General features: G+C 39.0%; 99 protein-coding genes, 4 tRNA genes, 1 rRNA gene and 1 pseudogene. 36 read left to right on the top strand and 69 right to left on the bottom strand.

Annotated elements, in window-relative coordinates:
- Positions 1–167: 167 nt before the first annotated feature.
- Together L655_RS1000000126750 and L655_RS0116180 are read right to left on the bottom strand one after the other, a co-directional pair.
- Positions 168–326: a YqaE/Pmp3 family membrane protein gene (locus L655_RS1000000126750; protein WP_002957822.1), complete on the bottom strand. Its 159-nt coding sequence runs from the start codon at positions 324–326 to the stop codon at positions 168–170.
- A 72-nt stretch (positions 327–398) separates the two neighbouring features.
- Complete coding sequence (locus tag L655_RS0116180) at positions 399–965, bottom strand: BON domain-containing protein (protein ID WP_024600181.1); 567 nt, start codon at positions 963–965, stop codon at positions 399–401.
- 328 nt (positions 966–1293) lie between these two features.
- On the opposite strand from L655_RS0116180, the gene L655_RS0116185 reads away from it, so the two are divergent.
- Entirely contained in the window at positions 1294–1956 is a 663-nt protein-coding gene (locus tag L655_RS0116185; RefSeq protein WP_024600182.1) for a LiaF domain-containing protein, read from the top strand.
- 38 nt (positions 1957–1994) lie between these two features.
- Here the strand turns inward: L655_RS0116185 and L655_RS0116190 are convergent, their stop codons facing one another.
- Entirely contained in the window at positions 1995–2411 is a 417-nt protein-coding gene (locus L655_RS0116190) for a VOC family protein (RefSeq protein ID WP_024605590.1), read from the bottom strand.
- A gap of 243 nt (positions 2412–2654) precedes the next feature.
- On the opposite strand from L655_RS0116190, the gene suhB reads away from it, so the two are divergent.
- The gene (gene suhB, locus L655_RS0116195) at positions 2655–3458 is read left to right on the top strand and encodes an inositol-1-monophosphatase (protein ID WP_002957826.1); all 804 of its coding nucleotides are present in this window, start codon (positions 2655–2657) and stop codon (positions 3456–3458) included.
- Positions 3459–3511: 53 nt separating this feature from the next.
- Here suhB and L655_RS0116200 read toward each other — a convergent pair whose 3' ends face one another.
- The 6 genes from L655_RS0116200 to queA form a co-directional block, all read right to left on the bottom strand.
- Positions 3512–4321 carry a transporter substrate-binding domain-containing protein gene (locus L655_RS0116200; RefSeq protein ID WP_024605591.1) on the bottom strand — a complete coding sequence of 270 codons (810 nt, stop codon included), beginning with the start codon at positions 4319–4321 and terminating at the stop codon, positions 3512–3514.
- Between the two features lie 313 nt (positions 4322–4634).
- Positions 4635–5582 (bottom strand): protein translocase subunit SecF, encoded by a 948-nt coding sequence (gene secF / locus L655_RS0116205; protein ID WP_002957828.1) that lies wholly within the window; start codon positions 5580–5582, stop codon positions 4635–4637.
- Between the two features lie 9 nt (positions 5583–5591).
- A complete protein-coding gene (gene secD / locus L655_RS0116210; RefSeq protein ID WP_024605592.1) occupies positions 5592–7451 on the bottom strand; it encodes a protein translocase subunit SecD in 1860 nt (619 codons plus the stop codon).
- A gap of 19 nt (positions 7452–7470) precedes the next feature.
- On the bottom strand, positions 7471–7806 hold the full coding sequence (yajC, locus tag L655_RS0116215; protein ID WP_002957830.1) for a preprotein translocase subunit YajC: 336 nt from the start codon (positions 7804–7806) through the stop codon (positions 7471–7473).
- 25 nt (positions 7807–7831) lie between these two features.
- Positions 7832–8959, bottom strand: coding sequence for a tRNA guanosine(34) transglycosylase Tgt (gene tgt, locus L655_RS0116220; RefSeq protein ID WP_002957831.1), 1128 nt, complete (start codon positions 8957–8959; stop codon positions 7832–7834).
- Positions 8960–9142: 183 nt separating this feature from the next.
- Entirely contained in the window at positions 9143–10174 is a 1032-nt protein-coding gene (gene queA, locus L655_RS0116225; RefSeq protein WP_024605593.1) for a tRNA preQ1(34) S-adenosylmethionine ribosyltransferase-isomerase QueA, read from the bottom strand.
- A gap of 186 nt (positions 10175–10360) precedes the next feature.
- On the opposite strand from queA, the gene L655_RS0116230 reads away from it, so the two are divergent.
- Both L655_RS0116230 and L655_RS0116235 read left to right on the top strand, forming a co-directional pair.
- Positions 10361–12892 (top strand): GGDEF domain-containing protein, encoded by a 2532-nt coding sequence (locus tag L655_RS0116230; protein WP_024605594.1) that lies wholly within the window; start codon positions 10361–10363, stop codon positions 12890–12892.
- Positions 12893–13083: 191 nt separating this feature from the next.
- Complete coding sequence (locus tag L655_RS0116235) at positions 13084–13296, top strand: hypothetical protein (RefSeq protein WP_002957835.1); 213 nt, start codon at positions 13084–13086, stop codon at positions 13294–13296.
- A gap of 18 nt (positions 13297–13314) precedes the next feature.
- Here the strand turns inward: L655_RS0116235 and L655_RS0116240 are convergent, their stop codons facing one another.
- The 7 genes from L655_RS0116240 to L655_RS0116270 form a co-directional block, all read right to left on the bottom strand.
- Entirely contained in the window at positions 13315–14241 is a 927-nt protein-coding gene (locus L655_RS0116240; RefSeq protein ID WP_002957836.1) for a hydrogen peroxide-inducible genes activator, read from the bottom strand.
- Between the two features lie 82 nt (positions 14242–14323).
- Entirely contained in the window at positions 14324–15592 is a 1269-nt protein-coding gene (locus L655_RS0116245; protein ID WP_024605595.1) for an inorganic phosphate transporter, read from the bottom strand.
- A 39-nt stretch (positions 15593–15631) separates the two neighbouring features.
- Positions 15632–16309, bottom strand: a complete 678-nt coding sequence (locus tag L655_RS0116250; RefSeq protein ID WP_002957838.1) for a TIGR00153 family protein — start codon at positions 16307–16309, stop codon at positions 15632–15634.
- Between the two features lie 150 nt (positions 16310–16459).
- Positions 16460–17161: a phosphate signaling complex protein PhoU gene (gene phoU / locus L655_RS0116255; RefSeq protein WP_007586465.1), complete on the bottom strand. Its 702-nt coding sequence runs from the start codon at positions 17159–17161 to the stop codon at positions 16460–16462.
- 46 nt (positions 17162–17207) lie between these two features.
- Positions 17208–18035, bottom strand: coding sequence for a phosphate ABC transporter ATP-binding protein PstB (pstB, locus tag L655_RS0116260; RefSeq protein ID WP_002957840.1), 828 nt, complete (start codon positions 18033–18035; stop codon positions 17208–17210).
- 27 nt (positions 18036–18062) lie between these two features.
- Entirely contained in the window at positions 18063–19712 is a 1650-nt protein-coding gene (pstA, locus tag L655_RS0116265; RefSeq protein WP_002957841.1) for a phosphate ABC transporter permease PstA, read from the bottom strand.
- A 15-nt stretch (positions 19713–19727) separates the two neighbouring features.
- A complete protein-coding gene (locus tag L655_RS0116270) occupies positions 19728–21962 on the bottom strand; it encodes an ABC transporter permease subunit (RefSeq protein WP_024605596.1) in 2235 nt (744 codons plus the stop codon).
- A 379-nt stretch (positions 21963–22341) separates the two neighbouring features.
- Here L655_RS0116270 and L655_RS0116275 point away from each other — a divergent pair, with 379 nt between their 5' ends.
- Complete coding sequence (locus L655_RS0116275) at positions 22342–22848, top strand: ACT domain-containing protein (protein WP_002957843.1); 507 nt, start codon at positions 22342–22344, stop codon at positions 22846–22848.
- Positions 22849–22984: 136 nt separating this feature from the next.
- On the opposite strand, the gene L655_RS0116280 is transcribed toward L655_RS0116275, so the two are convergent.
- From L655_RS0116280 to L655_RS0116310, 7 genes are all read right to left on the bottom strand, one after another.
- Positions 22985–23440 (bottom strand): hypothetical protein, encoded by a 456-nt coding sequence (locus L655_RS0116280; protein ID WP_002957844.1) that lies wholly within the window; start codon positions 23438–23440, stop codon positions 22985–22987.
- A 200-nt stretch (positions 23441–23640) separates the two neighbouring features.
- Positions 23641–26760 (bottom strand): efflux RND transporter permease subunit, encoded by a 3120-nt coding sequence (locus L655_RS0116285; RefSeq protein WP_024605597.1) that lies wholly within the window; start codon positions 26758–26760, stop codon positions 23641–23643.
- A gap of 8 nt (positions 26761–26768) precedes the next feature.
- Positions 26769–28349, bottom strand: a complete 1581-nt coding sequence (locus L655_RS0116290; RefSeq protein ID WP_024605598.1) for an efflux RND transporter periplasmic adaptor subunit — start codon at positions 28347–28349, stop codon at positions 26769–26771.
- Positions 28339–29715 (bottom strand): TolC family protein, encoded by a 1377-nt coding sequence (locus L655_RS0116295; RefSeq protein ID WP_024605599.1) that lies wholly within the window; start codon positions 29713–29715, stop codon positions 28339–28341. The genes L655_RS0116290 and L655_RS0116295 overlap by 11 nt, the downstream gene beginning before the upstream one ends.
- A 112-nt stretch (positions 29716–29827) precedes the next feature.
- Positions 29828–30190: a hypothetical protein gene (locus L655_RS0116300; protein ID WP_225913250.1), complete on the bottom strand. Its 363-nt coding sequence runs from the start codon at positions 30188–30190 to the stop codon at positions 29828–29830.
- Between the two features lie 94 nt (positions 30191–30284).
- On the bottom strand, positions 30285–30899 hold the full coding sequence (locus L655_RS0116305) for a paraquat-inducible protein A (protein WP_024605600.1): 615 nt from the start codon (positions 30897–30899) through the stop codon (positions 30285–30287).
- A 2-nt stretch (positions 30900–30901) separates the two neighbouring features.
- On the bottom strand, positions 30902–32167 hold the full coding sequence (locus L655_RS0116310) for an EAL domain-containing protein (protein ID WP_024605601.1): 1266 nt from the start codon (positions 32165–32167) through the stop codon (positions 30902–30904).
- Positions 32168–32317: 150 nt separating this feature from the next.
- On the opposite strand from L655_RS0116310, the gene L655_RS01000000125765 reads away from it, so the two are divergent.
- The 3 genes from L655_RS01000000125765 to L655_RS0116320 all read left to right on the top strand — a co-directional run bounded on the left by L655_RS01000000125765 (position 32318) and on the right by L655_RS0116320 (position 34142).
- Positions 32318–32557 carry a hypothetical protein gene (locus L655_RS01000000125765; protein ID WP_033012094.1) on the top strand — a complete coding sequence of 80 codons (240 nt, stop codon included), beginning with the start codon at positions 32318–32320 and terminating at the stop codon, positions 32555–32557.
- Positions 32558–32635: 78 nt separating this feature from the next.
- Positions 32636–33202 carry an alkylphosphonate utilization protein gene (locus L655_RS0116315; protein WP_024605602.1) on the top strand — a complete coding sequence of 189 codons (567 nt, stop codon included), beginning with the start codon at positions 32636–32638 and terminating at the stop codon, positions 33200–33202.
- Between the two features lie 121 nt (positions 33203–33323).
- Complete coding sequence (locus L655_RS0116320; protein ID WP_024605603.1) at positions 33324–34142, top strand: META domain-containing protein; 819 nt, start codon at positions 33324–33326, stop codon at positions 34140–34142.
- Between the two features lie 105 nt (positions 34143–34247).
- Here L655_RS0116320 and rlmJ read toward each other — a convergent pair whose 3' ends face one another.
- Positions 34248–35087, bottom strand: coding sequence for a 23S rRNA (adenine(2030)-N(6))-methyltransferase RlmJ (gene rlmJ, locus L655_RS0116325; RefSeq protein ID WP_024605604.1), 840 nt, complete (start codon positions 35085–35087; stop codon positions 34248–34250).
- 238 nt (positions 35088–35325) lie between these two features.
- On the opposite strand from rlmJ, the gene zapB reads away from it, so the two are divergent.
- From zapB to L655_RS0116365, 8 genes are all read left to right on the top strand, one after another.
- Positions 35326–35556 carry a cell division protein ZapB gene (gene zapB / locus L655_RS0116330; protein WP_002957855.1) on the top strand — a complete coding sequence of 77 codons (231 nt, stop codon included), beginning with the start codon at positions 35326–35328 and terminating at the stop codon, positions 35554–35556.
- Positions 35556–35861 carry a cell division protein ZapA gene (locus tag L655_RS0116335; protein ID WP_024605605.1) on the top strand — a complete coding sequence of 102 codons (306 nt, stop codon included), beginning with the start codon at positions 35556–35558 and terminating at the stop codon, positions 35859–35861. The genes zapB and L655_RS0116335 overlap by 1 nt, the downstream gene beginning before the upstream one ends.
- A 63-nt stretch (positions 35862–35924) precedes the next feature.
- A complete protein-coding gene (locus L655_RS0116340) occupies positions 35925–36947 on the top strand; it encodes an MBL fold metallo-hydrolase (RefSeq protein WP_024605606.1) in 1023 nt (340 codons plus the stop codon).
- Between the two features lie 55 nt (positions 36948–37002).
- On the top strand, positions 37003–38472 hold the full coding sequence (locus L655_RS0116345) for a LysM peptidoglycan-binding domain-containing protein (protein WP_024605607.1): 1470 nt from the start codon (positions 37003–37005) through the stop codon (positions 38470–38472).
- Between the two features lie 66 nt (positions 38473–38538).
- On the top strand, positions 38539–39027 hold the full coding sequence (locus L655_RS0116350) for a peptidylprolyl isomerase (RefSeq protein WP_007586440.1): 489 nt from the start codon (positions 38539–38541) through the stop codon (positions 39025–39027).
- A gap of 21 nt (positions 39028–39048) precedes the next feature.
- Positions 39049–39804: an SDR family oxidoreductase gene (locus L655_RS0116355; protein ID WP_024605608.1), complete on the top strand. Its 756-nt coding sequence runs from the start codon at positions 39049–39051 to the stop codon at positions 39802–39804.
- On the top strand, positions 39801–40640 hold the full coding sequence (locus tag L655_RS0116360) for an amidohydrolase family protein (RefSeq protein WP_024605609.1): 840 nt from the start codon (positions 39801–39803) through the stop codon (positions 40638–40640). Before L655_RS0116355 ends, L655_RS0116360 begins: the two co-directional genes overlap by 4 nt.
- Positions 40641–40689: 49 nt before the next feature.
- Positions 40690–41061 (top strand): hypothetical protein, encoded by a 372-nt coding sequence (locus L655_RS0116365; protein WP_024595815.1) that lies wholly within the window; start codon positions 40690–40692, stop codon positions 41059–41061.
- Between the two features lie 93 nt (positions 41062–41154).
- Here the strand turns inward: L655_RS0116365 and L655_RS0116370 are convergent, their stop codons facing one another.
- From L655_RS0116370 to L655_RS0116385, 4 genes are all read right to left on the bottom strand, one after another.
- The gene (locus L655_RS0116370; protein ID WP_024605610.1) at positions 41155–42330 is read right to left on the bottom strand and encodes a mandelate racemase/muconate lactonizing enzyme family protein; all 1176 of its coding nucleotides are present in this window, start codon (positions 42328–42330) and stop codon (positions 41155–41157) included.
- A 26-nt stretch (positions 42331–42356) separates the two neighbouring features.
- Positions 42357–43124: a class II aldolase/adducin family protein gene (locus L655_RS0116375; RefSeq protein ID WP_024605611.1), complete on the bottom strand. Its 768-nt coding sequence runs from the start codon at positions 43122–43124 to the stop codon at positions 42357–42359.
- A 165-nt stretch (positions 43125–43289) separates the two neighbouring features.
- On the bottom strand, positions 43290–43613 hold the full coding sequence (locus L655_RS0116380) for a c-type cytochrome (protein ID WP_024605612.1): 324 nt from the start codon (positions 43611–43613) through the stop codon (positions 43290–43292).
- A gap of 183 nt (positions 43614–43796) precedes the next feature.
- A complete protein-coding gene (locus L655_RS0116385; protein ID WP_002957867.1) occupies positions 43797–44336 on the bottom strand; it encodes a DUF2058 domain-containing protein in 540 nt (179 codons plus the stop codon).
- Positions 44337–44534: 198 nt separating this feature from the next.
- Between L655_RS0116385 and L655_RS0116390 the strand changes: the two genes are divergently transcribed.
- Positions 44535–45683: an MFS transporter gene (locus L655_RS0116390; RefSeq protein ID WP_024605613.1), complete on the top strand. Its 1149-nt coding sequence runs from the start codon at positions 44535–44537 to the stop codon at positions 45681–45683.
- Here the strand turns inward: L655_RS0116390 and L655_RS0116395 are convergent.
- Positions 45650–46150: a prolyl-tRNA synthetase associated domain-containing protein gene (locus L655_RS0116395; protein ID WP_024605614.1), complete on the bottom strand. Its 501-nt coding sequence runs from the start codon at positions 46148–46150 to the stop codon at positions 45650–45652. The two genes, L655_RS0116390 and L655_RS0116395, sit on opposite strands and share 34 nt — an antisense overlap.
- A 1-nt stretch (position 46151) precedes the next feature.
- Positions 46152–46547 (bottom strand): hypothetical protein, encoded by a 396-nt coding sequence (locus L655_RS0116400; RefSeq protein WP_024600215.1) that lies wholly within the window; start codon positions 46545–46547, stop codon positions 46152–46154.
- Between the two features lie 166 nt (positions 46548–46713).
- On the opposite strand from L655_RS0116400, the gene L655_RS0116405 reads away from it, so the two are divergent.
- The 5 genes from L655_RS0116405 (at position 46714) to L655_RS0116420 (ending at position 53721) form a co-directional block, all read left to right on the top strand.
- Positions 46714–46789 (top strand) — tRNA-Ala (locus L655_RS0116405).
- A gap of 179 nt (positions 46790–46968) precedes the next feature.
- Positions 46969–48231: an extracellular solute-binding protein gene (locus L655_RS0116410; protein WP_024605615.1), complete on the top strand. Its 1263-nt coding sequence runs from the start codon at positions 46969–46971 to the stop codon at positions 48229–48231.
- The gene (locus L655_RS01000000125770; RefSeq protein WP_241764503.1) at positions 48231–50822 is read left to right on the top strand and encodes an ATP-binding protein; all 2592 of its coding nucleotides are present in this window, start codon (positions 48231–48233) and stop codon (positions 50820–50822) included. Before L655_RS0116410 ends, L655_RS01000000125770 begins: the two co-directional genes overlap by 1 nt.
- Entirely contained in the window at positions 50807–51454 is a 648-nt protein-coding gene (locus tag L655_RS1000000128080) for an Hpt domain-containing protein (protein WP_241764504.1), read from the top strand. The genes L655_RS01000000125770 and L655_RS1000000128080 overlap by 16 nt, the downstream gene beginning before the upstream one ends.
- A 59-nt stretch (positions 51455–51513) precedes the next feature.
- A complete protein-coding gene (locus L655_RS0116420; protein ID WP_024605616.1) occupies positions 51514–53721 on the top strand; it encodes an EAL domain-containing protein in 2208 nt (735 codons plus the stop codon).
- A gap of 71 nt (positions 53722–53792) precedes the next feature.
- Here the strand turns inward: L655_RS0116420 and L655_RS0116425 are convergent, their stop codons facing one another.
- Both L655_RS0116425 and proB read right to left on the bottom strand, forming a co-directional pair.
- Positions 53793–55040: a glutamate-5-semialdehyde dehydrogenase gene (locus tag L655_RS0116425; protein WP_024600219.1), complete on the bottom strand. Its 1248-nt coding sequence runs from the start codon at positions 55038–55040 to the stop codon at positions 53793–53795.
- Complete coding sequence (gene proB, locus L655_RS0116430) at positions 55037–56143, bottom strand: glutamate 5-kinase (RefSeq protein ID WP_010554355.1); 1107 nt, start codon at positions 56141–56143, stop codon at positions 55037–55039. Before proB ends, L655_RS0116425 begins: the two co-directional genes overlap by 4 nt.
- 869 nt (positions 56144–57012) lie before the next feature.
- Here proB and L655_RS0116435 point away from each other — a divergent pair.
- From L655_RS0116435 to L655_RS0116445, 3 genes are all read left to right on the top strand, one after another.
- Entirely contained in the window at positions 57013–58860 is a 1848-nt protein-coding gene (locus L655_RS0116435) for a sodium:proton antiporter (protein ID WP_007586413.1), read from the top strand.
- 246 nt (positions 58861–59106) lie between these two features.
- The gene (locus L655_RS1000000126305) at positions 59107–61437 is read left to right on the top strand and encodes an exonuclease domain-containing protein (RefSeq protein WP_024605617.1); all 2331 of its coding nucleotides are present in this window, start codon (positions 59107–59109) and stop codon (positions 61435–61437) included.
- Positions 61438–61709: 272 nt separating this feature from the next.
- Positions 61710–62630 (top strand): Abi family protein, encoded by a 921-nt coding sequence (locus L655_RS0116445; RefSeq protein WP_024605618.1) that lies wholly within the window; start codon positions 61710–61712, stop codon positions 62628–62630.
- Between the two features lie 291 nt (positions 62631–62921).
- Here L655_RS0116445 and L655_RS0116450 read toward each other — a convergent pair whose 3' ends face one another.
- From L655_RS0116450 to rpsJ, 21 genes are all read right to left on the bottom strand, one after another.
- Complete coding sequence (locus L655_RS0116450) at positions 62922–63560, bottom strand: SEL1-like repeat protein (RefSeq protein WP_007586412.1); 639 nt, start codon at positions 63558–63560, stop codon at positions 62922–62924.
- A 111-nt stretch (positions 63561–63671) separates the two neighbouring features.
- Positions 63672–64985 carry an adenylosuccinate synthase gene (locus tag L655_RS0116455; RefSeq protein WP_007586409.1) on the bottom strand — a complete coding sequence of 438 codons (1314 nt, stop codon included), beginning with the start codon at positions 64983–64985 and terminating at the stop codon, positions 63672–63674.
- 214 nt (positions 64986–65199) lie between these two features.
- Entirely contained in the window at positions 65200–66078 is an 879-nt protein-coding gene (gene hflC / locus L655_RS0116460; RefSeq protein WP_002957880.1) for a protease modulator HflC, read from the bottom strand.
- A 5-nt stretch (positions 66079–66083) separates the two neighbouring features.
- Positions 66084–67253, bottom strand: a complete 1170-nt coding sequence (gene hflK, locus L655_RS0116465) for an FtsH protease activity modulator HflK (protein WP_002957881.1) — start codon at positions 67251–67253, stop codon at positions 66084–66086.
- Between the two features lie 100 nt (positions 67254–67353).
- Positions 67354–68643 (bottom strand): ribosome rescue GTPase HflX, encoded by a 1290-nt coding sequence (gene hflX / locus L655_RS0116470; RefSeq protein WP_024597267.1) that lies wholly within the window; start codon positions 68641–68643, stop codon positions 67354–67356.
- Between the two features lie 15 nt (positions 68644–68658).
- Complete coding sequence (hfq, locus tag L655_RS0116475; RefSeq protein ID WP_024597268.1) at positions 68659–68922, bottom strand: RNA chaperone Hfq; 264 nt, start codon at positions 68920–68922, stop codon at positions 68659–68661.
- A 78-nt stretch (positions 68923–69000) separates the two neighbouring features.
- A complete protein-coding gene (miaA, locus tag L655_RS0116480; RefSeq protein ID WP_024605619.1) occupies positions 69001–69918 on the bottom strand; it encodes a tRNA (adenosine(37)-N6)-dimethylallyltransferase MiaA in 918 nt (305 codons plus the stop codon).
- A 10-nt stretch (positions 69919–69928) separates the two neighbouring features.
- Positions 69929–71776 (bottom strand): DNA mismatch repair endonuclease MutL, encoded by a 1848-nt coding sequence (gene mutL, locus L655_RS0116485; RefSeq protein ID WP_024605620.1) that lies wholly within the window; start codon positions 71774–71776, stop codon positions 69929–69931.
- Positions 71777–71812: 36 nt separating this feature from the next.
- Entirely contained in the window at positions 71813–73156 is a 1344-nt protein-coding gene (locus L655_RS0116490) for an N-acetylmuramoyl-L-alanine amidase (protein WP_024605621.1), read from the bottom strand.
- Between the two features lie 27 nt (positions 73157–73183).
- Positions 73184–73651 carry a tRNA (adenosine(37)-N6)-threonylcarbamoyltransferase complex ATPase subunit type 1 TsaE gene (tsaE, locus tag L655_RS0116495; RefSeq protein WP_002957887.1) on the bottom strand — a complete coding sequence of 156 codons (468 nt, stop codon included), beginning with the start codon at positions 73649–73651 and terminating at the stop codon, positions 73184–73186.
- Between the two features lie 622 nt (positions 73652–74273).
- A complete protein-coding gene (rpsQ, locus tag L655_RS0116500; protein ID WP_002957888.1) occupies positions 74274–74531 on the bottom strand; it encodes a 30S ribosomal protein S17 in 258 nt (85 codons plus the stop codon).
- On the bottom strand, positions 74531–74722 hold the full coding sequence (gene rpmC / locus L655_RS0116505; protein ID WP_002957889.1) for a 50S ribosomal protein L29: 192 nt from the start codon (positions 74720–74722) through the stop codon (positions 74531–74533). Before rpmC ends, rpsQ begins: the two co-directional genes overlap by 1 nt.
- Positions 74722–75135 (bottom strand): 50S ribosomal protein L16, encoded by a 414-nt coding sequence (gene rplP / locus L655_RS0116510; protein ID WP_002957890.1) that lies wholly within the window; start codon positions 75133–75135, stop codon positions 74722–74724. Before rplP ends, rpmC begins: the two co-directional genes overlap by 1 nt.
- A gap of 12 nt (positions 75136–75147) precedes the next feature.
- Positions 75148–75849 (bottom strand): 30S ribosomal protein S3, encoded by a 702-nt coding sequence (gene rpsC / locus L655_RS0116515; protein WP_002957891.1) that lies wholly within the window; start codon positions 75847–75849, stop codon positions 75148–75150.
- Between the two features lie 11 nt (positions 75850–75860).
- The gene (gene rplV / locus L655_RS0116520; protein WP_002957892.1) at positions 75861–76193 is read right to left on the bottom strand and encodes a 50S ribosomal protein L22; all 333 of its coding nucleotides are present in this window, start codon (positions 76191–76193) and stop codon (positions 75861–75863) included.
- Between the two features lie 13 nt (positions 76194–76206).
- Complete coding sequence (gene rpsS, locus L655_RS0116525) at positions 76207–76485, bottom strand: 30S ribosomal protein S19 (protein WP_004588689.1); 279 nt, start codon at positions 76483–76485, stop codon at positions 76207–76209.
- A gap of 15 nt (positions 76486–76500) precedes the next feature.
- The gene (gene rplB / locus L655_RS0116530) at positions 76501–77325 is read right to left on the bottom strand and encodes a 50S ribosomal protein L2 (protein WP_002957895.1); all 825 of its coding nucleotides are present in this window, start codon (positions 77323–77325) and stop codon (positions 76501–76503) included.
- Between the two features lie 15 nt (positions 77326–77340).
- Positions 77341–77643 (bottom strand): 50S ribosomal protein L23, encoded by a 303-nt coding sequence (gene rplW, locus L655_RS0116535; protein WP_002957896.1) that lies wholly within the window; start codon positions 77641–77643, stop codon positions 77341–77343.
- Positions 77640–78245, bottom strand: coding sequence for a 50S ribosomal protein L4 (rplD, locus tag L655_RS0116540; protein WP_002957897.1), 606 nt, complete (start codon positions 78243–78245; stop codon positions 77640–77642). Before rplD ends, rplW begins: the two co-directional genes overlap by 4 nt.
- A 17-nt stretch (positions 78246–78262) precedes the next feature.
- Positions 78263–78898 carry a 50S ribosomal protein L3 gene (rplC, locus tag L655_RS0116545; protein ID WP_002957898.1) on the bottom strand — a complete coding sequence of 212 codons (636 nt, stop codon included), beginning with the start codon at positions 78896–78898 and terminating at the stop codon, positions 78263–78265.
- Positions 78899–78925: 27 nt separating this feature from the next.
- A complete protein-coding gene (gene rpsJ / locus L655_RS0116550; RefSeq protein WP_002957900.1) occupies positions 78926–79237 on the bottom strand; it encodes a 30S ribosomal protein S10 in 312 nt (103 codons plus the stop codon).
- 417 nt (positions 79238–79654) lie between these two features.
- Between rpsJ and plsB the strand changes: the two genes are divergently transcribed.
- On the top strand, positions 79655–82093 hold the full coding sequence (plsB, locus tag L655_RS0116555) for a glycerol-3-phosphate 1-O-acyltransferase PlsB (RefSeq protein ID WP_024605622.1): 2439 nt from the start codon (positions 79655–79657) through the stop codon (positions 82091–82093).
- A gap of 21 nt (positions 82094–82114) precedes the next feature.
- Here plsB and tesB read toward each other — a convergent pair whose 3' ends face one another.
- The gene (tesB, locus tag L655_RS0116560) at positions 82115–82972 is read right to left on the bottom strand and encodes an acyl-CoA thioesterase II (RefSeq protein WP_024597275.1); all 858 of its coding nucleotides are present in this window, start codon (positions 82970–82972) and stop codon (positions 82115–82117) included.
- A gap of 77 nt (positions 82973–83049) precedes the next feature.
- Here tesB and L655_RS0116565 point away from each other — a divergent pair, with 77 nt between their 5' ends.
- Together L655_RS0116565 and L655_RS0116570 are read left to right on the top strand one after the other, a co-directional pair.
- Entirely contained in the window at positions 83050–83508 is a 459-nt protein-coding gene (locus L655_RS0116565) for an EVE domain-containing protein (protein ID WP_024605623.1), read from the top strand.
- A 69-nt stretch (positions 83509–83577) separates the two neighbouring features.
- Positions 83578–84612, top strand: a complete 1035-nt coding sequence (locus L655_RS0116570) for a hypothetical protein (protein ID WP_024605624.1) — start codon at positions 83578–83580, stop codon at positions 84610–84612.
- Between the two features lie 36 nt (positions 84613–84648).
- Here the strand turns inward: L655_RS0116570 and L655_RS0116575 are convergent, their stop codons facing one another.
- Together L655_RS0116575 and L655_RS0116580 are read right to left on the bottom strand one after the other, a co-directional pair.
- The gene (locus L655_RS0116575; RefSeq protein ID WP_002957905.1) at positions 84649–84846 is read right to left on the bottom strand and encodes a PLDc N-terminal domain-containing protein; all 198 of its coding nucleotides are present in this window, start codon (positions 84844–84846) and stop codon (positions 84649–84651) included.
- Positions 84846–85913 carry a potassium channel family protein gene (locus L655_RS0116580; protein WP_024605625.1) on the bottom strand — a complete coding sequence of 356 codons (1068 nt, stop codon included), beginning with the start codon at positions 85911–85913 and terminating at the stop codon, positions 84846–84848. The genes L655_RS0116575 and L655_RS0116580 overlap by 1 nt, the downstream gene beginning before the upstream one ends.
- A 169-nt stretch (positions 85914–86082) precedes the next feature.
- On the opposite strand from L655_RS0116580, the gene L655_RS0116585 reads away from it, so the two are divergent.
- Positions 86083–87393, top strand: a complete 1311-nt coding sequence (locus L655_RS0116585) for a TIGR00366 family protein (RefSeq protein ID WP_024605626.1) — start codon at positions 86083–86085, stop codon at positions 87391–87393.
- An 84-nt stretch (positions 87394–87477) separates the two neighbouring features.
- Here the strand turns inward: L655_RS0116585 and L655_RS0116590 are convergent.
- Positions 87478–88416: pseudogene (locus L655_RS0116590) on the bottom strand (site-2 protease family protein); the annotation flags it as partial.
- Positions 88417–88582: 166 nt separating this feature from the next.
- On the opposite strand from L655_RS0116590, the gene L655_RS0116595 reads away from it, so the two are divergent.
- The gene (locus L655_RS0116595; RefSeq protein WP_024605627.1) at positions 88583–89794 is read left to right on the top strand and encodes an EAL domain-containing protein; all 1212 of its coding nucleotides are present in this window, start codon (positions 88583–88585) and stop codon (positions 89792–89794) included.
- A gap of 32 nt (positions 89795–89826) precedes the next feature.
- Here L655_RS0116595 and L655_RS0116600 read toward each other — a convergent pair whose 3' ends face one another.
- Positions 89827–90903 (bottom strand): hemolysin family protein, encoded by a 1077-nt coding sequence (locus tag L655_RS0116600; protein ID WP_007587021.1) that lies wholly within the window; start codon positions 90901–90903, stop codon positions 89827–89829.
- An 84-nt stretch (positions 90904–90987) separates the two neighbouring features.
- Between L655_RS0116600 and L655_RS0116605 the strand changes: the two genes are divergently transcribed.
- The gene (locus tag L655_RS0116605) at positions 90988–93483 is read left to right on the top strand and encodes a prolyl oligopeptidase family serine peptidase (RefSeq protein WP_024605628.1); all 2496 of its coding nucleotides are present in this window, start codon (positions 90988–90990) and stop codon (positions 93481–93483) included.
- A 216-nt stretch (positions 93484–93699) separates the two neighbouring features.
- Positions 93700–94404: a response regulator transcription factor gene (locus L655_RS0116610; protein ID WP_024605629.1), complete on the top strand. Its 705-nt coding sequence runs from the start codon at positions 93700–93702 to the stop codon at positions 94402–94404.
- Here the strand turns inward: L655_RS0116610 and L655_RS0116615 are convergent.
- From L655_RS0116615 to nudE, 7 genes are all read right to left on the bottom strand, one after another.
- Positions 94401–95912 carry a YifB family Mg chelatase-like AAA ATPase gene (locus L655_RS0116615; protein ID WP_002957914.1) on the bottom strand — a complete coding sequence of 504 codons (1512 nt, stop codon included), beginning with the start codon at positions 95910–95912 and terminating at the stop codon, positions 94401–94403. The genes L655_RS0116610 and L655_RS0116615 overlap by 4 nt on opposite strands.
- Positions 95913–95946: 34 nt before the next feature.
- A complete protein-coding gene (locus L655_RS0116620; protein WP_002957915.1) occupies positions 95947–96561 on the bottom strand; it encodes a trimeric intracellular cation channel family protein in 615 nt (204 codons plus the stop codon).
- Positions 96562–96944: 383 nt separating this feature from the next.
- A tRNA-Met gene (locus L655_RS0116625) sits at positions 96945–97021 on the bottom strand.
- A 143-nt stretch (positions 97022–97164) separates the two neighbouring features.
- Positions 97165–97241: transfer RNA gene (locus tag L655_RS0116630), tRNA-Met, on the bottom strand.
- 80 nt (positions 97242–97321) lie between these two features.
- Positions 97322–97398 (bottom strand) — tRNA-Met (locus L655_RS0116635).
- Between the two features lie 136 nt (positions 97399–97534).
- The gene (gene cysQ / locus L655_RS0116640; RefSeq protein ID WP_024605630.1) at positions 97535–98338 is read right to left on the bottom strand and encodes a 3'(2'),5'-bisphosphate nucleotidase CysQ; all 804 of its coding nucleotides are present in this window, start codon (positions 98336–98338) and stop codon (positions 97535–97537) included.
- Complete coding sequence (nudE, locus tag L655_RS0116645) at positions 98331–98903, bottom strand: ADP compounds hydrolase NudE (protein ID WP_007586548.1); 573 nt, start codon at positions 98901–98903, stop codon at positions 98331–98333. Before nudE ends, cysQ begins: the two co-directional genes overlap by 8 nt.
- A 61-nt stretch (positions 98904–98964) precedes the next feature.
- Between nudE and yrfG the strand changes: the two genes are divergently transcribed.
- Positions 98965–99612: a GMP/IMP nucleotidase gene (yrfG, locus tag L655_RS0116650; RefSeq protein WP_024605631.1), complete on the top strand. Its 648-nt coding sequence runs from the start codon at positions 98965–98967 to the stop codon at positions 99610–99612.
- Between the two features lie 15 nt (positions 99613–99627).
- On the opposite strand, the gene L655_RS0116655 is transcribed toward yrfG, so the two are convergent.
- The 3 genes from L655_RS0116655 to L655_RS0116665 form a co-directional block, all read right to left on the bottom strand.
- The gene (locus tag L655_RS0116655) at positions 99628–100251 is read right to left on the bottom strand and encodes a dUTP diphosphatase (RefSeq protein WP_024605632.1); all 624 of its coding nucleotides are present in this window, start codon (positions 100249–100251) and stop codon (positions 99628–99630) included.
- Between the two features lie 105 nt (positions 100252–100356).
- Positions 100357–100725 (bottom strand): YacL family protein, encoded by a 369-nt coding sequence (locus L655_RS0116660; RefSeq protein WP_024592461.1) that lies wholly within the window; start codon positions 100723–100725, stop codon positions 100357–100359.
- A gap of 116 nt (positions 100726–100841) precedes the next feature.
- On the bottom strand, positions 100842–101066 hold the full coding sequence (locus L655_RS0116665) for a hypothetical protein (RefSeq protein ID WP_002963009.1): 225 nt from the start codon (positions 101064–101066) through the stop codon (positions 100842–100844).
- 303 nt (positions 101067–101369) lie between these two features.
- Between L655_RS0116665 and uvrD the strand changes: the two genes are divergently transcribed.
- From uvrD to L655_RS0116680, 3 genes are all read left to right on the top strand, one after another.
- Positions 101370–103535 (top strand): DNA helicase II, encoded by a 2166-nt coding sequence (gene uvrD, locus L655_RS0116670; protein ID WP_024605633.1) that lies wholly within the window; start codon positions 101370–101372, stop codon positions 103533–103535.
- On the top strand, positions 103513–105582 hold the full coding sequence (locus L655_RS0116675) for a GNAT family N-acetyltransferase (RefSeq protein WP_024605634.1): 2070 nt from the start codon (positions 103513–103515) through the stop codon (positions 105580–105582). Before uvrD ends, L655_RS0116675 begins: the two co-directional genes overlap by 23 nt.
- Positions 105583–105684: 102 nt before the next feature.
- Positions 105685–106533, top strand: a complete 849-nt coding sequence (locus tag L655_RS0116680) for a hypothetical protein (RefSeq protein ID WP_024605635.1) — start codon at positions 105685–105687, stop codon at positions 106531–106533.
- A 177-nt stretch (positions 106534–106710) separates the two neighbouring features.
- Here the strand turns inward: L655_RS0116680 and rrf are convergent.
- Positions 106711–106825: ribosomal RNA gene (gene rrf / locus L655_RS0116685) — 5S ribosomal RNA — on the bottom strand.
- Positions 106826–106904: the final 79 nt, after the last annotated feature.

A 106904-nucleotide genomic window follows, 5' to 3' on the forward strand; every position in this document is an offset into this window, starting at 1 on the left:
TAGGTTCGGTGTAAAGTTTTCTGGCGAATTCAATTATACCTTATCTTCATGCTGTTTGTTTTTCATACCACAAAGATCAACACGCCCTAATATTGTGACCCGAACAGTACTGTGGCAATTGTATCATTAGGCCTCAATAGTCGGCTTACACAATATATAATCTGTCATTATTTTTTCGCAATAATGTAGATTGCATGTATTAACCCTGGGAAGTAACCTAACAGTGTTAATAAAATATTTAGCCAAAAATGCATACCTAAGCCAACTTGCAAAAATACACCTAATGGCGGCAATAAAACTGAAAGTATTATACGAATAATATCCATGATTAAACTCCATTTAAATTAAGCATTAGAAAGGCGTAAAGCCCAGTGTTAGTGGGCCTTAACTATACTGTGTTATTCAGCAGTAATAGATAGTTTATCAACTACGTCACGAACATCTTCAGCATTTTTAGCAATTTTAACTGCTAGTTGTTTTTCAGCTTCAGACTCTACTGAGCCATTCAGAGTTACTATACCGTTGTCGGTATCAACATCGATGTCTGTACCACCAACTTCTGAATCAAACAGGAAGCGAGTTGTGATTACAGTGGTGATTTTAGCGTCCGTTAGGTCGTTATCATCATCGTCCATCATGTCTTTGTTTCTATCTTTTGTGTCCATGCTTTTAACAACGGTAAGGCTGTTTTCAACATCAGATACGCCATCTAGGCTAAGTACAAGTTCTTCTGCTAGCTCTTTATCAAGCTCGCTATTAACTTTACCTGTAAGTACTACCTTGCCATTTTTTACATCAGTGTTAATGTCAAAGTTGTTTAGATTAGTGTTCATAAGTAGAACTGTTTCTGCCTTACCATCAATCCAAGCATCTTTACTTTCGTTTTCCCAGCTGTTTGCTTGGGCACCCATAGCCGTAGTACCAAGAACTAGAGCTGCGATAATAGATTTGTTAAATGTTTTCATAATCTTTCTCCTTTTGATTAAAGACACTTTAACTAATGCGAGCTTTAGGCCAACTTTATTTCTATATATATTTCAACAACTTGATATAATTTAGGGATAAGGCACTATCTATAGCTGTGTAACTATTTACAGGCTACTCGGTAAAACTTTCTCAAATAGTGAAAATAACTAGATAATTGCATTTTTGGTTAATCTATCGTTAATATAACAAAACATAAAACATTATTGAAAATTAAACCGTTGATAATTAAGATTATTATATTTGGTGCGTGCTTTGCATATAAACATCAGAAGCAGTATTAATAGCAAATATAATAAGGAATGCCCCATGTCTGTAAAAGTCGAAGACCGCCCAATAGAGCAAGTACGCGAACAAGTAATTGATCAATTAATTTATAATTACAGTCATGGGGTGATTTCTGTTGATGCATTTGAGAGGCGCTTAGATAACGCGATGGATGCACCTAACAACGAAGCTCTTTTAGCCTTAGTAGAAGATTTAACACTTAATACTGATCAGCAATATAAAGCAGAAAAACAATCGCAATTTACACCACATTATAGTGCACAACAAAACAGTGATGATGATTTTACATTACGCAGCATTTTAGGCTCTAACGAGCGAAGCGGTCAGTGGGTCGTGCCAAAGAATATATATTTGAGTAACTTTATGGGATCGGTGGTGCTAGATTTTACCGATGCCATTTTTGCGCATCAAAATGTAACTATTCACGTTAACTGTATTTTTGGTAGTGATGAGATTTACGTACCAGAGCATGTAAATGTAGTGTCTAAAATGTTTTGTATTTTAAGTAGCCTTGAAAATAAATCTGTGTCGCTTAACAAACGCCAAGGTCCTACTATTCACATTGAAGGAAAGGCAGTAATGGGCTCAGTCGAAGTAAAAATAAAGCGCACAATTAAAGAAAAATTTATGAGCTTTGCAAATGAGCTAAAAACTCAGTTTGGCACGGGTAATAATCGTTCATAAAGCCTCGTTAAGCACCGCACTTTGCGGTGCTTAACCTATTATAAATCGTTATTTCGCTCACTTGGGATATCACTTAAATATTCTACAAATTCTACTTCAAACCCTGCGGGGTCAATAAAATAAACATTCTTTCTAAAAGGGTTCTCACTACCTTGCTTACTTATCCCAAAACCCGTTTTATTTAAGCGTGCTACTACTTCATTTAAGTTACTAGTTACATAAGCAAAGTGTGCAAAACCAACTTGATGGCCCGATAAGTTTCTGTTTTCACCCTCACCATGATCGCTTATCGCAATATAATGCGTGTCATCCCCAAAGTGTACCCAGCGTCTTGGTTTTCCATGCCAATCGCCTCTGCCCTCACTTCTAATCGACCAACGTGGAAATACAGCTCGGTAAAATTTAAGCATACTATCTATATCACTCGCGACTAAGTTTACGTGCTCTAAATACATTATGTTGTCCTATCAATTAAGTTAGGAGCACGATAAAACCTCAAGCTAACTTTAGGTAAAGCGTTATTTAAAATTAATTTATTTAAATGCAGATAATTATTTTTTAAAAATATATAAACTTTTCAATCTTGTATAAAAAACAAACACAAGTATTTGGGGTTTATTGTTTACTTTATGGCAAAAGTCGCTAAAATACGCCGGCTGAAATATATAAACGTTCTTTTACAACCCAAAGGTAATACCATGCATCCAATGTTAAACATTGCGGTTCGCGCTGCGCGCAACGCAGGCAAAATTTTACTTCGCGCAAGTGAAGATTTATCAAAAGTTGAAGTGCAACAAAAAGGCGCTAACGACTTAGTAACTAACATTGATAAAGAAGCCGAAGCCGTAATTCGTGACACTATTTTACAGTCTTACCCTACTCACTCAATTGTTGGTGAAGAACTAGGTGAGCATAAAGGCAAGGATGATGATTACCAATGGATTGTAGATCCTATCGATGGAACAACTAACTTCATCAAAGGTATCCCTCATTACGCGGTTTCTATCGCACTTAAAGTTAAAGGTCGTTTAGACCAAGCTGTTATTTATGATCCAATTCGTGGTGAGCTTTTCACTGCATCTCGCGGTCAAGGCACTCAGTTAAACAGTAAACGTCTACGCGTTAGCAAAACTACGGTTCTTGCAGGCACTGTACTTGCTACTGGTTTCCCTTTCAAAAACAAAAACCACATGGATGCATACACTGAAGCGTTTAAAGCATTGTTTGTACACACTGCTGATATTCGCCGTGCAGGTTGTTCTGCTTTAGATATGGCATACGTTGCAGCTGGCCGTGTTGATGGATTTTTTGAAATTGGTTTAAAACCTTGGAACTCTGCTGCGGGCGAACTAATGGTTAAAGAAGCGGGCGGTATGGTTGTAGATTTCGCCGGTGGTAATAACTATAACCACAGCGGCAATATTATCTGTGGTTCACCAAAACTGACTCAAGCAATTATCCGCGAAATTCGTCCAGTATTAACTGAGTCGTTACTTCGCTAATTAAATGCTATTAATAGCATACTAAAAAGGAGCCCAGGCTCCTTTTTTTGTGCCTAAAAATAAGGGTTATCTAGCTTCAACTCTACTGTTTTACCTTTTTCGTAAGGTAACGAGTTTAAATCTTTTGCGAAATATTCATCAAATAAAGCATCAAACTCGCCATTTTCTTGCATTATCTCAAGCCCTTTTTTAATTGCCACTGCAAGCTCTGGCTTACTATTTGATACAAAATAATAAAACCCTGTTGGATAACTCATATATAAATTAGGTACTATCACTAGGTTACTTTGTTTATTTGCCGCTAGCTCTGAATTAACCTCGATAAATGAACGTGGGAAGTAATCAATACGCCCTGCACTTGTTAAGGCAAACATAGCCTGATAATTTGCAAACGGTCTTATATGCAAGCCATTAAACGCCATTATTTTTGAATCAGGCCAATCATGACCTTGCACTGCAGAAAGCCTACCTAACTGCTCTAAGCTCGTAATACCTTTAAATCTAGCAATGCTATTCTTACTTGTTAATAGTGCCCTTTTACCTATGTAGCCTTTAAATAATGGGATTTTAATCGCAATAGCTAAAGACTCTCTTTCGGGGCTGCTCATACTCCAGTATAAATCTAAATTTTTTGTATCTAGTGCTATTAAAGTACGTTGTTGATGGGGATGAATTAAAACGGGGTTAATCTCTGCAGGGTATTGTGCGCTCACCAATGCTTTTTCTAATAGCTCGTTAAGGTAGTCGTCACGAGCATATTGCACACGCTGCTCCTGCGCTACATTTACGATATTTACCTCACTCGCTAAAGCGCTGCATACAAACAAACTTACTACGTTAATCAAATACTTTAATGGCAACATAATTATCACCCTAGTTATTATCGGTAGTCTTAACAGTTATTATTGATAGTTTAAATTATCGCGTTATTTAAGCTAAACAGCTTCCAGCGCCTAAATAAAAGATGGCGATATTATGTAACTGTACTTATTAATAACCGCGCTATTAATACTTATCTTAAATACATAGTACGACGTTACACTCATGGCGTGCTCTACAAAGTTAGCACTGTTTATTCATACTTGCACAGTAAAGCTAAAACAATCGTGAGCATAAATATATTACAGGCAATAAAAAACCGCTCAATGAGCGGTTTTTAAAGTAGTTACAAAACCATTACGGCATAGCGTCTTGGTCTGCGCCTTCTTTTTCAATTACTTCTGGTATTAAATCTTCTTTGCTTACGCCCATTGCTATAGCAACAGAGCTTGCAACATAAATCGAAGAATAAGTACCAATAAACACACCAAACAGTAATGCAGTTGCAAAACCATGAATGGTTTGTCCGCCCCATGCAAACAAGGCAATCAATACTAAAATAGTCGTGATTGATGTTACAAGTGTACGGTTAAGTGTTTGCGTAAGTGAAATATCAATAATTTCTATCGTATCGTCAATGCGTACCTTACGGAAGTTTTCACGTATACGGTCTGATACAACAATCGTATCATTGAGTGAATAACCAATTACCGCAAGAATTGCCGCTAATATAGTTAAATCAAACTCTAAACCTAATACCGAAAATAAACCCACAGTAATGATAACATCGTGTAGTAGTGCACCTACCGCACCTACTGCAAAGCGCCATTCAAAACGGAACGCAACATAGATTAAGATACAAATAAGCGCAGTTAACATGGCAAGGCCACCCTGCTCTTTTAAGTCTTCACCTACACTTGGGCCTACAAATTCAATACGGCGCATTACTACGCTGTCGTCTGCTTTTTTAAGTGCATCGATTACTTGGTTACCAATCACCTCAGCTTTTACATCGCTACCGCGTGGTGCTAAGCGAACTAAAATTTCTTGGCTTGAACCAAATAGCTGCACTGATGCATCAGCAAAACCATTATCAGCTAGTGCATCACGTACTTTTTTAAGGTCAGCCGGTTGTGAAAAACCCACTTCTACCGCAGTACCGCCGGTAAAATCTAAACCAAAGTTTAGGCCTTTGATAAAAATTGATGCAAACGACGCTAAAATTAGTAGCGTCGAGAAACCCATAGCCACTTTTCGAAGAGACATGAAACGAAGGGTTCTACTACCCAAACTTAAAATTTGCATGTCTGCTCCTTAAATCGAAAGTTTATCAATGCGTTTACCACCAACAAATAAGTTGATTACCGCACGGGTACCAACGATGGCTGTAAACATTGAAGTTAAAATACCAATCGCAAGTGTCACTGCAAAGCCCGCAATCGGACCAGTGCCCACTGCAAACAGTATAATGGCAGCAATTAGTGTCGTGATGTTGGCATCAAATATAGTGCTAAATGCGCTATCGTAACCAAAATGAATCGCTTGTTGAGGGCTACGGCCATCGGCCAGCTCTTCACGAATACGTTCAAAAATAAGTACGTTAGCATCAACAGCCATACCTACTGTTAATACAATACCGGCAATACCTGGTAGCGTAAGTGTAGCGCCCGGAATTAAAGACATAACACCTACAATTAGTACTAAGTTAGCCGCAAGCGCAAGGTTTGCAACCATACCAAAACCTTTGTAGTACACAAGCATAAATACAAGTACAAACGCAAAGCCAAGTGCAACCGCAGTCATACCCGCTTCAATATTTTCTTGTCCTAAGCTTGGACCTACTGTGCGCTCTTCAACAATTTGAATTGGCGCTACAAGTGCACCAGCACGAAGTAGTAAGCTTAAGTTATGTGCTTCTGCTGGGTTATCAATGCCAGTAATACGGAACGAGCGATCAAGACGGGCTTGAATCGTTGCTACGTTAATAACTTCTTCAACCTTAATAGGCGGAAGCGCTTTACCGTCTGCATCTTTTTTACCTGATGGCTTGTACTCAATGAATACCGTTGCCATACGCTTACCAATAGCACGCTTGGTAAAGGCATTCATTTTTGCCCCACCTTTGCTATCTAGCGTAATACTTACTTGCGGACGTTGGTATTCATCAGCGCCAGATTGCGCGCCCGTAATATGGCTGCCCTCTAAAATAATACGCTTTTTAAGTACAACAGGGTAACCGTCGCGGCTCATGATCATTTCAGTACCAGCTGGGATACGACCTTGGGCAGCAGCGCTAATATCTGCGTTTTCGTCTACTTCACGAAATTCAAGTGTTGCTGTCGCGCCTAAAATTTCTTTAGCACGTGCAGTATCTTGAATACCTGGTAGTTGAACAATAATACGCTCAGCACCTTGGCGTTGTACGTTAGGCTCTGCAACACCAATTTGGTTGATACGGTTACGAATAATCGTTTCATTTTGCTTGATAGCGTAGTCACGAATCTCTTTGAGTTTTTGCTCACTCATTGTCGCAAAAAATGCTTTATCGTTACTGCTGTCATCAATGTAGACATTTAGCGGGTAGCGAGTTTCTAAGAAACTCTCTGCAGCATTTTTGTCTGCTTCGGTACGCATTTCTACACGCATACGATCGGAGCCTGCTACGCGGCGAACACTACGATAACGTAGTTTTTCTTCGCGCAGGTCACTGCGAAAATCTTGTTCCATTTGCTCAAGCTGGTTATCAACCGCTGTTGCCATGTCGATTTCCATGGTGAAATGTACGCCACCACTTAAATCAAGACCTAGCTTCATAGGGTTACCACCAACTGCTTTTAACCAAGCTGGTTGAGCAGGTGCCATATTAATAGCAGAAATGTAATCATCGCTCAGCGAATCACGAAGTAAGTCATGCGCTTTAAGTTGCTCTTCAACATTTTTTAAACGAACTAAAATTTGTCCATCTTCAAGTATTGTCGATTTAGCGGTTACATTATTTGTTTTAAGGATTGCGTTTACTTTGTCTACAACACTGAGATCGACATCAGCGCCTTTAGCACCTGAAACTTGTATGGCCGGATCGCGACCATACAAGTTTGGAGAGGCATATAAAAGGCCAATGGCTACCACAGCTAAAACAAGTAAATACTTCCAAACTGGAAACTTGTTTAACACGGGGTCGTCCTTATTATTTTTATAGCGACTTCATTGTGCCTTTTGGCAATACTGCAGATACTGCAGATTTTTGTACTGTAACTTCTGCTTGCTCGTTTAAAGAGATAACGATGAAATCTTTCTCTTCAGAAATTTTCACAATTTTACCCACTAAACCGCCTTGGGTAAGTACTTCATCACCTTTAGCCATCATACTCATTAAGCTTTTGTGCTCTTTAACGCGCTTAGCTTGTGGGCGGTAGATTAAAAAGTAAAAAACCAAACCGAAAATAGCTAACATTATTAGCATTTCCCAACCACCGCCTGCCGCAGGTTGACCAGCTGCTGCGTGTGCATTTGAAATAAATAAACTCATGATACTTCCTCTTTAATTTTAAAGTTTAATTTTTTATATCTGCTAACTCTGGCACATCTTGGCCTCGGCGAGCATAAAAATCTTGTACAAATTCTTCTAATTTACCTTCGCTAATTGCATTACGTAAACCTTCCATAACACGTTGATAGTAACGTAAGTTATGAATTGTGTTTAGTCGCGCACCTAAAATTTCGTTACATTTATCAAGGTGATGCAAATAAGCTCGTGAATAGTTTTTACACGTATGGCAATCACACTCAGGGTCAAGTGGCCCTGTATCTGTTTTATGCACTGCGTTACGTATTTTTACTACACCCGTGGTAATAAATAAATGGCCGTTACGCGCATTACGTGTTGGCATAACACAGTCAAACATATCAATACCACGGCGAACCGACTCAACTAAGTCTTCTGGCTTGCCTACACCCATAAGGTAACGAGGCTTGTCTTCTGGCATTTTAAACGCACAATGATCAAGGATATTCATCATTTCGTTTTTAGGCTCACCTACTGATAGGCCGCCTAATGCATAACCGTCAAAACCAATTTCTTCAAGACCAGCTTGTGATTGTGCACGTAATTCTGGGTACATACCACCTTGGATAATACCAAATAAAGCAGATGGATTATCGCCATGCCCTTCTTTTGAGCGCTTAGCCCAACGAAGAGATAACTCCATAGAATCTTTAGCTTCTTTTTCAGTTGCTGGGTATGGCGTACACTCGTCAAAAATCATAACGATGTCTGAGCCTAAGTCGCGCTGTACTTCCATCGACTTTTCAGGCGACATCATAATTTCATCACCATTTACTGGAGATTGAAATAAAACGCCTTCTTCAGTGATTTTGCGCATTGCGCCTAAGCTAAATACTTGAAAACCGCCTGAGTCAGTTAAAATTGGGAAGTCCCAATTCATAAAGTCGTGTAAATCACCATGTTGTTTAATGATCTCAGTACCTGGGCGAAGCATTAAATGAAAGGTATTACCTAAACATATTTGCGCACCAGTGGCTTTAACTTCATCTGGCGTCATACCTTTTACAGTACCGTAAGTACCAACAGGCATAAAAGCAGGTGTTTCTATTACACCACGGTCAAAAATTAAGCGGCCGCGGCGCGCTTTTCCGTCAGTACAATCTAATTCAAATTTCATATCATCCTCAATGTCGGAAAAACAGTCCAACAAGCTATAATTTAACCGCCTGATTCTACCCTTTTTGCCTCACTAATACTATTAGCTGCGATAAATTCAGTTTTGCCAATTGCCGCAAACAAAAACCCCAGCAACTAAGCTGGGGGTTTTAATATATTCGACTGAGTATTAAACAATATTTTGTTACTTACGTGTTAAAAACATCGCGTCGCCATAACTAAAAAAGCGGTACTGCTGCTCTATTGCAGTATTGTAAGCGCCCATAATATTGTCTTGGCCGCTAAATGCGCTGACTAACATTATAAGCGTTGATTCTGGTAGGTGAAAATTTGTGACCATGGCATCAACAACATTAAATTGATAACCCGGAAAAATAAATATATCGGTATCACCAAAATACGTGTCTAACTTGCCGCCGTGAACTTTAGCAGCCGACTCTAATGAGCGAACTGAAGTTGTGCCTATCGCAATTACACGCCCACCATTTGCTTTAGTTTGCGCAACAGCTGCAACTACGTCATCAGGTACTTCTATGTATTCTGAGTGCATTACATGCTCATCAACACTATCAACTCGTACCGGCTGAAAAGTACCAGCGCCAACGTGTAGCGTAACAAAAGCCATATTTACGCCTTTATCTTTGAGTGCTGTCATTAACTTATCGTCAAAATGTAGACCTGCAGTTGGTGCTGCAACTGCACCTGGCTTTTCTCCATAAACAGTTTGATAGCGCTCACGGTCAGCATCGGTATCAGGTCGGTCAATATAAGGAGGCAGTGGCATATGGCCAATATCATTAAGTATATCTAGCACGTTTTGGCTATGATCGAACTCAAGCTCAAATAAAGTATCGTGGCGTGCAACCATTATTGCCTTGGCTTTGCCTTCTAAAATAACTTCGTTACCGACCTTAAGCGACTTGCTTGCCCGTACATGCGCAAGTACGCGATGCTCATCTAATACCCGCTCTACAAGTACTTCAACTTTTCCGCCTGAAGCTTTTTGACCAAACATACGTGCTGGAATAACGCGTGTATTGTTAAAGACCAATAAATCGCCTTCGTTTACTAAATCAAGTATATCGCTAAACACTTTATGTTCTAAAGTTCCGCTTGGGCCATCTAAAGTGAGTAGACGGCTGCTGGTTCTGTCCGCTTTAGGAAAACGAGCTATTAATTCATCAGGTAAGTCAAAGCTAAAGTCAGCCACGCGCATAATTAGTAATCCACATCATTTAAAATCGCGCCAAGTGTATATGTATCGGATATTAAGCTCAAGAAATCAGCCAAACTTATAATGTCTGTTTGCGTGTTTGCCATTAAATTCTCTTGTTCTTATGGTTAAATGTCACTATTCTTATTCGGCTAAATTATTATAAGTTATATTAGGAGTGTTCAACTCGTGCCAAACCAGCTTAAATTGCTAATATTAAACGCAAGTAGTGCTGAACGTCGCGCGATTAAGGGCACTTTAGATAGCTTAAATGTATTTACCTTTATTGATGCCCAAGACAGTCAACAAGCTTTAAAGCTTTTAAAACAACACCCTGTTGATATTATAATAACGGGCATTACTGTTGGTAAAATTGATGGCTGGCGCTTTTCTAGGATGATCCGCTCAGGATTATTAAAAACACCAAAAAACACACCAATCTTACTTATTCCGCCAATTTACTGTGAGCGGATTGCCGAAACAACAGCCCGAAGCTATGGGATAGATGCTGTGCTACCGTTTGAGCACAAAGATATGCTCCCTCAAGTACTTGCGAATGTTTTATCTACTCACTTAGAAAAAAGTAGCCGGCTAAACTTATTATTATTAGAGCCACTTCAAAATACGGCCGACAAAATAAGTGAACAGTTAAAGTTAAACTTTGCTATCACTCACGTAACTTCAGCTAAAGCGGCACTTAACGCTTATAACCAACAGCAGTTTTCAATTGTGCTACTCGATGCCACTACATCAAGTGCAGAGAGCTCGAGTGTACTCGTTGAAGAAATCCTCCAGCACAATTCTAAACAAGCTATTGTTACAATTATAGAAAGTGACGATGCCGATTACGCTGAGCAGCTTTTGCTTTCGGGTGTTACCGACTTTATTAGAGCCCCTTACGATCCTTCATTTTTAAACAAAGTGTGTGACCACGCCGCACGACGTGAAGATTTTATGGTGAGTTATGCTGAATTTGCTTACAAAGTAGAACAATTAAGCGTGAGCGAAGTGCGTTACAAAGAGTTATTTTCAGCTCATCAGCGTATTTTATTGCACTTAAATACAGTTGTTTTAGAGCTCGATCAGCAAGGTAATATTCGTTTTATTAACCCCGCATGGGAAACATTAAGCGGTTTTGGTGTTAAATCATCACTACAAAACCCATTAAGCGCTTATTGTAATAACGAAGATAAAGGAAGGCTTGACTACACTATTAACGATATTTTACATGGTGGCGAGCAACAGCAACAAATAGAAGTAAAGTTAACCCACAAAAATGGCAATTTAATTTGGGTTGAATGCAGATTGCAGCTAATAAAAAATAGTCGTAACAACGCGACTATAACCGCAACTATCGACAATATACACGAACGAAAGCAAGCTGAGATTCAACTACGTCATTTAGCACACCATGACCCATTAACTGGTTTACATAATCGTTATTATTTTGATCAACAGCTTAATAAAATATGCCAAGATAAATACACCTATGATGGCATAGAGCATGCTGTTATTTATATTGACCTCGATCACTTTAAAATAATAAACGATAGTAAAGGCCATCATCAGGGCGATATAGTTTTAAAAGAAGTGGCGCAATTATTTAAAGCAAATATTGGCGACGATCACCTGGTATGCAGAATTGGTGGGGATGAATTTGCAGTCATACTTACCAATATGAATTTACTGGATGCACACCTTATTGCAGAAGGTGTGTGTAGTGCGATAGAAAAACATGCTTTTAAATCAGAAGATCAGATATACACTATTAGCTGCTCTATTGGTTTAACTCAAATCACGACACAAAATAACGACCCTAATGAGTGTTTAAAACAAGCCGATATTGCTTTGTATATTGCCAAAAACCTAGGGCGTAACTTAGTACATTGCTATTCAAAAGAAGATGCTCAAAACAATACACTACAAACAGGGCTTGAATGGGGCCACGAAATTCGCCAAGCACTACAGCAAGATAATATTGAACTACATTACCAACCTATTTGGGATTTTAAAGAGTGTAAAGTTGCTTATTTTGAAGCGCTTTTACGCTTAAAACTAAAAGGTGAACTCGTATACCCAAATCAGTTTATTCCCTCTTTAGAAATGCTTAACGACACATTTTTGATGGATCAATGCGTTATACGTAATGCTATTGCTTGTGTATCTAAGCACCCTGAGTTAAACCAAGTTGCTATTAATTTGTCAGCACAATCGTTCTTAGATGAACGCTTATTGCCATTAATTGAATCAAACCTTGAAAAGTATAACGTGCCTGCTTCGCGGATAATTTTTGAAATAACTGAATCTGCGAGTATCAATAACCTAAAGGCCACTCGTAAAATGATTGAGAAGCTTAATAGCTTAGGCTGTCATTTTTCTATCGATGATTTTGGAACTGGATTTAGTACATTTAATTATTTAAAACAGCTACCAGCACAGCATGTGAAAATTGACGGCTCATTTGTAAGTGATATGCTCAATGACCCTATAGATTTAGCGTTAGTAAAAGCAATAAATGATATTAGTCGGTCTCTCGATAAGCGCTCTGTAGCTGAGTACGTTGAAAACGAAGAGATATTTTTTGCACTAAAAGAAATTGGTGTTGATTATGGGCAAGGCTACTTTATTGCACGCCCAATACCTGTTGAAAAAGTAAAAGATGAACTCGAAAAAATTTCTAAAAATAAAACGTTTTACCAACAACAAGCTAGCCCAAAATAAACAAAATTAAACTATTTTAATCATTTTATTACTACCAATATTACCTTTCTTGCCTATACTTTCAGCATCAAATGAAAAATGTCATTCCTTTTTATGTATTTCACTTTAAAAACATGACATTACCTTTTGGCGGCGTAGTACCGATATTTATAGTGGGTTTCAAAGCTATTTAAGCTTTTGAGGAAGAAGGTATGACACAACTAGTTATGTTATTACTGATTATACATTTTGCAATCGCGTATCAGTGTTACCGCTACGCGAATATTAAAGGCTACCCAGTTAAGGTTTTTACTGTATTAGGCTGTGTGCCTTACTTTAACTTGGTGGTATGGATTTATTTATTATTTTTACCTGAACTTGAGCCTTTTGAAAGCCATCTTCAAAATCAAAAGCAGCCTTTGTAGGCTGCTTTAGTTCACTTATTATTCTGCTTTAGAAAAATCTAAACTACATTGACGCTTTAAAAACACCTCAAGCTGTTGACTAAATAGCCTAAAGTCTCGAATTCGGCCCGTAGTTTTACGCCACAAGATACCAATATCTCTATATGCATCACTTTGTGATGGTGTAGCCACCATATTTTTATTATCTAAAATACCCGCATTAATCGCCATCTGTGGTAAAAAAGTCACCCCGAGCTGATGCTCAACCATGCTTAATAGAGTATGTAAGCTTGCAGCTTCAAATGGGTTAATACAACTGGCACGGTTTAAGTGACATGCACTAAGCGCATGGCCCGTCATGCAGTGCTCGCGCTCTAATAAGAATACGCTAGCCTCTGGTAATAGATTAAAGTCGACTACGCCCTTTGCAGCGCTGTAATCCTTATGGTGCACTAAACTAAACTGATCTTTTGCCAATACTTGTGTATGAAATTTATCTGTTTCGTACGGCAGTGCAAGTAGCGCTAAATCAATATGCCCATGTTCAAGTTTATCCAGTAGCTTGTCACTCGTATCTTCAATTAATACCAGCTCTAAATCACAAAAGGTTTCTTTACAAAAATGATAAAGCGGAGCCGCTATAAAGCTTGCAATTGTAGGTATAACACCCACAGTCAGCTTACCACTTAGTGGTGTTAAAAAGCTTTTTGTAAGCTCTTTTAAACTAATTGTATCGTTAATTATTTTACGAGAACGCTCAACAACTTCTTCACCAATACTGGTAAACATCAGGCTGCGATTTTCACGCTCAATTAGCTGACAGCCTAGTGTTTCTTCAAGATTTTGAATAGCGCTACTTAAAGTAGATTGTCCTATAAAGCAGGCACTAGCGGCTCTGCCAAAGTGCTGATGTTGATGAACAGCTAATAAATACTGTAGTTGTTTAATACTTGGAAGGTTAGTCATTTTTTCTTTCCACAAATAAAAAGACCCCAACACCTAGGGCATTGAGATCTTTTCAAGCTAAAAGTCTTTGAGTACTTTTTTGTTAAACCCCAAATGCGGTTCTTAGTACGTAGAAAATAACAATAGCAAGGGCAGCGCCAACTGGCAATGTAATTACCCAAGAAACTACAATGTTTCTGATAACACCCATGTTAAGTGCACCAATTCCACGTGCCATACCTACACCTAATACCGCACCTACTAAGGTTTGAGTAGTAGAGATTGGCATACCAGTACCTGATGCAATAACAACGGTAGAAGCAGCGGCTAGTTCAGCAGCAAAACCACGGCTAGGCGTTAAATGTGTAATGCCTTCACCAATCGTTTTAATTACTTTTTTGCCCAAAATAGCAAGACCCGCAACAATACCAAAACCACCTAGAGGTAGAATCCACCAAGCAATAGCCGCTTTTTTAGCAATTTCACCATTGTTTTCAACAATATTTACAACAGCAGCTAGTGGACCGATTGCATTAGCAACATCGTTAGAACCATGTGCAAAGGCCATACAACATGCTGTTAATACCATAAGAACAGCAAACACTTTTTCAACATTGTTGAATTGCATTTGTTTATCTGCTTTTGGATCGATATTTAAGCGAGATATGGCAATTTTACCAATCACAGCAACAACTATTGCAACACCTACTGACAGTGCATAGCCTTCAGCTGAGCCTAGGTCTACACCAACGTGCTTTAAGCCCTTTTTAATTGTAACCAATGCCATGATAAAACCTGCTAAGCCCATATAAAGAGGGACATAACGTTTAGCATTTTTTAGTGGTGCATCTGTATTAAAAATAAGCTTTTGTGCACTCATGAATATTAAGTATGCAATAAAGCCTGATATGGCAGGTGTTATAATCCAACTACCTACAATACCACCTACTTTATCCCATTGAATCGCCTCAGTACCTACTGCAACTAACGCAAAACCTATGATTGCACCAATGATTGAGTGAGTTGTAGATACAGGCCAACCTAAGAACGAGGCCATTAATAACCAAGCACCGGCTGCAAATAAAGACGAAATCATACCCAGAACCATTAATTCCGGAATATCTGCAAATGGTGCTGCATCAATAATTCCTTTACGAATTGTTGATGTAACCTCACCACCTGCTAAATAGGCGCCTGCAAATTCAAAAATCATCGCTATAAAAATAGCTTGTTTGATTGTTAGCGCTTTTGAACCTACAGATGTACCCATGGCGTTCGCTACGTCGTTCGCGCCAATACCATAAGCCATAAAAAAGCCGACTGCTGCGGCAATTAAAATTAATACCGTGCCGTAAGATGCAATGATATCCATTGTAAAACCTTAATCTTTCGTGTTTGAACTGATTGTAAATTAACGAGCTAACATCAGCTCAAGACGTGATCCTACGCGCTCTGCAATATCTGCAAGCTCGCCAACCCATTCAATGATTTTGTACAAAAACATAACATCAATTGGATTTAACTCACCCTCTACATCACGTAGCTGGCGGCGTACTTTTATCTGCATTTCGTCCGTGTCTTGTTCTATGGCATCCAATTCAACTAACATTTTTTCTACTAAGGTAACTTCTCGACCTTTAAAACCCGTTTCTAGCAATTCTTCTAATTCGTTAATTGCTTTAGATGCTTGTTTAGTCGCATCTACACAACGGGTTAAGTAAGCTAAGAAATCAGCTTGCATTACTTTAGGAATGGTCATTTCACGACCAATCACTCGTCCTGCAATATCTTTTGCTTTATTGGCAATTTTATCTTGTTGAGTTACTAATTCGAGAAGATCTGTACGCTCTACCGGCATGAATAAACCACGTGGCAATTGTAATCGTATATCTCTTTTCATATCATCAGCTTCACGTTCTAAATTGCGAATAGTGATGCGAAGCTCTTCAGCTTGTACCCACTCTTCTTTAAATACGTGATTAAAAAAAGGTATCAAAGCTTTACTTGCTTGATGAACCTTCTTGATGTGTTCTTCCATTGGTTTGATAGGAGATTTTGCAAATACTCCTAAAAACGCGTTTGTAGGCATAACTGACCCTTTAATCAAATTGATATGCTTTGCAGCACGAATTTTACAGTATTAACCAAGATTGTGAACGCTTTTTATTACTTCACTAAGGCTTGCAATGCACAAAGCGGCACTAAGCCGCTTTAATAAAAAAGAAAAATAGGTAAAAAATCATAGCGATTTTTCTATATCTTCTTGAGATGTATGACGAATATCTTTGCCATTTACAAAATAAATAATGTATTCCGCAATATTTTGACAGCGATCCCCTATGCGCTCTAATGAACGAACAGACCAAACTAAGTCCATAATTTTAGGGATTGAGCGTGGATCTTCCATCATATAAGTCATTATTTGACGTGTTATAGCTTCATATTCACGGTCAACTTTTGCATCTTCTTTATGTACTTGAAATGCGCGCTGCACATCCATACGTGCAAATGCGTCTAGTACATCATGTAACATCTTTAGAACTTGGCGGCCCATATTCTCAATATTTACTAACAAGTCTTGTTGATCTTTAGTAAATGAGTCTAGTGCAACTTTAGCAATTCGCTCAGCTTCATCGCCAATACGTTCTAAATCTGCAATAGTTTTTGCAATTGCAATCACTAAACGTAAGTCACTTGCTGCAGGCTGACGACGAGCAATGATACGCGTACACTCTTCATCAATGCTGACTTCCATTGCATTTACTTTGTAATCGTTCTGACGTACTTTTTGAGCAAGCTCAGCATCGTTACGACTCACCGCATCAAGTGCGCTATTTAATTGCTGCTCAACTAAGCCACCCATACTCAATACATGGTTACGTACATTTTCTAGTTCTTGGTTAAAGCGCCCAGAAATATGCTTATTAATATTATGTTCCATAGTTACCTTCTCTTTTAATCTTGTACAACACGCTATAACGGGCTAATTAACCGTAACGACCGGTAATGTAATCTTCAGTCTTTTTCTTCGTTGGTGTAGTAAATAAGGTATTTGTGTCTGAGTATTCAATCAATTCGCCCATATACATAAAGGCTGTTTGATCAGATACACGCGCTGCTTGTTGCATGTTGTGCGTAACAATAACAACGGTAAATTTGTTTTTTAAATCGTTTATTAGCTCTTCGATTACCAAAGTAGAAATAGGGTCGAGTGCTGATGTTGGTTCATCAAGTAAAAGTACCTCAGGCTCAATTGCAATTGAGCGAGCTATAACTAAACGTTGTTGCTGACCACCCGATAAACCAAACGCGCTATCGTGCAATCTATCTTTTACTTCATCCCACAAAGCAGCACCACGAAGTGATTGCTCTACTACTTCATCTAATTTACGTTTCTCTTTAATGCCTTGTAAGCGCAGGCCATAAACTACATTTTCATAAATTGATTTAGGAAATGGATTAGGGCGCTGAAACACCATGCCTACATTACGACGAAGTGCAGCTACATCTACGCTCTTATCGTAAATATTTTGACCATGGAGTAATATTTCACCTTCAATACGGCAAATATCAACCAAATCATTCATGCGATTAATACAACGCAGTAATGTTGATTTACCACACCCAGACGGCCCGATAAACGCAGTTACTTGGCCTTTAGGAATGTTCATATTAACTTTATTAAGCGCCTGCTTATCACCGTAGTAAAGATCGAGGTCTTTAATCTCTAGCGCTTTTTGATCATCCGTTAAATTTTCTAGGTCTAACTTTTGACCAATATTAGCTTGGTTTACTTGTGGAGCGACTGTAATCATTTTTGTTACCTATAAAATCTTTACTAATTAGTGTTCAAGCGATCTGAATTTTTCACGTAAATGGTTACGTATACCAATGGCCGTTATGTTTAGGGTAATAATCACCGACACCAATAAAAAGGCAGTGGCGTATACCAGCGGACGTGCCGCTTCAACATTAGGGCTTTGGAAGCCAACATCGTATATATGAAAGCCTAAGTGCATGAACTTTCTATCTAAGTGAAAATACGGGAAGTTACCATCAAGTGGTAATGTAGGGGCCATTTTCACAACGCCTACTAACATTAATGGTGCAACTTCACCTGCAGCACGCGCAACTGCCAGTATTAAACCAGTCATAATTGCAGGGCTTGCCATTGGAATAATTATGCGCCATAACGTTTCAACCTTTGTTGCGCCAAGCGCTAGCGAACCGTCACGTACGGTACTTGGAATACGAGATAAGCCTTCCTCAGTCGATACAATAACAACTGGCAAAGTTAATATAGCAAGCGTTAACGCCGACCACATTACACCAGGCGTACCAAATACTGGCGTTGGTGCCGCTTCAGGGTAAAATAATTGGTCTAAGCTACCACCTAACATGTATACAAAAAAGCCGAGGCCAAATACACCGTACACAATTGAAGGCACACCGGCCAAGTTAATCACCGCAATACGAATCATCTTAGTGACTGCATTTTTAGCGGCATACTCGTGTAAGTAAATTGCAGCAACAACACCAAACGGCGTCACTATTACAGCCATCAGCATAACCATAAACACAGTACCAAATATAGCAGGGAAAACACCGCCCTCTGTATTTGCTTCACGTGGGTCATCAGATACAAACTTACCTAGCTGCACAAAGTAGTGCCCTAGCTTTGCAAAAAAGCCCATATCATTTGGAAACCAAACATCAAGTACTTGATACATTGGAATCGTAACTACTTCACCGCGCATATCTTTTACAGTTACGTGGTCACGTTTAGCTTGTTTACGTAGTGCAAATAAATCTTTTTCAAGTACACCATACTGCGCACGTAATTCAGCACGCTCTTGAGCAAGCTCAGCAACACGTTCATCAGTGAGTGCGTTATCTAGTAAGTAGCCCTTTTCTTTTAAACGAAGACGCTCAAGCTCATAGTTAATATGCCCAATGTCACCATTTTGTAAATCAAGTGCTTCGTCGTTTAAATCCACGGCACGCTCTACAAGTTCATGTAGAGCTTCAATTTTATCGCCTTCGACTGGTTTACCATCTTTAATTACACTTTCAACATAACCATAAAAATTACCGTTTTTACTACGCTCAAATACAGCAAGCGTTGCAGGCGTTGTTTTATTTTTAATGTCGGTTTCTAATATCCAACGAAAGTCTAAATCTACATACTCACGATTACCTGTTTTAATAAGTAAGCGCTCTATTTCTTCTTTTTCAAATCCGCTAACGTCAATACCTGTCGCGGCTAAACGCGTTTTTGGTACTAATTCACGGTCATAAACTTCGCCAATAACGGTTTGTTTTGAAATTGACCCTTCAAGTTCAAACTGCACAACTTCTGAAGGCCAGAAAAAACTTAATCCTTTCCAGGCTATCATTGCTAATAAGCCTAAAACTGAAATTAAACTGATGCTCACTGCACCACCGGTCATCCAAATCCAAGGAGAACCAGACTTAAACCACTGCTTTACCATGTCATGTCTCTCCGCTTACATTGAGCTATATTTTTCACGCAGTTGCTGGCGAACAAACTCAGCGACTGTGTTAAAAATGAATGTGAATATGAATAGTACAAAGGCCGCTAAGAACAATATTCTGTAATGCGAACTACCTACTTCTGATTCAGGCATTTCAACTGCAATATTTGCTGCAAGCGTACGCATACCTTGGAAGATGCTCCAATCCATAATAGGTGTATTACCCGTTGCCATAAGTACAATCATGGTTTCGCCAACGGCTCGGCCAAGTCCCATCATTACCGCAGAGAAAATACCAGGGCTTGCTGTAAGTAATACAACACGTATTAGTGTTTGCCACTGCGTTGCACCTAATGCTAATGAGCCATTTGATAAATGCTTTGGAACACTAAATACGGCGTCTTCTGCAATTGAGAATATAGTTGGAATAACTGCAAACCCCATCGCAATACCTACAACAAGCGAGTTACGTTGATCGAATGTCATACCCAGCTCATTTGTTAAGTACTGACGTACATTGCCGTCAAACATCCAAAGCTCAACAAATTCACTCATCGCAAACGAAAACCAGCCAATAAGTAAAACGACCGGAATAAGGATAATTGAATGAGATCCTTCAGGAATTCGATGACGAATTTTGGTTGGTAATTTAGTCCAAGCTAAACCTGTCGCTAACATACCTAAAGGTAATAATATGAGTAACCCAACAATTGCAGGTAAGTGCTCTTCTATCAATGGAGCTAACCAAAGACCGGCTAAAAAACCTAAAATAACGGTTGGTAATGCTTCCATTATTTCAACAGTAGGCTTAACTACCTTACGTAATTTACTCGACATAAAGTATGCCGTGTAAATTGCCGCCGAAAGCGCAATAGGCACTGCAAATAACATCGCGTAAAGGGCTGCTTTTAATGTACCAAACGAAATTGGCACTAATGAAAACTTAGATTCAAAGTCATCACTGGCTGATGTTGACTGCCATATATAACCTGGCTCTGGGTAACCTTCGTACCACACTTCTTGCCAAAGCGCTGACCAAGTGACTTCTGGATGCTCGTTATGTATTTCTAATACTGTTAGTTTGTTATCCGCCAAAATTAATGCAGCATTTGAACGCGGTGAAATTGCAAAGTTTTGTATTGCGCCTTCACTTACTTTACCTTGCCATAATTTTGCTTCGCTTGTTGTGTAGTACACCCCAAGCTCACCGTTACTGCTGGTCGTAAAAAAAGTACGACGATAGAACTCTGTAAATACATTTAATTTACTTTGCTTAGTCGTTTCAAATGAACGTATTTTTTGATATTCGCGGCCAGTGTCAGTGTTAACTTCAAACCACTGCGAAACTTCGCCGTTATCATTGGCAAGCATTAATGAGTTTGCACCTGCTAGTAATTGTGCAGATACAATATTGGCATTTTCTTCGTTAGCTGAAAGCAACTGAATTTGTTCTACATCACTTGGGTCACGTGTATCGTATACGTAAACTTGATTAGCAGAACGTACAAAAGTACGGGTTGTATCTGGAGACATTAATAGCTCATCTACACGCCCTTCAACATCTAGCTCTGTGCGCTCAACAACCCACTCAACTTCGCCAGTAAACATATTCTCTTCAGCAACAAAACTGCTAAACAGCACCCGTTTGTCTTCTGTAAGTGCGACAACGGCTGTTCTGTCTTCATAGTGGCTAAATGCAAAGCGTTTAATAGCTGAGCCTTGTTCATCTACTTCCAAAGCCATTTCCCCAAGAGGAAAGTCTAAACGAGGCGTTAATTTACGCTCGTTATTAGGAAAGGTGACCAAAAATTTAGGTGCTACGACCATTACAGTGCCATCTTTTAAACCAAACGCATAATGCCCTTGAAAAGGCGCGCTAGTTGCAAAGCTTGTTGCATCACTTGGTAGCTCGGCGTTTAATGTTTTAAGCTTTTTACCAAAGCTGCCATCTTGCACACTGTAAAAATCAACCTGCCCTTGCTGACTGAGTAAATAAGCAACTTCAGTTTGCTCTTCTACACCTAGGCCTGCTATTTGCTGCGAATTAGCGACCTGAAAGCTATCGCGTTTTTCTACTTTTGCTGATTCAAAAATTGGCTGTACTACATAAAGAAGGTAAAAAAATATTAATAGCAGTGCTACCAATACCATTATCCCACCTGCGGTTATACCAAATTTGGCAAACCGATCTTTAAATAGACGGCTTCGATCCGTATTAAAAGTCGGTTTATTCGGATTTGAAGTCATCAAAACACCCTTAAATCTTAACGTTGTATAAATTATATTTCATCAAGATGACAGTAATGTTACAGCAGTAATAATAAGCACGTTAAAACGGTTTTAAATAAAACTAGCGAAGAAAATCGCTAAATAAGTCTCATATAGATGATTTTTAAGTGAACTAAATTATAAAATAATTGGACAAAGCATTTATCGAGGTCAATACTAAAAGAGTACTTACTAAAAAAGAATGACTATTAATACCGCGTATAGTAAACACAACCACATTCATTTTTATTACTTTAAAATCAACGTTTTATAAAAAGTACAACAACACAATTTAGATTAGACAATACACTTAATGCCTATGCATTTACTTTCTTTGGGCTTAAAAAGAGAATTATTTATGAAGCAGTTGGTTATAACTATTCTAGGGCAAGATCGCCCTGGTTTAGTAGAGAGTATCTCATCCGTCGTGTTACAAAATCATGGCAACTGGCTAAGCAGTAACTTAAGCCATTTATTAGGTCATTTTGCAGGTATTATTCAACTTGAAGTTGCTGAGGAACACTTTCAATCATTACAAAGCGCTTTAAATAAGTTACCTAAGTTAGACGTTCGAATTGAAACCGGAAACACAGAAATTGAACCATCAACATTAGAACAAATCAATCTGGTTATTACAGGTAACGATCGCCCAGGTATTGTTCAAGAGTTGGCGAGTGTAATACGCCACAAAGGCGCTAACATTACTCATTTAAATTCAAGGCAGCAAAGTGCGCCTAATTGGGGGGTGCCTATTTTTAGTGCTGTTGCTACCGTTACTTTACCCAATGGTATGAATAAAGATGAAGTCATTGAAGCATTGGAATCAATAACAAGTGATTTAATTGTAGATACAGAAGAAGTTTGACATCCCTAGGTGCGTGCCACACGTTGACACGCATATTATTTTAGCCAGTCTATCAAAGCCCTCTGCGGGTTATTTAACGCAGACATAAAATAAGCCGATGCAAGCATCGGCTATTTTAAATGGTTATCTTATAAAGCTACATATCCATATGACGATTCGTACTTTGCATCATTTGCTTTATACCTTGCTTTTCCAGCTCTAGTATTTGTTGCAGCTTTTCTTGGCCACTTTGAGTTTCAGCGCGCTCAAGTAAGTATTCGTATAATTCAATTACCTTTTGATGCTGCTCTGATAAGTAAGCTTGAATAACTTTCTCATCAAATTGCTGGTCTTTACTAATGTCTTCGAAAGTAATTAGCTCAGGATTTTTAGCAAAGTATTCATAACAGTACGTATCGAGCGTATTTATTTCGGTTATCGCTTTAAACCCGACTAAATCTTCAGCGAGTTTTTTTTCGTAATTTAGGTAGTAGTCCACCAGCATTGCATTATGTTCATCGAGTAAATCCTTTACGCTATGAAAATTAGCCGCCATTTGCGTATGAAACAAAACGGTCCAATCGTATACCTCTTTAATTGTTTTAACTTGCATGTGCATTCCTTACTTAGTTGACTGTATAGGTACTACACTGCGTAAAGCGTGCCAATTAAAAAACCATTTAAAAACAGAGGGTTAATTTTAAAATGGATATTAGTTAGCAATTTAATAGAATAACTTACAAATTATAGGTAATTTTTATAGAGCAATGCGTGGGTAGTAACCGCACTGCTCTATCGTCTTGTTGCTTTATATTATTTAAGTCCTTGTTTGCGCCACAGTAGGTAAACCGCAGGAATAACAAGTAAGGTGAGTACAATTGCACTGCCCATACCGCCAACCATAGGTGCAGCTATTCGACTCATTACTTCGCTTCCGGTGCCTGTGCCATACAGCACAGGTAGCAAGCCAATAATAATTGTCGCGACAGTCATCATAACCGGGCGTACTCGAAGCCCTGCACCTTCAATAATAGCTTGCTGTAGTTGCACTAAACTAAGTGGCTTATCTGCCTGCTCTGCTTCGATGCATTTTTCTTGATAGGCCTGGTTTAAATACACCAACATAATGACCCCAATTTCTACCGCTACCCCAGCTAAGGCAATAAAACCTACACCCACTGCAACTGAAAAGTTAAAGCCCTCTAAATACATTAGCCATACGCCACCAATCATTGCCAGTGGCAACGTAGCCATAATAATAGTGACCTCAGCAAAGCTTCTAAAATTAAGATAAAGCAACACAATAATAATCGCTAATGTAAGTGGTAATACATAAGTCAGTTTGTCTTTAGCGCGCTGCATGTATTCATACTGCCCAGCCCACGTAATTGAGTAGCCAGCTGGCAGTATTAGGTCTTTATCGAGCACTTGCTGAGCGTGCTCAACGTAAGTACCAATATCAACGCCATCTATATCAATAAAACTCCAACCGTTTAAACGTGCATTTTCGCTTTTTATACCAGGCGGTCCATCTTCAATAAATACATCAGCTACATCACCAAGTGCTATACGCTGCCCTGTAGGCGTTACAATAGGTAACAACATTAGCTCTTCTGGCGAGCCTCTGTATGCTTGCGGGTAACGCAAATTAACTGGGTAGCGCTCTTGCCCTTCTACCGTTTGTGTTACGTTTGTACCACCTATTGCAGTAGATACAACTTGCTGTATGTCGCTAATATTTAAGCTATAACGCGCCGCTTTTTCTCGGTTTATATCTACTTTTATATAACGCCCACCGGCTACTCGCTCTGAGTAAACCGATGCAGTGCCTTGCACATCTTTTAAAAGCACTTCTATTTGTTGACCAATTTTTTGAATTTCACTCAACTTTGGTCCCGCAACTTTAATGCCCACGGGAGTTTTAATACCGGTTGCGAGCATATCAATACGTGTTTTAATTGGCATTACCCACGCATTCGTCAACCCCGGAAACTTAACCAAACCGTCGAGTTCTTTTTTAAGTTTTTCAAGCGTCATACCCTCGCGCCATTCGTTTTTTGGTTTTAGCTGAATAAACGTCTCTATCATTGTAAGCGGCGCAGGATCTGTTGCAGTTTCTGCTCGCCCAACTTTACCAAATACTGTTTTAACCTCGGGTACTGTGGCAATTAGCTTGTCGGTTTGCTGCAGTATTTCGCGCGCTTTACCTACCGATAAACCAGGATACGTTGTGGGCATATACATTAAGTCGCCCTCATCAAGTGGCGGAATAAATTCACTGCCTATTTTGTTTACCGGGTAAAAGCCAATAACAGAAACAACCACCGCGAGTACCAATGTCATTTTTGGAAATTTAAGCACCCAGTTAAGTAGTGGGCGATACGCTGCGACGAGTAATCGGTTAACTGGATTTTTTTGCTCCGAAATAACTTTACCTCTAATAAAGTAACCCATTAATACCGGCACTAAGGTAATCGCAAGCCCAGCAGACGCTGCCATAGCATAGGTTTTAGTGTAAGCCAGTGGCGCAAACATACGCCCTTCTTGCGCTTCTAAAATAAATACCGGCATAAAGCTGACGGTAATAATTAATAAACTAAAAAATAATGCAGGACCCACTTCACTCGCCGATTTAGCCACAACTTCCCAGCGGTTTTCGTTGGTAAGTGGCGTTTTTTCCATATGTTTGTGCATATTTTCAATCATGACGATAGCGCCGTCGGTCATTGCGCCTATCGCTATTGCAATTCCCCCTAAAGACATAATATTGGCGTTAATCCCCTGCCAATACATAATTATAAATGCCGTTAAAATCCCAAGCGGTAACGTAATAATCGCCACCAATGATGAGCGCACATGAAACAAAAACACCACACACACTAAAGCAACTACAATCAGCTCTTCAATTAGCTTACTTGTTAGATTATCTACTGCGTTATTTATTAAGTTGGAGCGATCGTACACAGGGACTATTTCAACGCCCTCTGGTAATCCCTTTTTAAGCGATTCTAATTTTGCTTTTACCAGCTCAATGGTTTTTTGTGCATTTTCGCCATAGCGCATAATAACGATGCCGCCGGTTACTTCGCCTTCGCCATTAAGCTCTGCAATACCACGGCGCATTTGCGGCCCGACTCTAATATCGGCTACATCACGCAATTGCAGCGCAGTACCATTAGCGTTTACACCAAGCGGAATAGCTTCTAGGTCGGCAACACTTTTAATGTAGCCTGTGCTTGTTACCATGTATTCAGCTTCAGCCATTTCAACTACCGAGGCGCCCATCTCTTGGTTGCCTTGTTGAATCGCCGTTTGAATAAGGCTAAGCGGGATACCATATGCACGTAATTTATCAGGCTCTACATTGACTTGGTATTGCTTAACCATGCCACCAACAGCAGCCACTTCAGAGACTCCTGGCACAGTTTGTAGCTCAAACTTTAAAAACCAATCTTGTAAGCTTCGTAGCTGACTAATATCGTGTTTATTTGTTTTATCAATTAGTGCGTATAAGTAAATCCAACCTACGCCTGTTGCATCAGGGCCAAGCTCTGGCGTAGCGCTATCGGGCAATCGGCTTGCTACTTGGCTTAGGTATTCTTGTACTCGGCTACGCGCCCAATACAAATCAGTTTTTTCGTCAAAAATAACGTAAACGTACGAGTCACCAAAAAACGAAAAACCCCTTACAGTTTGTGCACCCGGCACAGAAAGCATTGCAGTGGTGAGCGGAAATGTAACTTGGTCTTGCACTACTTGCGGCGCTTGCCCCGAGTAAGTGGTTTTTACAATGACCTGAACATCAGATAAGTCAGGCAAGGCATCCACGGGCGTATTTTTTAGTGCAAACAACCCTCCACCTAGTAAAATTAATGTAAGCAACAACACAAAAAAGCGATTGCCAACAGACCAGCGAATAATGGCAGTTATCATAATGGCTCCTAGTGAGAACTGTGTTGCATAGGTTGCATAGGTTGCATAGGTTGCATAGTAGAATGATCAATCAGCTCTGCGTTTTGCGCTTTAGTAATTACAAATTCATCATTAATAATGCTAAAAGTAAAATTAATATGCTGGGCATTTTCAAACTTGGTAATATCAATATCTGGCGCTAATACAAAGTCCATTGTGGCGGGTTCTCGATTCCATTTTTCAATGGCTTCTCGACTAATATTTATAATGCGATTTTGTGTATCTATGGCATTAATAGTGCCGTTAACCGTGGCGCTTTGTGGCTGCATATCCATGTTCATATTTGAGTCTGAACCAGAATCCGAACTCATACCTGAGCTGATAGCAGAACTAGGTATTTCCATTCGTTTAAAGTCGGAGCTCTTACTTGACTCAGAATCTATTAAAAATTGCGCTGAGGTCACTACCGTGTCACCTGTCTTTAAACCTGACAAAATGACCGCTTCATTACTATTAATTTGCCCAACTTCGACTTCTACCGATTTAAAACGACCCTCACCTAATGCAATAACCACACGGTTTTGATGCTGCGTGCGAATTACCGCTTCTTTAGGGACTGTAAATTGCGCTTTACTCGCCTTAGCGTGAATGCTCACTTGTGCAAACATATTTGGTTTTAACCGATGATCTGCATTTTCAAACCTGAGTCTTACACGCAGCGTTCGGTTTTTAGCATCAAGCGCGGGGTAAATGTAATCAACCTTACCTTCCCACTTTTGACCTTTTAAGTAATCAAGCGTCATTGTAACGGGCAAGCCCACGCTCACTTGTTCTGATTGGCGTTCAAACACTTCTGCCTCTACCCAAATTTCATCAAGCTGAGCAATACTCATCATTGATGTGCCTGGTTTAACGTAAAAGCCTTCTCGTACTGTTAGCTCATCTACCACACCACTTTGCTTTGCGTAAAAAGTAATATTTTGCATTATCTTTTTATTTTTTTGTAAGCGCTCGATAAATCCATCAGACACATTTAACGACTCTAAACGTGCCTTTGCTGCGCGAATTAACACGGTATTATCACGATTAACCGCCAGTAAAAATTCTTCCTGTGCATTCACCAATTGTGGGGAATACAAAGTATATAAAGGCTCACCGGCTTTAACTTGTGCACCTTGCGCTTTAACATATAAACTTTCAATCCAGCCCTCTACACGCGGATGAATGTGAATAAGTTGGTCTTGGTTATATTGCACATAACCCACAGTATTTATATCGCTGTGAAGTGTTTTAAGCTCTACTTTGGCAGTTCTTACACCCAAGTTATTGATGACTGCAGGCGAAATAGTTACTGCACCTGGTCCATCCTGAGCGTTGCTATCGTTTTCATACACAGGTACTAAATCCATTCCCATTGGAGAAAGCCCTGGCGTGTCACGCCTGTAATTACTATCCATAGGGGCTACCCAATATAAGGGTTGTTTGTTAGCATTTTGCTGTTCATTCTTTGGCGAGTTGCTAGGTAAAAATTGCATTACTAAGCCGCCTATTAACCCAAAGGCGCCTGCGCCAACTAAGGCGACAACAAGTAACTTTAAATTAGTATTCATTGTGTAATTCTCCAGTTTGATCGCTCATTACTTGGGTGTCTAAGCTACTTGCATAATAATTAAGGCGGGCGGTAATAATATGTTGATCTACTTGAATATTAAGTGCGTCTATTTTGGCGTTAAGCTCACTAATGCGCGCGCGCATCACGTCAGAAAAATCCCCATCGTCGCGCGTATAAGCATTAAGTGTTGCCTGAGATTGCTCTGACATTTGCGGTAATAACGTATTTTGATAAAGCGCATCGCGTTTTTGCAAACGAGCGAGTTGGCTAAACTCCTTAAAGTACATGCCTTTGAGTTTTTGAAGCGCCACCAGCTTTTGTGTTTTAGTCGCTTCTGCACTAGCAATAGCCGATTTAACCTGTTGATCTTGTCTGTTATCAGTAAACAATGGCAAATCAATGCTAAATCCTACTGAAAGTAAATCAGCTCGCGACTCCCCCATAGGCGTTTCATCTCGGTAACCATAACCCACATTAACGCCCATTTGAGGTTTGTAACTTTGCTTGGCGAGTGCAACTTCGGTTTGCTTTGCGGTGACGGTTTTTTCTATCGCAATAATTGCGGGATGCGCCATAAGCAACTGTATTAATTTATCAAATTCAAGGTTTGCAAAATCAACCAGCCCTGTGGTTTTAGTAAATTCGGCATTTAAAGGCTGCATAAGCATATTCATAGGTAACCACTGTGCTAAACGGTTTTTAGCACTTTCAAATTGCTGCTCAAGCATAACCAGCTTATCTTCAAGGCGAGTGAGTTCTAATTGCGCACGAATAATATCTTGCTGGCGTGTTTTACCTAAGGTACTTGCGTAGCTTGCTTCGGTAACTTCAATAAGCTGAGTAAATAGCCCTTTATCTTGCTCAATTAAAGCAATACTTCGCTGAGCACGATACGCGTTTAACCACGACTCAATCACAATTGCTTTTACTTGTGCTAAGCGATCGGCGCGCTGCCAAGAATATTGTTGAGCAGACTGAGCTAATGCCTTTTGTTTAAGCGCTAAACTATTCCCTCGGCTAAACTTTTGGCTCAAATCGACTTTAAGCTGCGTCATCCCTTCTTGATCAAACGCATAACCGTTAGTAGGTAAGTTAAGTAAGCCAACCGTTAAAACAGGATCGGGTAAGGAGCCTGCGGCAATACTTTGCGCTATTGTGGCATCTTCTTGGTAGCCACTCGCTTTTAGCCATGGCTCATGCGTTAGTGCATAATTAAGCGCTTGCGTTAAGCTAAGCGTTTGCTCATTGCGGGCTTGCTTTAGCGTATCGATATTTAGGTTATTTGAATTGTTTTGCGCATTAACAGCTGTGCTAAATAACACAACACTACATAATACGACTTTAATACTTACAGCGTGGTTCATCACCTGCTCCATCTAAAAATAAAAGAAAATCTTAAATTAGGAAGCAAAAAAGGTGTTTAGGAGTTACCAATAAACGGGGTTACCGCAATTTTTACATACACCTATCCTGCTATTAAGCAGACATAGGAGGGCGGTAGAGTGAACGAGGTATATTAATTTGTGTAGTAAATACACGTACATTTACTTTTTCAGATTCAAGTAAAGTAACGCTAAATAAAGTATCAACATTAAGCATTGAGTTAGCAGCGCAGCCACTCATAGGGCATTTACAGTCATTTTGTGGCGTACTTTCGTCGTCGCAACAATCCATCTGCATCATATTTTCAGACATGCTAACGACAGCTGTTGCATCACTACTTTGTGTCATTGGCATTTGGGCATGCGTTGCTGTCTTAGTTGGCATATGTGGCATTTCGCATACCATAGCTACAGACGCAACTGCCTGACCCACAAAAGTGAGCAGTAAAGTTATCATGAGTAAACTAGAGTAAAAACGTTGCAACATTATGCCTTTTAATAAACTTTAAAATGATTGTAAGGTAACCTAACGGCAACCACAAATACTTTAATTATGTAGACTGCGGTTTAGCAGGTGTTTTAATTAAGTTACTCGCGATAATTGCAAATATACAATATGCGCTAAAATACCAAAACCCTTCACCAAATTGTGCATTCATAACAAGTAGCTCGCCACTTTTACCATGGGCGTTACCTGCTAAGTAAGTCACTATTAATGCAATAACAAATACATCAACCATGCTCCACTTACTTAATGCACAAATAACCAGACCGAGCTTTTGCTTAAACCCATTCAAAGGTAGGCAACAATAAAGCAACTGTAATAATAGCTTTAAGCTTGGAATAACAATAGAAAACAACCCCACTAAAGCGGCTACAAATAAATTATTATTGCTAGCAAGCTCTTTAACTGTGCCTAAAATACTTTGTGTTTTGTTATAGGCGCTAATCTCACCTTCTAACTTATCGAGCCCTAGCATGTTCGAGAACATCATTAGCATGCTGCGAGTGCGACCATCGCCCTCTTCAGCCAGCATTTCAATACCCGCTTGCGCTAGTTTTGATTTATCTATGTTGCCCTCTATTGTTAATACTGGTTTTGTAATACCAGGAAACAATAAAAAAAGAGCAACCACTACACTTATAACCGACAACCAATTACGCATATTTATTCTGCTATCGCCTCAATAATATCATCACTGTATAAAACAGCATCCAGTAAAAAATTAAACATATGCCCAACATGTAGGTCAGGATTTATTTTAGCCAACTGAATCATCGCTTTATCAATATTATCTACTTCAAACTCTTTTATTAATGATAAACATTCACCTAAAATACCTTTTTCAAGTAACAAAGCATCTGATATAGCTGCATCCAAGGTAAATTCATTAACTATATCTTTTAAATCAGCATCTAAAATAGCATCAAGCACAGAAAATAGACCGACTAAGTAACCTTGTTCTGTCAAATCGCTGTTGTTTTGCTCCAAAATAAGCGACATAAATTGCGCTCGCGTTAAAGCAAGCTTAGTTAATTCTGTTGGCTTTGCGACCCCCAACTCACTAATTGCTAATACACGAACAAATTGCCTTATTGTGTCTTCACCTAAATAAATAACAGCCTGCGAAATAGAAGTAATGACTAAATTTGCTTTACCTGAACGCGCATTAGCTAACTTTAAAACTCGCGCTGTTATGGCGACATCTCTGGCCACACGTTGATGAACTTCTTTAAAGCAAAGTGTTTGTTTTGCTGTAAAACGCAATAGATCAAAAACAGTTAACTTTGAAGGCTCTACACCTTTATACGTAATCATTTCTGGGCGAGAAAAAAAGAACCCCTGAAATAAATCACAGCCTGCCAATTTTAATATATTAAATTGTTCATGCGTCTCTATTCGTTCAACAATTATTTTTGCATGTGGATTTGCGCGTTTTATTTTTTTAATGCGCATATTGGTTTTAATAACCGGATCATCTATCTCAATTTTTATGTAATCAACATGTGCTAATAGTGGCTCCCATTTTGGATCGCCATCGTAATCATCAAGTGCAAAAACATACCCTTCTTTTTTAAGTTCTTGCACACGCTCAGCAACCGCAGGAATATTACCCGTGCGCTCTACTATTTCAATAACACTATTTTCTGGCAATAAAAGTTTGGGAAAGTTATCGAGAATAGTTTCTGATGACAAGTTTATAAAAGCTAAATGATGCGCGGTAAGTCTATCTAAACCTACCAACATTAATGCATTAAAAAACAGGCGGCTTGTCGCATGCACATCAGAAGTGCCCACAGGAAACGCATTATTGGCTGAATCTCGATAGAGTAGTTCGTATGAGAAAACATTCTGATCTATATCAAAAATAGGTTGCCGGGCGACAAACTGAGTTATTTTTTGTACCTCATCAGGTATGTTATTTAATTTCACTTGGCTCTAAACCTATAAATAAGAGATGGCAAAACAGCCAATAATACGTGTACTTTAATGCAACTCGCATAAGATAAACATAGTAACCATTACAAAACAGCTAAAACTACACAATACTCATATAATAACTTTAATATAAAAGGTGGAGCTTTGACCAACTTTTTTCAGATATTAAAAGTTTGTCTTTTGCTATTTATATTTTCAACTTTAGCAAAGCCTAACACCACGCCCTTAAAATATAATGTGGGTGCATCTGGCAAGCATTATCCATTTTATACAAACGATTCAGCCAAACCAGGCATTCCCTCCCGGAATAATCAAAAAAGCACTCAAGGCTATATAAAAAGTATTAAAGATAAGTGTATGAGTAATATACCCACACAAAATTAAGGGACTAATGGCGCAGAGCTCGTGTTTTGGAGTATAATAGCAGCAAATGTTAACTCGACCAGAACCAGAAAGAGCCCCATGAGTATTGAAAAAGCCTTAATCGAACGTAGTAGTAATCAATGTGAATTGTGTGCAGCCACCGAGAACTTATCTGTTTATGAAGTACCACCGGTAACTGAAACCCACTCAGATAAATGTATTTACACGTGTCAAACATGTAAAGATCAAATCGAGAATAACAGCGAAATAACGCCTACACATTGGCACTGTTTAAACGATAGCATGTGGAGCCAAACTCCTGCAGTACAAGTTGTAGCTTACAGAATGCTTTCTCGTTTAGCGCCTGATAATGGCTGGGCACAAGATGCGCTAGACATGATTTACCTTGAAGAAGACACGCTAACGTGGGCTAAAAAAGCACTTGCCGAAGATGACGATTTAAAGCATGTAGATAGCAACGGTGTAGTACTTCAAGCAGGCGATACTGTTACCCTAATTAAAGACTTAGATGTTAAAGGCAGTAGCCTTACCGCTAAACGTGGAACAGCTGTTCGTAATATTGGCCTAACCAGCAACCCTGATCATATTGAAGGGCGAGTTGACGGCCAGCGCATTGTTATTTTAACTAAGTTTGTTAAAAAATAATCGTTTGTTTTTAATTATTAAAGGCGCTAATGCGCCTTTTTTTATGTTTAAAATAAGTTAAGGAATGATTAAGTCACTAGGTAATACACTAGGGGGATAATATTGAGTAAGGTTAACAAACATGGAAAAGCATCAAGCAGTACATTCACGTAAAAAAGCACTTACAGGACTTAGTTTATTAGCACTGAGCGCTTTTGCTATAACCGGTTGTGATCAACAAACAAAGCCGACTGAAAATACAGAGCAAGCAAAATCAATATCGACTCTAACTACCCAAGTTAGCTACAAAGATCGCAGTATGCTTCGCCCCGATTCACAGTTAATAGTTACGCTTTCGGATGTATCTAAAATGGATGTAAAAGCAGATATAATAACTCAAGAAGTGATTGATATTACCCAAACCCCACCATTTACTGTAGAGCTAACTTATGATTCCAGTAAAGTTAACGATAAACACCGCTATAGCCTAAGCGCCAGAATAATAAATAAAGACAAAGTACTTTACACAAGTACCACAAATAACGACCCATTTAGAGAATCACAGCTAACTGGCCCCTATAAAATTGAGCTTTCAAAAGTGTCGACTCAAAAACCCGATGTAACACTCACAAATACTTACTGGAAAGCAATAACAATAAATGCTCAAACTGTGAATGTTACAACTAAAGAACCATTCATTCAGTTCAATAAAGACCACCGCGTTAATGGCTTTTTAGGCTGTAATAATTTTAGCGGAAGCTATAGCACCGAGCAGCAAACAATTACACTTAGTCAGCTAGCAAGTACAAAAAAGATGTGCTCGGATAATATGAGCCAAGAAGCGGCTATGTCTGACGTACTTAGCAAAACTTCAAAGTGGGAAATAACAGGTGAATCACTAAAACTTAAAAACAGTCGCGGTAATACGCTTGCTACTTTTAGTGCGGTTTATTTTAATTAATATTTAGCTCCCTTATATATATTACCTAACACATTCGTATTGATTTTAAATAAAATGCCCAGCAAAGCTGGGCATTTTATTATTCGTTATAAGCGCTATTTAAAGTTACTCATCAACGAGTTGTTCACTTCTGTAAAAACCACTTGGCTCACTTAACAAACTAACAAGTTCAGGCATTATTGCATCCATTGTTTGCTTTAGCTTCCATGGAGGATTAATTACAATCATGCCCGATGCTGTCATACCGTGTACGTCAGTATCCGCTTCAGTGCCTAATTCAAATAACTGAATGTTGCGCATTCCTGAATCAATTAAGCCCTGCTCCATATTATCAATGCGCTCTCTGTCTACTACCGGATACCAAATCATATAAGTACCTGTAGCAAAACGCTGATGAGCTTTAACTAAGGTTTTTACAACCGTTTCGTAGTCATCTTTAATTTCGTACGGAGGGTCAATTAACACACACGCTCTGCGAGATGCTGGTGGTAATAATCCTACTAAGCCGGTAAAGCCATCTTCTCCACGTACACGAATAGAGCGCTTACCTTGCATGTTTTCTTCAAGTAATAATAAATCGCGCGGGTGCAATTCAAAAAACCAGCCCTTATCTTGGCGGCGCAAGTAATGCTCTGCAATTTTTGGTGAACCTGGATAAAATGCAAGTTCGTCAGTGTCGTTAAATGACTTAATTAATTCAATGTACTCATTAAGCTCAGCATGTTCACTTTTATGTTGCCAAAGTTTTTCAATACCATCTTGATACTCTTGCGTTTTTTGCGCATCAGCAGCTGCCAGTTCAAAAAAGCCAGCACCTGAATGCGTGTCTATATAATCAAGCGGTTTATCTTTAATTGTTTGATAATTTAGTACTTGTGCCAGTACTAAATGTTTAAGTACATCGGCAGGATTACCCGCATGAAATGAGTGTCTGTAACTAAGCATTATTTATTTTCGCCATACGCAATTTAATATCGTAAGTGAACCATAAGCACTAGGCTTTGGCAACTTACACCAAGATAAGAGAGTGTTAAAGTGAACCATTTCTGAATGAAAAAGCTCATATGCTGAATTATCCCTTAACACAGAAGAAAAATCAGCTAAAACCACCGTAAATGCTGGCAAATCAACACACTTTGCTTTACATTTGCATGACATTAATTACAGTTATATGAGCGCCTTTATGAACAACACTACTCTTCAACAACTCGAACAACTGATCGATTCTTTAATCGAACGTAATAATCAATTACAAACAGATGTTGCTACTTTAAAAGAACAGAACACTAAACTAAGCGATGAAAACGAATTACTACAGCTTGAAGCTTTAGAAAATGAAGAAAAGCAAAAAGATGCCAGCACTACTTTATCTGGTCTTCTTGATAAATTACAAAGCGCACAACAGGCTAGCTAATGTCTGAGCTGCAAAACCAGCGGGTCACTGTTGAGTTGCTAGGTAAAGAGCAGCAATTTGCTTGCCCCGAAGGGCAGGAAGATGCATTAATAGCAGCAGCTAAAAATCTAAATGACTTAGTTGAGCAAATGAAACAACGCTCAACCGTTAGAAACGATCAAAAAGCCCTACTAATGGCAGCATTAAACTTAAGCCACGAATTGCTAGAAGCAAAAACACAGGCTACAGTTGAACAACAGCATCAAGACCAATTGATTGATAAACTCAGTCTGCATTTGGCAAATGACCCCAAACACCAAAAATAAAAAGCGCATACTGCGCTTTTTGTTTATTATTAAAGTAATTAAACCTCAGCGTAGAGATAATAAATGAAGTTAAAACTTTCAAACATAACCTCTTCATGTAAGCACTTACTATTGGCATGCACTTTACTATCAATAGCACCTAGCACCTACGCTGCCGTAACTTGGAATACAATAAACCCTCATATTCAGTTTTTAAAGCAACAAGACAAGCTTCGCTTTTACGACTCTAACCAAGTATTAATTGAAGGCGAAACATGCGCCATACTTGTTGATACGAGCGCCAATTTTGCCGCAGTTGAACAACTTGCTGAAGATTTAAAGAAGCGCCTTAAAACACCCTTATGCTATTTAGTGGCTACCCACTACCATGACGATCACTTGCTAGGTATGGCGGTTATGCAAAATTTTTATCCAGGTGCCAAGCTCATTGTTCATCAGCAGGTAAATAAAAATTTTAACCTTTATCAAACAGCATATACCGACAAACTAGACACCTATGAAAAGAGCATTGAGCTGAGCTACCAACGGTTAGCGAATGTACCCAAAGAAGAGCAAGCTAAATGGCGTGATAAGTTAAAGCTTGCAAAAAAGCGACTTTTTCGCTGGCAGGAGTATCAGCTTAGCAAACCCGAAATAGTAATTAATAGTCGTAAAATTATCGACCTTGGTGGTTTTGAGGTAACGCTTGAGCCGCAGCAAGCCCATACTAACGGTGATTTAACTATTACTACTAATAATGGCAGTGTGCTGATTGGTGGCGATATCGTTGACTGGCTTCCTTACCCTGGTCACGGCGAACTTAAAAGTTGGCAAACGTTGCTTAAGCAATATATTAACGACGAAAAGCTCACTATTATTATACCTGGCCACGGCGGCACATTAACAAAAGAGCAGCTGAAACAGCCGCTATCATTTTTAACAGCCATAACGGAGCATGTTAAAAACAATAAAGATCAAAGTATTGAGCAGTTAATGCTGTCGTTTCCTGAATCAGTTATTGAGCCTTATAAACAAGAAGCGCTTAATATAAAATCGAGTAACTTTTTTTTACAAGCAGGCCTAAATCGTGTAAAAAGCGCAGAATAACTCAACACAACGGATTGTGTTAAAATAATAAAAGGAATTTACAAAAGTGATCACTATGCGCAGTTTGGTTTTATGTTGTTTGGGTATTTTGTTATTTGGTTGTCAATCAACGGAGCAAGAACCACAAGAAGCTCCACAAATATTTACTCATTTTGAGCCTGACTATACTTATGATATTGACGATGAAGTAGCTCAAACGCCTCAAGTTAAAGAGGCAGTTACGCCACTTCAATTCAAAAAAACAATCGTAAAAAAGCGCCCACTAAAAACCACCGATCTGTGGATGCATATAGCCAATAATCTACACTTTACGATTTATCAAAATCGCGCTTTAAAAAAGCGTATCAGCTGGTATGCAAAGCAACCTAACTACTTACAAACGGTGAGCAAACGCGCAGCGCCTTACCTGTATCACATCGTAAAAAAAATTGAGCAAAAGCAATTGCCTATGGAGCTCGCATTATTACCATTTGTAGAAAGCGATTTTAGACCAACAATAGCCTCATCACAGCAAGCTGTTGGTGTTTGGCAGTTAGTTGGCGCAACGGCGCATCACTTTGGTGTTAAGTCAGACCAATGGTATGACGGGCGCCAAGACGTACTTGCTTCAACCGATGCTGCACTTGATTACTTAAGTTACTTACACAAACGCTTTGATGGTAATTGGCTACATGCTTTGGCCGCTTATAATAGTGGTGAAGGCCGTGTTAAACGTGCAATCGAAAAAAACAAAAAACGCGGTAAAAGCACCGATTACTGGTCGCTCAGTCTGCCAAAAGAAACTGCTGACTATGTACCCAAATTACTCGCTTTAAGTTATTTAGTTAAACATCCACAAAAGGGCATTAAACGCCCAAAGCTAGCATATAAACCATTTACAACACAGATGAACATAGGCCAGCAGTTCGACTTTTCAGTCATTGCCAAGCTCTCTGGTATAGGTTCAAAGCAGTTACATGCTATTAATCAGGGATATTTAAAAAATCAAAGCTCACCTAACGGGCCGCATACTTTACTGCTGCCTATAGGGCAAGAAGCATTATTAAAAAGTCAGTTCTTCAAATCAAACTTTGCTGGAGAGTACATCGTTAAACAAAACGATACGCTTTACAGTATCGCCAGGCGTTTTAGTATGTCTGTAAAAGCTTTGAAACAACTTAATAATAAAAATAATAATTTAATAGGTGTTGGAGAAAAGTTATTAGTTGGGCAACCTAAAACTCTGCCAAGCACATTAACTGTTGATTACAAAATCAGCCCTTATTTAGAACACCAAGAGATTGCGATTCCCACCATTGAAATAGATTACGAAGTTAAGTCAGGCGATAGCCTTTGGAGTATAAGTCAGCTTTATGATGTACCTCATAGCGACTTGGCAAAATGGAACAAACTCTCTGCATCAAGTATTTTAAAGCCTGGCACTCAATTAGTACTGTTTATACCACAGGCTGAAAAGCAAAAAGCAGCACCAATAAAAAAAGATTTACTGCTAGATTTACAAAAAACACTAAATCAGCCACGTTAAGTTTATAAACACGTATATTTCGCGTAAAATTGCGCCCTAACATAGTTATTATTTGAAGAGACAAGCATGCAAATTAGCAAAAATTCAGCAGTTGAATTTCATTACACCCTTAGCGAAGCGGGCGAGCAAATTGAAAGTAGCACAAACGAAGCGCCACTTACTTACATTCATGGCAGCGAAGGCATGCTTCCTGGTTTAGAAAAAGCACTTGAAGGCAAAGAAGCTGGCGAAAAATTTAGTGTAACTCTAGAGCCAAGTGAATCATACGGCGAGCGTGTTGATGACTTAATTCAACGTATTCCGCTTAAGCACCTACAAGGCGACGTTAAAGTATGGAAACCTGGTATGACAGCAATGGTTAGCTCTAACCAAGGTCGTCATCAGGTTACTATTGTTAAGGTTGGTCGTTTTAACGCAGATTGTGATTTAAACCACCCATTTGCTGGTAAAACGCTAACGTTTGACGTTGAAGTTATATCGGTACGTGAAGCAACAAGTGAAGAAGTTTCTCACGGACATGTGCACGCTGAAGGCGGCTGTGGTCACTCTCACTAGTTAGCAATAAAGGAAGTAAGTATGTCTAAAGTTGCAGTCGTTACAGGTGGTACAAAAGGTATTGGCTTAGCCGTAGTAAAGCGTTTGCTAAACAATGGCTATGAAGTACATAACCTTGATATAGAGCTGAGCGAAATCGGTATATTTCATCAGTGTGATGTAAGTGATGTATCGGCGGTACAAAGCTGTATCAACGCTATCTGTGAACAAAGCTGTATCAACGCTATCTGTGAACAAAGCAAACGTATTGATGTACTTGTTTCTAATGCTGGAAAACACTTAAGCGCAAATATAGAAAGCACCGACGAGCAAACTCTCGATGCACTTTTTGCGCTTAATGTTAAAGGCGCTTATGCCGCAATACAAAGCGTATTGCCAAGCATGAAAGCGCAAAATGGCGGCGCTATTATATTAGTCGCTTCCGATCAGGCAATTATAGGTAAGCAAAACTCTTTTGCGTATAACCTAACAAAACATGCCCTTGCCTCAATGGCTAAAACAACAGCGCTTGATTACGCAGGTTTTAATATTAGAGCAAATGCGGTATGCCCTGGCACAATAGAAACCCCGCTATTTCATAACGCAATAGATGCGTACTGCGCAAAAAGTGGCGCAAACAAAGCTGAAATAGTTGCCGAGGAAGCAAGTCTTCAACCGCTTAACCGATTAGGTCAAGCCGATGAGGTTGCTGCCCTTGTGAGCTTTTTAGCAAGCGACGATGCCAGTTTTATAACAGGCAGCCTACAAAGTATTGATGGTGGTTACACAGCCCAATGAGCATGCAAATTATTGACCCTCATGTGCATTTTTTTAATCTTGCCGAGGGGCAATATACTTGGCTACAAGGCGAAAACCCACCAGCATGGCCTAACCTAGAAAAAATTAAACAACCAATAAGTGCAGAGCAACTTGTTAAAAGTACTGATTTTGAACTTGCGGGTATTGTGCACATTGAGGCTGGGTTTGATAATCAATCACCTATAAACGAGTTAAACTGGCTAAGCTCGCATTTAAAAAACCTTTCATTCAAGGCTATTAGTTACAACCAAATTGATGCGCCCGCAGAGCAATTTAATCACGCGCTAAATGCACTGGCTCATTCAAGCCTTTGTGGTATAAGAGATATAACCGAAGAAGATGATGCAGTGAGACTAAAAAGCCCTCATTGTATTAATAACCTTAATTTATTGGCTACAAATAAACTGCATTTTGAAGCTCAATTTGATATTGAAAATAGCGAAATAACCAAACAAATAGCTTACTACGCTAAGCAGCTACCGCAGCTTCAGATTATAATTAATCATGCAGGACTGCCAAGTAATTTAAATGACTGGCAACAAGGTGCTGAGTTACTTGCTCAGCACGACAACATAGCAATTAAATTCTCTGGTTTTGAATTACTACAACTTACCAGTGAGCAACAAGCAGCGTGTTTTAATATTCTTTTTAATCACTTTGGCCAGCAGCGTATTATGTTTGCAAGCAACTTTCCTGTGTGCCAAATAAATACAAGCTACAACACTCTATGGCACTGCCATAAGGCGTTATGCTCAAACGATAAGACATGGCATAACCTTAGCTATGCAAACGCTAAGCACTACTACCAAGTTTAAGTAAAACTAGTTATATTAAACTCTCTTTTTATAATAATACGGCCAATTTATGAAAATGTACTTTTTACTAATCGTTGTATTTTCTGCGTTTTTTCTCAATGGCTGCATATCTCAAAATCCAGATCCGACACCTAAGCTGCAACATGCTCTACTGGCAAAGCCAAATAAAACAGCCGTTAGCAAAGCAATTAAAACACTTGTACATATACAAGAAACTCAATTAGCTGAGAATGTATTTACTACCAGCAGCACAGTAACCCTTAGCAATGTGGATGGTAATAATATTATCGACACGCAAAGTCGCAATACACCCGATCAGTTTGAATTGATGATTAAAGGCAAGCAATGCTATATACGCCACCTTGATAGTAAAGCCACTATTGAGCTTAAAGACGTAGAATGTAGAATTAACGAGTTATAACAAGCTAAAACTTTACCAAAAAAGTAAAAGCCGGTAAGTGACTAATCACTTACCGGCTTTTTAATGCATGACCTAAGTTAGGTTAAAAGACTATTATTTTATTTCTACGCGTTGAGAACGCATAACAATCTCATCATTTAATTCAATACCCAACCCTGGCTCTTCTGACACTTCAAAGAAACCATTTTTAGGTTGTGGGTCTTGTAAACATAACTCGCGGTTCCACTTTTTAATCGCATAAGTGTGGTGCTCATGAATCAAAAAGTTAGGGATAGCCGTTTCTAAGTGCAGTGATGCTGCTGTTGCAACAGGCCCGCCACATACGTGAGCTTGAATACGCACATCAAAGATATCTGCGTAATCACATACTTTTTTAGTTTCGGTAAAGCCACCACATAAACCAATATCAGGTTGCAGAACATCAATACTTTGCTCTTCTAAGTACGGGCGCACACCCCAGCGATTATACAAACGTTCACCACCAGCAATTGGCACATTAACTTTATCTGCTACTTTTGCATGCAATGAATGGTTTAGGTAGTTAACTGGCTCTTCAAAGTACATACAGTCAAATTCTTCTGCAATTTCACCCAACTGAATGGCTGTTGTCACGCCAGGTAAACTGTGGCATTCAAAAATAATATCCACTTCGTCGCCTACTGCTTCGCGAATGGCTTGCATACGTGCACGGTATAGCTTCATTTCAGTGCGTGAGATTATTTTTGTACGGTCGTAATAAGTATTGCCGTCTTTATCGTACTGAATTGGATCTACTTTTACTGCATCGTAACCTTCGGCCATCGCCTTTAAAGCCGCTTCTGCATATTCTTGCGGTTGTACTAGGGCTTTAAATTCGCTATCCCAGTCAAACTGTAATTGCGAAGCGTAAGTGCGTAGTTTGTCGTTAACTTTACCGCCTAATAACTGGTATACAGGTAAACCAAGCGCTTTACCTTTTATATCCCAAAGTGCGGTATCAATTGCGCTCATTGCAGCATATACAACAGGTCCGCCGCCTAAACCCCAAAAGCTTTCACGTAACATACGTGACCATAGTTTTTCTGTTTGAAATGGGTCGTGGCCTATTAAAAAGGCGTCGGCCATTTCCTTAATCATAGCCGCTGCAGCACTGTGACCTAAATCGTATGCAAGGCCCGCTTCGCCAACACCACTAATACCTTCGTCAGTATGAATACGTACAAACACAGGTGTCCAAGAAGGTCTATCAGGACAGTGAATATCAAATACTTCAACGCGATTTACTTTCATTAAAATTCCTTATTAACCGCTATGGGTTATTTTGCAAAACTAGGGTCAAGTCGATACGCTTTACGTAACATCGCAGGCCACGCAAGTTGCCCGCCGGTGCTGCCACTGTGTACTACGTTTGCTTGATTATAAATATTGTCGATTATAGGTTGCGGTACTTCAATCACCTCTTGCGAGCTTGATTGTAGCGCTAGTTGAATTTCACACGCTCGCTGTAAATCATAAAAGCGCATAAACGCATCGCCTACCGTTGGGCCTACTGTTAAGCCACCATGATTTACCAATAACATATGGTTAGTGCTGCCCAAATCATCTTGCAGCACTTTTCGCTCGTCGTCGTTTACCGCAAGCCCTTCGTAACCATGATAAGAAAGCGATGGCAGTGAAAACATTGAATACTGGCTAAGCGGTAATAAACCATTTTTTTGTGTAGCAACAGCGATTGTTTCTTTGGTATGAAGATGAATAACACAATGAGCGTCTTCGCGTACCTCATGAATCGCACTGTGAATAGTAAAACCAGCAGGGTTAATACTAAATGGCGTATCATCAATAATGTTACCGTCTAAGTCGACCTTTACTAAATTAGAGGCAGTTACTTCATCAAAGGTTAAACCAAAGGCATTCACTAGGTAGTGATCGGTGCCAGGCAAACGTGCTGATAAATGCGTATAGATTAAATCCCCCCAACGAAAGTGCTCGACCAGTCTATAACATGCGGCTAAATCAACACGAAGTCGCCACTCTTGTGCTGATACTTTATTTTTTAAATTGAGTTGGGGTAAATCAAACATAATAAGCCTTTTAAAAACGTACATTACTAACCTGCACGAACAGATGTTTAGAAGTCTAAAGCAGTCTCTATTTTATAGCAAACACCAAACAAAACAGCCACACTATTGTGTGGCTGTTTGTAAAACTAAAATACCAATTGCATTAAAATGGTATAGCTGCGTAAATTATTTTACGTTAGCTAGGTAATCTGCAATTGCTTCAAACTCTTCATCAGTTACCGTTGCAACCATTGCTTTCATAGCCATGGTCATACCGTTATTACGTGCACCTGATTTGATGTCTTTCATTTGCGCTACTAAGTAGTCTTTGTTTTGACCGTTTAGCTTAGGATACATACCCATAATTGGTGCTTTACCTTCAGCGCCATGACAAGTTTGACAATTTTTAGCGGTATAAAGTGTGGCGCCATCGGCCGCTGCTGCATTAAACGAGAAGCTTGCGGTTAAAGTAATACCCGCGCCTAATAGTAGTGTTTTCATCTTGCTCATTGTATTTACTCTTCTTTTTTGACGGTTAGAAAAACTGTTCTATTGATTGTAGTAAACAATCAAATAAAAAGCATACGTACGAAACGACGCTAGACGATCAACTTAACCAAAAACCGCTAACTCGTTTCTGTCTCACTTTTATATACTTTAGCAAATAAAAATGAGCTTACCCTTAATAAACTATTACCACACTATATCATCTGGTACTTCAAAGTCTGCGTACGGGTCATCTTCATCTTTTGGTTTGTTTTCAGGCTCTACATGAAAAACAATATACTTTTCGTCAACTTCTGCCACTTTGCGTGCTGGTTCGTCGTCTAATACGTAAAATTGCCCTTCTAGTACACAAATAGCTAAACGACCGCCCGATAACGCTTTTTGCGTTTTCTCGTTCACGTCGATATTTTTTACTTTGTTTTGATAAGTAAAATTAAATGTGCGCTCACCACGAATAGCGTCTTGGTTGTGGTGCTCTAAAATTTGTTTAACACGCGCTTCTTGTTCGCGCTGCTTTAAGCTCACTTGGCGTGTTTGGTTAAGCTCTTCAGCTTTTTTTTGCTGCTCTAGCTTGGTTTGTTGAATATGCTTTTGCAGATCACTTGGGTTGCTAGTAGCCCCTTTCTTTTGCTTTTTTTGTTGCTTACGCTTTTCTGATTTAGCAACTTTAGCATTATGCGATGTTGTTAATCCTGCTTGAAGCAATTGGTCTTGTAATGAACCCATGGCTTTGTTCCACTAAAAACTAATATTATCGCTATTTTAATCACCAACGAGTTCAAATAACAGCGCTATCGACATTAATCTAGCAAACTAGTTAAAACAAACCATGATATAGCGCAAAGAGCATGGTTTTAATTATCAATTAAAAACAATTTTTAATACAATGCCACGTAACCAATCAGCAAATGTATAAGCCATATAATGCGTTTACCTCATCTACTCGTTTGCTCGGTATTTATATTTTTTGTGCTTTATGCACCGCAACCCCTACTTAGTCTTTTTGCGAGCGAATTTAATGTAGCACCTGCGGTAGCTGGCAGCTTAATGACTGCAACTATGTTGCCCTTAGCCATTGCCCCGCTCGTTTACGGTTTATTTTTAGCAAAAATAAATCCACTACTTATATTACGTATTGCAATGGTGCTTTTAGGCCTTAGCTGCTTACTTTTTATTTATGTACCTAGCTTTGAGCTTTTATTATTAGTCCGATTTTTACAAGGTTTAACGCTCCCTGCAGCTTTAACCGCAATGACTAGCTATATAGGTATGAGTTATAGCGCTGATACACTTCAAAAAAATATGACCCTATATATTGGTAGCAGCATAGTTGGTGGTTACTTTGGTCGTGTGCTCGCAGCTTTGTTTAGCGACTTATGGAATTGGCAGAGCTTTTATTACGTAATTGCTTTTATGCTTATTTTTTTAGCTTTAACAATCAAACATTCTCAATTTTCGAACCCAGCAACAAAGTCTCAGCTTTCACCACTGGACTACATTAAACAGCTTAAAGAAGGCGCTATACTTAAAATTTACGGTGCCGTTTTTTGTATGTTTTTTTGCTTTGCTGCACTACTTAATTACTTACCGTTTATATTGCAAAATACGTTTTTAATTACCAATACTCGTGACATAGGTTTAGTTTACAGTGGCTATTTAGTTGGTGCACTCGCCTCTATTGCTGCACCTTGGTTACTTAAAAAAGTCGCTTCGCCTTGGCATTTATTAACTGCGGTATTTAGTTTTTATAGTGTGAGTATTATTTTATTAATGAGCCACCAGCTTAGCTTATTTTTAATCGCATTTACTTTGTTTTGTGGTGCTATGTTTGTGATTCACTCAACCGCGGCGCCACTCGTTAATAAAATAAGTAAAGCCCCGCCAAGTGTAACCAATGGTGGATATGTATCGTTTTATTACAGTGGTGGTGCATTGGGGTCGTTATTACCCGGTGTGGTATACCAACATCATGGGCAAACAGCGTTTATGTTTACGCTACTTGCGGTTTGCTTATGTGGTTTATCGTTAATTATGTGGGCTTATTTCGAGGGTAAAAATACAACGCGAGGTTGATGCTTTGTGTGATTAAAAAATGCTTCTAAATCAGCTTTACTAATCAACCATGTTTGGGTGTTTTCAAACGGATGACAATGAAACAAATCACCACCCCAAATATCTTGATCGACCCATAAGCTCACTTCGTTTTGCTTATCATTTAAAAGAGCCAACATAGATACACACCCAGGAGCCACTTTTAAATACGTTGCTAAGCGCTCACTCGATGCAAACCCTAAACGCGAAAGCCCTTGTTGCTTTGATAGTGCCTTTAAATCTAGTTGCTTATTGTGCGCGGTAATAACTAAAAAGTGTCGCTTACCTTCATTATCGCGTAAAAATAGGTTTTTAAGGCGAGTACCTGGGCGCTCAATCATAAACTCATCAGCTGCTAAGCTAGTATGTAGCGGCGGATGCTCTATTCCATCATAGTTAATATCTAGGTGCGCTAAAAGCTCTGCTAACTTAGTTTTATCCGCATACATATTACAAACAACGCCCTCTTAATTGCACGCTTAGGTCTCGCCATAAAACTTCACTTACTTCGTGTTTATTATCGCAATACTGACGCTCTTTTAACTCTTCGTTTAATAACTCAACAGCTTGATCTTCTAACTGCAATTTTAAAACACTCGATTCTTCAAAATGCTCTTGTTCAATATACTGCTTAACCTCACCACGGCTTGGTCTCTTGTTTGGACCACGGTCTAAGTTAAAGTTTTCACGATGCTTAGCTTTTACCGAAACAACATAAGCAAAAAGTTTATTGCCTTGATCATCTTGCTTTTCGTGAAACTGTTTATTATTTATTTCAAAAGGCGGCTCATCATTCGAGGCACAACCAGCGAGTAAAACCATAAGCGCCAGAACACATTTTTTCATTGTTTTTTATCGTTTTAGTTTTGAATTAAGCCGAGTCTAACAAAAATTGACGAAAACGGTGAAAATTTACGAAAAAATACTTGACCAAATTTATAAAAAAACTTAAAGTTCGTCCCGCTTGGAACTCAGCAGTCAAGCAGTTACATTATATGTAATTTAGGAATGTGGGGCTATAGCTCAGCTGGGAGAGCGCCTGCCTTGCACGCAGGAGGTCAGCAGTTCGATCCTGCTTAGCTCCACCACTTTCCTACTCCTTTTCAAATTCGTTCTACTCTTCTATTTTTCCATTGTTTTTATTATTTTTTGATACCCTACTATTCTAATTTTTCATTCTATATAATTTTAAATTTATCCATTCAACTTGTGTCTTTACAAGTTCTTAGCTATACATAATGCCACACATTAATACTTTAGGCTTAACATGGACAACCCTAAGCGTTCAACGCTAAAAAAGCTAGCTGCTATAGGTTTAACAGCTGGTGCGATAACACATGCGCCTTATGTTTTTGCCCGAAAAAAAGTCACATTAAGAGTACTTGGTACTCATGTAACACTCCAAGAGGCTATCCGCAAGCAAGCGATGAGTGACTTAGGTATTAATATAGAATTTACTCCAGCAGGCAGCGCTGCTGTTTTGCAAAAGGCATCAATGGACCCTAGCTCCTTTGATTTATACGAACAGTGGTCAAACAGCATTAATGTGCTTTGGGATGCAGGTTCTATTCAGCCAATAGAAAAAAAGCGACTCACCTACTTTAACGAGATAAATCCACTCACTAAAACGGGAAAACTAACCGAAACTGCAAGTATTGGTGCAGGTGATGCCCCCTATAAATTATTAAATGTTCAACCCGATGGCACATTAAGCGCTCAAGAAAGCGATCATATTAGCTTTTTGCCTTATGTGCATAATGTTGACTCTTTTGGTTACAACACCGACTTTATTAAGCCCGGTATAGCATACGAAACAGAAAGCTGGAGTTGGCTGCTTGATGACGAGAACCGAGGTAAAGTAGCCATTGTAAATGCGCCTACCATTGGATTATTTGACCTAGCCCTAGCAGCACAAAGCAAAGGGCTTATAAAGTTTAACGATATAGGTGCAATGACCCGCCCAGAACTTGATAGATTGTTTAGTATATTACTCGACTTTAAACGCCAAGGTCATTTTAGTGGCTATTGGAACTCGGTCCCTGAATCGATTGAGTTTATGAAAAGTAAGCGTGCCCATATAGAAAGTATGTTTTCGCCTGCCGTCTCTGCGTTAAACAGTCAAAATATTAATGTTCGTTTTGCCGCGCCAAAAGAAGGCTACCGAGGATGGCATGGTGTTATGTGTTTATCGTCACAAACACAAAGTAGCGTAAAAGATGCAGCTTACGACTATATGAATTGGTGGCTTTCAGGCTGGCCTGGTGCATTTATTGCTCGCCAAGGTTATTACATTAGTAACCCACAACGCTCTAAACTACTTCTATCTCAGGCCGAATGGGATTACTGGTACGGTGGAAAAGCAACAAACATAGATTTATTAAATACAAATGGCGACGTAGCAGTAAAAGCGGGTAAGCAACGCAACGGCGGTAGTTACCATAAACGCTTTAGCAATGTAGCAGTATGGAACACCGTTATGCCAACCTATGACTACAGTCTACAAAAATGGTATGAGTTGATTAGCCGATAATGATAATAAATTCAATTAAATCAAAAATAATATTAGCTTTGTGTCCGCTGATTGGATTACTTCTTTTACAAAGCTATTTGTTTAACTATTCGCAAACGACCTTACTAAACTTGCAAAAGTCGCAGCGTAACGCGCTTATTCAAAGTGAAGCTGTGAATCACTTAGAAAACGATATTATCTCTTTGCAAGCGTATGCAGTCTCATTTATTGACAATGCAAATGAAAATACGATTACCAAATTTAATTTTTATTTAAATAAGGCAACTCTAAATCTCGAGCAGCTAAAAACAAACACTAAAAACCAGACCCCTGAGTATCAAAGCTCACTTATACGCCTTGGCGAGTATCTAAATAATTACCAAGAAACATTTGGCCAAGTTGTCGTAAATAGACAAAAACGCGAACACCTTTACACTACTCAGTTCAAACAGCCTATTGATGACTTACAAGTAACAATTAGTAATTTAGAGGAGTCTTCAAGCGACAGTAACAAGGTTATTTTCAACGATGTTTTACTCACAATAAGTAATTTACAACACGCAATTATAAGCTATCTCTATAAACCTAATTTTGATGAAGCACAAAATGTAAAACAAAACTTAAATCACTTACATAAAAAACTAACGAGCACCTCTGTAATAAATGAATCCCTCTCCAATAAAACAACAAGCTTAAAACAAGCTTATAACCAACTTGTATTACTTACCCGTAGCTACACTTTTTCTGTAAATGTAGTGCTTACAGGCATAGAAAACGAATTGCTATATTTAACTAATGAAATTAAAAATATAGAAAAAAATAAACTAACCGAAACAGAAGAGCTATTAGGTAACCACTTAACAAAAAATACAGAACAGGCAAATATATTTGCCCTTTTAATTATGTTAATCATTTTATTCTTAAGTTATTTTATTTTTAGATCGGTTATAAAACCAATTACTCAGCTCACTTTATTACTTAAAGATATGAATAGCGAAAAGCCAATAACTATTTCAAACAACAGCCGAAATCAAACTGAAATAGCATCGATAATAAAAGCAGCTAATGCTTTATATTTAAAAAGTAAACAAACCAAAGAGCTACTCAACGAAACCCGCGTATTAAATTCCCAAATGGAAGCAATGAATGCCGACCTGACGAGTGCTATGGAGCAAACAGATAAAGCCAATAAAACAAAAATAGATTTTGTAGCCAATATGAGTCATGAACTTCGCACACCAATGAATGGCATATTAGGTATGTTGCAACTTTTACAAAGCAGCGAGCTTCCCTCAAGGCAAAAACACTACGCTGATAAAGCTTTTTCAAGTGCTCAAAATTTATTGCAGATTTTAAATAATATTCTGGATTTTTCTAAACTAGAATCGGAAAAAATCCAGTTAGAGCAAATCCCTTTTACCTTACATACTATAGTTTCTAACGTTCAAAATTTATTCTCAACAAATGCCAAGCAAAAAGGCTTGTTATTAAACTTTACTTTACACGTTGATGCAGGGCTTGAGCTTATTGGCGACCCAATGCACTTAAGCCAAATAATAAATAACTGTGTAGGTAACGCAATTAAGTTTACTGAGCATGGTGAAATATCATTAACTATAGAAGCGACATCTCAACACGAAAAAACAATAAACCTTCGCTTTAGTATAAAAGACACGGGTATTGGGATGACGCAAGAGCAATCAAAAATTATATTCCAGTCTTTCTCGCAAGGTGATTCAAGCACAACAAGAAAGTATGGTGGAACCGGTTTAGGACTCACTATAAGCAAACAATTAACTAAACTGCTTGGCGGAGATATACAAGTAAGGAGCACGATTAATCAAGGTAGCGAGTTTTTCTTCACTCTACCCTTTACCTTATCTGAGCAGCAAAAACTTAAAAAACATGCCCTATTAATTAGCCCCGATAATGAGCAAATTAAAAAATTAATGGACTTGCTAAGTGATATAAATATAACAACAGAAACCACACAAGAACCATTAAGAGCCATTGCTAAAATGGCTCAACCTAATAGCCCATTTAGTATTGTAATAATGTCGATAAAACAAAAAGAGCTCAAAGATAACTTTATATTACAACAACTGTATGCTCAAAATAAAAATACGAATGAAAAATTGACGCTTATTTTATTGATTACTGATGAAGAGTCTCCTGAGCCAGTTGCAAAAAATGAAAGTATAGACATTACACTTATTGGTAATAAAAATAGTGAAGTAGAAATTTTAAGGAAGCTTTCACCTGATAATTTTAAAGAAAAGCAATTAAGGCCTCATCCTAAATTCTCGGGTTTTAATGCATTAGTTGTTGACGACAATAAAATTAATCAAGAAATAGCTTCCGCTCTTTTAGCCAGATTAGATATGACCGTGAACATTGCTGACAATGGACGTGACGCATTAGATAAAATAGAGACAAATGACATCGATATTATTTTTATGGATGTTCAAATGCCAGTTATGGACGGACTAGAAGCAACAAGCATATTAAGAGAGCGAGGCTACAAAACTCCTATAATTGCGATTACGGCAGNGCAGCCGCAGACCCTAATGATAAAAAAGCAGCGTTTAGAGCCGGTATGGATGACTTTTTAGTAAAACCAATTATTTTTGATGCTCTTTTCGAAAGTATAGAAAAACACCTACAAAGTAACAAACCATTAAATACAATTAATCTGCAGCTGGCAAAAGAAAACGTAGAAAACAATGATGAATTGTTAGCTAAATTATTTACTCAGTTTGTCAACGATTACAATGACTTTTCAATTAAAGCTGATATATTAATCAAAAATGGAGAGTTAGAAAGCTTAATTCGACTAGTACATACACTTAAAGGATTGGCCGGAACATTAGGTTTGGAGCTACTGCAACACAGCGCGCAAAATGTTGAGAAAAGCTTAATAGATAAGAAAAGTATTAACTTATCTCATTTTAATGAACAATTAACACTTACACTTTTTGCTGTAAAACAATTTTTGATAGCTGATAACTTTAAAAAAGAACATATACAGCAACATGAACTAAAAAACGAAGACTCGGTTATTGATAATATATACTCATTAGCATTAACGGCTCGCCCCGTACCTAGCAGTTTGGTTAGACAGCTAGAAATGAATCAATATGAGAGAGGCCACTCCCTATTTAAGCTCAAAGAAGCAATTGATCATTTTAACTACGCGTTAGTAATTGAGCTTATTGATATGTATAGAAACGATAATAAAAATTAGGCATAACCACTAACCTGAACTAGATTTAATATTGTAAAGAACGCAGAGAAGGACAGATAGTGCATTCAAATTACCTCGCAAACAGTAATGGATTAACCACAGAACAAAAGCATAAACCTTTAATTCTTATTGTTGATGACGAACCTAGTAATTTACACGTATTAGTAGAAGGACTTTTAACTGACTACGATGTACGTATTTCTACTAGTGGTGAGCAGGCTTTGATCTTTATTGAGTCAACTCGGCCTGACTTGATTTTATTAGACATAATGATGCCAGGCATGGACGGCTACGAAGTATGTAATATACTCAAAGCGAAACAAAATACCAAAGGGATCCCTGTCATATTTGTAACAGCGCTTACAGAAGAAGAGTCTGAAGAAAAAGGCTTCGCGATGGGCGCAATTGACTACATACACAAACCTTACAAGCTAGCGCTCGTTAGAGCACGTATCCGTACCCATATTACCGCACAGGGCATGCTTGATAGGCTTATAGAAAAAAACTTTGACCTACACGATAAGCTACTTGAAATAGAGTCACTGGCGAAAGAACTAAGCCAGCGTGAAGAAGAATTAAAAGAGCTCTCTTCAAAACAAAAGTTATTTTATCAAGCCCTAACGGGAACCGCTGATGGTGTTGTTATTGCCGATAGTAATGGCAAAATTATAGCCGTAAACCCTTCATTTTGCCGTATAACCGGTTACTGTGAATCTGACTCCCTGCAAATGCAGTTGCACGACATTAAACAAAATAACCACCCTAGTATTAGCTTTGATCAAGTATGGGAGCATGCGAATCAAGCTGGATATTGGAGTGGAGAACTTGTAACCAGACGCAAAAATGGCGAGCTTTACCCTGAGCTACTGACTCTAAGTATGGTTAAAGGCGATCAAGATACTAATGTGCATTATATTGGTGTGTTTAGTGACATTTCGAGCGTTAAAGTAACACAAGAAAGAATTCACTACCTCACATGGCATGATGAGCTTACAGGTTTGCCAAACCGAAATGGCTTTTTAAAACAGTTAGAGCAGCAACTTCAGGTTTGTAGTACCGAAAATAGTTATGCCTATATTTATATTATTGACATAGACAGCTTCCACTCAATAAATGATGGATTAGGCCTACTTGCTGGCGATAACATTTTAAAAGAATTAACTAAACGAATTCATTCTAAGGTGAGTAAAAAAGATGTTATTGCTCGCTTAGGCAGTGATGAATTTGCAGTACTGTGTACAGTTGAAAAAGGCGTTGGCAGAGTTAGAGCCCAAGCTATGGCAGAAAATAAAGCTCAAGAGCTGCTTATAAGTGTAAACCATCCTTTTAAGGTAGGTGAGCAAGACGTTAGCTTAACGGTAAGTATTGGCACGTATATTTTTCCTCGAGAAGATCAGTGGGAAAGCGCTATTGAAACTATTCGTAACTGTGAGGCAGCTTGTTACAAGGCAAAAGAGAAAGGCGGTAATAGAGTTACCTTTTTTGATACTTCGTTTGGCGAGCAAGCAAAACGTCGTTTTGAAATAGAGCAAGATTTACGCAAAGCTATCTCAAATAATGAGCTATCCCTATATTTACAATCCCAATTTGATCGAAGCCAAACCCTTAAAGGAGCTGAGGTTTTATTAAGATGGGAGCATCCCCAAAAAGGCTTTATTAGCCCAGGTGAGTTTATATCTATAGCCGAAGAATCAGATATAATTTATGACTTAGATTGCTGGGTAACTTCAAATGCACTTGAAATATTAACGCAACTTAGTAAAACTCACCCTGAGTTAAATTTATCGATTAATATAAGCGGCAGGCACTTTCATGAAGCTCGTTTTTTAAGCTTTATTAGCCAACAAATAAAGCAACATAGCATTAATCCTCAGCAACTCACTATTGAGATAATTGAAGGGACATTGCTTAATCATATGGAAGCGGCTATTGAGGCTGTTCATTGTCTCAAGAAGCTAGGTATTAGGGTATCTATTGATGACTTTGGTACTGGGTATTCGAGTTTAACTTATCTAAAACAATTACCCATACAGGAGCTAAAAATTGACCGCTCTTTTGTATTGGAAGCACCGACTGATAATAACGATAAGTTAATTATTGATATGATTGTAAGCTTAGGCCGTTTATTCGAGTTAGAGATTGTAGCTGAAGGCGTAGAGAACCAATCCCACTTTGGTTTATTGCAGGAATATCCAGAAGTTATTCTTCAAGGCTACTATTTACATAGACCTGAACCTGCAAGCGATTGGCTTGATAAATTAAAATAACCGTTACGTAATTTACAAACTAAAAAGCCGAGCATGAATATGCTCGGCTTTTTATAAACCTAAGTTTGCAGTTACTCGCGAACTTGGCCTACTCCATTAACTAAATACTTTTCTGTGGTCAGTGATTCAAGACCCATCGGACCGTACGCATGAAGCTTAGAGGTTGCTATACCAATCTCTGCACCTAAACCCAGTTGTGAGCCATCAGAAAAGCGAGATGATGTGTTAACCATTACTACAGAAGCGTCAACACTACGCTGGAATAACTCTGCAGCAGCTGCGTTCTTAGTACAAATCACTTCAGTATGGTTGGAACCAAACTGAGCGATATGATCCACAGCAGCGCTGAAAGTTGGCACCACACGAATAGCAATTTCAAGGTCTAGGTATTCTTCACCAAATTCGTTATCGGCTAACACAGTTGCATTATCAAAATATTTAGCTGCAAAGCTGTCGGCATTTATTTTTACACCTTCTTGGCGTAATACAACTGCGCAAAGATTTAAAAACTCATCTGCAACATCTTGATGAACTACTAAGCCCTCAAGTGCATTACAAACACCCGTACGTTGCGTTTTACCGTTAAGTAGTAAGTTAAGCGCAATTTCAAGATCAGCATCTTTATCTACATATAGATGACAAACGCCTTTGTAATGCTGAATTACTGGGATCGTACTGTTTTCGGTAACAAAGTTAATTAAGCCTTCACCGCCACGTGGAATTATTAAATCAATGCTTTCACGTTGCTGCATCAATTCCATTAATAGTGCACGGTCTGGATCTGGGATCACTGAAATAAGCGATACTGGTAAGTTATGCTTTTCAAGTACGCTGTGCATTACACTTGCGATAGCTTGCGAACTTTTAAGTGCTTCTTTACCGCCACGTAAAATAACGCCATTACCTGATTTAAAACACAATGCGCCAGCGTCTGCTGTTACATTTGGGCGTGCTTCATAAATCATACACACAACGCCAAGAGGTACGCGCATTTTGCGAATTTTAATACCATTTGGGCGCTCAGTAATATCACGTAGCTGACCAACAGGATCATCTAGGCTTACTATTACTTCAATGCCTTCTGCCATTGCTTCAATGCGCTCATCGTTTAACGTTAAGCGGTCTATCATTGAGGCTGCTAAGTTATTGTCGCGTGCTGCGCTTAGGTCACTCTCGTTTTCTTTAATTATAAATGCTTTTTGCTCTCTTAGTGCCGCTGCCATTTCAACTAGTACTTGATTTTTAGTCTCGGTGTCGAGTAAAGCAAGTGTATGGGCAGCTTTAGCTGTCTGGCGTGAAATGTCCGTAATTAAGCTCATGACTTCTCCAATAATGCGATATGTTTTTCAGATATAACTGGTCCAATTGAATCCTGCATTTTTTCGCTGAATTCACTCTGTTCGTTGTCTGCAATAAAGTTTAACAAACAGCTACTATAATTTGCGGTCGCTTTAGCTAAACGCGTACCGTCTTCACTACGTACTAAAATGGTATCACCAACAGCAAATTCACCATGGACTTCCATGATTTCATCACCGCGAATACATCCACTTTCACCTTCAAGGGATTCATCAAATGATCCATCAACAACAACTTCACCTTGCTCATTTGCTGTGTGTGTCATCCAATGTACAGAATCTTGCATCGGTTTTTCGTACGGTAAAAATACGCTACCAGGATTTTCCCCAGCTAGCAGTTTCGTAAATGTTTCTTCTTTAAAGCCGTTTATAATATAAGTCGCGATACCATGTGACGTTGCTTTTTCTGCCGCTTCTATTTTGGTTTTCATGCCACCAGTACCAACAGCACTTGTAGCACATCCTGCCATAGCATAAATAGATTCATCAATTGATTTTATTTCAGGCAGTAACACCGCATCATCATGTAAGTTAGGGTTTTTATCATATAACCCATCAACGTCTGAGAATATTAATAAAGCATCGGCATCGGCTGCTGCTGCGACCATTGCTGATAAGTTGTCGTTATCACCCACTCTTAAGTCGTCGGTAGTTACAGCATCATTTTCATTAATGATAGGAAAAACACCATGCTCAAGCAAAGTAAACACTGTTTCGCGAATACTTTGGTAACGCTCGCGGTCACGTAAATCGCCGTGCGTTAATAATAGTTGCGCAGATGGAAAGTCAAAAAAGCGGTCCCACATGGCGATCATTTCTGTTTGGCCTGCCGCTGCCATTGCTTTTTTCATCACCACGGAGCGAGGTTTGTCTGATGGGAATAAATGCGCTCCAGCCGCTACAGAACCCGATGATACTAAAATCACCTCGATTCCACGGGCACGACAACGAACAATGAACTGTGCGATGGTTAATATGTAACGCGAACGGCAGCCATCTTGATCTGGTGCAATTAATGCACTACCTACTTTAAGTACGATACGTCGCCAATTTAACTTTTGCATAAATGCTCAACTTTCCATTTTATCTGCGCTCATCTTAATTAGACGAGCTAAAACTAAGTAGCTAGGTTTAAAACATAGCTTCGAATTTTTCTTTTCATTTAGGCAACACTTTTTTACACACACGCAAAAACCATATCTAAAACAAGAAGCTTAGATTTGAGGTTAAGTAAAAGTAGCAACAACCCAATAATATTGAGCAGCACTAATCAAAAAATTTAAAAGTGTTGTTTATGCATCGCTGTAAAAAGCTGTGTGTGGCTTTTTTATTAACAACATACATAGAGCCTCTAAAGTCTGATACACCAACAGATAGGGTGAAGACCAAAGGACCGAGATTTAACCGCCACGATGGGGGCTAAATATTGAAAGTAATAGTTCAACTCAAACCTTTATTTACTTAAATAATTAAATAAACTTGTTTGGCAAAACCATACCAAGAATTCGGCAAATGATATTTTGTAATGCTCTAATACTAGAAACATCACTAACACATGATTATAAAGATTAAAAATGACGTTAAGATTAACAAGCCTGTTTTATCTTCAATAAACTTCGTTAGATGACTAATTATTAGAACACGAAGTATAATACACCAAATACCCCTTTAAAATCAAGGTTAAAATTCGAACTAAGTTAATACGAAACACTCATATCCTTTATATTGTTATTAAAATTCAATAAATTAAACAATTAATACACTTCAAAATAAGGTGGCTAAGTTCTCGCTAAATAATTTAAGCCTACTAATCTTTTATAAGCAGCTAAAATTGATTAGTAATATTTCAGTTTCCGGTGTATACCCCTGTATTAATAATTAACAAAAGTTATACTTTCTAAACATATCGTCATAAATAAGGAATTCTTAATCTATGTCAGCAATTTACATAGCCGGTATCGCACTTTGCTCTGTGCTTGCCCAATGGGTCGCGTGGGCTTTTAGAGTACCCGCTATTCTTTTTTTATTGCTTACTGGTCTTTTACTTGGACCATTTAGTGGTGTTTTAGACCCTGATGCATTGTTAGGTGATTTACTGTTTCCAGTAGTATCACTAAGCGTTGCCATCATTTTATTTGAAGGTTCCTTAACTCTGCATTTCAGAGAATTAAAAGGGATAGGAAAAGTTGTAAGGAATCTCTGCTCAATCGGTATGCTTACTACCTGCATTATTATTAGCTTAAGCGCCTACTGGTTGCTTGAGCTCAATTGGCGTGTTGCTGCGGTACTAGGCGCAGTACTCGTTGTTACTGGCCCTACCGTTATAGCACCGCTATTAAACTCAATGCGTCCAACACAAGACATAGACCGCATACTTCGCTGGGAAGGTATTGTAATAGACCCAATTGGCGCATTATTTGCTGTATTGGTATTTGAAGCTGTAATGCTTGTAGGCCAAGGCGAAGTATTTAGTCATACTATTATTGCTTTAGTTAAAACCCTGGGTGTTGGTTTAAGTATTGGTGTTGCTGCAGGTTGGCTAACAACCCTATTAATGCGTCGCGAGTGGCTGCCATTTGAATTACATAAGTTTGGAATTTTAGCACTAGTCCTTATTAGTTTTTCTGTATCAAACTATTTAAGCCATGAATCAGGCTTATTAGCAGTAACTGTATTTGGTATTTGGCTTGCGAACCAAGACGATTTAGAAATAGATTCTGTACTTGAGTTTAAAGAAGACTTGTCGATGATATTAATATCAACACTGTTTATTTTACTTGCAGCACGTTTACAGCTTTCTGATTTGATGATGCTCGACAGCGATGTATTTATATTTTTAGCTATTGTGCTTTTTGTTGCACGCCCACTGTGTATTGCTATTTCGACCTTTGGTACTGACTTACCAATGAAGTCTCGCTTGGTACTTGCCTGGATTGCTCCACGCGGTATAGTTGCCGCAGCCGTTGGGTCGGTATTTGCACTAAGTATGATGGAAGCTGGCGTTGCTGATGCTGAAAAAATGGTGCCACTTATATTTACGGTGATCATCATTACGGTTGTGCTGCAAAGCTTAACAGCCATCCCTGTTGCCAAGCTATTAGGTGTACGCCAACCATCGCCAAACACAATATTAATTATTGGTGCAAACCATGTATCGCGTGCAATTGGACGTGGCTTACAAGAGCAGAATATTCCGGTTCACCTTTCAGATCCTGCATGGGAAAACTGCAGAATGGCACGTATGGATGGCTTAGCTTGTTATTATGGTAACCCGCAATCAGAGCATGCTGAACGCTACTTACCTCTAACAACTATTCGCAGTGTCTTAGCGCTATCGCCAAACCGTCATCATAATGCGCTAGGCGTTCAATACTTTTCGCATTTACTTAATGAAAAAAATGTATTTTCGCTTCGCTCATCAACGTCGCATGCTAAAGCAAATAAAGACAGTGCAACGTTTTTATCTAGACAAATACTGTTTGGCGACGAAGGCTCATACGCACGTTTGAGCAGTATTATAGCTAAAGGCGGTAAGGTTAGTTCAACACGTATCTCGGATGAGTTTAGCTGGGAGCAATACCTAGAAATGAACCCTGAGGCTATCCCTTTGTTTATTCTTAAAGGTGATAAAGACAGCGACGACGATACGCCAATTAAGCTAAGACCATTTACAATTAACATGGAAAAACCGCCGCAAGAAGGCGAGCGTGTTGTTGCATTACAGCCGCCTAAAATGTCGGTCTTAAAAGACCCGCAAACAAAGGCTAAAGAAGAAAGTTAAACACTTTTACAGGTAGTAAAAACTCAAAAACCCTAACTTAAAAAGTAGGGGATTAAGATATTGAAGGATGCTTTTAAGCATCCTTTTTTATTTTTATATTTACTATCAATAGATTACTGCAAAGCAATGAGAGGTAAATCATTGGTTCGTATATTATAATTGTTATAAAACAGGATGTTATACAAAATGTACTTTGTTTAAAAGTTGTACTATAATATAACTCCATCAATTTGATTGGAGATTATCATGAATAGATATGTAGTTGTAGACACCGAAACTACAGGCTTAGACCCGTATCGTGGTAATCATCGAGTTATTGAAATAGCCTTGATCGAAGTAGTTAACTATGTGATCACTGGTAAACAGTTCCAGACCTATTTAAACCCACAAAGAAGAAAAAGCACGAAAAGTGCATTTAAAATTCATCAAATTAAAGATGACTTTTTAAAAGATAAACCCCTATTTTCAGAAGTATTTGAAGATGTTATTTCATTCATCGGTGATGCAACTCTAATTTTTTATCATAAAGGTTTTGATTTAAAATTTTTAGATCATGAAGCTTTATTAGCTGGACAGACTCTAAGGTTTAGCGAAGCATTTAAAAGCAGATGTTTATTTAAAGAAGCATCAAATAGGTTTGGAAGAAAAATAAATTTAGACTCTGCATGTAGCATTCATCATATTGATATATCTGAAAGAAAAATTCATGGGGCGTTAATTGATTCAATATTAACGGCAAAGCTACTAATTGCTTTTGATGATAAAGATATAGAACAACTGAAAAATGTTCCGAACAAAAACAAAAATAGAGAAAAAGAAAAATTTCCATTTCCAAAAGCATATAAAGGGCTTCAGCTAAACTTTTGCAAAAATCCTCTTTGTAGTAATTATGGTAAACCACCAGAACAACCTAAATTAAAGCCTAGCGGTGATTATACTAGCATTGGTGGTGATTACGGGATTCAGCTCAAAAGAAGACCCAATAGACCAAGTAGCTTACTTCTAAGGTGTAAATTGTGTAAATACACCACAACCATCTTAAGTAATAAATCATCGTACCAAGAAACAGAACGGCTATTAAATATATTTAAGTTAATTGATCCTAGTTGTCCAAATTCAGGACAAGCTGAAAATAAACGTAAAGGCATATCTGAAGGTAGGCGTTATAGATTAATTACTAAGCGTACTAGAGGCAAAGATCGTAAGGTTCAGAGACTTTTGCCAGCTTGTGAACACACTCAGTATGGTATTTTAGAAAAGCCTGAATTGTATTGGTTAGATAGTCAAAATCGAAAGGCTATTGATGTCAATAAGAGCATACCCCAAATAGTTCACCCTGATCATGATGGAAATCATAAAAGAGAAGATGAATTATCCTCGCAAACATTTAAATGTAAGTCATGCAAAACTAAATTTACCGTACCTTTAAATGCTCAAAAAGGGCAAACAAATCACCAGGTTAATTATCAACTTTTCCTTGAGTTTGTAAACAAAGGAATCATTAACCGCATTAGAGATAAGCTTTTATTAAATCCAGCAGTTATATATTCAAGAATTGAGTTTTTTTATAACCAATGCATACAATTTGATCAATATCAGTTAAAACAGAATTTAGAGAAATTAGAAAATAAACATTTAAAAGTTAGTTCAGATAGGCAACATTTTTATGCCAACTGGACACAAAAAACAGATGTGAGAAGAACAAAAATCGTTAACATAAGCTCTGTAGAAAATAGATCCCGTTTTGTATTTGGTAGTACACTAAATTTTGACTTTACTTCGAATTATGAATCATTGTTTAAGGAATTTATTCGTATTGGTGAATACAAAAAAGAGCCGTTTAAAAGACGATATCAACAATATGTTTTACCTGAAGAGGGAATATTTGAAGATCGTGACTTAAAGCCACCATCAAAGCATCTTTTATTACATCAAACTTATAGCGCCTTATCTCATTATGAGTTACTGAAAACATACTTCAATAGAGCCAAAGAAGTTACCATTTTTGCGGATAATGATATTGGTTTTGAATTAGCTTTAACCAAAACCTATGTTGATTTAATAAAAGCTAATAAATTAAATGCGATGTTGCTAAGAAATCATATTACTGATGATATTGAAGAAGAACTTAGTCACTATAGTTGGTTTTCGCAACCTAAACCGCTTGTGAAAGCAAAACACATAGATGTTAAGTTCCTTACGACACCAGATGAAGATCTAATGGAACAAGCTTCTCTACATGCAGTAGATAACTATTTTTTAATGTTAAGACGAAGACTTAATATGATGGAAAGACCAATAGCGACAGCATCTCAATCTGACTCAGTATGGAGTGGTTACGCACCATATAACCCTAAACACATTTGTATGCTAATTGAAATTTTCAGGGTTTATCATAATTACGTTTTAACGGATGAGAAAAATAATATCAAACATGGTTATAAGCGAAAAGCATTAACACCAGCTCAAAGGCTTGGTTTAGTTGATAAAGCTTTTAGTATTTATGATTTAATTGAATTTACACCAGCAAAAATCTTATTAGAAAATAAAAACATGAATTTGATGATCAAAGTTTAATCCTAAAAAGACAAAACCCCTACACGTTTCCGTATAAGGGTTGCCTCTTGTGCCGTTGTGTCAGAAGTGCATTGCAGGGTTCTACACTAGCTATGTATTTTTCAATGCCATTGTGCCAGATATTGAACAAGGGATCTGCACTAGCTGTCTATAATAATATTACTAAACATTTGTTCTGTCAAATCTATTTCCGTAGTTAGATAGAAATTCTTTAAATTTTATCTATATGTTATCATTTAATTTTATTATTACTAATTTAAAAGTAACAGATTATGAGTTTTCAATATAACGCTATTCAAAAGACTGTATCTCACTCAAGAATAAGAACTTATCAAAATTTCTTCCAAGGACATACAGATCATGAAATATATGGTGTCTATATTTGGAATAAAGTCCTGTGTGGAGCTATTTATCCTTTATTACAATCTGTTGAAATATCATTAAGAAATTCAATCAATGATGCAGCTGTAAACGAATTTGGAACTTACTGGCACGAAAAAATTAATCATATGCCAAGAAACAATGGTTCTCAAGATTATAATTATGTTAACTTAAAAAGAAATTTTGAATCAGCAAGAACAAAATGGTTGCAAAAAGAAAATAAAAAAAGAAGATCGAACAACCAACAAAACTTACCTCATAATCATAAGCCAGATTTTAATTGTATTGTTGCAGAAACTGAATTTAGCACATGGGAGTTTTCTTTACATAGGTGTTTGTATAAATTAAATGGGACAGATTTTTTATGGCCTAAAGTAACAAATGCTGTATTTAAAAATTGGTCACATCAAAGTTCAAATAATACCCGTGATCAGGCATTTAAATTAGTATCTGAAATTAGACCGTTTAGAAATAGACTTTCACATCACGAACCCTTATGGAAAGGGGTCAACGTTACAACTGAAACGCAAGCGCTCACCTTTATAAACAAGAAAATTGACGCTATAGAGAAACTTTTATTAATGATTTGTGATGAAAGACTAGCTTTCATCAAGTCTAAGAGACTGATAACGAATGCAAGACTTTTAGCTACACCACATCAATTAGACTTATACAGAGAGCGAAATGAGGTTAAACATCTTTCACTTAAGAGTAAAACAAAAATTAGAAGGTTCATCAACTCTCTACATGAAGAAAGTCCACCTGAAGTGATTGAACTTGCTGGAAGAAGAATATCTATAAAGTTAGCTTAAAAAATCTTACTTTGAATTATGGATGAATATTAAAATGGGCTTGCAACAAATCTTAATGCATGGAATTATATAATTATAGTTTTGCCTCTCATTAAAATGGTTTTATCTTTGTAACTTATTGATATAAAACTAATTCATATTGCAAATCAATGTTTAAGTATACTCTTCCTTATTATAACCTTATGAAATATAATAAATTACATCTCAGGTTCAAGGTAAGGGATAACAATGTTATCCCTTAATTTCTTAATCCCCTACTTAAAAAGTTAGGGTTTTGTTTTTTAAGAGCCATTAAATAGGAAGACGAGCTCGCGCAACCACACTATCTGGCATTTTTTGCGCTAACTTAGTCAACGCTCGCTCAATTTTTTTATGAGTCGCTTTATCTGCCACCATAGAATTAAATAGCCAGCGGTATGCATCTTCAAAATCACGCGGGCTGCCATAGCCATCATTAAATAATTTAACCAAACGTAGTTGTGCTTTTAAATTGCCTTGCGACGACGCTTCACGCAAATACGTAATTGCCATTGCTTTATCTTGCTGAACTAAACGCCCGGTGTCGTAGTAACGCCCTAACTGCTCTAGCGCTGCCGCTAAGCCTTGCTCAGCCGCTTTTCGCATGTAATACACACCTAACTCTACATTACGATCCACGCACACGTTATAAGCCAGCATATCGCCGTATAAAAATTGATAAGACGGCAATGCCATTTTATTGGCTCGTGCTTCTATATCTTGCACTAACTGGCAATCATCTGCCTTCACCCGCGCTAAATGCGTATTTTTATTTATTAACGCAATTAGCTCAGATTCTGTATACAGCGGTACAGCAGCAGGGCTTTCTGTAGCTAAGCTGTTGGTTGCTATAAATAAAGACAGTGGAATTAATGAAAGCCTTAATACGCAATTACGGTAAAATAAACGCATGCTCACCACTTATAAAAATAAACTTATTAAAATATATACAAAGATCGTTCCAAGGTGAATTTTAGATACAAAAAAAGCTGCACTAGGCAGCTTTTTTTAATCTAATGGTAATTACGCAAACGGGTTGCGAAGTACCATAGTTTCCACGCGGTCTGGACCTGTAGAAATAATATCAATTGGAACACCCGTAATTTCTTCAATACGCTTGATGTAGTCAATCGCAGCTTTTGGTAAACCGTCAAGACTCGTTACACCAACAGTGTTTTCTGACCAACCTGGCATTTCTTCGTATACTGGCGTTACTTTATCGTAACCTTCAGCTGCTAATGGTGTTACGTTAGTAACTGTGCCATCTTCAAGCTTGTAACCAATACAGATTTTAAGCGTTTCTAAGCCATCTAAAACATCAAGCTTAGTTAAACAAAAACCTGAAATACTGTTGATTTGAACCGCACGGCGCATAGCCACTGCATCTAACCAACCAGTACGACGAAGTCGACCTGTTGTAGCGCCAAACTCATGGCCTTTATCACCTAAGTGCTTACCAACTGGATCTTGTTTCTCAAGACCGTCGTAAAGCTCTGTAGGGAAAGGACCTGAACCAACACGTGTAGTGTACGCTTTAATAATACCTAAAACGTAATCAAGGTTTAATGGACCAAAACCTGCACCAGTAGCAACGCCACCAGCTGTAGTATTTGAAGATGTTACATAAGGGTAAGTACCGTGATCGATATCAAGTAACGTACCTTGTGCACCTTCAAATAAAATGTTTTCGCCTGCTAAACGCGTTTGATCTAAAAGCTCAGTTACATCTACAACCATTGCTTTTAAGATATCTGCAACAGCCATTGCATCATCAAACGTTTTTTGAAAATCTACAGCATCTACTTTGTAGTAGTTAACTAAAGTGAAGTTATGGTACTCAAGAACTTCTTTTAATTTAGCTGCAAAAACTTCAGGATTAAATAAATCACCTACGCGTAAACCACGGCGCGCCACTTTATCTTCGTACGCAGGACCGATACCACGGCCAGTTGTACCAATTGGCTTATCGCCACGAGCAGTTTCGCGGGCTACATCTAATGCAACATGGAAAGGCAAGATTAGTGGACATGCTTCACTTATTAAAAGACGCTCGCGTACTGGTACGCCACGTTCTTCTAGCATGCCAATTTCTCTCATTAGCGCTTCTGGTGATAAAACTACACCATTACCAATCACACATTTAACATTGTCACGTAATACACCCGATGGAATAAGGTGTAGAACCGTCTTTTCACCTTCGATAACTAAAGTATGACCCGCATTGTGGCCACCTTGATAACGAACTACTAAAGATGCTTTGTCTGTAAGGAGATCAACTACCTTACCCTTTCCTTCGTCACCCCATTGGGTGCCTAATACAACAACGTTTTTACCCATCGTAAATTCACTTAGAGAAAATTAGGACGAGATTTTACCAGAAAACTAAAGTAAAGATCACCCCTGTTCAGCTTATTTTTTCTGCGGGCAATTGTTATATCCAAATATTGACCAATAACCACATAAATAACAGTGATTTAACGCACTAGTTTGTATTTAACAAAAAGCCCCGCAAATGCGAGGCTTTTTAACTTTTAAATAATTAACGTAAAGTCTATTGAGCTTTAGCGCCTTTCATATATTGGAAGAAGTCGCTATCTGGTGAAAGCACCATAACATCTTGCTTATCTTTAAAAGTCTTTTTGTAAGCTTCCAGCGAACGTACAAAACTAAAGAACTCAGGGTCTTTGTTGTACGCATTAGCATAAATGCCTGCAGCATCAGCATCGCCTTGACCACGTACAGAACGTGCATTACGCTCAGCATCAGCAAGCATTACAGTTACTCGACGGTCAACTCCCGCACGAATAGTCTCTGCTTTTTCCTGACCTTCAGAGCGGTGCTCTTTTGCAACCGCAGTACGCTCAGCGCGCATACGTTGGTAAATAGAGCTACTCACTTCTTGTGGTAGGTTGATTTGCTTAACACGTACGTCTAGTACTTCAATACCTAGCTCACGTGCACTTTCAGAAGCTTGTACTAACGCTTCTTCCATCAACTCGCTACGCTCACCTGATACAATTTCGCGAATTGTACGTGTACCAAAGTTTGTACGAAGACCATTGTTTACTTTTTGCTTAAGTAGCGTTTCAGCATATTGCTTATCGCCACGAGCACGTAAGTAAAAAGCACTAAAGTCATTAACGCGCCATTTTACAAACGAATCAACAATTAAGTCTTTTTTCTCGCTAGTAACAAAGCGATCTGGCGCACCATCTAGCGTTTGAATACGTGCATCAATACGACGTACTTGGCTAAAAAATGGAACTTTAAATTGTAGGCCTGGGCCATATACAATCGCTTTATCGTCGCTATCTTTTTGTACTTTACTGAATAACATTACAATTGCTTTTTGCCCTTCAGGTACAACAAATACCGATGAGAAAGACATAACAATGGCAGCTAATAGTATTACTAAACTAAAGTTTTTCATTATGATTATCTCCCATCATTGAAGCGGTCGTTGTTAAAGCGGTCATTGCCACTATTAACAGAGCTATTGCGCGACGTATTAACTTTATTACGTAAGTCTTGAATATCACTTGAACTTGGAAGTGCAACTCGTGTTGCGGTTCCTTGCTTGTCCATGATTTTATCAAGAGGTAAATACATCATGTTATTGCCGCCTTTAACATCAACCAATATTTTAGAACTACTCCCTAACACTTCTTCCATTGCATCAATGTATAAGCGCTCACGAGTAACTTCTTTAGCTGCTTGATATTCAGGTAAAAGCTTTTCAAAGCGAGCTACCTCACCTTGTGCTTCCAATGTAATGCGCTCTTGATAACCTTCCGCTTCTTGAGTCATACGCGTTACTTGACCACGAGCACGCGGTTCAATTTCACGAGCATATGCTTCTGCTTCACGGATGAAACGTTCTTCATCTTCTTGTGCAGCAATTGCATCATCAAATGCATCTTTAACTTCAGTTGGTGGACGAGAGTCTTTAAAGTTCACGTCAGTAACAATTAAACCTAAGTTATATGGTTCGATAATCTTATTAAGCTCATCCCATGTATTTTGACGAACAACCTCACGGCCATTAGTTAATACTTGGTCCATTTTTGCATGGCCCACAACATAACGCAGTGCACTGTCTAGCGCTTCTTCTAAGCTACTATCAGCGTTAGTTACGCTAAATTCATAAAGGTATGGGTCAATAACACGGTATTGCACCTGAAACTCAACGCTCACTACGTTTTCGTCTTCAGTAAGCATAAAACCAGAAGCCGATAATGAACGAACTGCTTCAATATCTACTGGGATTACCGTTTCGATGAAAGTCATTTTCCAACGCAAACCAGGATCAGCAATTCGGTCATATTTACCAAATTGTAGAACCACACCACGCTCGGCTTCTTTAACCGTATAAATACCACTTAACGCCCATACAATAACGGCGATAATAAGTATGAATGAAATACCGGCTCCGCCAAGTCCACCGCCGCTACCATTGCCGGATTTTTTCCCGCCAAATAAGCCGCTGAACTTGTTACTAAACTTGCGGAACACCTCGTCTAAATCAGGTGGGCCTTGATCACGTCCGCCTTTATTATTCCACGGATCTTTGTCATTGCCATTATTACCCGGTTCATTCCAGGCCATAGCTATACTCCATTGTTATCTAAATAAATTAGGAAATTGGGTTAAATCTAACAAATCTACCGCGTTTCTCATACAAAAACCGACATTAAAACGTCAATTTTTAATTACGGTTGATAAAACCAGCAATTTCAGGACCAAATTCTTTAATTAAACGATTCCACTCAACCATTGGCATTCTAACATCTAACAGCCAATTACCTTGCTCATCAAATTGCTCTTCATGCACTGCATTTAAGCTGAACAATGCAGCTCTTAAGCGACCATACAATGGCGTAAGAAATAATGTTTCGTTAAACATCTTCTTAGCTAGTAACTCACTGATAGCCTCGCTAAGTAATTCACACCCTTCACCAGTCTGAGCGCTAAGCCATACTCTTATAGGTTGGCCTTCGTCGTCTCGATCAATACGTGGGCTTACGTTATCCAGCGCATCAATTTTATTATAAATTAATAGCTGTGGTACTTCGTCGGCCTCAATTTCTTTAAGCACCGATTGTACTTGTTCAATATTTTCTTGCAGACGTGAGTCTGCTGCATCAATTACATGTAACTGCAAATCAGCTTCGCGAGTTTCAGTAAGCGTTGCTTTAAAAGCAGCAACTAAGTCATGTGGTAGGTGACGAATAAAGCCCACTGTATCAGCTAAGATAACAGGGCCAACATCACCTAACTCAAGCTTACGTAGAGTCGGGTCAAGCGTGGCAAACAACTGATCGGCCGCGTATACATCTGAATTTGTAATTCGATTAAATAATGTAGATTTACCCGCATTGGTATAACCAACTAATGAAACTGTAGGTATTTCGTTGCGAGTACGAGCTCGCCTACCTTGTTCACGTTGCACTGCAACTTTTGCTAAACGTGCACGAATATTTTGGATACGGGCACGAAGTAATCTTCTGTCAGTTTCAAGTTGAGTTTCACCAGGACCACGTAAACCAATCCCGCCTTTTTGACGTTCGAGGTGAGTCCAGCCTCGAATTAATCGAGTCGACATATGGCGAAGTTGAGCCAATTCAACTTGCAGCTTACCCTCGTGGGTACGTGCGCGCTGGGCAAAAATATCAAGAATTAGCGTCGTTCTATCAAGCACACGACATTGACAAACGCGCTCTAAATTACGCTCTTGTGATGGCCTGAGTTGATGATTAAAAATTACGACATCTGCTTTGTGGATTTTGACAATCTCAGCTATTTCTTCTGCTTTACCGGTACCGACGAATAGTTTCGGATGTGGTGCTTGACGGCTGCCTTGCACAACCGCCAAACTACTAACACCAGCAGAAGATACCAACATTTCTAATTCATGAAGATCTTCACGATCTCCTTCTTTAGGTAAGTCGATATGAACTAAAATTGCCTGTTCGCCGGATTCATAGCGGTCAAACAAACATTATGCTCCTAATTAAAAGTTTCCAGCTTCTGCCTCTTCAGTGTCTTCACTCCCTTGAACTGCTTGGAAGTTAACTGCGCGAGCAGGGACAACTGTAGAAATTGCATGCTTATAAACCATTTGATTTACGGTGTTCTCTAGTAAAATAACAAATTGGTCAAATGACTGAATTTTGCCTTGTAATTTTATGCCATTTACTAAAAAGATTGATACTGGAATGCGCTCACGTCGTAGTGCATTCAAAAATGGGTCTTGTAACGATTGGCCTTTTGCCATGTTATTGTTCCTTCGTTCTAGGTGTTATTATAATTAAGTGGCTGAACTTATTTGATAAAAAACAATATTCAACTACTACTAGCTTAGCGAACTTACTACACGATGCAAGTTTTCTTCGTCGCCTGTTGTTAACCAAGTAACATCAGGCCAACTACGAAGCCACGTTAACTGCCGTTTTGCCAGCTGACGTGTTGCTGCGATGCCACGAAAAACCATTTCATCATGGTTTGTTTCACCCGCAAGGTAATCCCACATTTGTCTATAACCAACACAACGAATAGAAGGCATATTGGGGTGTAAATCCTTACGTAGATATAGGGTCGAAACTTCATTTTCAAACCCCTGATCAATCATTATTTTAAACCTTTCTTCAATTCGGCGGTGTAATTCACTGCGTTCTTGCGGTGCAATCGCAAATTGATGAAAAGTATAAGGTAAAGCCGGCTGTTTTTGCATTTGCAACTCAGTCATGGCCTTACCAGTTAACCTGTAAACCTCTAAAGCCCGATTAATTCTTTGTGAATCATTTTCACTTATTTTTTCGGCTGCTTTTGGGTCAACTTTAACTAATTCTTTATATAAATGAGGCCAGCCAAATTCTTTCGCTTGCGCTTCTAACTCTGCTCTTATCTCTGTATCTGCTTCAGGTAATGGCGATAAACCATCAATTAAAGATTTGAAGTACAGCATTGTACCTCCAACCAATACAGGCACTTTACCTTGTCTGTGAAATTCGTCAATTTTTTGCACTGCATCGCGCCTAAAATCTGCAACTGAATACGTTTCACTCGGGTCAAGTAGATCAATTAAATGATGCGGAGCTTTGGCTAATTCTTCGGCATCAGGTTTTGCTGTACCAATGTCCATACCTTTATACACTAGCGCTGAATCTACGCTGATTATTTCTGTATTTAAATGCTCGCACAGCGAGATTGCCAATGCTGTTTTACCTGCTGCAGTTGGACCCATTAAAAATATAACTGGTAAATTACTCAACACTGATACCTTAATCTAATTGCGTTAAATAGTGATTTAGCTCTATTTTAACTGCTTTTTTACGCAAGCGTTCAATAGTTTGTGGATTATTTTGTAAGCGCATTTGTTGCGCTAAAAATACATTGCTTAAATAAAATCGGGTCGGCACGCATTTCATTTGCCATTCTAACCAATTTTCTATATTTTCAAGTTTTGCTTTACACGCATCAAGTAGCTCACCTACCGCTGCACTTACGTCAAGTAAATATAAACACGCTGGCAATTTTTTAACCATTACAAATTGTTTTTCTATTACAAGTTCAAAACCAAGTAAGGTAAACCACGATTGCTGGGATTCTATAAGTAAGCAATCTTCTTTTTCTAAGTTTACTCGCACTGGTAACAAAAGGGCTTTCCCTTCTAAACTTCCGAACTCTTTAATTTGATTATGCCAATCATCAACTAATGCATATTTAAAATGTGAGCAATACAATTGCTGCTCTTCACTAAAGACACACACTCCTTCACTAACACTTATAATAGAAACAGCTTTTAAGACATTATCAACAGATACTGACTGGTGTTGTGCAGCAGATATATTGGCTGCATTATCAAAATGTGCGGCGTGTTGCTCACTCACTCCTTGATAAAACGCATTTACGTCATGATGGCTCGTGCTTGGTGTAGCACGGTATGTACCGCCAACACTTCTAGTACCTGAGGACGAACTTGAGCTACCAGCACTTCCAGAGTAAGAAGGCTGTAATTGCGATTTAGGGTAATCAAACACTCCTTCGCTTTCTATATTATTAGCACTGCTATGCGTTGACTCAATGAACGCTGGCGTGAATTCTGCTTCTGTGCTCGCTGATTCGTTAGTGAATTCGCCTTGCAATGGCACTACTACCTGCTTAATAGCTTGCAATATAAAATCATGAATTAACCGCCCTTGATGAAAACGCACTTCATGCTTAGCAGGGTGAACATTTACATCAACCTGCCGAGGGTCAATATCAATATAAATGACAAAACCGGGTAATTCTTGTGTTCCACTTACTTCTTCAAATGCCTGGCGTATAGCATGCAAAATAAGCTTATCGCGCATCATGCGATTATTCACATAAGTGTACTGAGTCGTATTCGCTGAGCCTACAGGTAGCACCCAACCATGCAGCTGTAGGCCAGCCTCTCCTGATTGAATATGCAAACCTTGCTCAGCAAAGGCCTTACCTGCAACTTGTGCTACGCGTGTTATAGCCTGAGAGGGATCAGTTTTGGCACGATACTGCCTTACTACTTTTTCGTTGTGAGTTAGTGTAATAGAGACATCAAAGCGACTAAGCGCAATACGCTTTATCAACTCATCAATATGGCTAAATTCAGTTTTTTCGGTGCGTAAAAATTTACGACGTGCTGGAGTATTAAAAAATAAATCTTTTACTTCAATGGTTGTGCCATCGGGATGCGCTACAGGTTTTACTTGAACGGCCATGTCGCGGCCTTCTGCAAAAGCTTGCCAAGCTGCTTCTTGCTCTTTTGGTTTTGAGCTCAGCGTTAAACGCGACACAGAACTAATTGACGCAAGTGCTTCCCCTCTAAAGCCAAGTGAGCAAATGTTTTCAAGGTCATCAAGTGATTTTAATTTACTTGTCGCGTGGCGAGAAAGTGCGAGCGTTAGCTCATCTTTACTTATCCCTGCGCCATTATCACGAATACGAATAAGTTTGTGGCCGCCGCGCTCAATATCAATTTGAATACGCGTTGCGCCAGCATCTAAGCTATTTTCAACAAGCTCTTTTACTACCGACGCTGGGCGCTCAACCACTTCGCCTGCGGCAATTTGGTTGGCTAAACGCGCGGGTAATATTTCAATATTCATGAGACTTCCTAGCAAACATTGCGCTAATAATAATGACTAACTTTGAGGTATATCGAGCTCTTGCCCAATAAATAAGGTATTAGAACTAAGCTTATTAACTTGTTTTAATTTATTGACTGTAACGCCATAGCGACTCGCTAACATACTTAAAGATTCACCGGGGCGTACTTTATGCTTTGTTGGATATTGCGACTTTAATTTAGCAAATAAAGAATCATCCGGCGGATTTTTCAAATAATAATTTTTAATTGAAGTAAATATCGCTTTAGCTAAACGCTCTTGATGATTAGGGCTTTTAAGTAGCTTTTCTTCTCGCGGGTTAGATATAAACCCCGTTTCTACCAAAATAGATGGAATATCTGGTGATTTTAGTACTGCAAGGCTCGCATGCTGGGGATCTTTTTTATGCAGTTTGGCAACCTTACGAAGCTCTTTAACCACTTCGTCAGCTACATTTAAGCCAGTTTTCATAGAGTGGTCCATCGACATATCAAGCAACGCTTGTGCTAGATATTTTTCATTGGCGGCATCTTTCATTACATCAGCAGCGCCACCTAAAAGCTCGGAGTGTTTTTCTTTATCTTCTATCCATTTACCTATTTCTGAATTAGCACGTCTTAATGATAAAACCCACACAGAGGCACCATTTGGCCCAGGGCTTGTAAATGCATCAGCATGAATAGAAACAAAAAAATCTGCCTTTTTTTCACGGGCTCGATTAGTACGGGTATTTAATTTTACAAAATAGTCACCGCTTCGTACCATGCGCGAAATCATGCCACGTTCGCCATCAATCATGCGCTCTAAACGTTTCGCAATTTGCAGTGTAACTGTTTTTTCGTAGGTGCCTGATGGCCCTATTGAACCAGGATCTTCGCCGCCATGCCCCGCATCAATCGCAATAACAATGTCGCGCTCTTGGCTTAGTTGACGGTTTTTAGCGGCTGTTTGAGCAGGAGAAACAACTGTAGTAGCTTGGCTTTTATTATATAAATCAACAACGAGTCTATTTTTATAAGGGCCTGTAGGTGCGAGGGCAAATACCACTGGCTTTATTGGCGCGCTTAATTCAAATACTAAACGTACGCTTTGTTTATTTTTAGGTTTTGAGTAACGTAATTTGCTTACTATTTGATGTTTCGGGGGCACACCTGGCAATATTTTTAACTCGCTAGTATTTTCTAAATCAATCACTAGGCGGCTAGGGTTTTTAAGCATGAAATAGCTAAAGTCGGGCTTATCATTTAAATCAAATACCACGCGCGTACTATCTGGAGACGGCCATACACGCACACTATTGATTGTGTTTTTAGCCCATAGCGGCAAGCTTATGGTGATAACCATAAGATAAATAAAAAGTTTAACTACACCTCGGCTCATTGGATAATTACTGCCTTAACTATATTATTATTGATTATTTAGTTTTTCGACAATTGCTATACCGCGCTCACTCGCACTATTTATAACAATTTTACGTTCGTTACCCACATAGCTTAGAGTAATATCTAAATCAGGCACAGGAATAAATTCACCACCCTTTTCAGGCCATTCAACAACACAAATTGCGTCTGCTGAGAAATAATCGCGTATTCCCATGTATTCGAGTTCTTCAGGATCACCTAAGCGGTATAAGTCAAAATGATAAACATTTGCACGCTCAAGCTCATAAGGTTCTACTAGTGTATAGGTCGGGCTTTTAACCTTACCTGTATGGCCAAAGCCTTGCACTACACCTCGTGTAAACGTTGTTTTACCAGCACCTAAATCACCATGTAAATAAATAACCGCACCTTGCTCTATAATATCAGCAACGCGATTACCCATTGCAACCGTGGCAATCTCATCAGTTAAATGAAATTCAAAACTACGCGTCATTATTACCTCAAAAATTCATTCAAAAGCGCATATTTGCTAATCATACCAGAATATTCATTTAAGGCGATAAATTGAGGTTTTAGACATAAAAAAACCAGACAAGCGAATGATTAAGTTATATTTGAATATCTATTTTCGATACCTTAAAACTGTAACATTGAAATAAAGTAAGAGAAAAGTAACGCTACGGCTGAGATGCCTATAGCAAGTATTAAAGTTACTGAGATATGTAAGCTTATAATCAAACTTTTATGATTCAGCCACTAGTTCTGATACTAAAAAATATATAGCAACAACGGAGTTGATGACACAAACCAGAAAACTACCCTGCATGCTTTTGTATTTCTGATAAAAAGATAATACCAATTCGCTTAATTAAGTGATCTATTTTGAGGCTGGAAAAACGTGTTGATAGCTAGGCAGAAATTCGCTATTTAGTTGTTCTAAATGAGCATTTTTTAACGCAGGTAGCGACACGTTTAGCCCCACAAAATGATTAAGTATTATTGCGGATTGGTATAAGTCCTAAATGTGTAAACACGTTTCAAGACAAGGCAGTTCCAGAAAACAAAAAGCCCCGGCTAATGCCAGGGCTTTTTTACAAAACTAACTTAATTAAAAATTAAGCTTGTTTTGGACTAGAAATAACGTCTACTAAAGTCCAAGATTTATTCTTAGAAATTGGTGCGCATTCACGGATAGTAACTACGTCACCCGCTTTTGCTGTGTTATTTTCGTCATGTACGTGTAACTTAGTCGTACGTTTAATGAATTTCCCATAGATTGGGTGCTTCACATAACGTGCGATAGCGATAGTGAAAGATTTTTCCATCTTGTCGCTGATTACACGGCCTTGAAGAGTACGAATTTTATCGCTCATTATTGACCTGCCTTCTGGTTAATAACTGTTTTTACACGCGCGATATCGCGGCGTACTGTTCTTAGCGTGTGTGTCTGAGCTAACTGACCAGTGCTAGCTTGCATGCGCATATTAAATTGCTCACGAAGTAGTCCTAGAAGTTCAGCATTAAGCTCTTCTACGCTTTTATCTTTTAGTTCGCTAGCTTTCATCACATTACCGTCCGAGTTACGAAAGTTGTTTTGAATGGCAGTTTACGAGCAGCAAGGTCAAACGCTTCACGAGCAAGCTCTTCTGAAACACCTTCCATTTCGTAAAGTACTTTACCAGGCTGAATTTCAGCAACCCAATATTCAACAGAACCTTTACCTTTACCCATACGAACTTCAAGAGGTTTTTCTGTAATCGGTTTGTCAGGGAAGACACGAATCCAGATTTTACCTTGACGTTTCACGTGACGCGTCATAGCACGACGAGCTGCTTCGATTTGACGAGCAGTCATACGGCCACGGCCAGTTGCTTTCAATCCGAAAGTACCGAAGCTTACTTTGTTACCGTTTTGCGCTAAACCGCGGTTGCGGCCTTTGTGCATTTTACGGAATTTTGTACGTTTTGGCTGTAACATTACTCGCTACCTCTACTTAGCACTTTTCTTGGCTTTCTTTGGTGCGCGTTTAGCTGGCTTCTCTTGCTCTTGTACTAGTGGTAAACCACCAATAACTTCGCCTTTGAAGATCCAAACTTTAACACCAATGATACCATAAGTGGTTAAGGCTTCAGAAGTTGCGTAATCGATATCAGCACGAAGAGTATGTAGAGGTACACGACCTTCACGATACCATTCTGAACGTGCGATTTCAGCGCCGCCAAGACGACCGCTAACTTCAACTTTAATCCCTTTAGAACCGATGCGCATTGCATTTTGTACCGAACGCTTCATAGCGCGACGGAACATAACACGACGTTCTAGTTGAGAGGCAATGCCGTCTGCTACTAGTTGTGCATCTAGTTCTGGTTTACGTACTTCAGAGATATTAATCTGAGCAGGTACACCAGCGATTTTAGTTACCGCTTGACGTAATTTTTCTACGTCTTCGCCTTTTTTACCGATAACAACACCCGGACGAGCCGTGTGAATTGTTACTCGGATTGATTTTGCTGGACGCTCAATAACGATTTTAGACACAGAAGCCGTTTTTAATTCCTTAGTAAGGAATGTACGAACTTTGTGATCGCCAAAAAGCTGTGCAGAGAAATCTTTTGAACTCGCGTACCAGGTAGAAACCCAAGGTTTAGATATACCTAGGCGAATACCAGTAGGATGAACTTTTTGTCCCATTACTTATACTCCTAGCTATCTGAAACCATAACAGTGATATGGCTTGTACGCTTAAGGATGCGATCTGCGCGTCCTTTAGCACGAGGCATAATACGTTTCATTGTAGGACCATCGTCCACAAAGATCGTTGTTATACGAAGCTCATCAATGTCAGCACCTTCGTTATGCTCTGCGTTAGCAATAGCAGACTCAAGTACTTTCTTAACTAATACAGCCGCTTTCTTAGGGCTGTACGCCAGGATTTCTAGTGCGCGATCTACAGGTAACCCGCGGATCTGATCTGCAACTAGACGTGCTTTTTGCGCCGAACCAGAGGCGAATTTATGTTTAGCTAATGCTTGCATTTATCTTCCCCTCTTATCGTTTCTTCGCTTTCTTATCCGCAGCATGGCCACGGTAAGTGCGAGTTGGTGCAAATTCACCTAGTTTGTGACCGATCATTTCGTCAGAAACGAAAACTGGTACGTGCTGGCGACCATTATGGACAGCAATGGTCAATCCGATCATGTTAGGTATGATCATTGAACGACGGCTCCAAGTTTTAATTGGCTTTTTCTCACCGCTTTCCAAAGCTTTCTCTACCTTCTTCAGCAAGTGTAGGTCTATAAAAGGACCCTTCTTGAGAGAGCGTGGCATGGCTATTCCTCAATATTACTTAGTACGACGACGTACTATAAATTTATCCGTACGCTTGTTCTTACGCGTCTTCGCACCTTTAGTCGGCTTACCCCATGGAGACACAGGATGACGACCACCAGATGTACGACCTTCACCACCACCGTGTGGGTGATCTACCGGGTTCATGGCAACACCACGAACTGTCGGACGAATACCACGCCAGCGATTTGCACCTGCTTTACCAAGTGAACGAAGCATATGCTCAGCATTGCCTACTTCACCTAGAGTCGCACGACAATCAGATTCAACTTTACGAACTTCGCCTGAACGAAGACGTAATGTTACATACTGACCATCACGAGCAAGGATTTGAACGTATGCACCAGCAGAACGTGCGATTTGAGCACCTTTACCTGGTTTTAATTCTACGTTGTGAACAGTCGAACCTACAGGCATATTACGCATTGGTAATGCATTACCAGGTTTGATTGGTGCATCAACACCAGACTGGATTGCATCGCCAGCTTTTAAGCCTTTTGGTGCGATAATGTAACGACGCTCACCGTCTGCATATAATACAAGAGCGATGTTTGCGCTACGATTTGGATCGTATTCTAAACGTTCAACAGTGGCTGGAATGCCATCTTTAGTACGTTTAAAATCGATTAAACGGTAATGTTGTTTATGACCACCACCGATATGACGAACCGTAATACGACCATTGTTATTACGACCACCTGATTTAGAGTTTTTCTCTAAAAGTGGTGCGTATGGCTTACCCTTATGTAGATCAGAGTTAACCACTTTAACTAGGTGACGACGGCCCGCAGAAGTAGGCTTACACTTTTGAAGTGCCATAATTCTATCCCCTTATTACTCGGCGCCGCCGACAAAGTCTAGCTCGCTGCCTTCTTTAAGAGTAACGTAAGCTTTTTTCCAGTCGCTACGACGACCGAAACGTGCGCCAGTACGTTTTGTTTTACCCTTAACGTTAAGTGTGCGAACACCCGTTACTTCTACTTCAAAAAGCTTCTCAACTGCTACTTTAATTTCAGCTTTAGTTGCGTCATTTACTACTTTAAAAACAATAGTATTGTTTTCTTCAGCAGCAATTGTGCTTTTTTCAGAGATATGTGGAGCAAGGATCACTTTTAAAAGACGTTCTTCGCGAATCATGCTAGCGCCTCCTCAAGTTGCTTAACAGCAGCGGCTGTAATAAGTACCTTATCGAAAGCAATTAAGCTTACAGGATCGATACCAGCTACATCACGTGTGTCAACCTTATAAAGGTTACGTGCCGATAAGAAAAGATTTTCATCTACTTCTTCAGTCACGATAAGAACATCTTTAAGCTCAAGTTCTTTAAGCTTAGCAACTAGTTCTTTAGTTTTTGGTGCTGCTAGAGCAAAACTTTCAACAACGATTAAACGCTCTTGACGAACTAATTCAGATAAGATGCTTTTAATCGCACCACGGTACATTTTACGGTTTACTTTTTGGCTGTGGTCTTGTGGTTTAGCTGCAAAGCTAACGCCACCTGAACGCCAAATTGGGCTACGGATTGTACCGGCACGTGCACGGCCAGTACCTTTTTGAGCCCATGGTTTTTTACCACCACCGCTTACTTCAGAACGTGTCTTCTGAGCACGAGTACCTTGACGAGCACCTGCTGCGTATGCAACAACTACTTGGTGTACTAATGCTTCGTTAAACTCACGTCCAAAAGTAGCTTCAGAAACTTCAAGACCGCCAGAAGCGTCTTTAATTGCTAATTCCATCACTAAATCTCCAGGACTTATGCTTTAACAGCTGGTTTAACGATAACGTCACCGCCAATAGCTCCAGGTACTGCACCCTTAACTAAAAGCAAATTACGCTCAGCGTCAACGCGAACTAGTTCTAAGTTTTGAGTCGTTACACGCTCAGCACCCATATGACCGGCCATTTTCTTACCTTTAAACACCTTACCAGGTGATTGGTTTTGACCGATTGAACCAGGAGCACGGTGAGATAGAGAGTTACCATGTGTAGCGTCTTGCATGCTGAAATTCCAGCGCTTAACACCACCTTGGAAACCTTTACCTTTAGAAGTACCGGTTACGTCAACCTTGTTGATTTCGTTGAATAATTCAACAGTAAGCTCAGCGCCTACTTCAAAATCGCCTTCACCACCGTTAAGGCGGAATTCCCACAGACCGCGACCCGCTTCAACACCAGCTTTAGCGAAATGACCCGCTTTAGCTTTGTTTACACGACTTGCTTTTTTAGTGCCTGCGGTTACTTGAAGCGCGTTATAACCGTCTGTTGCGTCAGATTTGATCTGAGCAATGCGGTTAGGTGTCGCTTCAATAACTGTCACAGGGATAGATACACCATCTTCAGTGAAGATTCGTGTCATACCCACTTTACGACCGACTAGACCTAATGCCATTTTCCTAAAACCTCTCTAATCTTTCGATTAACCCAGGCTGATTTGAACATCAACACCAGCAGCAAGATCTAAACGCATAAGCGCGTCTACAGTCTTGTCAGTTGGTTCTACGATGTCTATCAGACGTTTATGGGTGCGGATCTCGTACTGATCACGCGCATCTTTATTAACGTGCGGTGAAGTTAGTACAGTAAAACGTTCAAAGCGTGTAGGTAGTGGGATTGGACCACGTACTTGTGCGCCAGTGCGTTTCGCAGTTTCCACGATTTCTGCCGTTGATTGGTCAATCAAACGGTGGTCAAAAGCTTTTAGGCGAATACGAATGCGTTGATTTGACATTCTTAACCTCAATATAAAGAGCATATAAAAGAGCATAAAAAAACGACCGAAACAATCTTAAAACTTAAGATGTCGGCTGTTTGATTATATCTACGTTGAGTTCCAAATCGGAACTCCTGTTTATTAGCTTGAAATCCAAGCTTAATTTATCCTTTCTAATTCCCAGAGGAATTTTGAAAGCCTGCGTATTATAGAGGTATTGGTGATAAATGCAACAACTATTTAGAAACAATGTAATGAATACTAATTTGATTAAATATGCGTCCATACATGTTCAATAGCTATACTTGAACTAATGCTTTTGGTGCTAGTCAACAAACAACTAAACATCTTAATTGCGCAAACTAAGGGATTTTTAGATATTATGGTATCCTGTTGCGCTAATTTTGCCCTTAATACTCTCAATATGGTGAGTCGATGCGTATTTTTAATTATTGTTTAAATGTTATGTCTGCTGGATTTAGCCGCTTATTTGTGAAAAGCAAAGTGCTGCCAGAAAATCCTATTAAACAGTATGATCTAAACCCTGAGTACCCTACATTTTATATAGTGCGTTTAAATTCACGTTTTGATTTAGCCGCGCTGGCGCATGTTTGTAAAAAGAATGGCCTACCAAGCCCAACAGAAGAGCAAGTGCTAGGGACTCAAAATTTAGACCGTTTTATTGGTATTAAAAATCCTCCACCGTTATTTGGTGATGAAGCAAAACCAACCAATGCTTTAGCCCAAGGCAAGCAAATTATTGAGTACTTAATAAAAAGCGGTCAGCAAAACGTACAAGTGGTGCCTGTTACTATTTTATGGGGGCGCGATCCAGGTAAAGAAAAGCCAGGACTACGTACTTTAATTACACACTCTCTTACTCCAAGCTGGTTTAGAAAGTTTTTTGTGGTGTTATTTTCAGGGCGCGATAACTTTATTCGCTTTAGCCAACCACTCGACTTATCACTTTTAGTCAATGAAAAAGCCGATGTAAGTGAGTTACCTCATAAATTATTACGCGTAGCGCGTGTTCACTTTAAGCGCCAAAAGCTAGCTGCTACAGGCCCTAAAATGCCATCTCGTGAGCAATTGTTTAATTCATTATTAGCGTCACCTACTATAAAAAAAGCAATTCAAGATGAAGCTAACGCTAAAAACATTAGCCAAACAGAAGCTCGTCAAAATGCACTTAAGCTACTTGATGAAATAGCCGCTAATTACTCTGAAGCAATGATACGTGTGGCCGAAAGGTTTTTAACTTGGTTATGGAATAAGCTTTATAATGGTATTGATATTAAACACGCCGAACAAATTCATGAACTAACAGATAAAGGACATGAAATAATTTATATGCCTTGTCATCGCAGCCATATGGATTACTTACTGCTTACTTACTCTATTTATCATTTAGGTTTAGTACCTCCGCATATAGCTGCTGGTATAAATCTTAACTTTTTCCCTGCCGGAGGCATATTTAGACGCTCTGGTGCGTTTTTTATTCGTCGCTCGTTTGCAGGTAATAAACTTTATTCTGCCATATTCAAAGAGTATTTAAGCCAACTGTTTATTAAAGGTTACTCTGTTAAGTTTTACACGGAGGGCGGTCGAAGCCGAACTGGACGCTTACTGCCGCCTAAAACGGGTATGCTATCTATGACACTACAAGCAATGCTACGCGGAATAGACAGACCAATATCTATTGTTCCTGTGTACATTGGCTACGAGCACGTCATGGAAATTAACACCTACCTTAAAGAGCTAGATGGTAAAGATAAAAAAGGCGAATCTATATTTGGTATTTTTAAGGCAATCAAAAACCTTAAAAACTACGGTCGTGGTAATTTAAACTTTGGCGACCCAATCTCTATTAACCAATACTTAAACGATAACCAACCTGATTGGCGTGATTCAATACACCCAACTGACGTGCAAAAGCCACAATGGTTAGCACCACAAGTAACTAAACTTGCCGACCAAGTAATGGTTAAAATTAATAATGCAGCGGCGCTTAATGCGGTTAACTTACTAGCGATGATATTGCTGGTTAATGATAAGCAAGCATTGAGTAAACCAAAGCTATTAGCACAGCTTGATTTTTATCTGCGCTTACAGCGTGATGCCAGCTACAGTAATAAAGTAACTACACCAGACGAAACACCAGAGCAATTACTAACGCATGCATTAAAGCTTAATAAGTTTGAAGTTATCAGTGATGAGTTTGGCGAAATCATTACGATTAACGATAAAGAAAAAGTACTGTTTAATTACTACCGAAACAATATTTTGCACTTGTTTGCAGTACCAAGCTTAATTGCACTACATCTATTTAAACAACACAGCACTACGATTGCTCAATGCCAGCAACTTGTAAAAACATTTTATCCGCTATTTGCTAAAGAGTGGTATTTACAGCCTCTTGATGAAAACTATATAACGCGTATTTTAGCTAACTTTGCTGATCAAAATTTAATTGAGTTTGATGGCGATAACATTCATATAACGAACAGTAATGACTGCCTAGCTAAGCTTGAAATGCTTGGACGAGCACTTAGCTTTACTCTACAACGTTACGCTATTGTGATTGGTTTTATTCAAACAAGTGATGGCATTGAAAAAGCAGAATTAGAACGAGAGAGCCAAGTGCTTGCACAGCGTTTAGGAACACTGCATGGCATTAAAACACCTGAGTTTTTTGATAAAAAAGTACTTGTTAGTTTTATCGAAAACTTACGTGGCGAGTCGTTAATAACAGAGGGTGATAAAGGCTTAGTAGGCAGTACACAACTTTGCGAAACCTACGCACACCTTAAAACATTACTGCCAGCACGCGTCTGGCAGTCAATCAGCGATATAGTACAAGATCAGTGTAACTAGTACTATATCTATAAAAGGGGATTAGCGCTGACGCATAACCCCTTCTTGCATTGTTGAGGCAACCAAGTTGCCTTGGCGATCAAAAAACTGCCCGCGTACCAAACCACACCCATTACTCGCACTTGGACTATCAATTGAATACAAAATCCAATCATCCATTCTAAACGGGCGATGAAACCACATTGCGTGGTCTATGGTCGCTACTTGCATATTTGGCTGCATAAACGATACACCATGAGGTTGTAATGCAGTTGGTAAAAACTCAAAATCAGACGCATACGCTAATAAGTAATTGTGGATACGCTGATCGTCTGGCATTTCACCATTAGCTTTAAACCAAATATGCTTTACCGGCTCCATAACTTCTGGTTTAAACGGGTTATGAAAAGTAACCGGTCGCATTTCAATTGGCATTTCACGAGTAAACTTATTACGGATGACTTCAGGGATATGTGAAGCGTTATCTTGGTAAAACTCAAGCGATGAACGTAGTTCTTCAGGTGCGGGAACATCAGGCATTGTCGCTTGATGCGATAACCCACTCTCTTCACCTTGAAATGACGCGGTCATATAAAAAATAGGCTTACCGTACTGAATCGCTTTTACTCGGCGAGTACTAAAGCTCTTTCCATCGCGAATAGTTTCAACGTCATAAACAATGGGTTTAGCCGGATCGCCTGGGCGTAAAAAGTAAGAATGTAATGAATGAACTATTCGCCCTTCAGGTAGAGTTTCTTTGGCAGCAGAAAGCGCCTGCCCCATAACTTGACCACCAAATACAGCACCAAAGCCTAAATCTTGGCTTTGTCCTCGATATAAACCTTGCTCAATTTCTTCAAGTGTTAACAACGACAATAAATCATCTAATACTTGGCTCATTATTTCTTCCTCATTACCCTAGTATGCAAATGATACTATACAATAGTGGGAAGTAAATCTTTGTTAGGAATACTGTTATGGCTTACTGGCTATTTAAAACTGAACCCGATGCGTTTTCATTAGATGACTTAAAAAACGCACCCAACCAAACCACGCTTTGGGAAGGTGTGCGTAATTACCAAGCACGAAATTTTATGCGTGACGGCGTCAAAGTCGGTGATTCAGTAATGATTTATCATTCAAGCTGCAAACACGTGGGCGTAGCCGGCATTGCCGAGGTTACAAAAGAAGCTTACCCAGACCCTACTCAATTTGATTTAAGCAGCGACTATTACGATGCAAAAGCCACCAGCGATAAACCTCGTTGGGTTGTTGTTGAGGTTACTTATCAAAGTCATTTAAAAAAATTAATTAGCCTTAAAGATATAAAAGCCAATGACAATATTACTGAAATCGCACTTAAAAAGGGCGGACGTCTATCAATAATGCCTGTTACTAAAAATGACTGGGATGAAATAATCAAAATGGCGCAGTAATATTCTTTCGGTTTGACCTAATTTCATTGAGTTTGATATGATCCGCGCCGACTTATAGCTGGAGGATTAATGAAATTACTGTATTGGTTAGATGAATGGTTAACTCTCCCGCGCAATGAGCAACAAACTCGATTACCCATGACGGGTAGTGATTTACTCGGCGATGTATTTGTTAAGTATGATTTTGTTGACGTGAATAAGCCCCTGCTTTTTACTTTTTCTCCTGCTGGTACTAATGTGCAAGAACAAGATCTCAATTCTGATTTTGCACCTTGGGGTTATCACCTAGCTCAAAAACAAAACGTAAATGTTTTCGCTTTTCAGCACTTAGGTAAGAGTAATTGGTTTCGTAATCGAAATTTAATCTTTTTTCTCGAGCAATTATCAACATTACTTACGCCGTTTAATTGCCGATTAGGTTACGGTCTAAGTCGTGGTGGATTTGCTGTTGGCGCTTTTGCTAAATTATTAAAACTAAACCAAGTATTGTTCTTCCATCCGGTAAGTACTAAAAATAAAGAGTTAGTGCCGTGGGATGACCGCTCTAGTACCGATATAGCTCAGCAGTTTGATTGGCAGCAAGATTATCACGATCTAGATTTAGGAGATGCCCAAGGCTATATTATTTACGACCCAACTAATCGTATAGACCGAATGCATGCTAAGCGCTATAAGCAGCTAACTCACTTACGGGTATTTGGTATGGGACATGGCACACATGCCACATATTTGAATAAGTTTGGATTTTATAAGCAAGTAGCCGTCGATTTTATTCAGCACCAGCAAATTGATATTGCGCAATTTCGTCTGCAAACTAAAACCTTACGTTTTAAAGAGGATTATTACAAAAGCCTTAATAAAGCGAATGTAAACTCAGCTCACCGTCAAACACTATTAAGCAAAGCTCATAATATTTTGATTGATGAAAAAGAAGTTCACGTACAGGAACATCAGGCAAAAATTGATATTCAGCCATTAATAGATGTTGCCCTTAAGCATCAAGATGAGCATCCTAATGATGCCATTCAGTTATTAGAAGTTGCTCAACAACTTGTACCTGACGATCCTTTAATTGAGCATAAAATTAAGCAACTAGAAGAGTAATTACGCCAGTAAAAGCGACTGTAAAGGCCAACTACTCTATTTGGCCTTTTTCTTTTTGTGCCCATACTTGGGCACAATGGCAAAGTACATCATTAACCCTAACCAAGAAAATATAATTATTCCCATTAGCCAGCCATTCTTTTCATGACCCTGTGTACGCTTACTGTTGAGTACAATAACGACAGGTAATATATAAGCACTTAAAACAACAATTAAAAATACAACTTCATTCATTATTTTTCTAGGCTCGGCCAGTCTACTTCACTACTTAGTACTCGATCCACCGATATATAGTGCAGAATATCGCCTTCACTTACTTTGTAATCTAATGGTGGATTTAAATCCATATTTTGCGCACTTAAATTATGAGCAACACCCAACAGTATGGCATCATGCTCAAGCTTAAAATGATGAAACAAAGTACCAAACTCCATATCTTTGCATCCGTTTGGTATTTTCAAACTAAATTGTGTATCGCCGTGCAAAGTAGATAGCAGCTCCTCTTGCACACGGCTCGAACCTGGATCTTGCATTGAGCGTACGAGTATCTCAGCTGATTTTGCACTACTACACTCTACATTTTGGCAATGCTCTAACATCATCTCAACTTTGGTTTCATCCAAAAAGTGAGCACTTATATGACAATCATCTTTTACTAAGCGACTAATGCGCAGGGCTGTTGTAAATGTCTGATCGTCATCTTGACCATCAATAATCACCTTATCAGCACTACGAATAGCAACCCGCTCTAGCTCAACTAAATTAGTGAAGCTCGTTAAACGTGCAAAATCAACGCTTTCGTTAGCTAAAAAAGGATGATCCATTTGCTCTGTTACCGCGAGTAAAATACGACGGTCAGTACGTTTCGTATCTGCCAAAATGTAATCAATCATCTTTTTTGTACGAGTGTCGTGCCAACCAAAAATAATAATATGGTGGTTACTGTGGGCAAAGTTTTTATCACCAGTCATAGCGCGCCTAATTAAGTAAGTAACAGTTTGTCCTGCTTTTCCTAGCAAAACACCAAATAAAGCTAAACCAAATGGAATTTGTATTAATGCAACCACCCAACGACCAAGATCAGTAGTTGGACTAAAGTCACCATATCCCACTGTTGATGTTGTTACTGTGTAATAGTAAAAAAAGGTAGTAAGCGAGGTTAACGCTTTCTCATTCGCTATAAATAGTAAGCTCCATGTTAATAGCATATGAGTCAAAATAGCTAATGCCACTGCTTGCCAACTCAACTGATCTATATGAGCGCGAACAAGTAACGCTAGCCTTTTAAATATCACCGGCATAATACAAAGTCTTCGTTAGTAAATTATCTATAAACAGTACGTTACTGTAAGCGATGCTTTTAAGCAATGTTTAAGCTTTTAACCGCAAATATTAGACTAAATGCTGTTTGCCAATGGTGATTTTTCATGATTAATTAGCGTTAAAATAATAACCAAAACAGTTGTGCTTATGCTTAATAAAATAGCCCGCCCTTTTACTAAAATTGTAGAGCGTTATCTTCCCGACCCTTTTATATTTGTAATTTTACTTACAATAATTACCCTTGTCAGTGCGAGCTTATTTACAACTGCAACTAACATTGAAGTATTACAAGCGTGGGGAGGTGGGTTTTGGAACTTATTAAGTTTTGCTATGCAAATGCTACTAGTGTTAATTACAGGCTATATGTTGGCAAGTACGCCACCTATAAGTAAGTTATTAGAAAAGCTAGCAACATTTGCAAGCACCGCACCTAAAGCAATTATATTAGTCACGCTTATTTCGCTTTTAGCGAGCTGGATAAATTGGGGATTTGGCTTAGTTATTGGTGCCCTTTTTGCCAAGGCAATTGCTAAACATACTCGTGTTGATTATCGATTATTAGTAGCCAGCGCTTACTCAGGCTTTGTTGTATGGCATGTCGGATTAGCGGGTTCGATTCCTTTAACTATTGCAACCGATGGTCACTTTTCAGAGGCCAGCATTGGTATTATTAGTACAGAGCACACTTTATTTGCGGGCTTTAATATAGCCATATTAGTTGGTTTATTCATTATTATGCCGCTCGTTAATCGCTATATGCTGCCAAGCGAGCAAGAAAGCGTATATATCGACCCAGCTCTTTTACAAGAGACAACACCTAAGCCCACAACAATAACCAGACCTGCCCAACATTTGGAACAAAGTAAACTACTCGGTATGACAATTGGCTTATTAGGTTTGGCATATTTAGGCTATTACTTCTTTATTACTGGCGGAAACTTAAACCTTAATAGCGTTATTGCCGTATTTTTGTTTTTAGCTATTACGCTGCATCAAACACCCCATAATTTACTTAACAGTCTGCAACAAGCAATTCCAAGCGGGGCTGGCATTGTTATTCAATTTCCTTTTTATGCCGGCATCATGGCGGTAATGGTTGATAGTGGATTAGCACAACAGATATCACGTGGCTTTATTGCCGTTGCAGATGCTGATAGCTTGCCATTTTTTAGTTTTTTAAGTGCAGGACTCGTTAATATGTTTGTACCCTCTGGCGGTGGCCAATGGGCTGTACAAGCACCTATTGTAATACCCGCAGCACAAGAGCTAGGTGCCGATATATCTCGCGTTGCAATGGCTGTTGCATGGGGTGATGCGTGGACTAACCTAATTCAACCTTTTTGGGCATTACCCGTCCTTGCTATCGCAGGCTTAAAAGCAAAAGATATTATGGGGTTTTGTGTTGTGCAGTTGTTTGTGACTGGGGTTTTTATATCGCTGGTATTGAGCTTTTATTAATGTTTAACGGGCTGTAATAAATATTACAGCCCGTTTTCATCTAGAACGATAAATACTAGCTCGATAAAATAGTCATCGGCAGGNCCCAGCCACTACAATTGCATACATAACCGCTGAAAAACCTTGGCCATATTTATCTAGTGGCATTAAATGTGAATAGTGACGGCCTCGCCACTCAAATACAATTTCCAGCGCACCTACAAACAAAAAGAATACCAGTAACATTAAGCCAAAGGTGTAGCTCAGCCATAAGCCAAATAGTACGCCTAATAAGCATACGCTTAAACCAATCCATGAACGCATTGAAAAGCTAATACTTTTTAATACATGCCCGCCATCAAGCGGTAGAATAGGTAACAAGTTAAATAAATTTAATAACGCACTAAGAACTGCAACACCTGCAAATATTTCCATCTCGGTGGCGTAATATAAAACGACGCCCAACACCGAGGTAATTAAACCAAACGCAGGCCCCATTAATGATATAACGACATCTTGCCAACGAGTCGTTATTTTATCGTCACTTACAGCAAGCCCACCAACAAACGGGATTAAGTAAATACCTTTGGTTTTTATGCCAAAGTATTTCATTGCTCGCACATGGCCGTACTCGTGTACGACTAAGCAACCAATTAGCATTAGTGCAAATTCAATACTAAATAGCCACGCATAGCCTGCAACAGAAGCCCCTGCAAGCACTACTTTAATTACCTTAGCGCTTTTAAAAAGCTTAAAACCTAATGCAGCTAGCCCTAAAAAGCCTTTTTTAGGTGAGCCATTTGTAGGTGCTGGTAGCGCAAGTTGTGTTGCAAATTGATCATCTACAAAAAGCGAAATGCTTTGCTCTTCGACTGCCCCTGTATCGATACCTATTTTTTTATTGTCGTAAGTAAACTGATAGTAGTTTTCACGAGGGTTATCAAAGGTAATGGCTTGTTGCGCATGAAATACCTGCACAATTTTTTGCCCAGACACCATAAGCGAAAATGGTTGCTCGGCTAAAGTAAGATCTATTCTTATCATAATTAAGACCGTTTAAAACAATGGCGCTAGTATACCTAATCAGCTTAAAAACACGAGAGAAGGTGCTAGGTAACTATTTTCAAAATAAAAGCATTTGATACTGACAAAATAAAAAAACACTACTACTTTTATAGTAAGTCCAAGCGATACATTAAAAGGGATAACAGTGAAGAAGATAGTGCCTAATATTTTAGTTGTTGACGATTCAAAAGCAATTTTGATCGTTATGGAAGCTATACTTAACGAATTGGGTATGTCCAACACTATAACTACGTGCCTGAATGCAAAAGAAGCGCTTGAAAAAGTTAAAGAGGATATCAACTACTTTGATGCTATTTTTACTGATCTCAATATGCCCGAAATGGATGGTATGGAATTAATCCGCCACTTAGGAGGGCTACACTATCAAGGCGGTATTATTATTGTTTCTGAAATGGACCATAAAGTTATTAGTTTAGCTGCCAGCCTTGCCAAGCAACATAACGCTCACCTCATTGGTAATATTACAAAACCAGTGCAACTATCTCAGGTAAGTAGGTTACTTATTAAAGTAGCGCAATTAAATAGCCATACTTTATTAAAAGAGTCAGCCATTTCAAAAGATGAGCTTATTGAAGCATTAAAAAATGATGAAATAACGCCTTTTTATCAACCAAAAATAAACGCTGATAACAATAGAATTGAGAGCGTTGAAGTATTAGCGCGTATTCTATCAAGTAAAGACGGCAATATTATTTTACCTAACCGTTTTATAGGTATTGCCGAGCAACATAACTTAATTAATCAAATTACATTTTCTCTTTTTGAAAAGGCCACCAGCGAATTCAAAAATATGAAAGCGCAACTAGGTCATGATTTTAAGATGGCATTTAACTTATCGCCAACTCAGCTCGACGACCTAAACTGTCCTAATAAATTACTACTCATATTAGAACTAAATCAACTCACGCCTAGTAATATAATTATAGAAATAACAGAACAACATGCACTCTCAAGCCTCATGCAATTAGAAACACTAAACAGATTAAGAATGCATGGCTTTGGTATATCGCTAGACGACTTTGGTGTTGGTTTTACTAATATGAATCAGCTTCGAAACCTTCCTTTTACTGAAATTAAAATAGACCGTTCACTCATTAGCCATATAGAAACAGATTTATTTTCTCAAGTAGTTGTAAGCTCGTTATTTAATATTACAAGTAAAGATAATTTAGATTTAGTGGCAGAAGGTGTTGAACGACCAGAAGAGCTCGTTTATTTGAGGCATTATAGAAGAAACTTAGCCATACAAGGTTTTTTATTTAGTCGTCCTAAACCACAAGGCGAATTTATATCTTGGGCTAAAGATTGGCTGAAAACTGATGGCAGCCCCGCTTAAAGCGGTATTAATATTTAATCGGGGCTGGTTAACTAATTATCACCCCGAGTGTGTTTATCTTCTTCACTGACTATATGCGCACTGCTTGCTAAACGTTTGTGCCAACGCTGCCTTGCTACTGCGCGCATATTAGTAGATTGGTCACGCTCATCTACAATCTCTAGCCCCATTAAAGCTTCAATCATATCCTCTAGCGTTACAATACCTTGCACGTCACCGTACTCATCTACAACTAGGCATATATGCGTGCGCTTTGTTAAAAGAGTTTGCAGTAACGACGATACATTTTGAGAACTCGGCACCGTATAAATAGGCTTAATCAATTTGCTAATTTTGTAATCGGTACCTAAACGGTGAAATGCCAGCATAATATCGTTTTTATGCACAAACCCAACAATATCGTCGCTGTCTTTATCAAATACCAATATACGAGAAAATGACGACGAGCCGTGATCGTTTAAATACTGATTTACTGTTAAGTCTTTGTGGATTTTAAAAATTACAGTTCGAGGCGTCATTAAGTCGCATAATTTTGCATGTCTAAAATGCAATAAATTACGAATTATTTCGGACTCATCCTGATGTAATGCACCCGACTCCGTACCTATATCAGCCATTGCCTCTATCTCTTGACGAATATAGTAAGCCTCATCGTGCTTTGGACCCATTAAATTTGTTAGCTTTTGTGCAAACCATACAAAAGGCTTTAGCAATATAACTAAAAACCTCAAAGCGTAAGTAACACTTGGCGTTAGAGCTCGCCAGTAATTAGCCCCCAAGGTTTTAGGAATAATTTCAGAAAGAATTAATACGAGGAATGTCATAATGGCTGATGCAATACCTACAGCCGCATCGGAAAACACGACAGCTGCCTGTGCGCCTACCCCAGCAGCACCCGCAGTATGGGCAACCGTATTTAAAGTTAAAATAGCAGCTAAAGGCTGATCTATATTGTTTTTAAGTTTTTCGAGCTGTTTAGCAAGCTCAGGATGATCTTTCCTAAGTGATGCAACATAGCTGGGCGAAATACTTAATAACACAGCCTCCATCACAGAACATAAAAACGAAATAACAATCGCCACTACCATATAAACTATCAGTAAAGTCACTTTCTCTCCTCTATATTGGATATGTGAGCATGGTATCAATACATGCTATATTTGGCCAAACTTCCAATAATAATAGGCATAATAATGAAATTTAGCGCACCATGGTGTCATCAAAATAAGCTATTTAAGTACGCAGCAGCTCTTTTAACGCTTAGCAGCTTAAGCTTTGCTGCAATAGCTGCACCATTGGATAAATCAAAAATTCAGTTTATCGGCCCACTTGCCGAAGACATGCAGTTAAAGCCTTTTCAAACACCTCATGGCAATGCCATTATTAATAACCTATTGCCGCAGCTACAAGCAGACTCAGATAGTTTTTCTGTATTTGGGAAAAAACAAAGCTGGCAGCCGTTTAATAAAATCAATGCGCTCACTTTAGGTGGGTTACAGGCACTAAAATTTAATATTGAAACAACCCGCTTTACACAAGGTACGCTTACCTTAAAAGGGATTGAGCAAGGTCAGTTATTTATTAATGGCGAACTACAAACAGGTGATAAAAATAGCTATAAGTTAGCTTTAAATAATAGTACTCACACTGTTTTAATAGTAGCCCAGCAAGTAGCTAATTGGCACGATGTAACGCTTGATTTTGCACCTAAAAGCGAGGTTGATAAAATTACGCTTAGCACTTCACACATAAAACGTTTATCTGCAAAACAACTGTTTGATGCTCCTACAATTAGCCAATTATCACTCGCACCTAATGCCAAGCAGTATGTTACTACCACTCGCACTTATAGCGATAAAACACAAAATCAAGCAAATACAGTTACTGTACTTAAAGATTCAGACAATCAAACGCTTTATCGCTTTGAAGCAGGCCAACCAAGTAACATTATTTGGAGTCCAGATAACCAATATTTAGTGTATTTGTTAAATGGTGAGCTTAAACAACTTAACCGTAAAAACTTCTCAATAAAAACATTAGCAAACGATTTAGAAGGAGCTAATGGCTTTACCTTTTATAACGACACCAGTCTTTTGTTTAGCTGGTCTAAATCACCTGAGAGCACTAACAGCTTAACCAAGCACTATAAAGGTCTGCAAGATCGCTGGTCGTATGCACGTTCCATCAGCCAAATTTATATGCTTGATACTAAAAGTGGTTTAACAAAAGCACTTAGCCAAGGTCCTCTTTCTTACAACCTTGAAGATTCAAATAGTAACCGTGGCAAAGTATTAATGAGCCGCCCTGTAATGGCAATGCAGGCATCAACTCACCCAGAAACAGAGTTAGTTGAACTCGATTTAAAATCAAATAAGTTTTCATCGCTTGGTAAATTTAAAACGTTTAATTTAGCTAAATATGCAAATAAAGACATTTATGTAGTTGCAGGCCCTGACTTTAAAAATGGCGCAGGCAGAGCTCTACCAAAAGCAATGCTTGCCAATAACTACGACGGACAACTTTATCTACTTACTGAAGGCGGTAAAAACGTAAAAGCACTTAGTAAACAGTTCGACCCCGCTATTGGCCAACTGCACGTTTTAGAAAACGGCGATGCGCTCATTAAAGTAACAGAGCAAGACACTCAACCACTTTACCTATTTGATTTAAGTAAACAGCGCTTTAAAAAGTTAAATACGGGATTGGATATTGTTGAACAATTTAGTTACTCACACGACCGTAATACCGAAATTTTATTAAGTGGCACTAACGCTTTAGCACCACAACAACTAAAGCGCCTGAACGTAAGTAAAAATAAAACAGATTTAATATGGGATTCAAAACCAAGTAGCTATGCAAATATACGACTCCCTACATTAGAAGAGTTTAATTTTAAAAATAAACATGGGGTTGAGATAACGGGCCGTGTTTACATTCCAAGCAATTTAGATAAAACTAAAAAGCACCCAGCGCTCGTGTATTACTACGGCGGTACTTCACCAGTTACGCGTGGTTTTACAGGTCGTTACCCGTTTAACTTATGGGCAGAAAATGGCTATGTTGTTTATGTAGTGCAACCTACTGGCGCAACAGGGTTTGGACAAAATTTTTCAGCGCAGCATGTTAATGCCTGGGGCGACTACACCGCAGACGATATTATCGAAGGCACGCAAGCCTTTTTAAATAAATACAACTATGTTGATAGTAAAAAAGTAGGTAACTTAGGGGCATCGTACGGTGGCTTCATGACCATGTTATTAGCAACTAAAACCGATATATTTAGTGCTTCAATAGCTCATGCGGGTATTTCTAATATTACCTCGTATTGGGGTGAAGGTTGGTGGGGCTACTTATATTCTGGCGAAGCATCAAAAAATAGCTTCCCGTGGAATAACCCTGAGCTTTACAGCCAACATAGCCCTGTATTTCATGCCGACAAAGTAACAACACCTATGCTACTTCTTCATGGTGATAGCGATACCAATGTACCTGTTGGCGAAAGCTTAACAATGTACACTGCGCTTAAACTGCTTAATAAGGACGTAGAGTTAATCGAATACAAAGGCGCCGACCATCAAATTTTTGCACGCGATAAACGATTTGATTGGTGGAACACCATGCTCGCATACTTTGATAAAAAGCTAAAAAACGAGCCTCAATGGTGGGACTCGATGTATAAAAATGACTGAGCCTGAACCTTTAAAATAACAACTTAATACAGATTTATTAATAGTAGAATTAATTATTTAGCACCTTTTAATTAGTCTAAAGGTGCTAACCTAATCCTCTAATAACGTCTTATACACCTTTGAAATATTAAGTTACTTAAAACTAATAAACCCCCTTCTCAGCATTTACCTATTGGTGCTACCATACAGAGCTATAAGCATTCAAAATAAAGTACTATGGCTATTAATGTTTTATTGGTTGAAGACGATGAACTACTCGTTAAACGCATCAAAAATCACTTTGCAGATACCGAATTTACAATAGAGGTAGACCCCACTGGCGCTGATGCACTTAATATTGTAAGGCAGCGGGTAAACCTGCGCGGTGCTATATCATTAGCCATAATTGACATTGTCTTACCAAAGCGCGACGGGCTTCAGCTCGCAAAAGAATTAAACACACTGACCGATATTGGCGTTATTGTATTATCGAGTCGTGACTCCCAAGCCGATCGTATTGCAGGCCTTGCACAAGGTGCTGATGACTATATTTGTAAGCCCGTCGATTTACTTGAGTTAGAGCTTCGCATGCGCGCGCTCTATAAGCGTGTTGCCGTTAACCTAGAAGACGACGAAAGCGAAGAGTTTATAGAATATGCTGACTTTAAGCTTCATCCCGATAACCGCACATTAATTACTGCTGCGGGCGTTGAGTCACGCTTAACTGAAGCCGAACATAAAGTGCTTATTTGCTTAATTAGTAATGCAGGTAAAGCCACATCCCGTGAAAAAATATCAGAAGAAATAGGCCAGCCCGATTGGAGCCCAAACGATCGTACTGTTGATGTGCTTATTGGTCGTTTACGTAAAAAATTAAATGACGAAAAAGATCAAAAACGCATCGTTACCGTACGCGGTAAAGGCTATATGCTTTCTATTTAATACTTAGTTAATTGCGCAATAAGGCGCTCAAATGCGCGGTAATTAAGTGCTTCTTTAAGCTCATTTAAACTAATGTTTTCAGCGCCTTTTAAATCACTAATAGTCCGCGCCACCTTAATTACTCTATGGTAAGAGCGTGGCGATAAAGACAACTTCTCGCTTGCTCTAGCTAAAAATTGCAACTCTGCAGGCGCAAGTTCACAGTGCACACTCATTTCTTTATTATTAAGTCTCGCATTAACCTTACCTTGGCGTTTTAGCTGTACATAATAAGCAGCCTCAACTCTTGCTCTAACCTCAGCACTGGTTTCCTCTGGTTTGGTACTTTGTAGCTCAACACTCGTTAAACGAGGTAGTTCTATTTGCAAATCAATACGGTCAATAAAAGGCCCCGACACGCGTGATAAATAACGCATAACTTGATCGGGAGTTGCCCGCTTATCAGTATGGCTCCCCGTTGGGCTTGGGTTTAATGCTGTAATAAGCTGAAACTGCGCTGGGAACTCCATTTGCCTAGCTGCACGTGAAATAGTAACCGTACCGGTCTCCATTGGTTCACGCAGTGAATCAAGCACCTTACGCTCGAATTCCGGTAACTCATCTAAGAAAAGCACACCGTTATGTGCCAGCGAAATTTCACCAGGCTTGGGATTTGAAGAGCCCCCCACCAAAGCAACCGCTGAGCACGTATGATGCGGATTACGAAATGGTCGCTGTCGCCAATTAGTTAAATCTATAGATTGCCCAATAATAGAGTAAAGCGCAGCTGTTGAAATAGCTTCATCGTCCGACATAGTGGGCATTATAGTAGCCATTCGCTGGGCCAGCATTGATTTACCAGTACCAGGAGGGCCTAAAAATAGTAAATTATGCCCGCCAGCTGCAGCAATTTCGAGTACTCGCTTGGCACCAGGCTGACCTTTCACATCGCTTAAATCGAGTAAAAAATCAGGGGCTTGAGTGCAGTCGGGGTACTCTATATTTAATGGCAAGGGTTGTTGATTAAGTAGGTCGCCCCATACTTCTTGAATAGAGCTTACGGCTTTGCGTTTAACGCCATTAACTAAGCTTGCTAGGCTGTCGTTTGCAAGAGGTAAAAAGCAGCAACGATCTTGCTCTTTTGCAGCAAGTACCGAAGGTAAAATAGCGTTTACACCACGCACCTCACCATTAAGAGCAAGCTCACCATAAAACTCGTACTTATGAATATCAGGACACACTATTTGCCCAGAGGCGACTAAAATACCCACCGCAATAGCCAGATCAAACCGCCCACCATCTTTTGGTAAGTCGGCTGGGGCTAAATTTACGGTTATTCGTTGATCGGGAAAACCAAATTGTGAGTTTTCGAGTGCGCTACGCACCCTGTCTTTCGACTCTTTAACAGACGCTTCGGGCAGACCTACAATATGAAAAGCAGGTAAACCATTTCCTAGGTGAACTTCTACAATAACTTCAGGGGCATTTATGCCCACTTGAGCACGAGAAAATATACGAGCTAACGACATTCCTTATCCTAGTAAATGGTGTGATTACACCAGTTTAGTCAGGATATTTAAAAACGTGTAATGTGATTTGCCATTTTATAGCGGCTAAACGAAGTAATAAGGTCATTAACATGCCTAATACCATCGCCATTTCGGTTGCTAACGAAAAACTAATGCCAAGCGTATAAACAGTACCACCCGCTATACAGGTAATAGCGTAAAGCTCACCCTTTAATAGCATAGGGATCTCGCGTGCAAGCACATCTCGAATTAGTCCACCAAAGCAGCCTGTAATTACAGCCATAATTACCGCAGTCATATCGGGCATACCAACAAGCTGTGCTTTTTGCGCCCCCATTACTGCAAAAAAAGCTAACCCGAACGCATCCGCTGTTTGTAAAATATAATGAGGTATCGGCTTTTGTTTATTTATAAGGCGTGTTGTAACAAATACTGAAGCGAGTATGGCAAAAAAGTAACTTTGATCGTGTAACCAAAACACAGGAACATCTAAAATTAGATCTCGCACTGTACCACCACCAATAGCAGTTACTGTCGCTAAAACTACGACCCCAAAGCCATCCATTTTTTTCTCGTACGCTAGCAAAGTGCCTGATACAGCAAACACCGCAATGCCTATTAAATCAAACCAGTGGTAAAGTTCAGTCATATTTGTAACAACCTAAAAATATTTGTGTCGTTTTAACACAAACCAAACAAGGTTTTAAGTAATAACGATTTATTTTAAGAAGTTTATAACATTTTAAAGTGTATCTCAGGGGGCGGGAGCTTGCGCTTATGAGAAGTGAATGCCTCATGCAGTGAAGATGATCTTTAACCTATAAGCTAAATCACCACACTCACCAAATTTTAGACATAAAAAACACGCTTTAAGCGTGCCGTTTCATTCTTATTTATCTCAGTGGTTGCGGGAGCCTGAACTTATAAAAGGTGAACCGACGGCCTTCGGGTTATGAGCCACAATATACACACTAAATTTTAGACATAAAAAAACACGCTTTAAGCGTGCCGTTTCATTCTTATTTATTTCAGTGGTTGCGGGAGCCGGATTTGAACCGACGACCTTCGGGTTATGAGCCCGACGAGCTACCAGACTGCTCCATCCCGCGCCTGAAATTTGTAGACTTGTTTAAAGTTGCTTACATTACAACTTGGCTTCCAATTAAAAAATTTATTGCTGGAGCTGTGAAGGTGAAGAGTGAACCGACGACCTTTTAAAACTACCTATTGCACTAAATCTTTATAAAAGAATTGGTTGCGGGAGCCGGATTTGAACCGACGACCTTCGGGTTATGAGCCCGACGAGCTACCAGACTGCTCCATCCCGCGCCTGTATATTTTAAGTCTATCGACTACTTTATTTTATCTCTTAAGTTAGAGTTTACAGTAACCTCAATCCCTAAGGAAATTGGTTGCGGGAGCCGGATTTGAACCGACGACCTTCGGGTTATGAGCCCGACGAGCTACCAGACTGCTCCATCCCGCGCCTGTAATTTCTTTAAAGCATTTTCGTAATATTTACGTGCCTGCCTTGAAGAGAGCGCTACTATATAGGAATAAACATTTAATGCAAGACCTAAACTAATTAAAGTTGTTCAACCGAACAAAAAGCAATCAAATTACTACTCTGCGCTCAATCTTTGATGCGGATTAATCATTTTTTGCCATTCCCAGTCGGGATGTCCCATTACTATAAAGTCAGGGTTCTCAGTACTCTCTCGTTGGTTGTACGTTAGCGGATTAAATTCTGCATCGGTAATACAACCACCGGCTTCTTCAACAATAACTTGTGAAGCACCTGTATCCCACTCTCCCGTTGGACCAATTCTTAAAAAACAATCTGCTTTGCCCTCTGCAACAGTACAGGCTTTTAAAGAACACGAACCAATAGCAATCGTTGTAAACTGACTATTTAAATACTGACTCACCGCTTCTATTTTTTGGCGGCGGCTCACTGCAAGCGTCAAGCTCTCTGGCGGCGCTACAGATATTTGCTTATCAATTGAGTTTTCACGTTTAAAGGCACCATTTTTAGCTGTAGCAAAATAAGTCACGCCTTTTGCAGGCCAATGAATAACGCCAAGCACAGGATGATTATTTTCAATCAATGCAATGTTTACTGCAAAGTCGCCACTTTCTAAAATAAATTCGCCAGTACCATCCATCGGATCGAGCAACCAATAACGCTGCCAGTCCTGTCTGTCGACGAGTGCAGGTATAGGTGTTTCTTCCGACATAATTGGGATATCGGGCGCAAGTGCTTTTAATCCAGCAACCAGTACGTCATTTGCTGCTAAATCAGCTTTGGTAACAGGCGTATTATCTGATTTCTCTTGTTGGCCAATATCGCCTTTTTTATAAATGGCCATAATTGCATCGCCAGCACGCTCAGCTAATTCAATGCACGGTTCGATTAATTTATTCATCGGCAGCTCCAGACGCTAAATACTTATCTAATAATAGCAAAGCTGCAACACTGCGTGCTTCGGTAAAATCTTCTTGGTCTAATAATGACTGCCACTGAGTTAATGGCCACTTAACAACAACAAGCGGCTCTGGTTCGTCGCCAATAAGGGTTTGTGGGTATAATTGCTTAGCAAATAAAATATGCATAGTGGCATTAAAGTAACTCGGCGCCATTGTTACTGTTCTTAATGGTTTAAAATACTCAGCACCAAAGCCAATTTCTTCTTTAAGCTCTCTGTTAGCAGCTTGCTCTGGCGTTTCGCCCGGATCGATTAAGCCTTTAGGAAAACCTAACTGGTAATCGTTTGTGCCCGCACAGTATTCACGTACAAGTAGTAATTCGTTGTCTGCACTTAACGGAACAATCATCACTGCTCCCCGGCCACCGCCGCGAATTCGCTCATACTGGCGCTCTTCGTTATTAGAAAACTTTAACTCTAAAGACTCCACAGTAAACAGGCGGCTTTTAGCGACAACATTGTTACTGAGGATTTGTGGTGGTGTTGGGTGCTTTTTCTGTGTCATTGGCGTTAATTTGCTATCATGGCAGTTAGTTCAATAATAAACCTTATAAGTTGAAATTCCTATGTTAAATTGGTCAAAAATCGATACCGTTTTGCTCGACATGGATGGAACATTACTCGATTTACATTACGACAGTCATTTTTGGCTTAACGTTATTCCTGCGCAACACGCATTAGCAAGGGGCATTAGCCTAGATGCAGCTAAAGCAGATATTTTAAAACGCTATCAAGCTGTGAGCGGTCAAATACAGTGGTATTGTTTAGATTATTGGGAGCAGCAATTAAGCTTGCCTATAATGGAGTTTAAACGAGAGTCTCAGCATTTAATTAAAATGCGCGAAGACGTACCTCATTTTTTAACTGAGCTTAAAAAAGCAGGCAAAGAGTTAATTTTACTTACCAACGCCCACCCTGAGAGTGTCATGCTTAAATTTGAGCATACAGCGATTGATAACTACCTAGATGGCGTAGTGTCTACTCATGAATATGGAGTAAGTAAAGAGCAACAAAGTTTGTGGCACCAAGTACAAAAAGACTTAGGGTTTAATAAGCAGCGTACTTTGTTTGTAGATGACAGTGTGCCGGTATTAAATGCCGCACGAGAATACGGCATCGAGCACTTACTTGCAGTTGCTAACCCAGATAGCCAACAACCACATAACGAAATAGCCGATTACCTAAGTGTTACCGACTATCGTAAGATTATCTAACTCAACTTACGTGACTTAAATTTTTGGGTAACGCGCTTCTAGCCCTTGATATACTAATTTTGCAAAATCTGCATGTTCGGTATCAAGGCTTTTAACAACGTCTACTAAATGCTCGTTATCTTCTTGGCCGCCCCACACTTTTATGTAACTGCCATCTTTATAGCCATGATCTTGACGGAAGAAGTTTAAGGTGTTTTTACCCACATAACCTCGGTATAAATCGTCAATATTCATACCTATTTGCGCCATACAGCCGGCAAAGGCACCTGCATTAAACGTTTTATCAGCAACAGCAGACGCCGCCAATATCTCTAGTGTTTGTTTAAAGTCATCAGCTTGTTGAGCATTGCTAAGCTCAGTTTCAAGTTGCTTTGCTAAGTCTTCGTAGCTAATTTCACCGTCAATTCTAAGCGATAGACCAAAATGAAAAATATCAACCAACTCTAAAATAACTTGTTCAGTATCTGGTGTTTGTTTTTTCCACCATTTCCAACCATGATGATCCAACATTTCAGCACACTCAACCCAAATAGCGCGGTACCATTCAAACCCTTGAGTAAACCATTGCTCATGTACTTTAGTATTCATGGCGTTTTGCATTTCTAGCATCACTACTAGCTTGTTTAAATTGGCAGACATATCAGTTCCTGTCGTTTTGATTGGCGTAATGTTCGTTGGTGTAATAATACAGATAAAATGCTGATTGTGCATTGCTGTATATTTTTATTAGTGTGCTAGTTATGTTTATCGTGACGTCGTAAACTCATGCCATGAATCAATTAAATCAATGAAATCTTCAAAGCCACAACCACTACTTAAACCATTTTCTTCAAGCGCTAAATCGTCATCTTGATACGCTATTAGGTCTTCGCTGTCTTGATGAAGCGCATGGGCTTCAAATAATGCTTCGTCTTTCGTTAATATTAAATCTATTTCTTGGCCTTTTAGCGTTAGCGGCTCATAGCTTGAACTCACCGATGCAATAAGCGCTTGCACCATGGCTACTTTGTCTTTGCCTATTTCTTCGTTTAGCCAGCGACCAATAATAGCGTGTTCACTGCTTATTTTAATACGTAGCCCACTAATAGGGTCGCGAATAAATTGATATTCCATAGGGTTTGCCTGTAAATCTTTAATTGCGTAATTATATACGTAAACGCCCGTAAACCACAGGACATATAAAGTAAAATAGCGCCACATGGGCGCTATTTTACTCAACTTGAAAACCGTTAACTTCGCGATCTATAACGCGCTGCGTCAATAATCGACCATAAGTAAATAATAGGCACAAGTACAAAGCCTACAAGCACATAAATTAGTGCGTAACTTATTATAATAGCGAGTGCAAAAAATATAGCCGCTAAAATACGCCCTTGCACTAACTGCCCTAAACCAGGAAAAAATATATTACATAATGCTGCGATTACGTTACCGCCAGAACCTTGATCTGCCATACTAACCTCTGTATTTATTTGATTTTATAATTATTTACTTACACACTCTATGCCAATTTATTAAAGCTTACAAATCAAATAGTTAAATTAGTCTAGATTTAGAGAGTTAGTAAAAATTGCTAACTTTAGGTCAAATTAGCAATTTTTGTTATGTGTTTGCACTTTTCTATTCGCTCAATTAATTAGCAAGTTACTCGTTTTGAACACTATTTTATAAATAGCTGTTTATAAAAACAGTATTTTATTTAGCCTAACAAAAACACCTGTTATACTGGCCACAATATTGATTAAAAAGGCGTAACGATGGACGTTTCACAATTACTCGATGGCTTAAATGACAAACAACGCGATGCCGTTGCAGCCCCACTACAAAACATGCTGGTATTAGCAGGTGCTGGGTCTGGTAAAACACGAGTGTTAGTTCATCGTATTGCTTGGCTAATGCAAGTTGAGCAAGCCTCAGCGTATAGTATTTTTGCGGTTACCTTTACTAATAAAGCAGCTAAAGAAATGCGTACTCGCGTTGAAGAGACGCTAAAAGCGCCGGTTGGTGGTATGTGGATTGGTACTTTCCATGGTTTATCGCACCGTATTTTACGCGCGCACCACCGTGAAGCAAAATTACCCGAAGCATTTCAAATCTTAGACTCAGACGATCAGCTACGTATGATCAAACGTTTATTAAAATCGATGAATATCGATGATAAAAAATGGCCTGCTAAACAATTTGGCTGGTACATTAGCGCTAAAAAAGATGAAGCACTTCGCCCTAAAGATATTCAAGCCTACGATATTAACGAGCAAATGATGCTGCGTGTTTATGCCGCCTATCAAGAGGCCTGTGATAGAGCGGGCCTAGTTGATTTTGCTGAAATATTACTACGCAGCTACGAAGTGTTAAAAAATAACCCTACGTTACTGCGTCATTATCAGCAACGCTTTGCACATATGCTCGTAGACGAGTTCCAAGATACAAATACCATTCAATATGCTTGGTTAAAGTTACTTGCTGGCGATACTAACAGCATTATGATTGTAGGCGACGATGACCAAAGCATTTATGGTTGGCGTGGTGCTAAAATCGAAAACATTAAACGTTTTTTAACTGACTTTAGCGCTGAAACCATTCGTCTTGAACAAAACTACCGTTCAACCGCGACTATTTTGAAAGCGTCCAACGCATTAATTCAAAATAACTCAGAACGTATGGGTAAAAGCTTGTGGACCGACGGTAACGATGGCGAGCCAATCTCTATTTATGCAGCATTTAATGAGTTAGACGAAGCACGCTTTGTAAGTAGCAAACTACGAAGCTGGTTAAATGCAGGTAATGCCCTACAAGATGCCGCAATTTTATACCGTAGTAACGCGCAATCTCGTGTACTTGAGGAGGCCATGCTGCAAGAAGGCTTAAAATACCGTATTTATGGTGGTATGCGATTCTTCGAACGACAAGAAATTAAAGATGCGCTTTCGTATTTACGCCTAGTAGGTAATCGTCAAGACGATGCCGCGTTTGAGCGTGTAATTAATACGCCAGCACGCGGTATTGGTGATAAAACACTGAGCCATATACGAGATTGTGCACGAGCAGAATCGTTACCGCTTTGGTATGCCGCAAAAGCAATTGTAGAACAACAGCATTTATCTGGTCGTGCTTCTGGTGCCGTAAGTAAGTTTGTAGAACTAGTCGAACAAATAGAAGATAAAATTAGCGATCTAACTTTGCATGAGCAAGCCAAGTACACAATTCAAACCTCAGGCTTGATGGCAATGTACCAAGCTGAAAAAGGTGAAAAAGGCCGTGCTCGCGTAGAAAACTTAGAAGAGCTAATTAGCGCATGTGACCAGTACGAACTTCCTGAAGACGAAGAATACAGCTCGCCTTTACAAGGCTTTTTAGCACATACATCACTTGAGTCAGGTGAAGGACAAGCAGAAGAGCACGAAGACGCCGTTCAAATGATGACACTTCACTCAGCTAAAGGCTTAGAGTTTCCGTTAGTGTTTATGGTGGGCGTAGAAGAAGGCATGTTCCCTTCTCAGCAAAGTAACGAAGAGTCTGGTCGTTTGGAAGAAGAGCGCCGCCTTTGTTATGTAGGCATGACACGAGCAATGGATAAGTTATACATTAGCCATGCTGAGAGTCGCCGTTTATACGGGCAAGAAAAATACCATAGCCCATCACGCTTTTTACGCGAAATACCTGAGGACTGCGTTGAAGAAATTCGTATTAAAACACAGGTTTCTCGCCCGCCTGCCGCCGGGCGTTTTAGCGCATCAGTTAGCCATGCCGCATTTGAAGACAGTGGCTTTAACTTAGGGCAACGAGTTTTGCATGCTAAGTTTGGTGTTGGTACCGTACTTAATTACGAAGGCAGTGGCGCGCAATCTCGCGTACAAGTTAACTTTGACGACCTTGGCAGTAAATGGTTAGTAACGGCCTATGCACGATTACAAGCTGTATAAAGCTCACCTAAATGAGTTAGAACAACAACTAGCTGGCGCGTATCATCGTCAGCTAGTGTTGATTACGGGCAGCCCTGCTTGGTGTTATGAACTACTTAACTCATTAATAGATGAAAACAATACACTTGTTGTATCAAAGCAGTGCGCGATTAAAAATTCGTACTGGCCTACTCGCACTCACCAAATTTTAGGGCAAGAATTTGCTCATGCTGTTTACGATGGTTTTAGTGGTTTACACCCTGATAAACTTGCAGCACTTACCGGCACCGTTAAAGCAGGCGGTATACTGTTTTTATTACTGCCCGAATTAAATGATTTAGCCTCTTGGCAAGACCCCTCATTAAGTACAGTGCAATCACACGGTCAGAGTATTGACTACAGTTTATTTAATCAACGTTTCGCGGCTATTATTAAGCAATTACCCGCTTTTCATTTTAGTGAAAAAAATGGCTGTATTAGTAATCTCGTCAGCTCTGTTACGCATAATAAAATTGATTATGTACCACAGCAAAACTGCGTTGAACAAATAGTAAAAGTAGCTAATGGTCGTGCCAACAGGCCTTTACTCATTAATGCTGATAGAGGTAGAGGCAAGTCGGCAGCACTTGGCTTAGCAGCCGCAAAATTAGCTGATAAAAAAGTAATTATTTGCAGCACTCAGTTTAAAGCGACCCATAGTAGCTTTAAACATTTAGCCAACGAGTTAGACCTGCAATACAACGCTGAACATAAACAGCTCGCCAACTTGCACTACGTTGCACCTGACGCGTTATTAAATGCATTACCTGAGTGCGATTTATTACTCATTGATGAAGCTGCCGCGATCCCTGTACCGTTATTGCTAAAAATGCTAGCTCATTACCCTCGTATAGTCTTTGCAAGTACACTGGTTGGGTATGAGGGCAATGGTAGGGGTTATACCATTCGCTTTAGTAACTATATAAAAGCGCACTATAAAGCCTCTAAAGTTGTAACGCTTGATGAGCCACTGCGTTTTGCTAAACACGATCCCCTCGAGAAGCACATTCGCACCTTGCTTGCACTCGGTGCACAATATAAAGAGTTAAGTAGTGAGCAATTAGAGCAGCCAGTTCATAGCGAAATAACTCAGCAATCCCTTGTAAACAATGAGCCTTTACTGCAACAAGTTATTGCCCTGCTTGCATTGGCTCACTATCAAAGTAGTGTAAACGATTTACGCCAACTACTAGACGCACCATCGCAACGAATATTCATCAGCAAAATTAACAATCAATTAGTTGGTGTATGTTTAATCGCAATAGAAGGTGGTTTAAGTGAAGAACTTGCCCTACAGGTTATAAGCGGAGAGCGCCGCCCACAGGGTCATTTAATGGCTCAAACCCTCTCACAACTTAGTTTTAGTAATGACTACTTAACACAGTTGAGCGCTCGCGTTGTACGAATAGCGATTGATCCGAGTTCTCACAATATGGGTTTTGGTAAAAAGCTACTTAGCTATTGCGAGTCGCAAGTAAAAAGCCAATGTAGTTGGTTTGGTGCAAGCTTTGGCGCAACAGCGCAGCTACTTAACTTTTGGCAAAAACAAGGGTTTGATACCGTAAAACTGGGTTATCAACGCGATAAAAGCACAGCTGAACATTCAGTGCTTGTGGTTAAATGCTTAAGCAACAAAGATGCAATTATCCAACCTCTAAAAAAGCAGTTTAAAAACGATTTTTTTTATGCTCTTTTAACACATTTTAAAACACTAGATTGGCAACTTGTAAGTATTTTAATTGAAGGATTTAGCGATGAGTTAGTAAGCCCCGAGACTCGCGAACGATTAGCCTTGCTCGTAAACAGTAACTTCACTCAATTTAATATCTCTGCGACTCTCTGGCAGGTAGTGAATCAGTCTCCTTCTTGTATGTCTCAATTAACAGAGTCTGATAAACAACTTTTAATAAAGTTAGTGCTGCAAAATGAATGTAATGAAAAAGTGATTCAACACTTAGGTTTATTAGGAAAAAAGCAGCTTGAGAATCAATTTAAACGTGCCATAAAAAACCTCACTAGTGCCATCTAATAACTCCTAGTTACCTATCTCTATTAAATCTTATCCATCTTTAAGCTATTTATTTAATTTGTTCTATCCTTAAAGTATTAATAGGTAAATTAAGATAAAGGCATGGAATTAATAAACTTTAAAGTGGGCTGTAAAACAATTTCACTTAAAATACTCGATATTTTATTAACAGAGCGCTTTGACAATAATCTAACAACTTTACCCAACAATAATAAAAGCTTTATTGGTGTTAAAGATTATATGGATATACCAACGCCTGTGTTTGATTTAGGTATTATTTTAAATAATATCTCAACCGAACAAAGTAATGCGCATGTACTAAAACAACTAAGAACATGGCAAGAAAAACTATTAAACTGGTTCAATACCCTTCAAAGTAACTTGCTAAATAGCTCGGCTTCTATTTCAAATAATGATGCAGAACTACAAGATTTTGTTCGGTTTTACAAAGAGTTCAACACCGATAATGAAGACTTAAAACTAACAATGTCTCGACTTAACGAACCTTTCCAATCATTGCTAGAAACGGTAAAAGAAGCTATATCAGCTCATAATCAAAGCGATTATAAACAAGTATCAGCTCTGCTCGAAAAAATTAAGCGTAGTAACCTAATTCAGTTAGAGCGTTTATTCGAATCAGCTAAAGAGCAAATAACCTTAGACTATAAACCTATTATTGTTTTTACCACTAAAGACGGCTTAAACCCACACGTAGGGTTATTGGTAGATAAAGTCGAAGATAATATCGACTATAAAAAAGAAGACATTAAACCACTAGATAAGCTCACTGAGGTTGGTTTTGATCTAGACCCACAAACTAAAAATATGATGCGAGGATTAATCAAGCTTTCACAAAAGCACAGTGTATTAATTGATCCAAGCGTAATATTTAAACCAACACAACTAGAAGAATCTGAAAGTGAAGAAACTCAAGCTTACGGACTATTTTAAATAGTCTTTAGATTTGGTTATAAACTTTAGTACTGAAGTAATGAACTATTCAGTTCGACTTGTACATTTAGATAAATTGGAGAGAAATCGAGTGCGTAATGTTAGTTACTCATATTTCACTTTTTTGCAGACGTAAAAAAGCCCGAATCGTTAGATCCGGGCTTTCTACAATTTGAAGCCTGGTAATGTCCTACTTTCACATAGCAAATGCTACACTATCATCGGCGCTGTTTCGTTTCACTACTGAGTTCGGCATGGAGTCAGGTGGGTCCAAAACGCTATTGTCACCAAGCAAATTAGGTGCAAAGAATCAATGACAAGCACGTAGTGCTACCATTTTCTTTGCGCAAGGTGCCTCAACTTTAACGCTA

Source organism: Pseudoalteromonas sp. TAE79, from assembly GCF_000498015.1.
Lineage (GTDB): Bacteria > Pseudomonadota > Gammaproteobacteria > Enterobacterales > Alteromonadaceae > Pseudoalteromonas.

Bases quoted from the DNA above. Each gene is read 5' to 3' on its own strand.
- L655_RS1000000126750 (WP_002957822.1), bottom strand. From the start codon at position 326: ATGGATATTATTCGTATAATACTTTCAGTTTTATTGCCGCCATTAGGT.
- L655_RS0116180 (WP_024600181.1), bottom strand. From the start codon at position 965: ATGAAAACATTTAACAAATCTATTATCGCAGCTCTAGTTCTTGGTACT.
- L655_RS0116185 (WP_024600182.1), top strand. From the start codon at position 1,294: ATGTCTGTAAAAGTCGAAGACCGCCCAATAGAGCAAGTACGCGAACAA.
- L655_RS0116190 (WP_024605590.1), bottom strand. From the start codon at position 2,411: ATGTATTTAGAGCACGTAAACTTAGTCGCGAGTGATATAGATAGTATG.
- suhB (WP_002957826.1), top strand. From the start codon at position 2,655: ATGCATCCAATGTTAAACATTGCGGTTCGCGCTGCGCGCAACGCAGGC.
- L655_RS0116200 (WP_024605591.1), bottom strand. From the start codon at position 4,321: ATGTTGCCATTAAAGTATTTGATTAACGTAGTAAGTTTGTTTGTATGC.
- secF (WP_002957828.1), bottom strand. From the start codon at position 5,582: ATGCAAATTTTAAGTTTGGGTAGTAGAACCCTTCGTTTCATGTCTCTT.
- yajC (WP_002957830.1), bottom strand. From the start codon at position 7,806: ATGAGTTTATTTATTTCAAATGCACACGCAGCAGCTGGTCAACCTGCG.
- tgt (WP_002957831.1), bottom strand. From the start codon at position 8,959: ATGAAATTTGAATTAGATTGTACTGACGGAAAAGCGCGCCGCGGCCGC.
- queA (WP_024605593.1), bottom strand. From the start codon at position 10,174: ATGCGCGTGGCTGACTTTAGCTTTGACTTACCTGATGAATTAATAGCT.
- L655_RS0116235 (WP_002957835.1), top strand. From the start codon at position 13,084: ATGACACAACTAGTTATGTTATTACTGATTATACATTTTGCAATCGCG.
- L655_RS0116240 (WP_002957836.1), bottom strand. From the start codon at position 14,241: ATGACTAACCTTCCAAGTATTAAACAACTACAGTATTTATTAGCTGTT.
- L655_RS0116245 (WP_024605595.1), bottom strand. From the start codon at position 15,592: ATGGATATCATTGCATCTTACGGCACGGTATTAATTTTAATTGCCGCA.
- L655_RS0116250 (WP_002957838.1), bottom strand. From the start codon at position 16,309: ATGCCTACAAACGCGTTTTTAGGAGTATTTGCAAAATCTCCTATCAAA.
- phoU (WP_007586465.1), bottom strand. From the start codon at position 17,161: ATGGAACATAATATTAATAAGCATATTTCTGGGCGCTTTAACCAAGAA.
- pstB (WP_002957840.1), bottom strand. From the start codon at position 18,035: ATGATTACAGTCGCTCCACAAGTAAACCAAGCTAATATTGGTCAAAAG.
- pstA (WP_002957841.1), bottom strand. From the start codon at position 19,712: ATGGTAAAGCAGTGGTTTAAGTCTGGTTCTCCTTGGATTTGGATGACC.
- L655_RS0116270 (WP_024605596.1), bottom strand. From the start codon at position 21,962: ATGACTTCAAATCCGAATAAACCGACTTTTAATACGGATCGAAGCCGT.
- L655_RS0116275 (WP_002957843.1), top strand. From the start codon at position 22,342: ATGAAGCAGTTGGTTATAACTATTCTAGGGCAAGATCGCCCTGGTTTA.
- L655_RS0116280 (WP_002957844.1), bottom strand. From the start codon at position 23,440: ATGCAAGTTAAAACAATTAAAGAGGTATACGATTGGACCGTTTTGTTT.
- L655_RS0116285 (WP_024605597.1), bottom strand. From the start codon at position 26,760: ATGATAACTGCCATTATTCGCTGGTCTGTTGGCAATCGCTTTTTTGTG.
- L655_RS0116290 (WP_024605598.1), bottom strand. From the start codon at position 28,349: ATGAATACTAATTTAAAGTTACTTGTTGTCGCCTTAGTTGGCGCAGGC.
- L655_RS0116295 (WP_024605599.1), bottom strand. From the start codon at position 29,715: ATGAACCACGCTGTAAGTATTAAAGTCGTATTATGTAGTGTTGTGTTA.
- L655_RS0116300 (WP_225913250.1), bottom strand. From the start codon at position 30,190: ATGATAACTTTACTGCTCACTTTTGTGGGTCAGGCAGTTGCGTCTGTA.
- L655_RS0116305 (WP_024605600.1), bottom strand. From the start codon at position 30,899: ATGCGTAATTGGTTGTCGGTTATAAGTGTAGTGGTTGCTCTTTTTTTA.
- L655_RS0116315 (WP_024605602.1), top strand. From the start codon at position 32,636: ATGAGTATTGAAAAAGCCTTAATCGAACGTAGTAGTAATCAATGTGAA.
- L655_RS0116320 (WP_024605603.1), top strand. From the start codon at position 33,324: ATGGAAAAGCATCAAGCAGTACATTCACGTAAAAAAGCACTTACAGGA.
- rlmJ (WP_024605604.1), bottom strand. From the start codon at position 35,087: ATGCTTAGTTACAGACACTCATTTCATGCGGGTAATCCTGCCGATGTA.
- zapB (WP_002957855.1), top strand. From the start codon at position 35,326: ATGAACAACACTACTCTTCAACAACTCGAACAACTGATCGATTCTTTA.
- L655_RS0116335 (WP_024605605.1), top strand. From the start codon at position 35,556: ATGTCTGAGCTGCAAAACCAGCGGGTCACTGTTGAGTTGCTAGGTAAA.
- L655_RS0116340 (WP_024605606.1), top strand. From the start codon at position 35,925: ATGAAGTTAAAACTTTCAAACATAACCTCTTCATGTAAGCACTTACTA.
- L655_RS0116345 (WP_024605607.1), top strand. From the start codon at position 37,003: ATGCGCAGTTTGGTTTTATGTTGTTTGGGTATTTTGTTATTTGGTTGT.
- L655_RS0116350 (WP_007586440.1), top strand. From the start codon at position 38,539: ATGCAAATTAGCAAAAATTCAGCAGTTGAATTTCATTACACCCTTAGC.
- L655_RS0116355 (WP_024605608.1), top strand. From the start codon at position 39,049: ATGTCTAAAGTTGCAGTCGTTACAGGTGGTACAAAAGGTATTGGCTTA.
- L655_RS0116360 (WP_024605609.1), top strand. From the start codon at position 39,801: ATGAGCATGCAAATTATTGACCCTCATGTGCATTTTTTTAATCTTGCC.
- L655_RS0116365 (WP_024595815.1), top strand. From the start codon at position 40,690: ATGAAAATGTACTTTTTACTAATCGTTGTATTTTCTGCGTTTTTTCTC.
- L655_RS0116370 (WP_024605610.1), bottom strand. From the start codon at position 42,330: ATGAAAGTAAATCGCGTTGAAGTATTTGATATTCACTGTCCTGATAGA.
- L655_RS0116375 (WP_024605611.1), bottom strand. From the start codon at position 43,124: ATGTTTGATTTACCCCAACTCAATTTAAAAAATAAAGTATCAGCACAA.
- L655_RS0116380 (WP_024605612.1), bottom strand. From the start codon at position 43,613: ATGAGCAAGATGAAAACACTACTATTAGGCGCGGGTATTACTTTAACC.
- L655_RS0116385 (WP_002957867.1), bottom strand. From the start codon at position 44,336: ATGGGTTCATTACAAGACCAATTGCTTCAAGCAGGATTAACAACATCG.
- L655_RS0116390 (WP_024605613.1), top strand. From the start codon at position 44,535: ATGCGTTTACCTCATCTACTCGTTTGCTCGGTATTTATATTTTTTGTG.
- L655_RS0116395 (WP_024605614.1), bottom strand. From the start codon at position 46,150: ATGTATGCGGATAAAACTAAGTTAGCAGAGCTTTTAGCGCACCTAGAT.
- L655_RS0116400 (WP_024600215.1), bottom strand. From the start codon at position 46,547: ATGAAAAAATGTGTTCTGGCGCTTATGGTTTTACTCGCTGGTTGTGCC.
- L655_RS0116410 (WP_024605615.1), top strand. From the start codon at position 46,969: ATGGACAACCCTAAGCGTTCAACGCTAAAAAAGCTAGCTGCTATAGGT.
- L655_RS1000000128080 (WP_241764504.1), top strand. From the start codon at position 50,807: ATGGATGACTTTTTAGTAAAACCAATTATTTTTGATGCTCTTTTCGAA.
- L655_RS0116425 (WP_024600219.1), bottom strand. From the start codon at position 55,040: ATGAGCTTAATTACGGACATTTCACGCCAGACAGCTAAAGCTGCCCAT.
- proB (WP_010554355.1), bottom strand. From the start codon at position 56,143: ATGCAAAAGTTAAATTGGCGACGTATCGTACTTAAAGTAGGTAGTGCA.
- L655_RS0116435 (WP_007586413.1), top strand. From the start codon at position 57,013: ATGTCAGCAATTTACATAGCCGGTATCGCACTTTGCTCTGTGCTTGCC.
- L655_RS1000000126305 (WP_024605617.1), top strand. From the start codon at position 59,107: ATGAATAGATATGTAGTTGTAGACACCGAAACTACAGGCTTAGACCCG.
- L655_RS0116445 (WP_024605618.1), top strand. From the start codon at position 61,710: ATGAGTTTTCAATATAACGCTATTCAAAAGACTGTATCTCACTCAAGA.
- L655_RS0116450 (WP_007586412.1), bottom strand. From the start codon at position 63,560: ATGCGTTTATTTTACCGTAATTGCGTATTAAGGCTTTCATTAATTCCA.
- L655_RS0116455 (WP_007586409.1), bottom strand. From the start codon at position 64,985: ATGGGTAAAAACGTTGTTGTATTAGGCACCCAATGGGGTGACGAAGGA.
- hflC (WP_002957880.1), bottom strand. From the start codon at position 66,078: ATGAAAAACTTTAGTTTAGTAATACTATTAGCTGCCATTGTTATGTCT.
- hflK (WP_002957881.1), bottom strand. From the start codon at position 67,253: ATGGCCTGGAATGAACCGGGTAATAATGGCAATGACAAAGATCCGTGG.
- hfq (WP_024597268.1), bottom strand. From the start codon at position 68,922: ATGGCAAAAGGCCAATCGTTACAAGACCCATTTTTGAATGCACTACGA.
- mutL (WP_024605620.1), bottom strand. From the start codon at position 71,776: ATGAATATTGAAATATTACCCGCGCGTTTAGCCAACCAAATTGCCGCA.
- L655_RS0116490 (WP_024605621.1), bottom strand. From the start codon at position 73,156: ATGAGCCGAGGTGTAGTTAAACTTTTTATTTATCTTATGGTTATCACC.
- tsaE (WP_002957887.1), bottom strand. From the start codon at position 73,651: ATGACGCGTAGTTTTGAATTTCATTTAACTGATGAGATTGCCACGGTT.
- rpsQ (WP_002957888.1), bottom strand. From the start codon at position 74,531: ATGAGCGATAAAATTCGTACTCTTCAAGGCCGTGTAATCAGCGACAAG.
- rpmC (WP_002957889.1), bottom strand. From the start codon at position 74,722: ATGAAAGCTAGCGAACTAAAAGATAAAAGCGTAGAAGAGCTTAATGCT.
- rplP (WP_002957890.1), bottom strand. From the start codon at position 75,135: ATGTTACAGCCAAAACGTACAAAATTCCGTAAAATGCACAAAGGCCGC.
- rpsC (WP_002957891.1), bottom strand. From the start codon at position 75,849: ATGGGACAAAAAGTTCATCCTACTGGTATTCGCCTAGGTATATCTAAA.
- rplV (WP_002957892.1), bottom strand. From the start codon at position 76,193: ATGCAAGCATTAGCTAAACATAAATTCGCCTCTGGTTCGGCGCAAAAA.
- rpsS (WP_004588689.1), bottom strand. From the start codon at position 76,485: ATGCCACGCTCTCTCAAGAAGGGTCCTTTTATAGACCTACACTTGCTG.
- rplB (WP_002957895.1), bottom strand. From the start codon at position 77,325: ATGGCACTTCAAAAGTGTAAGCCTACTTCTGCGGGCCGTCGTCACCTA.
- rplW (WP_002957896.1), bottom strand. From the start codon at position 77,643: ATGATTCGCGAAGAACGTCTTTTAAAAGTGATCCTTGCTCCACATATC.
- rplD (WP_002957897.1), bottom strand. From the start codon at position 78,245: ATGGAATTAGCAATTAAAGACGCTTCTGGCGGTCTTGAAGTTTCTGAA.
- rplC (WP_002957898.1), bottom strand. From the start codon at position 78,898: ATGGCATTAGGTCTAGTCGGTCGTAAAGTGGGTATGACACGAATCTTC.
- rpsJ (WP_002957900.1), bottom strand. From the start codon at position 79,237: ATGTCAAATCAACGCATTCGTATTCGCCTAAAAGCTTTTGACCACCGT.
- plsB (WP_024605622.1), top strand. From the start codon at position 79,655: ATGCGTATTTTTAATTATTGTTTAAATGTTATGTCTGCTGGATTTAGC.
- tesB (WP_024597275.1), bottom strand. From the start codon at position 82,972: ATGAGCCAAGTATTAGATGATTTATTGTCGTTGTTAACACTTGAAGAA.
- L655_RS0116565 (WP_024605623.1), top strand. From the start codon at position 83,050: ATGGCTTACTGGCTATTTAAAACTGAACCCGATGCGTTTTCATTAGAT.
- L655_RS0116570 (WP_024605624.1), top strand. From the start codon at position 83,578: ATGAAATTACTGTATTGGTTAGATGAATGGTTAACTCTCCCGCGCAAT.
- L655_RS0116575 (WP_002957905.1), bottom strand. From the start codon at position 84,846: ATGAATGAAGTTGTATTTTTAATTGTTGTTTTAAGTGCTTATATATTA.
- L655_RS0116580 (WP_024605625.1), bottom strand. From the start codon at position 85,913: ATGCCGGTGATATTTAAAAGGCTAGCGTTACTTGTTCGCGCTCATATA.
- L655_RS0116585 (WP_024605626.1), top strand. From the start codon at position 86,083: ATGCTTAATAAAATAGCCCGCCCTTTTACTAAAATTGTAGAGCGTTAT.
- L655_RS0116605 (WP_024605628.1), top strand. From the start codon at position 90,988: ATGAAATTTAGCGCACCATGGTGTCATCAAAATAAGCTATTTAAGTAC.
- L655_RS0116610 (WP_024605629.1), top strand. From the start codon at position 93,700: ATGGCTATTAATGTTTTATTGGTTGAAGACGATGAACTACTCGTTAAA.
- L655_RS0116615 (WP_002957914.1), bottom strand. From the start codon at position 95,912: ATGTCGTTAGCTCGTATATTTTCTCGTGCTCAAGTGGGCATAAATGCC.
- L655_RS0116620 (WP_002957915.1), bottom strand. From the start codon at position 96,561: ATGACTGAACTTTACCACTGGTTTGATTTAATAGGCATTGCGGTGTTT.
- cysQ (WP_024605630.1), bottom strand. From the start codon at position 98,338: ATGAATAAATTAATCGAACCGTGCATTGAATTAGCTGAGCGTGCTGGC.
- nudE (WP_007586548.1), bottom strand. From the start codon at position 98,903: ATGACACAGAAAAAGCACCCAACACCACCACAAATCCTCAGTAACAAT.
- yrfG (WP_024605631.1), top strand. From the start codon at position 98,965: ATGTTAAATTGGTCAAAAATCGATACCGTTTTGCTCGACATGGATGGA.
- L655_RS0116655 (WP_024605632.1), bottom strand. From the start codon at position 100,251: ATGTCTGCCAATTTAAACAAGCTAGTAGTGATGCTAGAAATGCAAAAC.
- L655_RS0116660 (WP_024592461.1), bottom strand. From the start codon at position 100,725: ATGGAATATCAATTTATTCGCGACCCTATTAGTGGGCTACGTATTAAA.
- L655_RS0116665 (WP_002963009.1), bottom strand. From the start codon at position 101,066: ATGGCAGATCAAGGTTCTGGCGGTAACGTAATCGCAGCATTATGTAAT.
- uvrD (WP_024605633.1), top strand. From the start codon at position 101,370: ATGGACGTTTCACAATTACTCGATGGCTTAAATGACAAACAACGCGAT.
- L655_RS0116675 (WP_024605634.1), top strand. From the start codon at position 103,513: ATGCACGATTACAAGCTGTATAAAGCTCACCTAAATGAGTTAGAACAA.
- L655_RS0116680 (WP_024605635.1), top strand. From the start codon at position 105,685: ATGGAATTAATAAACTTTAAAGTGGGCTGTAAAACAATTTCACTTAAA.